The organism is Psychrobacter sp. 1176_08 (assembly GCF_052850615.1).
On the sequence record NZ_VXCU01000002.1, the window covers coordinates 1 to 115,343 of the forward strand.

At 43.5% G+C, this 115,343-nt stretch carries 87 protein-coding genes and 1 tRNA gene (1 of these 88 running past the window's edge); 54 read left to right on the forward strand and 34 right to left on the reverse strand.

Annotation, left to right across the window (positions count from 1 at the left end):
* Positions 1 to 373 precede the first annotated feature (373 nt).
* The 10 genes from FW759_RS02630 (at position 374) to FW759_RS02675 (ending at position 14,239) form a co-directional block, all read left to right on the forward strand.
* A tRNA-Trp gene (locus tag FW759_RS02630) sits at positions 374 to 449 on the forward strand.
* Between the two features lie 51 nt (positions 450 to 500).
* Positions 501 to 986: a preprotein translocase subunit SecE gene (gene secE, locus FW759_RS02635; RefSeq protein WP_062845508.1), complete on the forward strand. Its 486-nt coding sequence runs from the start codon at positions 501 to 503 to the stop codon at positions 984 to 986.
* 71 nt (positions 987 to 1,057) lie between these two features.
* Positions 1,058 to 1,588, forward strand: coding sequence for a transcription termination/antitermination protein NusG (gene nusG / locus FW759_RS02640; protein WP_010201718.1), 531 nt, complete (start codon positions 1,058 to 1,060; stop codon positions 1,586 to 1,588).
* Positions 1,589 to 1,678: 90 nt separating this feature from the next.
* Entirely contained in the window at positions 1,679 to 2,110 is a 432-nt protein-coding gene (gene rplK, locus FW759_RS02645) for a 50S ribosomal protein L11 (protein ID WP_058025423.1), read from the forward strand.
* A complete protein-coding gene (gene rplA, locus FW759_RS02650; protein WP_062845507.1) occupies positions 2,110 to 2,811 on the forward strand; it encodes a 50S ribosomal protein L1 in 702 nt (233 codons plus the stop codon). The genes rplK and rplA overlap by 1 nt, the downstream gene beginning before the upstream one ends.
* A 474-nt stretch (positions 2,812 to 3,285) precedes the next feature.
* A complete protein-coding gene (gene rplJ, locus FW759_RS02655) occupies positions 3,286 to 3,813 on the forward strand; it encodes a 50S ribosomal protein L10 (RefSeq protein ID WP_025652244.1) in 528 nt (175 codons plus the stop codon).
* Positions 3,814 to 3,945: 132 nt separating this feature from the next.
* Complete coding sequence (gene rplL / locus FW759_RS02660) at positions 3,946 to 4,317, forward strand: 50S ribosomal protein L7/L12 (RefSeq protein WP_062845506.1); 372 nt, start codon at positions 3,946 to 3,948, stop codon at positions 4,315 to 4,317.
* Between the two features lie 737 nt (positions 4,318 to 5,054).
* Positions 5,055 to 9,173 (forward strand): DNA-directed RNA polymerase subunit beta, encoded by a 4,119-nt coding sequence (gene rpoB / locus FW759_RS02665; protein ID WP_443509480.1) that lies wholly within the window; start codon positions 5,055 to 5,057, stop codon positions 9,171 to 9,173.
* A gap of 152 nt (positions 9,174 to 9,325) precedes the next feature.
* Positions 9,326 to 13,543 carry a DNA-directed RNA polymerase subunit beta' gene (rpoC, locus tag FW759_RS02670; RefSeq protein ID WP_062845504.1) on the forward strand — a complete coding sequence of 1,406 codons (4,218 nt, stop codon included), beginning with the start codon at positions 9,326 to 9,328 and terminating at the stop codon, positions 13,541 to 13,543.
* A 168-nt stretch (positions 13,544 to 13,711) separates the two neighbouring features.
* Positions 13,712 to 14,239 carry a DUF6586 family protein gene (locus FW759_RS02675; RefSeq protein WP_353670478.1) on the forward strand — a complete coding sequence of 176 codons (528 nt, stop codon included), beginning with the start codon at positions 13,712 to 13,714 and terminating at the stop codon, positions 14,237 to 14,239.
* Between the two features lie 87 nt (positions 14,240 to 14,326).
* On the opposite strand, the gene FW759_RS02680 is transcribed toward FW759_RS02675, so the two are convergent.
* Positions 14,327 to 16,963 carry a penicillin-binding protein 1A gene (locus tag FW759_RS02680; RefSeq protein ID WP_446442129.1) on the reverse strand — a complete coding sequence of 879 codons (2,637 nt, stop codon included), beginning with the start codon at positions 16,961 to 16,963 and terminating at the stop codon, positions 14,327 to 14,329.
* A 193-nt stretch (positions 16,964 to 17,156) separates the two neighbouring features.
* Here FW759_RS02680 and pilM point away from each other — a divergent pair, with 193 nt between their 5' ends.
* The 11 genes from pilM (at position 17,157) to FW759_RS02735 (ending at position 33,983) form a co-directional block, all read left to right on the forward strand.
* Positions 17,157 to 18,212, forward strand: coding sequence for a type IV pilus assembly protein PilM (gene pilM / locus FW759_RS02685; protein ID WP_062845501.1), 1,056 nt, complete (start codon positions 17,157 to 17,159; stop codon positions 18,210 to 18,212).
* A complete protein-coding gene (locus FW759_RS02690; RefSeq protein WP_062845500.1) occupies positions 18,212 to 18,883 on the forward strand; it encodes a PilN domain-containing protein in 672 nt (223 codons plus the stop codon). The genes pilM and FW759_RS02690 overlap by 1 nt, the downstream gene beginning before the upstream one ends.
* A complete protein-coding gene (locus tag FW759_RS02695; RefSeq protein ID WP_443529955.1) occupies positions 18,880 to 19,617 on the forward strand; it encodes a type 4a pilus biogenesis protein PilO in 738 nt (245 codons plus the stop codon). The genes FW759_RS02690 and FW759_RS02695 overlap by 4 nt, the downstream gene beginning before the upstream one ends.
* On the forward strand, positions 19,617 to 20,150 hold the full coding sequence (locus tag FW759_RS02700; RefSeq protein ID WP_446442130.1) for a pilus assembly protein PilP: 534 nt from the start codon (positions 19,617 to 19,619) through the stop codon (positions 20,148 to 20,150). Before FW759_RS02695 ends, FW759_RS02700 begins: the two co-directional genes overlap by 1 nt.
* A 27-nt stretch (positions 20,151 to 20,177) precedes the next feature.
* A complete protein-coding gene (gene pilQ / locus FW759_RS02705; RefSeq protein ID WP_353670475.1) occupies positions 20,178 to 22,535 on the forward strand; it encodes a type IV pilus secretin PilQ in 2,358 nt (785 codons plus the stop codon).
* Positions 22,536 to 22,689: 154 nt separating this feature from the next.
* Positions 22,690 to 23,250 carry a shikimate kinase AroK gene (gene aroK / locus FW759_RS02710; RefSeq protein ID WP_353670474.1) on the forward strand — a complete coding sequence of 187 codons (561 nt, stop codon included), beginning with the start codon at positions 22,690 to 22,692 and terminating at the stop codon, positions 23,248 to 23,250.
* 76 nt (positions 23,251 to 23,326) lie between these two features.
* Entirely contained in the window at positions 23,327 to 24,430 is a 1,104-nt protein-coding gene (gene aroB, locus FW759_RS02715; RefSeq protein ID WP_353670473.1) for a 3-dehydroquinate synthase, read from the forward strand.
* Positions 24,431 to 24,560: 130 nt separating this feature from the next.
* On the forward strand, positions 24,561 to 25,652 hold the full coding sequence (locus FW759_RS02720) for a hypothetical protein (protein WP_353670472.1): 1,092 nt from the start codon (positions 24,561 to 24,563) through the stop codon (positions 25,650 to 25,652).
* An 885-nt stretch (positions 25,653 to 26,537) separates the two neighbouring features.
* Positions 26,538 to 31,001, forward strand: coding sequence for a glutamate synthase large subunit (gene gltB, locus FW759_RS02725; RefSeq protein WP_446442131.1), 4,464 nt, complete (start codon positions 26,538 to 26,540; stop codon positions 30,999 to 31,001).
* 164 nt (positions 31,002 to 31,165) lie between these two features.
* Entirely contained in the window at positions 31,166 to 32,587 is a 1,422-nt protein-coding gene (locus FW759_RS02730) for an FAD-dependent oxidoreductase (protein WP_062845492.1), read from the forward strand.
* Between the two features lie 184 nt (positions 32,588 to 32,771).
* Entirely contained in the window at positions 32,772 to 33,983 is a 1,212-nt protein-coding gene (locus FW759_RS02735) for an FUSC family protein (RefSeq protein WP_446442132.1), read from the forward strand.
* 69 nt (positions 33,984 to 34,052) lie between these two features.
* On the opposite strand, the gene FW759_RS02740 is transcribed toward FW759_RS02735, so the two are convergent.
* Complete coding sequence (locus tag FW759_RS02740) at positions 34,053 to 35,189, reverse strand: ABC transporter substrate-binding protein (protein WP_353670470.1); 1,137 nt, start codon at positions 35,187 to 35,189, stop codon at positions 34,053 to 34,055.
* A 576-nt stretch (positions 35,190 to 35,765) separates the two neighbouring features.
* Between FW759_RS02740 and FW759_RS02745 the strand changes: the two genes are divergently transcribed.
* Positions 35,766 to 36,029, forward strand: coding sequence for a hypothetical protein (locus FW759_RS02745; protein WP_353670468.1), 264 nt, complete (start codon positions 35,766 to 35,768; stop codon positions 36,027 to 36,029).
* A 23-nt stretch (positions 36,030 to 36,052) separates the two neighbouring features.
* Here FW759_RS02745 and FW759_RS02750 read toward each other — a convergent pair whose 3' ends face one another.
* Positions 36,053 to 36,877 (reverse strand): Cof-type HAD-IIB family hydrolase, encoded by an 825-nt coding sequence (locus FW759_RS02750; RefSeq protein WP_228139867.1) that lies wholly within the window; start codon positions 36,875 to 36,877, stop codon positions 36,053 to 36,055.
* Positions 36,878 to 37,250: 373 nt separating this feature from the next.
* Between FW759_RS02750 and FW759_RS02755 the strand changes: the two genes are divergently transcribed.
* The 3 genes from FW759_RS02755 (at position 37,251) to FW759_RS02765 (ending at position 39,326) form a co-directional block, all read left to right on the forward strand.
* Entirely contained in the window at positions 37,251 to 37,823 is a 573-nt protein-coding gene (locus FW759_RS02755) for a hemerythrin domain-containing protein (RefSeq protein ID WP_353670467.1), read from the forward strand.
* Positions 37,824 to 38,019: 196 nt separating this feature from the next.
* Positions 38,020 to 38,493, forward strand: coding sequence for a BLUF domain-containing protein (locus tag FW759_RS02760; protein ID WP_062845487.1), 474 nt, complete (start codon positions 38,020 to 38,022; stop codon positions 38,491 to 38,493).
* A 353-nt stretch (positions 38,494 to 38,846) separates the two neighbouring features.
* Positions 38,847 to 39,326 (forward strand): BLUF domain-containing protein, encoded by a 480-nt coding sequence (locus FW759_RS02765; protein WP_353670466.1) that lies wholly within the window; start codon positions 38,847 to 38,849, stop codon positions 39,324 to 39,326.
* 141 nt (positions 39,327 to 39,467) lie between these two features.
* On the opposite strand, the gene parC is transcribed toward FW759_RS02765, so the two are convergent.
* A complete protein-coding gene (gene parC / locus FW759_RS02770) occupies positions 39,468 to 41,786 on the reverse strand; it encodes a DNA topoisomerase IV subunit A (protein WP_446442133.1) in 2,319 nt (772 codons plus the stop codon).
* 341 nt (positions 41,787 to 42,127) lie between these two features.
* Here parC and FW759_RS02775 point away from each other — a divergent pair, with 341 nt between their 5' ends.
* The 6 genes from FW759_RS02775 (at position 42,128) to FW759_RS02800 (ending at position 51,027) form a co-directional block, all read left to right on the forward strand.
* Positions 42,128 to 43,954 (forward strand): vWA domain-containing protein, encoded by a 1,827-nt coding sequence (locus tag FW759_RS02775; RefSeq protein ID WP_353670465.1) that lies wholly within the window; start codon positions 42,128 to 42,130, stop codon positions 43,952 to 43,954.
* A gap of 361 nt (positions 43,955 to 44,315) precedes the next feature.
* Positions 44,316 to 46,049 carry an AMP-binding protein gene (locus FW759_RS02780; RefSeq protein ID WP_446442134.1) on the forward strand — a complete coding sequence of 578 codons (1,734 nt, stop codon included), beginning with the start codon at positions 44,316 to 44,318 and terminating at the stop codon, positions 46,047 to 46,049.
* Positions 46,050 to 46,654: 605 nt separating this feature from the next.
* The gene (locus tag FW759_RS02785; protein ID WP_434969842.1) at positions 46,655 to 48,352 is read left to right on the forward strand and encodes an AMP-binding protein; all 1,698 of its coding nucleotides are present in this window, start codon (positions 46,655 to 46,657) and stop codon (positions 48,350 to 48,352) included.
* A 305-nt stretch (positions 48,353 to 48,657) separates the two neighbouring features.
* A complete protein-coding gene (rph, locus tag FW759_RS02790; protein ID WP_446442135.1) occupies positions 48,658 to 49,374 on the forward strand; it encodes a ribonuclease PH in 717 nt (238 codons plus the stop codon).
* 106 nt (positions 49,375 to 49,480) lie between these two features.
* Positions 49,481 to 49,987, forward strand: coding sequence for a hypothetical protein (locus FW759_RS02795; protein ID WP_353670463.1), 507 nt, complete (start codon positions 49,481 to 49,483; stop codon positions 49,985 to 49,987).
* 233 nt (positions 49,988 to 50,220) lie between these two features.
* Positions 50,221 to 51,027 (forward strand): hypothetical protein, encoded by an 807-nt coding sequence (locus FW759_RS02800; protein ID WP_062845479.1) that lies wholly within the window; start codon positions 50,221 to 50,223, stop codon positions 51,025 to 51,027.
* A gap of 187 nt (positions 51,028 to 51,214) precedes the next feature.
* Here FW759_RS02800 and hemJ read toward each other — a convergent pair whose 3' ends face one another.
* The 6 genes from hemJ to serB all read right to left on the reverse strand — a co-directional run bounded on the left by hemJ (position 51,215) and on the right by serB (position 56,995).
* Positions 51,215 to 51,649, reverse strand: a complete 435-nt coding sequence (hemJ, locus tag FW759_RS02805) for a protoporphyrinogen oxidase HemJ (protein ID WP_062845478.1) — start codon at positions 51,647 to 51,649, stop codon at positions 51,215 to 51,217.
* Between the two features lie 95 nt (positions 51,650 to 51,744).
* Positions 51,745 to 52,905: a biotin synthase BioB gene (gene bioB / locus FW759_RS02810; RefSeq protein ID WP_353670462.1), complete on the reverse strand. Its 1,161-nt coding sequence runs from the start codon at positions 52,903 to 52,905 to the stop codon at positions 51,745 to 51,747.
* 352 nt (positions 52,906 to 53,257) lie between these two features.
* Positions 53,258 to 53,764: an SCP2 sterol-binding domain-containing protein gene (locus tag FW759_RS02815; protein WP_353670461.1), complete on the reverse strand. Its 507-nt coding sequence runs from the start codon at positions 53,762 to 53,764 to the stop codon at positions 53,258 to 53,260.
* Between the two features lie 170 nt (positions 53,765 to 53,934).
* On the reverse strand, positions 53,935 to 54,336 hold the full coding sequence (gene aciT, locus FW759_RS02820; RefSeq protein ID WP_353670460.1) for an AciT family ciprofloxacin tolerance protein: 402 nt from the start codon (positions 54,334 to 54,336) through the stop codon (positions 53,935 to 53,937).
* Positions 54,337 to 54,605: 269 nt separating this feature from the next.
* Positions 54,606 to 55,598, reverse strand: coding sequence for a DUF368 domain-containing protein (locus FW759_RS02825; protein WP_446442136.1), 993 nt, complete (start codon positions 55,596 to 55,598; stop codon positions 54,606 to 54,608).
* A gap of 206 nt (positions 55,599 to 55,804) precedes the next feature.
* Positions 55,805 to 56,995 carry a phosphoserine phosphatase SerB gene (gene serB, locus FW759_RS02830; protein WP_446442137.1) on the reverse strand — a complete coding sequence of 397 codons (1,191 nt, stop codon included), beginning with the start codon at positions 56,993 to 56,995 and terminating at the stop codon, positions 55,805 to 55,807.
* Between the two features lie 452 nt (positions 56,996 to 57,447).
* Between serB and FW759_RS02835 the strand changes: the two genes are divergently transcribed.
* From FW759_RS02835 to FW759_RS02860, 6 genes are all read left to right on the forward strand, one after another.
* The gene (locus FW759_RS02835; RefSeq protein WP_446442138.1) at positions 57,448 to 58,908 is read left to right on the forward strand and encodes a hypothetical protein; all 1,461 of its coding nucleotides are present in this window, start codon (positions 57,448 to 57,450) and stop codon (positions 58,906 to 58,908) included.
* A gap of 167 nt (positions 58,909 to 59,075) precedes the next feature.
* Complete coding sequence (locus FW759_RS02840; RefSeq protein WP_062845472.1) at positions 59,076 to 59,309, forward strand: PA3496 family putative envelope integrity protein; 234 nt, start codon at positions 59,076 to 59,078, stop codon at positions 59,307 to 59,309.
* A 280-nt stretch (positions 59,310 to 59,589) separates the two neighbouring features.
* Positions 59,590 to 60,147: a YecA/YgfB family protein gene (locus FW759_RS02845; RefSeq protein ID WP_087039653.1), complete on the forward strand. Its 558-nt coding sequence runs from the start codon at positions 59,590 to 59,592 to the stop codon at positions 60,145 to 60,147.
* Between the two features lie 107 nt (positions 60,148 to 60,254).
* Positions 60,255 to 60,689 carry a YbjQ family protein gene (locus FW759_RS02850; RefSeq protein ID WP_443528833.1) on the forward strand — a complete coding sequence of 145 codons (435 nt, stop codon included), beginning with the start codon at positions 60,255 to 60,257 and terminating at the stop codon, positions 60,687 to 60,689.
* Between the two features lie 61 nt (positions 60,690 to 60,750).
* Positions 60,751 to 61,248, forward strand: a complete 498-nt coding sequence (locus FW759_RS02855) for a YbjQ family protein (protein ID WP_446442139.1) — start codon at positions 60,751 to 60,753, stop codon at positions 61,246 to 61,248.
* Positions 61,249 to 61,731: 483 nt separating this feature from the next.
* Positions 61,732 to 62,655 (forward strand): bile acid:sodium symporter family protein, encoded by a 924-nt coding sequence (locus FW759_RS02860; RefSeq protein WP_443567025.1) that lies wholly within the window; start codon positions 61,732 to 61,734, stop codon positions 62,653 to 62,655.
* Positions 62,656 to 62,809: 154 nt separating this feature from the next.
* Here the strand turns inward: FW759_RS02860 and FW759_RS02865 are convergent, their stop codons facing one another.
* Positions 62,810 to 63,895, reverse strand: a complete 1,086-nt coding sequence (locus tag FW759_RS02865; RefSeq protein ID WP_062845467.1) for a formate/nitrite transporter family protein — start codon at positions 63,893 to 63,895, stop codon at positions 62,810 to 62,812.
* A gap of 292 nt (positions 63,896 to 64,187) precedes the next feature.
* Between FW759_RS02865 and FW759_RS02870 the strand changes: the two genes are divergently transcribed.
* From FW759_RS02870 to FW759_RS02885, 4 genes are all read left to right on the forward strand, one after another.
* On the forward strand, positions 64,188 to 67,157 hold the full coding sequence (locus tag FW759_RS02870; protein ID WP_446442140.1) for a valine--tRNA ligase: 2,970 nt from the start codon (positions 64,188 to 64,190) through the stop codon (positions 67,155 to 67,157).
* Between the two features lie 158 nt (positions 67,158 to 67,315).
* Complete coding sequence (locus FW759_RS02875; RefSeq protein WP_446442141.1) at positions 67,316 to 68,779, forward strand: Na+/H+ antiporter NhaC family protein; 1,464 nt, start codon at positions 67,316 to 67,318, stop codon at positions 68,777 to 68,779.
* Positions 68,780 to 69,078: 299 nt separating this feature from the next.
* On the forward strand, positions 69,079 to 71,034 hold the full coding sequence (locus FW759_RS02880) for an AAA family ATPase (RefSeq protein ID WP_062845465.1): 1,956 nt from the start codon (positions 69,079 to 69,081) through the stop codon (positions 71,032 to 71,034).
* Positions 71,035 to 71,162: 128 nt separating this feature from the next.
* Positions 71,163 to 72,470, forward strand: coding sequence for a VWA domain-containing protein (locus FW759_RS02885; protein WP_446442142.1), 1,308 nt, complete (start codon positions 71,163 to 71,165; stop codon positions 72,468 to 72,470).
* A gap of 81 nt (positions 72,471 to 72,551) precedes the next feature.
* Here FW759_RS02885 and FW759_RS02890 read toward each other — a convergent pair whose 3' ends face one another.
* The 3 genes from FW759_RS02890 to FW759_RS02900 all read right to left on the reverse strand — a co-directional run bounded on the left by FW759_RS02890 (position 72,552) and on the right by FW759_RS02900 (position 77,174).
* Positions 72,552 to 73,448 (reverse strand): ABC transporter substrate-binding protein, encoded by an 897-nt coding sequence (locus tag FW759_RS02890; protein WP_446442143.1) that lies wholly within the window; start codon positions 73,446 to 73,448, stop codon positions 72,552 to 72,554.
* 498 nt (positions 73,449 to 73,946) lie between these two features.
* Entirely contained in the window at positions 73,947 to 76,151 is a 2,205-nt protein-coding gene (locus FW759_RS02895; protein WP_446442144.1) for a carboxypeptidase-like regulatory domain-containing protein, read from the reverse strand.
* A gap of 189 nt (positions 76,152 to 76,340) precedes the next feature.
* Positions 76,341 to 77,174, reverse strand: a complete 834-nt coding sequence (locus tag FW759_RS02900) for a hypothetical protein (RefSeq protein WP_446442145.1) — start codon at positions 77,172 to 77,174, stop codon at positions 76,341 to 76,343.
* Positions 77,175 to 77,580: 406 nt separating this feature from the next.
* Here FW759_RS02900 and FW759_RS02905 point away from each other — a divergent pair, with 406 nt between their 5' ends.
* On the forward strand, positions 77,581 to 78,003 hold the full coding sequence (locus FW759_RS02905; RefSeq protein WP_446442146.1) for a YbaN family protein: 423 nt from the start codon (positions 77,581 to 77,583) through the stop codon (positions 78,001 to 78,003).
* Positions 78,004 to 78,247: 244 nt separating this feature from the next.
* Complete coding sequence (locus FW759_RS02910; RefSeq protein ID WP_010201661.1) at positions 78,248 to 78,457, forward strand: cold-shock protein; 210 nt, start codon at positions 78,248 to 78,250, stop codon at positions 78,455 to 78,457.
* A gap of 300 nt (positions 78,458 to 78,757) precedes the next feature.
* Here FW759_RS02910 and FW759_RS02915 read toward each other — a convergent pair whose 3' ends face one another.
* Positions 78,758 to 79,861 (reverse strand): YeiH family protein, encoded by a 1,104-nt coding sequence (locus FW759_RS02915; RefSeq protein WP_095569788.1) that lies wholly within the window; start codon positions 79,859 to 79,861, stop codon positions 78,758 to 78,760.
* A gap of 256 nt (positions 79,862 to 80,117) precedes the next feature.
* Between FW759_RS02915 and FW759_RS02920 the strand changes: the two genes are divergently transcribed.
* Positions 80,118 to 81,074, forward strand: coding sequence for a LysR substrate-binding domain-containing protein (locus tag FW759_RS02920; protein ID WP_446442147.1), 957 nt, complete (start codon positions 80,118 to 80,120; stop codon positions 81,072 to 81,074).
* 61 nt (positions 81,075 to 81,135) lie between these two features.
* Here FW759_RS02920 and FW759_RS02925 read toward each other — a convergent pair whose 3' ends face one another.
* Entirely contained in the window at positions 81,136 to 81,597 is a 462-nt protein-coding gene (locus FW759_RS02925) for a universal stress protein (RefSeq protein ID WP_062845458.1), read from the reverse strand.
* Between the two features lie 137 nt (positions 81,598 to 81,734).
* Entirely contained in the window at positions 81,735 to 82,196 is a 462-nt protein-coding gene (locus FW759_RS02930) for a universal stress protein (RefSeq protein WP_443528857.1), read from the reverse strand.
* A 441-nt stretch (positions 82,197 to 82,637) separates the two neighbouring features.
* Here FW759_RS02930 and FW759_RS02935 point away from each other — a divergent pair, with 441 nt between their 5' ends.
* Entirely contained in the window at positions 82,638 to 85,679 is a 3,042-nt protein-coding gene (locus FW759_RS02935) for an insulinase family protein (RefSeq protein WP_446442148.1), read from the forward strand.
* A gap of 117 nt (positions 85,680 to 85,796) precedes the next feature.
* Here FW759_RS02935 and FW759_RS02940 read toward each other — a convergent pair whose 3' ends face one another.
* The 3 genes from FW759_RS02940 to FW759_RS02950 form a co-directional block, all read right to left on the reverse strand.
* Positions 85,797 to 87,137: a serine hydrolase domain-containing protein gene (locus FW759_RS02940; protein WP_446442149.1), complete on the reverse strand. Its 1,341-nt coding sequence runs from the start codon at positions 87,135 to 87,137 to the stop codon at positions 85,797 to 85,799.
* A gap of 144 nt (positions 87,138 to 87,281) precedes the next feature.
* Complete coding sequence (locus FW759_RS02945; protein ID WP_062845454.1) at positions 87,282 to 87,845, reverse strand: NUDIX hydrolase; 564 nt, start codon at positions 87,843 to 87,845, stop codon at positions 87,282 to 87,284.
* A gap of 421 nt (positions 87,846 to 88,266) precedes the next feature.
* The gene (locus tag FW759_RS02950) at positions 88,267 to 89,082 is read right to left on the reverse strand and encodes an SDR family oxidoreductase (protein WP_446442150.1); all 816 of its coding nucleotides are present in this window, start codon (positions 89,080 to 89,082) and stop codon (positions 88,267 to 88,269) included.
* A gap of 636 nt (positions 89,083 to 89,718) precedes the next feature.
* Here FW759_RS02950 and FW759_RS02955 point away from each other — a divergent pair.
* On the forward strand, positions 89,719 to 90,456 hold the full coding sequence (locus tag FW759_RS02955; protein WP_095569794.1) for an NUDIX hydrolase: 738 nt from the start codon (positions 89,719 to 89,721) through the stop codon (positions 90,454 to 90,456).
* Between the two features lie 96 nt (positions 90,457 to 90,552).
* On the opposite strand, the gene FW759_RS02960 is transcribed toward FW759_RS02955, so the two are convergent.
* Both FW759_RS02960 and nhaA read right to left on the reverse strand, forming a co-directional pair.
* Complete coding sequence (locus FW759_RS02960) at positions 90,553 to 91,905, reverse strand: oxygenase MpaB family protein (RefSeq protein ID WP_446442151.1); 1,353 nt, start codon at positions 91,903 to 91,905, stop codon at positions 90,553 to 90,555.
* Between the two features lie 155 nt (positions 91,906 to 92,060).
* On the reverse strand, positions 92,061 to 93,263 hold the full coding sequence (gene nhaA / locus FW759_RS02965) for a Na+/H+ antiporter NhaA (RefSeq protein WP_062845450.1): 1,203 nt from the start codon (positions 93,261 to 93,263) through the stop codon (positions 92,061 to 92,063).
* Between the two features lie 458 nt (positions 93,264 to 93,721).
* Between nhaA and FW759_RS02970 the strand changes: the two genes are divergently transcribed.
* Positions 93,722 to 94,477, forward strand: a complete 756-nt coding sequence (locus FW759_RS02970; RefSeq protein WP_062845449.1) for a TSUP family transporter — start codon at positions 93,722 to 93,724, stop codon at positions 94,475 to 94,477.
* A gap of 133 nt (positions 94,478 to 94,610) precedes the next feature.
* Here the strand turns inward: FW759_RS02970 and FW759_RS02975 are convergent, their stop codons facing one another.
* The 3 genes from FW759_RS02975 to radC all read right to left on the reverse strand — a co-directional run bounded on the left by FW759_RS02975 (position 94,611) and on the right by radC (position 100,292).
* Positions 94,611 to 95,987, reverse strand: a complete 1,377-nt coding sequence (locus tag FW759_RS02975; RefSeq protein ID WP_062845448.1) for a dicarboxylate/amino acid:cation symporter — start codon at positions 95,985 to 95,987, stop codon at positions 94,611 to 94,613.
* Positions 95,988 to 96,376: 389 nt separating this feature from the next.
* Positions 96,377 to 99,361: an acyl-CoA dehydrogenase gene (locus FW759_RS02980; protein WP_446442152.1), complete on the reverse strand. Its 2,985-nt coding sequence runs from the start codon at positions 99,359 to 99,361 to the stop codon at positions 96,377 to 96,379.
* Positions 99,362 to 99,608: 247 nt separating this feature from the next.
* Positions 99,609 to 100,292 carry a RadC family protein gene (radC, locus tag FW759_RS02985; protein WP_446442153.1) on the reverse strand — a complete coding sequence of 228 codons (684 nt, stop codon included), beginning with the start codon at positions 100,290 to 100,292 and terminating at the stop codon, positions 99,609 to 99,611.
* 139 nt (positions 100,293 to 100,431) lie between these two features.
* Here radC and coaBC point away from each other — a divergent pair, with 139 nt between their 5' ends.
* Positions 100,432 to 101,820 carry a bifunctional phosphopantothenoylcysteine decarboxylase/phosphopantothenate--cysteine ligase CoaBC gene (gene coaBC, locus FW759_RS02990; RefSeq protein WP_446442154.1) on the forward strand — a complete coding sequence of 463 codons (1,389 nt, stop codon included), beginning with the start codon at positions 100,432 to 100,434 and terminating at the stop codon, positions 101,818 to 101,820.
* A gap of 48 nt (positions 101,821 to 101,868) precedes the next feature.
* The gene (locus FW759_RS02995) at positions 101,869 to 102,651 is read left to right on the forward strand and encodes a sulfite exporter TauE/SafE family protein (protein ID WP_446442155.1); all 783 of its coding nucleotides are present in this window, start codon (positions 101,869 to 101,871) and stop codon (positions 102,649 to 102,651) included.
* 79 nt (positions 102,652 to 102,730) lie between these two features.
* On the opposite strand, the gene FW759_RS03000 is transcribed toward FW759_RS02995, so the two are convergent.
* The 4 genes from FW759_RS03000 to FW759_RS03015 all read right to left on the reverse strand — a co-directional run bounded on the left by FW759_RS03000 (position 102,731) and on the right by FW759_RS03015 (position 106,011).
* A complete protein-coding gene (locus FW759_RS03000; RefSeq protein ID WP_446442156.1) occupies positions 102,731 to 102,937 on the reverse strand; it encodes a DUF2905 domain-containing protein in 207 nt (68 codons plus the stop codon).
* A 54-nt stretch (positions 102,938 to 102,991) separates the two neighbouring features.
* Positions 102,992 to 103,909 carry a histone deacetylase family protein gene (locus tag FW759_RS03005; protein WP_446442157.1) on the reverse strand — a complete coding sequence of 306 codons (918 nt, stop codon included), beginning with the start codon at positions 103,907 to 103,909 and terminating at the stop codon, positions 102,992 to 102,994.
* A gap of 112 nt (positions 103,910 to 104,021) precedes the next feature.
* Positions 104,022 to 104,834 (reverse strand): YbjN domain-containing protein, encoded by an 813-nt coding sequence (locus tag FW759_RS03010; protein WP_446442158.1) that lies wholly within the window; start codon positions 104,832 to 104,834, stop codon positions 104,022 to 104,024.
* 58 nt (positions 104,835 to 104,892) lie between these two features.
* Positions 104,893 to 106,011, reverse strand: coding sequence for a hypothetical protein (locus FW759_RS03015; protein WP_446442159.1), 1,119 nt, complete (start codon positions 106,009 to 106,011; stop codon positions 104,893 to 104,895).
* 133 nt (positions 106,012 to 106,144) lie between these two features.
* Between FW759_RS03015 and ccmA the strand changes: the two genes are divergently transcribed.
* From ccmA to ccmE, 5 genes are all read left to right on the forward strand, one after another.
* The gene (gene ccmA / locus FW759_RS03020; protein ID WP_446442160.1) at positions 106,145 to 106,774 is read left to right on the forward strand and encodes a heme ABC exporter ATP-binding protein CcmA; all 630 of its coding nucleotides are present in this window, start codon (positions 106,145 to 106,147) and stop codon (positions 106,772 to 106,774) included.
* Positions 106,775 to 106,969: 195 nt separating this feature from the next.
* On the forward strand, positions 106,970 to 107,626 hold the full coding sequence (locus tag FW759_RS03025) for a heme exporter protein CcmB (RefSeq protein WP_179288391.1): 657 nt from the start codon (positions 106,970 to 106,972) through the stop codon (positions 107,624 to 107,626).
* 225 nt (positions 107,627 to 107,851) lie between these two features.
* Positions 107,852 to 108,640, forward strand: a complete 789-nt coding sequence (gene ccmC / locus FW759_RS03030) for a heme ABC transporter permease CcmC (RefSeq protein ID WP_062845440.1) — start codon at positions 107,852 to 107,854, stop codon at positions 108,638 to 108,640.
* A gap of 16 nt (positions 108,641 to 108,656) precedes the next feature.
* Positions 108,657 to 108,890, forward strand: coding sequence for a heme exporter protein CcmD (gene ccmD, locus FW759_RS03035; RefSeq protein WP_062845439.1), 234 nt, complete (start codon positions 108,657 to 108,659; stop codon positions 108,888 to 108,890).
* Between the two features lie 207 nt (positions 108,891 to 109,097).
* Positions 109,098 to 109,598: a cytochrome c maturation protein CcmE gene (ccmE, locus tag FW759_RS03040; protein ID WP_446442161.1), complete on the forward strand. Its 501-nt coding sequence runs from the start codon at positions 109,098 to 109,100 to the stop codon at positions 109,596 to 109,598.
* 88 nt (positions 109,599 to 109,686) lie between these two features.
* Here ccmE and FW759_RS03045 read toward each other — a convergent pair whose 3' ends face one another.
* The 5 genes from FW759_RS03045 to FW759_RS03065 form a co-directional block, all read right to left on the reverse strand.
* Positions 109,687 to 110,535, reverse strand: a complete 849-nt coding sequence (locus FW759_RS03045; protein WP_446442162.1) for an aldo/keto reductase — start codon at positions 110,533 to 110,535, stop codon at positions 109,687 to 109,689.
* 386 nt (positions 110,536 to 110,921) lie between these two features.
* Positions 110,922 to 111,881 (reverse strand): MetQ/NlpA family ABC transporter substrate-binding protein, encoded by a 960-nt coding sequence (locus tag FW759_RS03050; protein WP_062845436.1) that lies wholly within the window; start codon positions 111,879 to 111,881, stop codon positions 110,922 to 110,924.
* Positions 111,882 to 112,101: 220 nt separating this feature from the next.
* Positions 112,102 to 112,788: a methionine ABC transporter permease gene (locus FW759_RS03055; RefSeq protein ID WP_062845435.1), complete on the reverse strand. Its 687-nt coding sequence runs from the start codon at positions 112,786 to 112,788 to the stop codon at positions 112,102 to 112,104.
* A gap of 19 nt (positions 112,789 to 112,807) precedes the next feature.
* On the reverse strand, positions 112,808 to 113,578 hold the full coding sequence (locus FW759_RS03060; protein ID WP_443571441.1) for a methionine ABC transporter ATP-binding protein: 771 nt from the start codon (positions 113,576 to 113,578) through the stop codon (positions 112,808 to 112,810).
* 257 nt (positions 113,579 to 113,835) lie between these two features.
* Positions 113,836 to 115,343 carry the 3' portion of an ATP-binding protein gene (locus tag FW759_RS03065; protein WP_443529876.1) on the reverse strand. 622 nt of this gene lie beyond the right edge of the window, so the window shows 1,508 of its 2,130 coding nt (coding positions 623–2,130); its start codon lies beyond the right edge, outside the window — the gene reads right to left on this strand; its stop codon occupies positions 113,836 to 113,838.

A 115,343-nucleotide genomic window follows, 5' to 3' on the forward strand; every position in this document is an offset into this window, starting at 1 on the left:
TCCATCAGTCTCAGCAATGAGCTTATGAGTTAGTTATAAAAAAGCCACCCTCAAAAAGAGGGTGGCTTTTTCTTTGAGAGTGGTAAGCTGGTTTGAGGGTATAAGTCTGAATTAAACCATGCTGATTTTAATATTATTTTGTATAAAGGTTTTACAAGTAATAATAGTGAATTTATCTCTTCTTCTATTGTAATCTACGAAATACCTTGTTATATTAGCGCTCCCTCTTATCGTATATTCATATTATTAATCTTTTATAAGGCTAATTAATAAATATAACGACTCTTAATTCAGAGGAAAGCGAGATAAAAAATTATCTCTGAAGGCTTGCATTTTACGATAAATATTGTATAATGCTGTCCTTTACACCCATAGGCGATTGGCTCAATTGGTAGAGCATCGGTCTCCAAAACCGAGGGTTGTAGGTTCGAGTCCTACATCGCCTGCCATCTTCTTATCATATCTTTGTTGTACCCCACCATCTCCGAAGTGAGTTCTTTATGAGCAATAATCAAGATAACCTCGAGACTAAGTTATCTGATGCCAAGGCGGTTACTGGTGGAATGCTGTCTAAAGATAAGCATGTATCAGCGGTCAATACTTCTGCCGTTGAAGTCGCTAAGACTGGCTCAATAAAAGATGTGATTTTGTGGCTACTTGCCGCAGCAGTTTTGATAGGGGCGACTTTAGTCAACCAATATCTACCCGGTTATTGGCAACCAGCCAATGATGTCTGGATTCGTATTGGGATTATCGTTGCCCTTGTTGTATTTGCATTAGTCTGTTTGGCGCTGACGCATCAAGGTCGTGCTTTTAAAATTTTATTAAAAGATGCAGCTGTTGAACTTCGCCGAGTGACATGGCCAAGTAAAGATGAAACCTTTCAATATACATGGCAAGTTATTGTCATGATTGCCATTGTTGGATTCTTTGTTTGGTTGTTGGATAACTTTTTTAACTGGTTCGTTGGTATTTTTATCGGTTAGTAGCACGTATTAGTGACTAGTAACGAGAGATTTACCTATAACGACTTATTTATAATGATCAGGAGCGTGATATGCGTTGGTATATTGTTCAAGCGTTTTCAGGATATGAAAAGCAAGTACAACGTTCATTAACTGATCGTATTAACCGTAGTGACTTTGCTGAGTCATTCGGTGATGTATTGGTTCCTACTGAAGAAGTCGTCGAAATGAAAGACGGCAAGAAGCGTAAGAGTGAGCGTAAGTTTTTTCCAGGTTATGTATTGATCCAAATGGAAATGAACGACAACACTTGGCATATTGTCAAAGACTGTCCCCGTATCATGGGTTTTATTGGCGGTACGCCTGAAACACCTGCACCTATCACGCAAGTAGAAGCTGATCGTATTTTAAATCGTCTCAATCAAACTGAAACTGACCCACGTCCTAAAACGCTATTTGAGCCGGGCGAAGAGCTGTTGGTTATTGATGGTCCATTTACTGACTTCAAAGGGTTGGTTGAAAAGGTGGATTATGAGAAATCTAAATTACATTTGACCGTAAACGTATTTAATCGACCGACTCAGGTCGAGCTTGAGTTTAGCAAAGTTGAAAAGCTAGACTAAACCAGCAAAAAGTTCATCAACCGGGGAGCTGTTAGTCAATTAGGTATATACCACGTTGATTTGGCGCTATTACCCATTTAGGAGAGTATCATGGCTAAGAAGATTGATGGTTACATCAAACTACAAGTGCCTGCAGGCAAAGCAAATCCTTCACCACCAATTGGTCCAGCATTGGGTCAAAAAGGCGTGAACATCATGGCGTTCTGTAAAGAATTTAACGCTGCGACCTCAGGCCAAGAGCCAGGTCTACCGATCCCAACTGAGATCACTGTATACAGCGATAAGTCTTTTACCTTCATCATGAAGTCACCACCAGCTGCGTATTTACTACGTAAAGCTGCTGGTATTGCTAAAGGTTCAGGTACACCGAATACAGCTAAAGTCGGTAAAGTTGACCGTGCACAACTAGAAGAAATTGTTAAGACCAAAAATGCAGACTTAACTGCTGCTGATCTTGATGCTGCTGTCCGTACCATCGCTGGTACTGCACGTTCAATGGGTATTACCGTGGAGGGTGTATAATGTCTAAGCTAACCAAACGTCAAAAAGAAATTCAAAGCCGTATTGATAACGAAAAGCAATACACTCTTGAAGAAGCAGTTCAAATCCTAAACGATTTGCCAGCACTAAAATTCAAAGAGTCTATTGATATCGCAGTAAACTTGGGCGTTGACCCACGTAAATCTGATCAAGTGGTTCGTGGTGCAACTAACTTACCTGCTGGTACTGGTAAAACCAAACGCGTTGCTGTATTTGCTCAAGGCGCTGCTGCTGAAGCCGCTAAAGAAGCTGGTGCAGACATCGTTGGTTTTGAAGACCTAGCAGAAGAAATCAAAGCCGGTAACATGGACTTTGATGTTGTTATCGCAGCTCCAGATGCTATGCGTGTTGTTGGTCAATTGGGTACGATTCTAGGTCCACGTGGCCTAATGCCTAACCCAAAAGTTGGTACAGTAACACCAAACGTTGCTGAAGCTGTGACTAACGCGAAAGCGGGTCAAGCACAGTACCGTGTTGATAAAGCTGGTATCATCCATGCAACTATCGGCCAGATCGGTTTCACTGCTGAGCAAATCGAGCAAAACGCGCAAGCGATTATTTCTGATCTAAAGCGTGCTAAGCCTGCTACTTCTAAAGGTACTTTCATTAAGAAAATTACCTTGTCTAGCACGATGGGCCCTGGTCTAACGATCGATGCTGTTCCTTATCGTACTGCAAAATAATTAAAGTTTCTATTTTTAAGTATTTGAACTTCAAATATTTTGAATGATGAGCAAAAACCATATTTAAAAAATTAGGTCAGCGTAGTGTTTACTACGCTGTCTAAGACCGTAGGTAGAAGGTGGTTTAGCGTCATAAATAACAATTTTCGAATGGTTAAATATGATATTGAGTCACTTTTGTTAATCGACGACAGATGAAAATCTTAGTTGTCCTACGCAGACGGTGGCCCACACAGTTTAAGACACGAGCGAATAGGGCGGTATGATTGTTTATACAGTCTTCAAACTATTACTCAACGTCATTCTGATAACGGTGCCGTAATCAGTCGTTACCAGTAGATGCTTTTTTATTAATTGAATTCGCTGGTAATGTGTCGTATCAAGTCAGTCCTAGCTTATAATTTGAGCGCATAAAAACTTCGGTTTTGAGCACTCTTATGATAAGCCGATTGATAAGATTAAAGGAGTCAACTTATGGCATTAACGCTAGAGCAAAAACAACAAGTTGTGGCTGAAGTGTCTGAAGTTGCTGCTAATGCTTACTCAGCAGTAGCTGCCGAGTATCACGGAATTGGTGTTGCTAAGCTTACTCAGCTTCGCGAACAAGCTCGTGATAAAGGTGTTGTTTTAAAAGTGGTGAAAAATACACTAGCAAAACGCGCTTTTGAAGGCACTAAGTTTGAGAGCATGTCAGACCGTATGACTGGTCCACTACTTTTGGCTTTCTCTATGGAAGATTTGGGATCTGCAGCAAGAGTCGTTTTCGACTTTAGCAAAGATAACAAAGCTTTAGAGACCAAATTAGTATCAGTCGGTGGTGAAGTTTATGGTCCAGAAGAGCTAGAGCGCGTATCGAAGCTACCAACTCGCGACGAAGCAATCTCTATCTTGATGGCTACTATGAATGCACCAGTGACCAAGCTTGTCCAGACTATGAACGCTGTTCCTGGCAAGTTCGTTCGCACTGTAGCGGCAATCAAAGACGCAAAAGAAGCTGCTTAATTGCTTGTTTTAACGTAACTTTAACATCGCTAATTTTGGTTGAATTTTATTGCCATACCTATTTGAAATTGTGGCAATCAATCAAAGCGATATTAGAATCAATTAATTTTTATCAGATAACGGAGAGTTCTCATGGCACTATCTAAAGATGATGTGTTAAACGCAATCGCTGAAATGTCAGTAATGGATATCGTTGAGTTAATCAGCGACATGGAAGAAAAATTCGGCGTAACAGCTGCTGTTGCTGCTGCTGCACCTGCTGCTGCTGGTCCTGCTGCTGCTGTTGAAGAAAAAGACGAGTTTGACGTTGTTCTTGCTAGCTTTGGTGAGAAGAAAGTTGGCGTAATTAAAGCTGTACGTGAAGCTACTGGTCTTGGCCTAAAAGAAGCGAAAGATTTGGTTGAAAGCGCTCCAGCTCCAATCAAAGAAGGCGCATCTAAAGCTGAAGCTGAAGAGTTGAAAAAGAAACTTGAAGAAGCTGGTGCAACTGTTGAACTAAAATAAGTTTAACACTGTACAAAAAAAGCTGGTAATGCCTTGCATTGCCAGCTTTTTTTTACTATAATTTGTAGCTTGACCTTTTGTGTCTGCCAACATACGTATGCAACAACACGGTGGATACCCATCAAAAGGACAGACGATATACATGCAAGCACACATGCCAGTTTTTGAAATCAGTTAAATAAGCTAAACGTCCGTAGATGTTTGGCATTTTTTTGTGTCTGCATTCTTTCCCATTAACACTATAGTTTATACTGATTCTAAAAGTTATAGTTATCCCAATTATTATTAATTCCGAAAACTGTTGATATTAGATTATCTATTTAGCATGGTTTGCTGTCATTGCATAGGCTTAAAGACGGTTTATACCAGCGACGATATCAGTTTTGGTGATGAACTGGCTAATACGATCATGTCAGTTTTGATGACAAATTGTTCAAAATTTTAGTAAAAATTATTTTTTCATAAATATACTAGAAAGTTAAGCCCTCAAGGCAATAGTTTGTACTAGGTTGAATTCTTCGGTATGCGCATCTATATAGATGGGTTCAGATACCGATTATAAAATTGAATAAGGTGTGCTAAATACACACTGGTTAGTGAAGTGATAAGTGACAAAAAATATGAGTTGAACACGAACACCTGTTTTGTATTATCGTTTACGTCGCTCAGTTTGCATCGTATTTATGCATGCTGGCCACGCTTTTAATTTGTTTCCACGTTTACTGTAAGGACTCTCGATGGCATATTCTTATACTGAAAAAAAGCGTATTCGCAAAAGTTTTGCTGAATTGCCCACTGTGATGGACATTCCCTATTTGCTGTCTATTCAAGTAGATTCTTACGAGCAATTTTTGCAAGAGCATAAAAAGCCAAAAGCTCGTGAGAATACTGGTTTGCAAGCTGCGTATTCCTCTATTTTCCCAATTGAGAGTCACTCTGGTAATGCTGAGTTACAATTTGTTGAGTACTATTTAGGCACGCCTGAATTTGATGAGCGTGAGTGTATCTTACGTGGTTCAACGTTTGCTGCGCCGATGCGTGTCAAAATTCGTTTGATCATCAAAGACAAAGATAGCAAAGACAAAGATAGCAAAGCCGCTATCAAAGATATCCGTGAGCAAAGCGTTTACATGGGCGAAATGCCTTTAATGACGGCTAACGGTACTTTCATCATCAATGGTACTGAGCGTGTCATCGTATCACAGCTACATCGTTCGCCAGGTGTCTTCTTTGACCATGATAAAGGCAAGTCACACTCAAGTGGTAAAGTGCTTTATAACGCACGTATTATCCCTTACCGTGGTTCTTGGTTAGATTTTGAATTCGATGCCAAAGACTTAGTATTTGCTCGTATTGACCGTCGCCGTAAGCTATTGGCTTCAATCATTCTACGTGCATTAGGTTTGACGACTTCTGAAATCTTAGATTTGTTCTTTGATAAAGTTGCTGTTTATAAAGGCGAAGAGCAGTTTGAAATTGATTTAGTCGCTGACCGCTTACGTGGTGAGATGGCTCAGTTTGATATCGTGTCACCTGAAGGTGATGTATTGGTAGAGCAAGGTAAGCGTATCAACGCACGCCGTATTCGTCAGCTTGAAGAAGCAGGGATGACGAAGATTGCTGTGCCTGATGAGTATCTGTATGAGCGCATTTTGGCAGAAGATATCGTTGTTAATGACGAAGTGATTGCAAAAGCAAACACATTAATTGATCACGAACTATTGGTCAAATTGAACTCGTTTGAAGCGAGTGGTGCTATTAAAGAATTTAGCATCCTATTCACCAATGATATCGATCAAGGTAGTTATATTGCTGATACGATTCGCGCTGATAGCACGTCAACTCGCGAAGAAGCATTGATTGAAATCTATAAAGTAATGCGTCCAGGTGAGCCACCAACGGTTGAGACTGCTGAAAAATTATTTGAAAGCATGTTCTTCAACGCAGACCGTTATGACTTGTCGAATGTCGGTCGTATGAAATTTAACCGTCGTCTTGGTTTAGAATTCGATAACACGGATGATCCTGATATTCAGCGCGAACGCAGCGTATTGACCAATGACGATATCGTCAATGTGTTAAAAGAGCTGATTGAGATTCGTAATGGTCGCGGTGATGTTGATGATATTGACCATCTAGGTAACCGCCGTATTCGTTCAGTTGGCGAGATGGCAGAAAACCAATTCCGTGTGGGTTTAGTACGTGTTGAGCGTGCAGTAAAAGAGCGTTTAAGCTCAGCGGAATCAGACAACTTGTCGCCACAAGATTTGATTAACTCTAAGCCAGTAGCGGCTGCGGTGAAAGAATTCTTTGGTTCAAGCCAGTTGTCACAGTTTATGGATCAGAACAACCCGTTGTCTGAAGTTACCCATAAACGCCGTGTATCAGCATTAGGACCAGGTGGTTTGACTCGTGAACGCGCAGGCTTTGAAGTACGTGACGTACATGATACGCATTATGGCCGTGTGTGCCCGATTGAGACTCCTGAAGGTCCAAACATTGGTCTGATCAACTCGCTAGCGACGTTTGCTAAAACCAACAGCTTTGGTTTCCTAGAAACCCCTTATCGCCGTGTGGTTGATGGTAAAGTTACTGACGTTATTGAGTATTTATCAGCGATTGAAGAAGTCGGTACGGTCATTGCACAGGCTGATTCACCAGTAACCGCAGAAGGCGCGTTGTCTGATGAGATGGTCAGTGTGCGTAGCTATGGTGAATTCGTCCGTATGCCACCAGAAAAAGTGACGCATATGGATGTGTCACCAAGTCAGGTAGTATCGGTTGCAGCAGGTCTGATTCCGTTCCTAGAGCATGATGATGCTAACCGTGCTTTGATGGGTTCGAACATGCAACGTCAGGCCGTTCCTACGCTACGTGCTGATAAGCCATTAGTAGGTACTGGTATGGAGCGTCACGTTGCTCGTGACTCTGGTGTTTGTGTGATCGCTAAGCGTGGCGGTGTGATCGAAGATGTTGATGCCTCACGTATCGTGGTTCGTGTAAACGAAGACGAGATGACTGCTGGTGAAGCGGGTATCGATATCTATAACTTGATCAAATACACGCGCTCTAACCAGAACACTTGTATCAACCAACGTATCATCGTTAACCAAGGTGATGAAATCGCTTTGGGTGATATCTTGGCTGATGGTCCATCAACGGATCTTGGCGAGCTAGCTCTGGGTCAGAACATCCGCATCGCATTTATGCCGTGGAATGGTTACAACTTCGAAGATTCAATCTTGCTATCTGAAAAAGTGGTTAAAGAAGATCGTTTCACCACCATTCATATTCAAGAATTGACGTGTGTAGCTCGTGATACCAAGCTAGGTACAGAAGAGATCACTGCTGATATTCCAAACGTTGGTGAAGCGGCATTATCAAGTCTTGATGAAGCAGGTATCGTGTATATCGGTGCTGAAGTTGACGCTGGTGATATCTTAGTTGGTAAAGTGACGCCAAAAGGTGAAACGCAACTGACGCCAGAAGAGAAACTACTACGGGCTATCTTTGGTGAAAAAGCGGCTGATGTGAAAGACACGTCACTACGCGTACCGACTTCAAGTAAAGGTACGGTTATTGATGTACAGGTCTTCACCCGTGATGGCGTCGAAAAAGACGCACGCGCAAGAGCGATTGAAAAATCGCAGCTTGATAGCTATCGCAAAGATTTAAAAGAAGAGCTACGTATCTTTGAAGAAGCAGCACGTGGTCGTATTGGTAATCTATTAGATGGCCAAAAAGTCAGCGGCGGTGCTGGTCTAAAAGCTGGTACAGTAATGGCGTTGGCTGATATGAAAGATATGAGCCTTGAGACATTGCTTGATATCCAGCCAGTAGAAGAAGAAATCTCTGAGCGTCTAACGCAAATCGCTGATTACTTGGTTGATAAGCAAAAAGACATCGATGTGAAGTTTGCTGAGAAAAAACGCAAATTGACCGCTGGTGATGACTTACAACATGGCGTACAAAAAATCGTTAAAGTATATCTAGCGGTTAAGCGTCGTATTCAGCCTGGTGATAAGATGGCTGGTCGTCATGGTAACAAAGGTGTTGTGTCACGCATCATGCCAGTTGAAGACATGCCTTATGATGAAAATGGTAATACTGTTGACATCGTATTGAACCCACTTGGTGTACCTTCTCGTATGAACATTGGTCAGGTTCTAGAGACGCATTTAGGTATGGCAGCAAAAGGCTTGGGCGAGAAGATTGATGGTATGCTTAAATCTCAAGCAGCGATCAAAGAGCTACGTGAGTTCTTAGACAAAATCTATAACCAAGTCGGCGGTGAGCAAGTTGATCTGGATAGCTTGAGTGATGATGACATCATGGCGCTAGCAGACAACTTACGTGGCGGTGTCCCGATGGGCACAGCAGTATTTGATGGCGCAAGAGAAAGCCAAGTCAAAGACCTGTTAGAGCTTGCTGGTATGGATCGCGATGGTCAGCAGACATTGTATGATGGTCGTACTGGTCAGAAATTTGACCGCAAAGTGACCGTTGGCTACATGTATATGCTCAAGTTGAACCATTTGGTTGATGACAAAATGCATGCGCGTTCAACAGGTTCTTACTCACTAGTAACGCAGCAGCCACTCGGCGGTAAAGCACAGTTCGGTGGTCAGCGTTTCGGTGAGATGGAAGTCTGGGCACTAGAAGCTTATGGCGCGACTTATACGTTGCAAGAGATGCTGACTGTGAAGTCGGATGACGTTGAAGGCCGTACACGTATGTACAAAAACATCGTTGATGGTGAGCAGTACATGGATCCAGGTATGCCTGAGTCGTTTAACGTACTGACCAAAGAAATCAAATCATTGGGTATTAATATTGAGTTAAAACAAAGCAACTAAACCCATTGTCTAACTTAGTTGTCCACTAAAGGCAGTACGCGTCATTGCTGCTGCTTTTAGTAATTTGTCTCAACCCTATTCATTGCCTTCATTCATCTTATCTGCGTCAACAGATTGCAGTCAGATGATTATAAAGATAACGGAGAAGCAACTTGAAAGATTTACTCGATATCATGCAGAGCCCTGCCGGCAACGGTAACCTAGAGTTTGATAGCATCCAAATTACTTTAGCCTCACCTGACGTGATTAAATCATGGTCACATGGCGAAGTAAAAAAGCCTGAAACCATTAATTATCGTACGTTTAAGCCTGAGCGTGATGGCTTGTTTTGTGCCAAAATCTTTGGCCCAGTAAAAGACTTTGAGTGCTTATGTGGTAAATATAAGCGTCGTAAGTTCCAAGGCGTTATCTGTGAAAAATGTGGCGTTGAAGTCACTACCGCTAAAGTACGTCGTGATCGCATGGGTCATATTGACCTAGCTAGCCCAGTTGCACACATTTGGTTCTTAAAGTCATTACCAAGCCGCATCGGTCTATTGCTAGACATGACATTGCGTGATATTGAGCGCGTATTGTATTTTGAAAGCTACATTGTCACTGAGCCTGGTTTGACTAGCTTAGAAAAGTACCAATTGCTTGACGATGAAGATTACTACAAAGCGCTTGAAGAATTTGGTGATGAATTCACTGCCAAGATGGGTGCTGAAGCGGTTCAAGACTTATTAAAAGATATCGACATGGATATCGAAATTGATGAGCTGCGTGAAGCGATTCCACAAACAGGTTCTGAGACTAAGCTTAAGAAGATGTCTAAGCGTCTTAAATTGTTAGAAGCATTCCGTGATTCTAATAACAAGCCTGAGTGGATGGTAATGAATATCTTGCCAGTACTACCACCAGATTTGCGTCCACTGGTACCTCTAGAGGGCGGTCGTTTTGCGACGTCTGATCTAAACGATCTTTATCGCCGCGTTATCAACCGTAACAACCGTCTAAAGCGTCTGCTTGAGCTAAGTGCACCTGACATCATCGTACGTAACGAAAAACGTATGTTGCAAGAGTCAGTGGATGCATTGCTTGATAACGGTCGTCGCGGTCGTGCGATTACGGGCAGTAACAAGCGTCCATTGAAATCTTTGGCTGATATGATCAAAGGTAAGCAAGGTCGTTTCCGTCAAAACTTACTTGGTAAGCGTGTTGACTATTCTGGTCGTTCGGTCATCGTTGTAGGTCCAACACTACGTCTACATCAGTGTGGTCTACCTAAGAAAATGGCACTTGAGCTATTCAAGCCATTTACTTATAACAAGCTATTGTCTCATGGGTTAGCGACAACGATCAAAGCTGCCAAAAAGATGGTAGAACGTGAAGAGCCACAAGTATGGGATATGCTGGCCATGGTTATCCGTGAGCATCCAGTACTACTTAACCGTGCGCCAACGCTTCACCGTTTGGGTCTACAGGCATTTGAGCCAGTATTGATCGAAGGTAAAGCAATCCAGTTGCATCCGCTCGTTTGTACCGCGTTCAACGCTGACTTTGATGGTGACCAAATGGCCGTTCACGTGCCATTGACCCTAGAAGCACAGCTTGAATCTCGTGCGCTAATGATGTCGACTAACAATATCTTGTCTCCTGCGAACGGTGATCCAATCATCGTACCATCACAGGATGTGGTATTGGGTTTGTATTACATTAGCCGTTCATCAATCAATGCTAAAGGCGAGGGCATGATTTTTGCCACCGTTAATGAAGCATTGCGTGCGATTGGTTCAAACGATTTGCATGTGAACGCTAAAATCAAAGTGCGTGTTACAGAGACGCATATTGATGAAGACGGTAACCAAACTAAAGAAGTTAGTATGAAAGAAACGGTTGCTGGCCGTTTGTTGATCTGGAACATCATGCCTAAAGGTATGTCGTTTGATGAATGTAACCAAGAGATGACGAAGAAAAATATTTCACGTCTGATTAACTCTTGCTACCGTAAAGTTGGCGTGAAAGAAAGCGTCATGTTTGCTGACCAATTGATGTATCTTGGTTTTGCACAAGCAACGCTATCAGGTGTGTCTATCGGTATCGATGACATGGTCATTCCGCCATTGAAAAAGCAAATCATCGAAGTGGCAGAAGGCGAAGTTCGCGAGATTGAAGATCAATTCGAGCAAGGCTTTGTAACGGCTGGTGAGCGCTATAACAAAGTAGTCGATATCTGGTCACGTACCAATGACAAAGTCGCTAAGGCGATGATGGACAACTTGGCAACAGACAAAGTCATTAACGCACAAGGTGAAGAAGACGAGCAGAAGTCATTCAACTCGATCTTCATCATGTCAGATTCTGGTGCTCGTGGTAGTGCAGCCCAGATTCGTCAGTTGGCAGGTATGCGTGGTTTGATGGCAAAACCTGATGGTTCAATCATCGAGACACCAATTAAAGCCAACTTCCGTGAAGGTTTGACTGTACTACAGTACTTCATCTCAACTCACGGTGCTCGTAAGGGTCTAGCGGATACAGCATTGAAAACCGCTAACTCAGGTTATTTGACGCGTCGTTTGGTTGATGTCGCACAAGATTTGGTTATCACTAGTGATGATTGTGGTACTGAAGAAGGCCTACTCATGAAACCACATATCCAAGGTGGTGAAATCATTGAGAAGCTAGGTGAATTGGTACTAGGTCGTGTCACTGCACGCGATGTGACTTACAATGATGACGAATCAAAAGTCTTGATTCCAGCTGGTACCTTGATTGATGAGCATTGGGTAAACGTGCTTGATAACAATGCAATCGATGATATCTGGGTACGTTCAGTTATTACTTGTGATGTTGAGCATGGCGTTTGTTCACAGTGTTATGGTCGTGACCTTGCTCGTGGTCATAAAGTGAACATCGGTGAGTCTGTCGGTGTTATGGCAGCCCAGTCTATCGGTGAGCCTGGTACTCAGTTAACTATGCGTACGTTCCACGTGGGCGGGGCTGCAAGCTCAGCATCTGTGGACAACAGCATCTCTGTACGTAATGCAGGTCAAGCGCATTTCGAAAACATGAAAACCGTTCAGCATACTGACGGTCATCTAGTTATCGTATCGCGTTCAGCTGAAATTGCTTTGACTGATGAGCTTGGTCGTGAGCGTGAGCGCTATAAAGTACCGTATGGTTCAAGCGTTCTTGTAAAAGACGAAGAGCAAGTTGAAGGCGGCCAAACCATCGCAAAATGGGATCCGCATACGCATCCAATTATCACAGAATTCGCTGGTACAGCACGCTTCAGTGACATCACTGATGGTATGACTGCTACTGTGAAGGTAGATGATGCGACTGGTATGAGTTCGTTTGAGATTCTAGCGACTCGTGACCGTTCAAGCTCAGCTAAAGATTTACGTCCTGCGATTATCTTGAATACGGACGAAGGTAAAGAAGTGGTTTATTTCTTACCAGCTGAAACCATTATTCGCGTCAGCGATGGTGAAAAAGTGGCAGCAGGTTCAATCTTGGGCCGTGTACCACAAGCCTCTTCTGGTACGAAAGATATTACCGGTGGTCTACCACGTGTTGCTGACTTGTTCGAAGCACGTCGTCCAAAAGATCACGCTATTATGGCAGAAATGACTGGTGTGGTGAGCTTTGGTAAAGAGACCAAAGGTAAAAACCGCTTCATTATTACCAATGAAGATGGTGAGGTTCATGAGGAACTGATCCCGAAATGGCGTCAAATCAACGTCTTTGAAAACGAGACAGTAGCACGTGGTGAGATTATTGCTGATGGTCCACAGAATCCGCATGACATCTTACGTTTGAAAGGTCAGACGGCACTTGCTGATTATATCGTTAACGAAGTGCAAGACGTTTATCGCTTGCAGGGCGTAAAAATCAACGACAAGCACATCGAAGTTATTATTCGTCAGATGCTGCGTAAAGTTGAGATTACTGATGGCGGTGATTCAAGTCACTTTAAAGGTGATCAAGTCGAGTATGCTGATATCAAAGCATTGAACGCGAAGCTAGAAGCGGAAGATAAATTCCCAGTACAGTACGAGCGTCAGTTGCTTGGTATTACCAAAGCAAGCTTGGCAACAGAAAGCTTTATCTCAGCGGCTTCGTTCCAGGAAACCACACGTGTACTAACTGCTGCTGCCGTCACTGGTAAAGTAGATGAGCTACGTGGCCTAAAAGAGAACGTGGTTGTTGGACGCTTGATTCCTGCTGGTACAGGTCTTGCTTATCATAAGACACGTAAAGAAAAAGCAGATCAGAAGCTACAAGATAAAGATTTGAATGCCGCTTTCGATATGACTGCAAGCACAGATACTAAAGACTTTGCTAGCTTTGATGAAGCCTTTGCTCAAGAGTTAAATCAAGATAATTAATCGTATTAACTATTTTTGATTCTTTCTTAATTTGACAAAAAAGCCAGCCTAAGATGCTGGCTTTTTTATGGGTGTAAAAAATTAAGAAAGGCATGGTGCTATTATCCAAAAAAATAGTACACTGGAAAACGTGCCTTAATTCACTATTCATAGAAGGATAAGTCGCAAATGGCAGGTAAAACTCGCGTTGCCAAATATCAAGCAGATCGAACCAATCAAAAGCTTTATTTTTGTCGCCTCTCTTGCCAAGCTGCAGGAAACACCAATGATAAGCAGTTATATCAAGCACATTGTGAAACAGCAATTTTTCATTTGTACGGCGCTTTTTTGGCATTCATACAAGAGCTGAGCCATTTTTACAGTTTGAACATGGCAAGGCCAACTTTGGTAGATGTGGAAAAAGCATTGGCAGAACGTACTCAAGTGTCTCCTGAAATTCAGCGCTTGCATCAATTGCGACAGCAAGGTTTTCTTGCAGATGTAGAGCGAGCTTACCAGCGCTGTTTATATGCCGTACCATCAGATACGGTGGTGGAAGACAGTACAAACAATGGAAGGGTACAAGCATCCGATCTGATTGTGAATGTGGTCACGCTATCAAATCAGTGGTTGCCAGATGAAGCCACCATACGTGAATGGCGTCAGCAGCTTTTAGAGCTGATTGAGCAATTACGCGCTGGTATGGTCGAGTTTTAAAGAATATTAATAGATAGAAAAAAGCCTGTTCAGTGATTGCTAAACAGGCTTTTTTTGTGGTGATGCATTAAAGTTTAACAGTATGATTTATTCTGGCATCGGAGGCATCTCATCGACTGGCGTCACCGATAAAGGATTCTGTGGCACGCTATCGCCATCACGGTTAGTAGACCGTGCTGGTGATGAAGTGTTTGTCTCGTCAGCAGAAGTATCAACTGGTACTCTACGCTGCTGAGCTTGGGTTTTGACAGGTTTTTCAACAGCGCTGTCCTCAGAGTCTTCATCCGTAATAATGCCATCGTCTGTCATTTCGATAATTCTTTGCTTTTGTTTTTGAGATTTAGAGCGATTGTTGATAGAGACCCATTGGCGAGGCGTGTCTTTAAGTTGAGCTTTCATAAAGTCCATCCATACGGGCAGGGCTGCCACGCCGCCATATTCTCGGCGACCCATCGTAGAGGGTTGATCAAAACCCATCCACACAACAGTGGCATTGGTAGGATGAAAACCTGCAAACCATGCATCTTTCGCATCATTGGTGGTGCCTGTCTTCCCGCCGATATCATCACGGCCTAGAGCCTTTGCGCGTACCGCTGTACCGCGCTGTACCACATCACGTAAGATGTCTGCCATCTCAAAAGCCACTCTAGGTTTTAGTATGCGCGGCGCTTGTTTTGCTATCGTATACTGTACGGCAGGTGCTTTTAAACGATCCGATTGCGGGCTGGCATCATAAACGCTTGTATTCATGACTTCAGATTTTTGCGACTCGTCATCATTAGACGCTGAATCTTGTTCTTTATCGGTGACTTGATCGCCAGTGGTGCTACTGGCAGTGGCCTGATCATGTTCTTCTACTAATTTTTTATTCAGTGTGTCGAGCTGCTCGTTGAAACACAAAGCGCAGGCGTGACGCGGATTAGCTTGAAATAATAGCTCGTTATTATAGTTATAAATATGCTCAATAAAGTAAGGTTGTATACGATGACCACCGTTGGCAAAGGTAGAATAGGCCGTTGCCATTTGTAATGGCGTCGCTTGCCCTGCACCTAATGCAAGCGATAAGGTGGTCGGTAGCTTTTCTTTATCAAGGCCAAACTCATCTAATAAGTTGCGTACATCAGAAATACCAATAGACTGTAGCAAACGAATAGAGACCAAGTTACGAGATAAGTAGAGACCACGACGTAAGGTAATATCACCTAGGAAACGTGCATCAGAGTTTTTTGGTTTCCAGTCACCTACTTGGATAGGACGATCCGAAACAATACTGTCTGGACGATAACCTTTTTCTAGTGCAGCGGTATATACAAGAGGTTTGATAGTAGAACCTGGTTGACGCCAACCTTGCAAGGCACGGTTAAATTTACTGTGATTAAAGTCAAAGCCACCAACCAATGCATTCACTGCACCCGTTTCTGGGTTTAGCGAAACCAAACTGCCTTGTATTTTAGGAATTTGTCCCAGCTGCCAGTTGCCATTTGCAGTAGGTATCACGCGAACGATGTCATTTTTCTTAACAATTTGGCTGGCATTATCAGGAAGGTAACCAACACGGTCGGCCGAGATATACTTGCGCGCCCAGCTCATACCAGACCAGTTCACAGTCACATTCTCACCAGAAGGCATGGTTGCTTCAAAACTTCGATAGTTGACTTTGGTGACTTTAGCAGGAGACATATTGCTATAGCGACTGAAGTTTTCTAAAGGTTCATAATTCGCTTCTGCACCGCGCCAACCGTGACGATGCTCATAAGCGATTAGACCCGTTAGTATGGCTGCTTCTGCATCGGTCTGTGCTTTGCTATCAACGGTAAGACGGACACGCCAACCACTGTGCATCACTTGCTCACCATAACGCTCAACCAAAGCACCACGTGTCATTTCTGCTAGATAAGGCATATTGACGTCAAGCTTTTCTTGGTACAGATTTATGCCTACTGGTGCATTAATCGCTTCATCACGCTGTGCTTTAGTAATATATCCCAGCTCATGCATACGTCCAATGATCCAGTTGCGGCGAGTCAGGGCTCGAGTAGGATTAGCGACTGGATTGTATTTAGAAGGGGCTTTTGGCAAACCTGCCAACATGGCCATCTCAGCAATAGTCAAGTTGTCTAATGATTTACTATAGTATTTTTTGGCAGCAGCCCTAATGCCATAAGCGCCTTCACCCAAATAAATCTTATTCACATAAAGGGTTAAAATCTCATTCTTACTCAGCTCGTCTTCCATTTTGCGTGCCAAAAAAAGCTCAGTCAGCTTACGATTTAGCGTGCGCTCAGGACTCAAGAAGTAGTTTTTGGCGACCTGCATGGTGATAGTAGAGCCACCTGTCTGCCCTTCGTCATCAGTAACCACTTCAGTAACTGCGCGACCAAGACCTTTAATACTGATACCACTATGTTGAAAAAAGGAGGAATCTTCTGCGGCTAAAAAAGCATGAGTCAAGTCTTCAGGGATTTCTTGAAAAGTGACTGGTAGGGATAGGCGATTGCCATATTGGCCAATGAGCTTGTCATCTCTGCTATAAATCTGCAATGGCATTTCAAGATTTGCCGTTTTTATTTCTTGAGTGCTAGGCAAAGTAGGCGATAGATACATGGCCATACCGTAAAAACCGATGGGCACCGCGAGGGCTAATATAACTGCTAACGCTAAGCAGGCAATAAAAAGTCCCACCAAAAAATGAATGAGACGAGCGGTAGCAGTTTTTTTAATCATAATAAGGCTTATTAAGTAAAATTTGCAACAGGTCAGCTATTATACCTTGAACAAAATACACAGGTCACACTAAATGTGTAAGTTATCCTTCATAGCCAATTTAAACGCTTGAATCTCTCTATTAAGTAAAGTATTGTGTTCAATTATTACAAATAACTATCAAAGTGTACACTTAATATAAGGTATAGAGTTTGTGAGGCTATTTACTTCCAAAAGTCGACATTTGATTGGCGTGGATATTTGTGCCACCTCAGTGAAGTTAGTTGACATACAGCGTCAACAGGGTGCTTTTCACTTAAAGTCTTATGGTATTGAGAGACTGCCGGAAGGTGTGGTCGTTGATAAACTTTTAGTAGATACAGAAGCGGTTGGTCATATTATTGCTACTGTCGCTAGGCGTTGTCAAGTTGGGGGTAGCAATGCTGCAACCGCCGTATCAGGCTCGGCTGTGATTACCAAGATTATTGATATGGATCTCGCGCTAAGCGATGTAGAGCGCGAAGCTCAAATACGTCTGGATGCCGATCAGTATGTTCCTTATCCATTGGAAGACGTCAATTTGGATTTCGAAGTTTTGGGTCCTTCTTTGATAAGCGATGACATGGTGCAAGTATTGCTTGCTGCATCTCGTTCAGAAAACGTCGACCAACGCGTTGATGCCCTAACTTTTGGCGGTATGCAAACCAAGGTGATGGACATCGAGTCTCATGCAATTGAGCGTGCTTTTGGATTAATGGCCGATAGTTTAACAAATTTTCCAGAGTTAGTAGCACTGGTAGATATTGGGCACAATCAAACGACCTTATATATCGCCAAAAATGGTGAGTTTATCTATAGTCGCGAACAGCTATTTGGTGGTGTTCAACTGACAGAAGCTATACAGAATCGTTATGGTCTGTCGGCTGAGGAAGCGGCGTTTAGTAAGCGTGAGCGTACTTTGCCTGATGACTACTATATCGAAGTATTGACACCTTTCATTGAAAATACCATTCAACAAATCACCCGTTCATTACAATTTTATTTCTCTTCAAGTCAATACAGTAGTATCGATCATATAGTGCTTGCTGGCGGCAGTAGCGCTATAGCAGGTCTTGCAGGTATGGCTCAACAGAGACTTGGTGTGCCTGTTAGTGTGGCCAATCCATTTACCAATATGACCATTGCACCACATATTGACAATGAGCAATTGGCCATTGATGCACCAAGTTTAATGGCCGCTTGCGGTCTTGCGTTAAGGAGCTTTGACTGATGGCTCGTATTAACCTTTTACCGTGGCGACAAGAAGAGCGCGAACGTCGCAATAAAGAGTTTATAACTCTGGTGGTTGCCATCACTTTATTGACTCTACTGGCTGCCTTTGCCACGTGGAGTTATTTTAATAATGAACTAGATGAACAGCTGGATGCCAATGCGCTGGTTGAGCAAGAAAACGCTCGCCTGGATGCGGTGTTGACTGAAATCGATGGTCTGGAGCAACGCCGAGAAGATATCATCTCACGTATGCAGGTCATTCAGGATTTACAAGGTCGACGTCCTGTGCCTGTCCGTTTGTGGGATGATCTTGCTAGAGCCGTACCGCCTGCGCTCTATTTGACCAACCTAAAACGTGAAGGCGATGTTCTGACTTTGACTGGTCTTGCTGATAATCCAAATATCGTATCAAGCTTGATTCGCAATCTTGATAATAGTAAATGGATGGGCAATTCAGCAGTCAGCAATATTCAGCAAAATATTAGTGCTTATGAAACACCGCCAGCTCTTAACGCTCCTGTGACCACTGGCGATGGCGAGCAGCCACGCCCTGTTTATCCTGAAGACAGTTATGTTCAGTTTGTGGTAACAACGAAAGTACAGTCAGAGTCGGCGGTGCCAGCTGAGGCTGATGCCAATACTAATGCTGGGCTTGGAGGTGCGTCATGAAGCTTGTCCGCAAAAAAAGCCTAGTCAAAACAAAAAAATCAGATCTGAAACCTAAGAAGCAGTTCGATTTACAAGAGTTCCGTCGAAGTTTTGAGTCGTTAGATTCAGAAAACTATGGTAGCTGGCCAACGCCAGTAAAAGTGACGGTCATCGGACTTATTATCGCTTTTATTGCCGCAATGGCATGGGCGTTACCGATTAGTAGTAAGATCGACGAGATCACGGCGGCTGAAAGTCAACAACAAACCTTGCGTGAAAGCTACCGTGAAAAAGAATCACGCGCGCGTCACCTGAAAGCCTATCAAGCCCAAGTGGTCCAAATGGAAACAGAGTTCAATACCTTACTGGATCAGCTACCCAAGGATACTCGTGTGTCAGAGCTTGTAGAAGGCATAAACATGACGGGCGTAGGTAGTAACATCCGTTTTCAAGATATTTCAGTAGAACCTGAAATTGAAAACGAATTCTTTATTGAGCAACCTATTCGCATTGCCGCTTTGGGTGAGTACCACCAATTTGGTAGCTTTATCAGTGGTCTTGCCGCTTTGCCACGAATCATCACCATGCACGATTTTGAGGTCAGCAATCCTCAACCGTCACTGGATGTGCTACCGGAGCTGACTTTGGTATTACAAACCAAGACGTACCGCTCAAAAGAGGCTGCTCCTGAGGGCGAAGAAACTGCTCCGGCAGGTGACGCTGCTGCCACCCCTGATACTGCTGGAGGCAATTAATGACTATTCAAAAACTGCCTACGCTACTGGCTTTGAGCATTGCTGCTATATCAATCACAGGATGTACAGATCGTATTGGTATGGCAGAACAAGCAATGGCCGATATACGTAATCAACCTGCACAGCCTATTGAGCCACCACCTAAGGCTGAATTGGTAGAAGACTTTGTTTATAGTGCCAGTGCACAGCGTAGCCCATTTCTGCCGCCGAGCTTGGTCAATGTAGACGGTCCTACCACTTCTATCGATGGCGTGCGCCCTGATATTACAAGGGTAAAACAACCTCTTGAACAGTATGAGCTATCACAACTGATCTTTCGCGGTGTGGTGATTTCACCTGAAGGTCAGCAATATGCGTTGATACAACGCCCTGATGGCTCAGTTGCCAGCGTAAAAGTAGGTGATTATCTTGGATTAAATGACGGCCGTATTGTTGAAATCACGCCGACTCAGATTAACTTGATTGAAATTGTGCCAGACAGCCGCGCTGGGTTTGTTGAAAAACCCCAGTCGCTGGTTTCCCCCATAAGCTAAGTCGGCAGATTTTTTGAGGAATACATAATGACAGTACGCAATAACAAGGTAATGATGATGAGCAACCGCGTGTCTTCTGCTTTTGCCATTTCAGCATTGGCAATTAGTATGGTAGCAGTGAGTAACAGTGCCCATGCTGCACAGCGTATTAACAACATCTCTGTGGTACAAACCGCGCCAGCAGTAACACAAATGCGCTTGGGTTTTGCCGGCACACCCGTATTACCTGCTGCTTACCAGCTTGATGATCCGAGTCGTTTGGTACTAGATTTTGAACAAGTACAAAACGGCTTGGTAAGCCGTTTTAATGAATACAATATTGGGATGGTCAATGAGGTCACGACTTTAAGTAGTGATAGCACCACGCGTCTTATCGTCGGTCTTAAACAGTCAGGCAACTATACGACAGAGATTGAAGGTAATGATCTATTACTAACCATCACAGATCCTGCTCGCCCCGCTATGACTAACGACCCAGTTCAAGACGTACTTAACAACAGTAATGGAATGACCACCACTGCAGTTGTTACGCCAATTGTCGAGACTAGCGTTGCCCCTGTTGCTGTGCGTACAACCAGTACGACGGTAGTAAAAAATGAGGTACCAGCGGATACAATGGTAGTACGAGTTAATCCATTGTTAAATCCACAACTTGCTTCTGCACAGGTCAGTAAACAATACAGTTATGATGGTCTGAGCGCAGTCAATTTTTCAGCAGGTAACGATGGCGGCGGTGATGTCAGCATGGTACTTGCTAACGAAGCCATTCCGGTTGATGTGCAACGTCAAGGCAATAAATTGGTCGTACGCTTAACTGGCAGCACTGTACCTAGAAATCTACTACGTCGTTTGAATGTTAATAGCGGTCTTGTGAGTAGCATTGATACCCAAAATCAAGGTCAAAATGGTGTTATCACTATTAACATGGCGGACGATTATGAATATCAAGCTTATCAATCAGGTAATCAGTTAAATATTAGCATCAGTAAGCCTGAATTGCTACGTGAGCCAACGCTTGAAGAAAGAGTGTATAGCGGTGAGCCGCTGTCTATGGAATTCCAAGATGTCGAAATCCGCAGTGTTTTAGATATTTTAGCGCAGTTCACAGAAATGAATATTGTGGCGAATGATTCGGTCGCTGGTAATATTACTTTACGACTGATTAATGTGCCGTGGGATCAGGCGCTTGATATTATCCTAAAAAGTAAAAATCTAGGCAAACGCGAAAATGGCAATGTTATTTTGGTGGCGCCTGCTACTGAACTTGCTGAGCAAGAAGCGCGTGAACTTGAGGCGCAGCAAGCGGTTGAATCTTTTGCCCCACTGCGTACTGAATACATTCGTCTAAGCTATGCCAAAGCACAAGATGTATTGACCCTGATTTCTCAAGGTAGCGGATCGACGGGTGGTGCCAGTAGTAGCGGTATTGCAAACCGTGCCAATGACAACAATACATTGTTGTCCGATCGCGGAACAGTAACAGTTGACGAGCGTACCAATACGTTGATTATTAAAGACGTTGCGAATAGTATTGAGAATATCCGTACATTGATTGGGAAGATTGACATTCCCGTGCGTCAAGTCATGATTGAAGCGAGAATTGTGAGTGCCACTGACAGCTTTAGTAAAGAGATAGGTGTGCGTTGGGGTATTTTATCCAATGGCGCTGCCAATAATCGCAGCTTATTGGTGGGCGGTAGCAACCAAACACTAGCGGATCTTAAAGACTTTGACATTGAAACAACGACAATCAACGGTCAAACGGTTTCTTATCCTTCTTACGATATTACCCGTCCTGATAATCTAAATGTTGATTTAGGAGTGGCTAATCCAGCGGGTAGCATTGCCTTTGGCTTACTTAGCCTGTCTGATGTCATGCTTGATCTTGAATTATCAGCATTGCAAGCGGATAACCGTGGTGAGGTCATTTCTACTCCGAAAGTTTTGACGGCTGACAAGCAAACAGCGAAAGTGTCTTCTGGTACTCAGATTCCTTATCAAGAAGCATCAGCAAGCGGTGCAACCACGACCAGCTTTAGAGAGGCGGCATTAAGTCTAGAGGCCACACCAAATATTACGCCAGATGGTAAGATTGGTTTGCAGTTGCTTATCACTAACGGTACGCCAGTATTTACCAATGGTATTGTTGCTATCAATGAAGACTCTATCTCCACCAATGTTACTGTAGAAGATGGTCAGACGGTCGTATTGGGTGGAATATTTAGAAACCGTACTAACAATGATGTGAGTAAAGTACCTTTCTTAGGAGACTTACCCTATATTGGCCGCGCCTTCCGTAAAGATGTTCGCAATAACAATAAAGAAGAGCTGTTGATATTTATCACACCAAAACTCATCAATGACGGGGTCAGCCGTTTGAATTAAATGGCTACTGATAGATTTTTACTTAAAAGAAGCAAGCACTGATGCTTGCTTTTTTTACGCATGACTTTTGAGCAGTACGCACAATAATCATGGCTGCTTACTAGCCAGAATATCAATGACGTTGTATCATACCTAATTTAGCTGAGTGAGTATTATGGTGGAGGAATTACCGTCGGTGTTTTTAGTAGGACCGATGGGAGCAGGGAAGACCACGATCGGTAAATTGCTTGCCAAGCAATTAGGGCGCTCTTTTGTAGACAGTGATTGGTATATTGAGTCTCAGACAGGGGCTGATATTGCTTGGATCTTTGCTAAAGAAGGCGAAGCAGGATTTCGGGAGCGTGAAACACGAGCCATTGATGAGTTGACTCAAAAAACCCAAATTGTCTTAGCGACTGGCGGCGGCGCAGTCATGTGTGCCGAAAACCGCGAGTTTCTAAGCCAACGCGGTATCGTGGTCTATTTGAATGCACCAGTTGACGTACAAATGGCACGTACTGCCAAAGACAAAACAAGACCATTATTACAGCAGCCCAATCCTAGAAAAATCTTGCAAGAACTGTACAATAAACGCGATCCATTATATCGCCAAGTTGCCCATATCATTATGCCGACCGGTCATACTTATCCACGTCATATGGTGAACCAGCTCTTGCAGCAGCTGGGCGCATTTATTCCTTCTACTTCTAAAGAGCCAGAACCCAAAGAAGAGTAAGCTTGATGGTTGACTGATGGTAGAGCCATCCGAAGTCTTCTGTTTTTACTTTATTAAATACATCAGGGAGTATTCAATGTCATTGTTTCAGGATGGCTTAACTGTTCATACGCAAAGCCATGATTATCCCATTGTCATCACTGAAAAAACAGTGACAGAGAACAACAGTATGGCGAAGCAAGTCGCCCCTTATATTGGTGGCCGCCAAGTACTGATTGTCACAAATGATACGGTAGCGCCTTTATATTTAAAAGCATTAGAGGAAGAGCTGGCAGGACAGTTTACAGTCAAGGTATGCGTGTTGCCAGATGGTGAGCAGTATAAGAATCAGGACAGTATCAACCAAATTTACGATGCACTGATGGCTGAGCATTTTAATCGTGATGTCACACTTATTGCGCTTGGCGGCGGAGTAGTCGGTGATATGACGGGTTTTGCAGCGGCAAGTTTTATGCGCGGTGTGAATTTTATTCAGATTCCAACGACGCTATTGTCACAAGTCGATTCAAGCGTCGGTGGTAAGACAGGTATCAATCATGCCCAAGGCAAAAATATGATTGGTGCCTTTTGGCAGCCGCAGATGGTACTTGCTGACATGAGTACGCTTAAAACGTTGCCTGCGCGTGAGCTGTCTGCAGGACTTGCTGAAGTGATTAAATATGCACTCATTATGGATGAGGGGTTTTTGACATGGCTTGAAGACAACCTACCTGCCATGATGGCACTAGATCTGGCTGTACTTGGTGAGGCAGTAAAACGCTGCTGTCAGTATAAGGCCGATATCGTGGCGCAGGACGAAAGAGAATCAGGCGTACGCGCATTGTTGAACTTTGGACATACCTTTGGACATGTGATTGAAACCCATCAAGGCTACGGCAATTGGCTCCATGGTGAAGCAGTTGCAGCTGGCATGGTACAAGCGGCTGAGCTGTCACAAAAACTTGGCTGGTTAAGTGCGGAAGAGGTTGCCCGTATTAAGCATATTTTGACGCTAGCCAATTTGCCCATCACGCCGCCGTCTATTGATGTCAAAACAGCTTTGGACTTAATGGGTCACGATAAAAAAGTGAAACACGGACAAATCCGCCTTATTTTGTTAAAATCGTTAGGTAAGGCTGTCTTAACCAATGATTTTGATACCAACCTTTTGACTGACGTTTTGTCGCAACATAGCGAATGATCTATTAAGCGATTAACGAGCATGAATGTTTATTGCGCGTCCTCATTCAACATATATTGGTCGGCCATAACATCAGTTGGACACGCATTTACTTCATGCGGTTACCTATATTTTTACCAAGGATACTCTCATGGCTGCTTTCAGATCGACGCCTCGTACCGCTAGCCAATCATATCGTCGTCAAGCCTTGATATGGCTAGTCGTAACCTTACTACTGGGGGTGGTCACAGCATTAATTTGGATGTTGAGTCAGACGCCAGCGATGGGTGCTAAAATCGAAAATGCCCCGATATCAACACCGCAAACCTTAAGTACTGAGCTTAAACAGCCATTGAAGATTGAATCATTGCATGAGCTGGACACAGATGTACAGCCTATCAGTTTTGATACGACGGTTCGGGATTTGCGTAACTATCCTAAAGAGTTTAAAGACAAACGTTATCTGCTGGCAAATAAGGGCAAGTGGACAGTGCAGGTCATGAATGTGGCTGAAAATGACGTGATTGTCAGTTATTTAGAAGGCCGTGACGACCGCGATAAATTTGCTTACTTTCGTTATCTCGATGATGAGAAGCAAGTACGCTATATGCTGACCTATGGCATTATGAGCAGTCCGCAAGAAGCGATTGGTGCAGCAAAACTCATCGACTTTAAACTGCCTAATAATGTGCGTGTATTACCAGAAGAGATCAACCGTTATGTTGGTATCATCGATAACTATGAGCGTCCTGATCCTGTCAAAGACTTAAGCACCAAGCGCACACGTTCTGTGAACCTAAAGCCTACCAAACGCGAAGTACCTGTGCGTCAGCAAACGCAAGAGGCTAGCGATGCGGGTAACGATCAAAATACAGGAAGCAACAACGGTCAGGGCAATCAATCATCAACCAGTTATGGTGACGAAAGCATTCGTCAATCAGCCGATACTTCTGAGACGTTATCCGTTACAGAAGAGCGCATCGTTGGTTTTGAAGATCGCGCCAAATCAGCACCGTCTAAAAGCGAAGAGGGCGCAACCAAGCCTTCGACCCAAGACAATAAAAAGCCGTCAGCATCTGAGACAGATAACGGTGCTGCTAAAAAACCGCCAGTCGTACCAACGCCTAAGCAGCCAACTACCAACGGTAACGCAAATTCAAACAGCACCAGCAGGAACGCCAATGCTGCTCCTAAGACTAACCCTGATAGTATGAAAGCGCTGATTGAAGATAAGAATAATTAGTATGTGATAATTGTTATTTAGTCAGAATGAGAAGTACGAAGAACCCACTAGTAGACATACTGAGTGGGTTTTTTTGTAGGGATTATTATTTAATCATTGCTGAGGTTGTCTTATTAAACCTGCAAATACGTAAGAACTACTCTATTTGAGGCCGAGAAATATTACTTTGATTTAGTGTCAGATTAGTATTTTCTTTTGTCTCATAACCAATAGGAATACGTAGTCTTACAAAATATGGCTAATGAATTGGTAGAAAAGACTAGATTTTTTCCAAATCATTAACTAATATAACTGTGGGCGACGTTCTGTATAGTTATCGTAAAAACTGTATATTTAACAATTATTTAGTAAGCTTTTTGGCATTTATAGAGCATTTTACTAAGACTTGTTGTATCAAGCGTGACTACTTGCTGTTTAAATTAAGACGCTCACAAGTAGTCCAACCTCCCTTATGGTCGCTCTGATTAGAGTGACTAAAGCGCTTGAATACAGAGCGTCAGATATTCAAAACCAATCGAATGCACTGTCATTCAAAGCCTTGCTTATCAGTTCTAAGCGCTAGGCATGATACAGTGACAAGCGTTACTCAAGATGCGATAGTACATCATTGATGAATGAATAACGGATATACAGGGTCGTATTTCCTCCCATTGTAAAGGGTTACTGCTGACTACCTGTTAATATGCCAATTATCTGTCAAAACATCATCTAATGACTGGAAAGGGCAAGTTTTAATTTTCCTCTCCAGATATGATGTGTATGTGCATCACGCCATTTATTAATGTTGATATACGAATATTAATTATCAGCCCGTTCTGCCTACGGGTGTCAGCTTATGTGCCGCATTGGATATATACGCTACCCGTTTACTTAAAAGGACCAGCTATGTCAATGATTTCCTCGCAAACCCACCTGGCCACGCCAGATGACTTTTCTGATAATTGCGGTTTTGGTTTGATTGCTCACATTGAGGGTGAAGCCAGCCATAATTTGGTAAAAACTGCTATTCATAGCTTGAGCTGTATGACCCACCGTGGCGGTGTTGCTGCTGACGGTAGAACGGGCGACGGTTGTGGCCTATTACTGGCGATGCCAACCAAGTTTTTTAAAAATATTGCCGCTGAACAGCAATTGGCCATTACGGATAATTTTGCCGTGGGCATGGTGTTCGTAAATACGGACGAGACAAAAGCCAAGCATAGCCAGCAAGTGCTAAACGATGAGCTTGTGGCACAAGGACTAGACGTTGCTGGTTGGCGTGATGTACCACTTGATTTGAGTATTGTCGGCGAGATTGGTCGTGAGACGCTACCAGATTTTAAGCAAGTATTTGTGAATGCTCCCGATGATTTGGCAGCAGATGATTTCAACCGTAAGCTGTTTGTTGCGCGTAAAAAGGCAGAGCAGCGTCTGACTGATGATGAATTGTTTTATGTTTGCTCATTGAGTTGTCAGACGATTATTTATAAAGGTCTGGTGATGCCATCAGACTTGCCAGCCTTCTTTTTAGATTTACAAGATGAGCGTTTGGCCTCACACATTGTGGTTTTCCATCAGCGTTTTTCAACAAATACACTACCGCGCTGGCCGCTTGCTCAGCCATTCCGCTATCTTGCTCACAATGGCGAGCTAAATACCATTACAGGTAACCGTAATTGGTCTGAGGCGCGCACACCAAAGCTAAAATCTAAAAAATTGCCTGAGTTGAATCAACTGACTCCTCTAGTAAATAGCACAGGTTCAGACTCCTCAAGCTTAGACAATATGCTTGAAGTGCTGATGTCAGGTGGCATGAATCTATTCCACGCGATGTCAATCCTAGTACCACCAGCGTGGCAGAATGTCGATAGCATGGATATGGACTTACGCGCGTTTTATGAGTTTTACTCGCAGCACATGGAAGCATGGGATGGCCCAGCAGGTTTGGTCATTCAAGACGGGCGTTATGCTGTTTGTATGCTAGATCGCAACGGTCTACGTCCATCACGCTGGGTGACGACCAAAAATGGTTATATTACGGTCGCCTCCGAGGTTGGTGTTTGGGATTATTCACCGCAAGATGTATTGGCAAAAGGCCGAGTTGGCCCAGGTCAAATGCTGGTCATTGATACGTTGACAGGGCAAATTTTAGATACCAAAGCCATTGCAACTCTACTTAAAAAGGCACATCCATATCGCAAATGGCTGCGTGAAGAGGCAACACGTATTCGTGATGATGAGCGTTTAGAAGAAACCTTGGCAGCGCAGTCTTGCCGCGGTGATAAGCTAAAAGCCTTACAAAAGATGTATCACATCACCAATGAAGAGCGCACAGAAATCATTCGTCCCAATGCCGAAAATGGTCAAGAGCCAGTGGGTTCGATGGGTGATGATACGCCGATGGCGGTACTGTCGCAGCAAATCCGCCATGTCGGCGACTTTTTCCGTCAGCAGTTTGCCCAGGTAACCAATCCACCGATTGATCCATTACGTGAATCTATCGTAATGTCATTACAAACGTGCCTAGGCGCAGAAACCAATGTGTTTGCGCCCTCAGCAAGAGACGCACATCGTATTATTTTATCGTCGCCAGTATTGTCAGCCAGTAAAATGCAGCAGCTTGAAACGTTGAATGATCCAGCGTTCAAGACAGCTCGCATTGACTTGAACTATGATCGTACCCTGAGCTTGTCTGATGCCATTAAGAGTATCTGTGAGCAGGTAGAGAGTAGCATCCGTGCTGGTAATACGTTGATCGTACTGTCTGATAAAGCCATTGACGCAGATAAAGTGCCTGCCAACGCGATTATGGTGACTGGCGCTGTGCATCACTATCTGATTGCCCGCGGTATTCGTACCGATGCCAACCTGATTGTTGAGACAGGTCTTGCACGTGACTCGCATCAAGTGGCGGTATTGATTGGCTTTGGTGCGACCTGTATCTATCCATACTTGGCCTACGATGTCATTGATGATTTGGTCGCAACGGGTGAGCTGCTCGGTGATCCGATTCAAGCGCGAGTGAATTTCCGTAAAGGCTTAGATAAGGGGTTATTAAAAATCTTATCAAAAATGGGCATCTCTACCATTGTGTCTTATCGCGGTGCGCAGCTGTTTGAAGCGGTTGGACTGTCTGAAGAAGTCGTAAACTTGTGCTTTAAAGGGGTGCAAAGTCGTATCAAAGGCGCAACTTTTGAAGATTTGGCAGCCGATCAAGCGCAATTGGCAGCAAATGCTTTTAAACGTCGTGCGCCACTCGATCAAGGCGGTTTGCTCAAGTTTGTCTTTAACAAAGAGTATCATGCCTTTAATCCAGACGTGATCAACAGCTTACACACGGCTGTACGCACAGGCGATTATGAAAATTATCGTCAGTATGCCAATCTAGTTAATAGCCGCCCAGTCGCGACGTTGCGTGATTTATTGCAGCTAAAGACTGACAACAGTATTGATATTAATGATGTTGAAGACATCTCTGAGATTTTGACGCGCTTTGATTCAGCGGGCATGTCATTGGGCGCATTGTCTCCTGAAGCGCATGAAGCCATTGCTATGGCGATGAACACTATTGGTGGACGCTCAAACTCTGGTGAAGGCGGGGAAGACCCAGCCCGTTATGGTACGTTGCGCAACTCTAAAATCAAGCAAGTTGCTTCGGGTCGTTTTGGGGTTACACCAGCATACCTGCGCTCAGCAGAAGTGATGCAAATCAAAGTGGCGCAAGGCGCAAAACCGGGTGAAGGAGGACAGCTACCTGGTGGTAAGGTCAATGCGTTGATTGCGCGCTTGCGTTACTCTGTACCGGGTGTGACGCTGATCTCTCCACCACCGCACCATGATATTTACTCTATCGAAGATTTGGCACAGCTGATTTTTGATTTAAAACAAGTCAATCCTGATGCTTTGGTATCGGTAAAGCTGGTCTCACGCCCTGGGGTTGGTACCATCGCAACAGGGGTAGCAAAAGCCTACGCGGACTTGATTACCATCTCAGGTTATGATGGCGGTACAGCAGCCTCTCCACTGTCTTCTATTCATCATGCAGGCTCACCGTGGGAGTTAGGCCTTGCTGAGACTCATCAGTCGTTACGCGTTAATGGACTGCGTGATAAAGTCCGTGTACAAACGGATGGTGGCTTAAAAACGGGTCTTGATGTGGTAAAAGCGGCCATTCTTGGGGCGGAAAGTTTCGGTTTCGGTACCACACCGATGATTGCGGTTGGTTGTAAATACCTACGTATCTGTCATCTTAATAACTGTCCGACAGGCGTTGCCACACAAAAAGCCATGTTGCGCGATGATCATTTCATTGGCGAGGCTGAGATGTTAATCAACTTCTTCAAGTTCGTCGCAACTGAGACACGTGAGTGGCTTGCAGCGCTTGGCGTTAGTAGTATGGAAGCGTTGGTTGGACGTACAGATTTGCTTGAAGTATTAGAAGGAAATACTGATAAGCAGCGTCATCTTGACTTAACACCATTGCTGTTTAGTCATCCAGCAGCAGAGGGTAAAGCGCAAACGTGTCAAGTGACGCGAAATGAGCCATTTGATAAAGGTTTACTTGCTGAGCAGATGATTAGTGATATGTTATTAAGTATTCGTCAAGGAACAGGCGGCGAATATAGCTATTATGTTGGTAACTGTGACCGATCTATCGGGGCCCGTATTTCTGGCGAGATTGCCCAACTATGGGGCAACCTTGGTATGAGCGATATGCCAATCAAGTTGCATCTGACAGGCACGGCAGGACAAAGCCTAGGTGTCTGGAACGCAGGCGGTTTAAATATTGAGCTTGAAGGCGATGCCAACGATTATGTCGGTAAGGGCATGGCAGGTGGCGAGATTGTCATTTATCCGCCGAAAGACTCAAGCTTTAATGCACAAGACACAGCAATCATTGGCAATACCTGTTTGTATGGTGCCACTGGTGGTAAATTGTATGCAGCGGGTACAGCAGGTGAGCGTTTTGCGGTTCGTAACTCAGGTACGCATGCGGTTATTGAAGGCACCGGTGATCACTGCTGTGAATATATGACAGGCGGCATCGTTACCATACTGGGGCGCACTGGTCTTAACTTCGGCGCAGGCATGACAGGCGGTTTCGCCTATGTGCTCGACATGGATGGTGACTTCTTTGATCGCTGCAACCATGAGCTGATTGATTTGAACCGTATCTCAAGCGAGCAAACGGAAGAACATCGTATTTATTTGCAACGAGTGATCAGCACGCATGTAGACAAAACTGGCAGTGCATGGGGTCAGACGATACTGGCTGATTTTGAACATTACGTTCGTAAATTTTACTTAGTGAAGCCAAAAGCGGCGAACATTGCGAGCCTTCTTAAAACCACCATGGCTGATCCTCAATAAGGGATCTGTTATGACTTTTATTGGTCATTTGGCAATAGGTTTTAGAAATATTTTAACTCACAGGTTTTAAGCAGGTAAGTGACAGCAGCTGCCCATGGGCCTTAAATGGTCGTTTGACTGAGTATCGCTGGCTGTCACCGCCCACTATAAAAGAGATTTTTACCATGGCAAAACGCTTAGAAAATAGTTTCCAATTTTTAGATGTACCAAGGTTCGATCCGGCGAAAAAAGACATTGCCACGCGCTCAACGGAATTTGTTGAAATTTATAAACCGTTTGAGAGCGAAGCCGTATCACAGCAGTCGCATCGTTGTCTTGAGTGTGGAAACCCTTATTGTGAATGGAAATGTCCTGTACACAATTATATTCCCAACTGGCTTAAGCTTGCGACCGAAGGACAAATCTTTCAAGCAGCAGAGTTGTGTCATCGTACCAATACGCTGCCTGAGGTCTGTGGTCGCGTTTGTCCGCAAGACCGTCTGTGTGAAGGCGCTTGTACGCTCAATGATGGTTTTGGCGCTGTGACGATTGGTAATGTTGAAAAATACATCAATGACACAGCCTTTGCCTTGGGCTGGCGTCCAGATATGTCGGATGTGGTTTGGACGGACAAAAAGGTTGCCATCATTGGTGCAGGACCTGCAGGACTCGGTTGCGCAGACATTTTAGTCAGAAATGGCGTTAAGCCAGTCGTCTTTGATAAGCGTCCAGAGATTGGCGGCTTGCTAACTTTCGGCATTCCAGAGTTTAAAATGGAAAAAGACGTGATGCGCAATCGCCGCGTCATTTTTGAAGGCATGGGTATCGAATTCCGTCTTGAAACAGAAATCGGTACGGATATCAGTATTGATGAGCTGTTGAGCGATTATGATGCGGTCTTTATGGGTATGGGAACCTATACTTATATGCGCGGCGGTTTTGCGGGTGAAGAGCTAGAAGGCGTTTATGATGCGCTAGACTATCTGATTGCCAATGTGAATCGCTGTAACGACTGGGAAAAGAATCCTGAAGAGTATATCGATTTCAAAGGCAAAAAAATTGTAGTGTTGGGCGGTGGCGATACCGCCATGGACTGCAACCGTACTAGTATCCGTCAAGGCGCCGAAAAAGTGGTCTGCGCCTATCGCCGCGATGAAGAAAACATGCCAGGCTCACGCCGTGAAGTAGTCAATGCTCGTGAAGAGGGCGTTGAGTTCTTATTCAACCGTCAGCCAACTGAAATCATTGGCTTGAATGGTAAAGTGAATGGGGTCAAAGTCGTCACAACCCAGCTAGGCGCGCCTGATAACCGTGGTCGCCAACGCCCTGAGCCAATTCCCAACTCAGAAGAAATCATTCCTTGTGATGCGGTGATTATGGCCTTTGGTTTTAGACCGAGTCCCGCTGACTGGTTTGAGTCGCAGCAAGTGTCGATGGACAGTTCTGGTCGGGTTTTGGCTCTTGAGTCACAGACCTTTAAGTTCCAAACCAATAATCCAAAGATATTTGCAGGTGGCGATATGGTACGTGGGTCTGACTTGGTGGTTACAGCGATCTGGGAAGGTCGTGAAGCGGCAGAAGGTATCCTTGATTTCTTAGAAGTATAAGTAAAGGCTTTTCACTTAAAGTAGTTATGAGTTTTGACCTCAAACGTCTTTTGTCTTTTAATAGGCAAAAGACGTTTTTTTTGAGAATGGCTTTGTAAATACAGACGTGGCTGCTAGCATGTTCACTTGTAGCTTGTCATTTATCTTCCTGATTCTAACCATCAACTAACAAGAGTGGTTTTGCGTGAAATTACCTATGTGGCAACGATTTACCGCACCGTTTATTGAGCCTTATGTTCGCTATCAGTATGCGGATGTGTTGCATGCTATACGTTTGGGTGTGGCAATAATACTGGCGTTTTTAGCGAACAAACTTACCAATCTTCCTCATGGGGAATGGACGACTATTACGGTCTTTATCATATTGGGCTTGTTACAGTATCAAGGAGCGATCTATACCAAGGCCAAAGAGCGAGTACTTGGTACATTGTTCGGTATTGTTACCGCACTTGGTGTGCTTTGGTTTACTCACAATGTCGGCGCGTGGTTATGGGTAGATTATGCGCTCATTGGCTTGCTCAGTGGCATCATTGGCTATTTGGCAATCAGGCAACTTGGGTACACAGGGTTACTGACGGGTATCACTATGCTGATGATTGTCTCAGATTTGGGCCATAGCACTATCGCTCAAGATGGGATTTACCGTGTCCTTAATATTTTAATTGGAACTGGTGTTGCGGTAGCAGTGACGTTGATTCTGCCACTGAAGTCCACCTTGATGTGGCGCTTTTTATTGGCCAGTAACCTTGAGGCCTGTGGCAGTCTCTATGCAGGCGTGGGCAATCATATTGATGCTACAGAAGGTACAACTGAGCAGGCTGCCAAGCAACCAGATACCGTCGCTTTTCCCGCTAATGATGTGCCCGTTGATAAAGTGCTGGTCACCTCATTACAGCAGATCAATAAGCGATTGCTGGCGGTACGTCCTCATATCGCAGCGACTGCGAGTGAATCAGGCATCAAGAAAGAGACCTTAGAGACCATTCAGCGTACGCATCGTAATATTATTGGAACCATCGATTTGTTGTTAAGTGCGGCACCGCGCTTGGCAAATATTGAGATCGATGACGAAAACCATACGCTGTTGATTCATTATCAGCATGAGCTAACTCAGGCCATGCAACATATGGCAGCCGTGCTGCGTAGTCCAAGTGATGAGATGTTTCGTCCCATTACGCGCATTACTGTATCAGAATACCCAAGCGTCCATCACTTAGCTTTTGAGTGGCAGGGATACTTTTGGTTAACCAAGACTTTGCAAGCGCAGTTGCAACAGTTGAGTGACTTGTTGCAGACTACCAAGCCGCATTGGTATGCCGCTTCAGGTCTGGGCTATCAGCGTCGTGAGCAGCGAAAAATAAAGCAGCAAGGCGGTGAGACAGATTTACATTTATAAAAAAACGCTGACTTTTTAAGTCAGCGTTTTTATTTTTTGGCGGTACTGTTAAGGGTAAAACAGAAGTTATTAACGCCCCGTTTTTAGCTTGTCCCAATACTGCTGATACACTTGCAAGGCTTCATCACCCACGTCTTCTTGGAATTCAGCTTTGGCCAATATTTCTTTGCTAGGATAAATCGTTGCGTTATTACGCACTTCTTCGTCCATGAGCTCACGTGCAGCGATATTAGGTGAAGCGTAGCCAATCTCTTCACTAACAATCTTGGCGACTTCAGGACGCAATAAATAATCAATAAACTTGTGCGCAGCATCGACTTGTTTGGCATTTTTTGGAATAACGAAATTGTCCATCCACAAGATTGCGCCTTCAGTGGGATATTTATAAACCAAGCTGGTCAAACCTTCATCGTTCGCCATGACCGCTTCGCCGTTCCAGCTCATACCAAGTGCCGTTTCACCTTCAATGTAGGGCATACGCGTTGCATCAGAATTAAAGGTTTTAACATTTGGCATCAAGGTCGTCAGCTTATCATAAGCGGCTTTGATCTCATCAGGGTTGCTGCTATTGCCTGAATAACCCAGCGTCAATAATGTCATACCGAATACTTCGCGTACGTCATTGGTCAACATCACCTGACCTTTATACTCAGGACGCCATAGGTCGTTCCAGCTGTTTACCTTGCTAGCATCAACCGTATCACCATTGATTGCCAAACCGGTACTACCCCACATATAGGGAATCGAATATTTATTCTCAGGATCAACTTTGGTATTGGTAAATGAGGTATCTAGGTTTTTAAAATTGCTGAGTTTGGATTTATCCAGCTCTTGCAAGAGACCTTCTTTGGCCATCTTTTCGACATAATAGGTCGATGGAATAGCAAGGTCATATTGACTGGAATCATCGAGCAACTTGAGCTTGGCGTACATGGCTTCATTTGAGTCAAACGTGGTGTAATTCACGTTGATACCAGTCTCTTCCTCAAAGCCATCCAGAACCTCTTGTGGCATATATTCTGACCAGTTATACAAGTTAAGCGTCACATCGCTCGCGGCAGCACTACCATCAGCCGATGCATTATCAGAGTTGCTACAGCTGGCAAGTGCCAAACCCACTGTCATAGCCAACAAGGCTTTTGGCAACGTGCGACTGAGAGAGGCAGTAGCGCTAAGGGATAGGTGGGACGAGGATAAATGGGTCAAAATTTCTCTCCTAAAGAAGGTAGTACAAATGGATAAAAGCTTATGAACAATAAATCAGTAAATACAAGCAAGTAACCCTACTATTATGGTCATTGTCCTTTGATTTTTAAAGGGGCAAGGTCAATAACGCCAGTATGCAATCGTGCTACCGTGCTACGATAAGTTCAGACTTAGCTTCAGCCAAATGCTTATCGTTGTACTGGATCCTGTCTTTAATTCAATCGATAGTCATATAAATGGACTAAATTCTGCCAATTTAGCACTGCTTATGGCCTTTGATTTGAGTGCAGCTATTACTGGGTATTCTATTGCGGTCGATGGTGGTTCGACGATGCCATAGCATTGATTTTGAACGCTTGATAAACCAATGAATGCTCGATATAGTTAGCTCAAAACAAAAAAGATATATTTGAAACGGTTTTCTATTGGCATGAATGTTTGGTACTTGCTTTATACTTTGTACTATAGGGTCTCATACTATTTATTCCAGCATTGCCGTACTTTTTAAAATGAATCAACGATAAGCCTTACACAACGAAGAAGACAGTTAATTGATTTTGATAAACGAGAGATGAAATGGACAATCGTAGACTTGCTGGCATGGTCACTATTCTTATAGGTCTGTTCGGTATTATCGCCTACCTGAATGCAGGTAATGGAACGCCAGTAGAAAGCTGGCCATTAGAGGCTTATCTTAGTATGGCCGCTAGCATTGAGACACTAACGAGCGTATCGACAACGTTGGTTTATGTTCTCACAGTTGGGCTGTTGTTTTTGATTATTACAAGGCTTTATAAAACTGGTATTTGGGCTTATGATCAGATGGCTCGGCGAGGATGAGTGCTAATGCGCGCCTAAAATTTCTACGCTATACAAAACTGACCTAGCACCGCCTGTATGCCAAACTCTTCAATCGTTCCTGTGACAAAATCTGCTCGCTCGATTAGGGCAGGTTTTGCGTCACCCATTGCTACCGCAAATCCGACCAGATCAAACATCTCAAGATCATTCATGCCATCACCGAATGCCATGCACTCGCGCACATCCACACCATAGTACGCACACATGTCTTTGATACCGCGCGCTTTGGATGCCTCAATTGGCAAAATATCAGCACCAATATGATGCCAATGTACCAACTTCAAGTCATATTTCTCAAAATCGACCTCTTGCATTTTGTCTTCTTGGTCGTTGAAAAATACGGAACACTGATAAACCGTATTTGACTTGTAGTACTCTGGGTCAACGATAGAGTTGGGCGTTCTGGCATTATAGTCACGCAAACGCTCGTTTTCATCTGACCATACAATATGCGTCGCTGAGTCAAACTTGTGAATAAGGTTGCTCTGTTGGCAAAGATAAGAAATCTTATCCGTCTGCTCAGCATTCAATGGATAATGGCTAATCATGCCACTGTGATCAAAGCTGTATTGCCCATTCATACAAATAATCGCATCCAAAATATCGGCATCCAGCAGTGCCAAAATATCATCAGGCAAAATGGCTTTCGAGCGTCCAGTCGAAATCACCAGCTTAATATCCGTCTCTGCCAGCTGCTCAAGGGTCGCTTTATTATGTTCAGCGATAATCCCATTACGACTCAAAGTATCATCGATATCAAAGAATATAATCTTAGGCGTGGTTATCTTATTCATCATCTCTCTTGCAATCTTATCTTTAATAAACATGATTATCCTTCGTGATTTCCACCCAGGTGCGAGGGTGATAAAAATTCAATTAGCCACATTTATGGCGTTTGGTTGCTTATCGGTATGGGTTTTATCGTACCGTTTCATCAATTGTAAGTGAGAAAATTTTTGACTAGATTGTGTAACGCATTAACAGCTGGTTGTATTCAGTCAAACAATCGCACAGGCTATGGTTGATTTTACCGCCGCTGGCTCTATATATATTCTACATATTTGCTTATAGTGTTTTAGTAAATCTAATTAATATTTTCGGATTATCAAACTTTAAGTTGTTTATAAAAGCATTGATGAATTATGTATGAGTGCTGATAAAGAGATCGAATAAGCAAAACCAATTTATAAGGATAATACCATGACGGCCTTTACTCAGAAATTGGATCCTCAAGAAGCCTTATCGCCGCGGCATCCTAACAGTCGCCTTCAAGCAGATTGGCTGTTTTTATATGATAAACTGCCACCGGCTCAATGGTTCAGCGCAGAGTATGTCTATAAAACGTCTGGCTGGTTAAATATTCATGCTGATATACGTAAACGTCAGCATATTTTGACGCAGATTAGTGATGCCTATCATTCTGGTAGTATTGAATGGTCAGAATATCGCGTGCAACTCTTACCACGAATCAATCAGTATATTATGAAATTACATCATCACCATAATATCGAGGACCAAGCGTATTTCCCATCGTTTATTCGTATGTACCCGCAGCTAAAATCAGGTTTTGAGATACTGGATCGAGACCACATACACTTGGATGCAATATTAAATGAGCTGCAAGCATTAAACGAGAAGCTTGCGACCAGTGAAGCCGAAGACAAAGCACTGGGTGAGCAATTGCACAAGACCTTGATTGACGTCAGCAATCTATTGTCTCAGCATCTAACAGATGAAGAGGATTTGGTAATTCCTATTTTGGGGTTGAATTGAATGTATGAGTAATCATAGAATAAACGTTCTAATTATTGATATAATATATTCACATATTTTAAAAATCATTTAGGTGGAATGGTCGAGATGTTATGAAAATACAAAAACATGGCAAAAGACGAAAAAATGTTATTGCGTGTATTTAGTATTAAATAGTATCTTAATCTAAATGAATTTCTTATAAATAGGATTTCTGATGCAGACAGACACTCGCCATACTTCAGAAAAGCATAAGAGAAATGGAGAGCATATTCTCATTAGCCTGACGTATATTGCTAAAAAGACTGACAAAAATTCAGGTGTGGAGTTGGCTCGTGCTCTTGAGCATTGGCGCAGATACTTTGAAAAAAGTAACATAACCTCAGCCTTGGTCGTTAACGATAATTATTTTATTCAAAATATTCAAGGTTCAAGACCTGCCATCAATCATGCCCTAGCAAAAATAATCAGCGAGTATTTAGAAATCTCACCCAATGTGATCGAAGTCGAAGAAATAGAGGTACGCAAGTGGGATAAATTTTTAATTAAGCATCTGACTTCGAGCGTTGAAGATGAAGAGTATGCACTACAACATTTTTCAGCAGGTGCTGACTTTAATCCCTATTTGATGAAAAGTACTCAGATTAGACATTTTCTAAATGCCATTTTTGCAGAGGATAAAATTGTATAGTAGCTTAATTGAAGCTAGAGATCGGTTTTGATTAATTATTTTTAATAAGGAGCATTTGATAATTGCGCTGTACTGTCGCCCAGCATTGTAGGAATACACTACTCATATCTTTTAATAATTAGCATAACGCTGCTGCCTTGACTGAGCCAGCTTTCTATCACCATTGCCCTATAATAAACGTCATCATATTATTTTTTAATATAGCCATGTTTCCTTTATAAAAACGCTAATGGCAGACTATAAGACGGTCATTAGAATACAAAAACATAGTAAAAGACAGACAAACGTTGTGGGCTATATTCCGCTTTAGACGTTATCTTGATTAAATGAATTTTTTATATACTGGACCCCTTATGCAGACAAACACTTGCCATACTTCAGAAAAGCATAAGAGAAATGGAGAGCATATTCTCATCAGCCTGACATATATTGGTAAAAATAGTGAAAAAAATAACGGCGTAGAGCTGACTCGCATACTTGAACAGTGGCGAAGGAACAATGAACAAAGCGATATAACGTCAGCGCTGGTTATCAATGATGATTATTTGCTTCAAAGTATAGAAGGGTCAAGACCTGTTATTAATGAAGTTTTAGCAAAACTGATTAATGAGTATTCGCACCTTTTACCTCATATCGTTGAAGTCAAAGAAATAGAAGCACGCAAGTGGGATGGTTTCTTAATAAAGTATTTAACCTCAAGCGCTGAAGACGAAGAATACGCCCTGAAAAGCTTCTCAGCAGGTGCTGACTTCAACCCTTATCTCATGAAAAGCACACAAATCACCAGTTTTATAGAAGCAATATTTGCAGATACTGAATCTAGTAAATTTTAAATGGGTAGTATTTGCTCACTATTTTGTCAGCTGCTCTAGCTGATGTAAAGAAGCCGCCTATATAGTATTTATAGGCGGCTTTTTGATGGGTCATAGCTGGACTTTTAACTCAGCTTTGCAAAATTTAAGCACTGAAATTCACTATCCAACCTCAACACTCGTTACATTCTGAAAGCCCCTCGGCAACTGACCACCGCGATTACCACGAGTGCCTGTATAGTTGGCCAAGTCATTGGGCTTTAGCGTCACATGACGTTTGCCAGCGGTAATGATTAGGCTGTCTTGCTGACTCAGCGGTGTGATAGCGAGTACTTCTTCGCCTTCTTTTAACTTAATCAATTTGTTGCCTTTACCGCGTGCTTGTTCAGGCAAGTCATCAAGCGCAAATATCAGTAAGTATCCTGCGTTGGTCACGACAGCGAGATGGTCAGGCGACGCGTTTGCACGACTGCTGGTTGCTTCACTATTGTCACTACTACTGTTAACCATATCTGCTGGCACATCGATACGCGCAACTGGTAGCAAGCGACTGTCAGTTGTTAAAGTAATGATATTTTTACCCGCTTTTTGATTGCTGTCCAAATTACCAAGGGTATTGATAAACCCATAACCTGCTGAGCTGGCGAGAATGATACGCTGGTCATTATCACCCGTTAATAATTGCTCAAAACTGGCACCAGCGGGTGGCTTCAACACACTTGTGAGTGGATCACCTTGACCACGCGCAGAAGCAAGGTTGTGTGCATCAATGCTGTAACTGCGTCCGGTGCTATCGAGCACGTAGATTTTTTCGTTGGATTTACCGCGTACATGCGCCTGATAAGCATCGCCTGAGCGATAGCTCATACCAGCCGCATCGACATCATGGCCTTTGGCGGCACGAATCCAACCTGCTTTTGATAGGATGGCGGTCACAGGCTCACTTGGTACCAAGTCAGACTCTTTTAGTGCTTGCGCTTCTTCGCGTTCTGCCAATGGCGATACACGCTCGTTACCATGTTCTTTCATGTCGGCAGTCAGCTCATCAATCATCAGGTTGGTGAGACTGTCTGGATTGTCCAAGTATTCTTGAATGATGGCGCGTTCGGCAGCCAGCTCATCTTGCTCGCGGCGCAACTCAATCTCTTCTAGTCTTGCCAACTGGCGCAGACGAATATCTAAGATGGCATTGGCTTGAATGTCAGTCAGATCATAGTCCTGCATCAACGTTGCTTTTGGATCGTCTTCTTCACGAATGATGCGAATGACTTCATCAATATTAAGATACGCAATTAGCAAACCTGCAAGGATGTGCAAGCGCTTATCGATTTTGTCGAGGCGAAATTGCAAACGGCGCGTGACGACAGAACGGCGGCAAATAAGCCATTCTTCTAAGATTTCTTTCAAATTTTTGACTTGCGGTTTCCCGTTTAGCCCAATCATATTCATGTTGACGCGGTAATTGCTTTCTAGATCTGTGCTGGCAAACAGATGACTCATGACGCGCTCGACATCGACGCGTGCCGATCGCAACTCAAGTACGATACGGCAAGCGTTTTCGTGATCTGATTCATCGTGAATGTCAGTAATCCAGGGCAGTTTTTTGTCGGTCATGAGCTTGGCGATTTGCTCTTGAATCTTGTTGCCTGAGACTTGATAAGGAAGTGCATCAATGATGACAAGGTTTTTTTCTTTGCTATCGATATGGAATGTGGCCCGCATTTTGTAGCTGCCACGGCCACTCTCATACATGGCTTGCAAGTCTTTTTTACTGGTAATGATTTCGGCTGGTGTTGGCAAGTCAGGTGCTGGTATTGACTGAGTTAACTGCTTGACGGACAGCTCAGGGTTTTTGAGCAAACGAATGGCTGCGCGTACCACTTCGTTTAGGTTATGTGGCGGTATATCGGTCGCCATACCAACGGCGATACCTGTGGTACCGTTTAATAAAATATTGGGCAAGCGGGCGGGTAGAGTGGTTGGCTCTTGCATCGTACCGTCAAAATTATCTTGCCAGTTGACTGTTCCTTGTCCAAGCTCTGCGAGCAAGGTATTAGCATAGGCAGACATTTTGGCTTCGGTATAACGCATCGCCGCAAAGGATTTTGGATCATCAGGACTGCCCCAGTTGCCTTGACCAGTAATCAGCGGATAGCGGTAGCTAAACGGCTGTGCCATCAGCACCATCGCCTCATAACACGCACTGTCACCATGTGGATGGTATTTGCCTAGTACATCACCAACCGTACGCGCTGATTTTTTTGCTTTGGCAGAAGACTTTAAGCCAAGCTCGCTCATGGCATAGACGATACGGCGCTGTACTGGCTTGAGACCATCAGCAATATTGGGCAACGCCCGATCCATGATGACGTACATGGCATAGTTGAGATAGGCTTGCTCAGTGAATTCCGCCACCGAGCGGGTATCCATCGGTTCACTTGGAATGATTGGGTCAATCGTATGATCAATAACATCGGACATAAAATAGGGTTCACTTTTGAGTTTTAATAGGTATTAATAAATGGGGCAAGTAGACAATAAGGATAGTGCTATCGTAAAGGATATTGCGGCAATTAAAAAGGTGCAAGTCAGAATAGACGACAATGTATGACGTGCTCATATCGTTTTAAACCATACTCTGAACCGCACTTTAATCAATAGCTTTTAGAAAATAACTTGAGTATAGTTAATCTAAATATTTTTTATCATTTTACTTATGAACGTAAAATCTAGCGATGTGATATAGCCATTTTCTCTACATACCTATTATCTATTTTTTAAAAAATACGGTGTGACTGGGTGGCACAAATTATCATAAATAGATGAATACGGACAATTCATCATTGATCTATGTGACTTATGGAGTATTTGCTATGTCGCCTGTCTGTTTATCACAAAAATATCCTCATTACTTAACAAAAGGTGCGTTGTTGGCCACTATGGTTATCGGTGCGGGGCTGAGTGCTTGTAGTTCATCTCAAATGACTCCGCCAGTATCAGAACCGAGTAGTAGCACGATTAATCAAGAGGCAGCTAATCAAAGCGCTGTTGACTCAATGAGCGTTGTGGCATCAGAGCCTGTCATGACTATACAAAATGCCGTAAGCAGTAATATGCTGATACGCGCAGCGCCTCAGATGGGTATCCGTCCAGTACCAAGTATCAGCATACCGCCTCAAGAGCGCGACAATTATCAAAAGAGTGAGGCCAATCCTGTACATCGTACTACAGAAATGGCGGTTTCTACTTTATCTATTGATACTGATACGGGCAGTTATGCCAATGTACGTCGCTATCTGAATGAAGGTCGACTACCGCCTGTCGATGCGGTGCGAGTGGAGGAGTTGATCAACTATTTTCAATATCAGTTTGATGATGGTAAACGCCTTAATAATGCGCCCTTTGTGGTGGCAACTGACGTGGTCGATTCGCCATGGGACAGGGCAGATCAGGATAACAAGATTATCAAAGTTGGTATCAAAGCAGTTGATAGTAATTGGTCTAAAAATAGCAATACGCAGCCGATGCCACCTGCCAACCTCGTATTTTTGGTCGATGTGTCGGGCTCTATGTCCTCTCTCGATAAATTGCCATTGGCGCAATCCTCTCTCAAATTACTGACAGAGCAGATGCGCGCAGAAGACAGCATCAGTATCGTCACTTATTCTGGCAGTACCACGGTGGCATTGCCTGCGACCCGCGGCGACCAAAAAACCAAAATACTGGCCGCAATTGAAAGCTTGAACGCAGAAGGCTCCACCAATGGTGAAGATGCGTTGAAGCTGGCTTACAGACAAGCTGAGCAAGCCATGAAAAAGAATGGTATCAATCGTATTATGATGCTGACTGATGGCGACTTCAATGTCGGAATTAGTGATGTCGACGACATGTTAACGCTGGTCAAAGCCAATCGTGATCGTGGTATATCCTTATCGACAGTCGGCTTTGGACGCGGCAACTTAAACGATTATATGATGGAACAAATGGCGGATAATGGTAACGGTAACTACAGCTATATCGACAGTCTGACCGAAGCCAAAAAAGTCTTTGGTGATGAATTGGCTGCGACTTTTAATACGGTCGCCAAAGACGTCAAAGTCCAAGTTGAGTTCAACCCTGATATGGTCAGCGAGTGGCGCTTAATCGGTTACGAAAATCGGGTGCTGGACGAACAAGACTTTAATAATGATAAGGTGGACGCAGGAGAGCTTGGGGCAGGAAAAGCAGTGATTGCACTATTTGAAGTGACACCTAAAGGTAAAAAAGGTCTGTATAGCGACCGCCGTTATGGCAGTAACACCAGCAAATCTAGCACCCAAAACACACAGAATGTAAATGAATTAGCCTATCTAAAAATTCGCTATAAAGCACCAGCAGGCGGCGGCTCAAAGCTTCTTAGTCAACCGATTGATAAAACCAGTCGTGCGTTAAATAGTGCCAATATCGATACTCAGTTTGCGGTGGCAGTAGCAGGTTTTGGTCAGCGATTAACTCAAAATGAATACATCAATGATTGGCAGTATGTTGATAGTAAGAAACTGGCGAGTAGTGTGCTTACTCGTCAACCAAGCAGTGATAAAGACGGCATACGTCGCAATTTTGTCACCTTGACAGAGCTTGCTATGGTACTTGATAGCAATAAGTCATAAACGGCAATAAATCATCAATAAAGACATTATTGTATGCAAGATATTCATAAACAGATCATTGCCAAAAAGTATGAATATTTTTCTGACTATCAGGAGTGAATAAAGACGCTATACAACAAATTATTTACCGTCAAATCTGTTTGCGAACGCAAGTAACAATCTTTTGTATTGAGTAGTCTGTATAAAGTGTGTATGTTAATTAGAAGAGGGTTTTTGACCATTATGTTGTTTGCTCATGCTCATACGATAACATGGCGACTTTGCTTACCAGCGTAAGCCTAAATGCTAAGTTTTTGTATGTATATCACACTGTGATTGTATGAGTAATCGATCGCGTACTATGACTAGGAGAAAAAAGATTATGGAAAATCAGGGCAACCCCATTCGTCGCAATGATAAAGTATGGCTCAAAACTTACGAAAAACTTGGTATTCAGTATGACATCATGATGCCAGCTGCCAATACCTCTTTAATCGATATACTCGAAAAAAACTTTGTTACCTATGCTGGCAAAACAGCATTTGTGTGTATGGATGTCAAACTGTCCTATGAAGAATTAGATCGCTATAGCAAACAGATGGCAGCTTATCTGCAATCGTTGGGGCTAAAAAAAGGCGATAAAGTGGCGGTGATGATGCCCAATATTTTACAGCTGCCAGTTGCCGTCCTAGGCGTACTTCGCGCGGGCATGACGTTGGTCAATGTTAACCCACTTTATACTACCAAGGAGCTGGCACATCAGTTAGAAGACTCTGATGCCAAAGTGCTTATTTTGCTAGAAAACTTTGCTAAAACCTACCAAGACATTGGTAAAGACTTGGTTGACCATGTTGTGATTACCTCCATGGGCGACCTTATGAGCCCACTAAAAGGCTTTATCGTGACTGCTGTGGTTCGCCATGTCAAAAAAATGGTGCCTGATTATAGTATCAAAGGCAGTGTTAAATTTAAAAAGGCGCTGAATCGTTTTTCTGCTGACCACTACAAGCGTCCTGATAATATCGGCCTTGAAGACGTAGCAGTTCTGCAATATACCGGTGGTACAACGGGTGTTGCCAAAGGCGCGATGCTCACACATGGCAACTTAGTGGCAAACCTTATCCAGTGTGATGTTTACTTGGGCGATGCTTTTGATAAATTTGAAAAGCTAGATGAGCAGCCAGTCATCATGACAGCGCTGCCCTTATATCATATTTTTTCTTTCACCGTTTGTGGCATGTTTGGCTTGTATCGTGGTTGTATCGGTCTACTTGTACCAAATCCACGCGACTTTGATAGCTTGCTTAAAGCCTATAAAGCATATCCGCCGGCATTCTTTCCAGCAGTCAATACGTTATTTAACGCCCTTGCAAATAGTGAAGAGTTCCAAGCCATAGACCATAGCAAGCTTGAGATGTCTATGGGTGGCGGTATGGCAGTATTAAAAGACACAGCGGCTAAATGGCAAAAAATAACGGGCAATATCATTGTTCAAGGCTATGGTCTATCAGAGACCTCTCCAGTTGCTTCAGCCAATCCAGAAGGCACAAACGAGTTCTCAGGTAATATTGGTCTGCCAATGCCTTCAACGGATATGGCCATTTTGGATGAAGAGGGCAACGAAGTCGCCCTTGGTGAGCGCGGTGAGATTTGTGTTCGTGGTCCACAAGTCATGAAGGGTTACTGGAAGCGCGCGGATGCGACGGCAGAAGTTATGACGGATGATGGTTATTTCCGGACTGGTGATATCGGTGTTATGGATGAAGACGGTTACTTTAAAATTGTCGATCGTAAAAAAGACATGATTTTGGTCTCAGGGTTTAATGTTTATCCAAACGAAGTTGAAGATGCTATGTCGGGTCATCCAAAGATTTTGGAGTGCGGCGTCATTGGTATCGAAGACGAAAAAAGTGGTGAAGTACCAAAAATTTATGTCGTACGCAGTGATGATAGCTTGACGGTTGAAGAGGTTCTCGCCTATGGTAAAGAAAATCTGACCGGCTATAAGCGCCCTCGTTATGTTGAATTCATCGATGAGCTACCAAAATCGAATGTGGGTAAAATCTTACGTAAAGACCTACGCGCGCTTGAAGAAAAGAATCACGGCCAATCGTGATTGCTCACACGGTAGAGAGTTATAACGACAGCATATGTAAGAGACTGTAATAGTTATAGGGTCGCGTTAGCTACAAGTGATAAGGTTGCTCATAGGCAGCCTTATCGTTTTTTATTTTGAGCGTTTTGAGCGTTTTAACAGTGCTAGTATAGATAGAGAAACTCTAGCAAAACTGCTATAGTGCTCAGCGACGGATTTTTATAAGTATCTAAAAAACGTCAGTGTTACTGTATAAACCATGATGGCAAAAATGATAGCCAATTTGGTTTTGCTAAATAATTGTGCCACCTATCACGGGCCTGATAAGACGCTTTTATTGACCAGCTTATGAATGATAAACCAATTGGATTATTGCCGTTTGTATTCATAAGGGTTTGCTGTCACTGATCAATCATAAAAAATGGTGTTTTCGTTAAAATATTCTACATTTTTCATAGTAACGTTTAGGGAAAGTTATGACCGATAATATCAATAAAGAGACAGCAAACGATAAAGCTGCAACCAACAATAAAGACAGTGCTTATAAGAGCAGCGCTGATAAAAACCGTATTCATAAAGACACCGTTTATCAAGACAATATTTATCAAGAAAATGCATTCCCTACCATGCCGACCATCCCTAGCGATAGACCTTGGTTAAGTGCTTATGAGCGCTATGGCATTGATGCTACTATCGATATGCCAGACGACAATACCTCTTTGTTGGAAGTGTTTGAGCGTAATTTTAGCCGTTATGGCAAAAAAACTGCTTATATTTGCATGGGCGCTGAAATCAGTTATAAACAATTGGATTTATACAGCCGTCAAATTGCCAGCTATCTACAATCATTAGGATTGGTCAAGGGTGATAAAGTTGGGGTCATGATGCCCAACTTGTTGCAGTATCCAGTGGTTGCTTTGGGTATCATCCGCGCAGGCATGGTATTGGTCAACGTCAATCCTTTGTACACCAGCCGAGAGCTGTCGCATCAATTGCATGACAGCAATGCCAAAGCCTTATTTATTGTAGAAAATTTTGCAAAAACCTATCAAGAAGCAGAAGACAAAGGTCAAGTGGAGCATGTGATTGTCTGCAAAATTGGCGATATGTTAGGCACGGTTAAAGGTGCTGTGGTCAACCTTGTAGCACGTCACATCAAAAAAATGATTCCAGCTTATCATTTACCAAATAGTGTGAGCTTCAAGCATGCCCTAAATGCAGTGTCGGCCAGTCATTATAAGCGTCCTGATTTGAGCTTAAGTGACGTGGCATTATTGCAATATACAGGTGGTACGACGGGGGTGGCCAAAGGTGCAATGTTGTCTCACGGCAATTTAGTCGCCAACATGCTACAAATTAGCGCCCTTATGAACAGTGCGTTTGAAGATGACGTGGAGGCAGGTGATGTTATTTTGACCGCATTGCCACTGTACCATGTGTTCTCATTTATGGTTTGCGGTATGTACGGCATGTATCAGGGTTATGCAGGCTTACTGATCCCAAATCCACGCGATCTTGATGGTTTGATTAAAGAGATGGGCAAATACAAGCCGTCATTTATCCCTGCAGTCAACACCTTGTTTAATGGCTTGGTAAATAAAGACAGTTTTGCAGAGCTAGATTTCTCCAATCTAAAAGCCTCTATCGGTGGCGGTATGTCAGTGTTGCCAAGTGTGGCCAAAAAATGGCACAACGTCACAGGTCTGCCTATTGTAGAAGGGTATGGTCTGTCTGAGACGTCGCCTGTGGTCGCCTTTAATCCAATGACCATCGCTGAATTCACTAACAAAATTGGTATTCCTGCCTCTAGCACGGACGTGATACTGATCGATGACGACGAAAATGAAGTGGTCATGGGCGATCGCGGTGAGATATGTGTTAAAGGGCCACAAGTAATGATTGGCTATCAAAACCGTCCCAAAGAAACCGCCGAAACCTTTACGGCTAATGGTTACCTAAAAACGGGTGATATCGGTATCATGGATGAAAAGGGCTTCATTAAAATTGTCGATCGCAAAAAAGACATGATTTTGGTCTCAGGTTTTAATGTCTATCCAAATGAAATCGAAGAAGCCATGAGTGAGCATCCAGCGGTGGCAGAGTGCGGTGCTATTGGAGTGCCAAATGAGGAGCGCGGTGAAGAACCAAAATTATTTGTGGTCAAAAAGGGCGAAGTCACAGAACAAGAATTGCTAGATTTTGGTAAAAAACAGCTGACTGGCTATAAGCGTCCCCGTCATATCCAGTTTGTGGATGAATTACCAAAGTCAAACGTTGGTAAGATCCTGCGTAAAGAATTGCGTAAGATGGAAGGCCTAGAATAAGGGTATCACAATAAAGATAAGTAAAAGTATGAGCGTAAAGCCGTCAGAGTAATCAGTGCGCCATTTTATGATTGCATCAGCTTTTTAGTAAAACCGCGGCGTTATAGCTTGAGTGAATCTTGCTATTGCGCCGCTGTCACGTTAGGATGGCTGTCTTTTTGAGCCTACCAAAACGTCTGTTTATCATTTACTCAGATATATACTAATAACTGATTACTTATCTATTGAGATATATAAACAGCCAAACGCCACCAAATTTGTTATTTTTATGACACTGCTTTTAAAACATTGTACTAGGAATTTTTATGCGTATTGATAATCGTGAGCTTGACCAACTTCGCTCGATCAGCTTTGAGCGCCATTATACTAAGCATGCCGAAGGATCAGTATTGGTAAGCTTCGGTGATACTAAAGTGCTGTGTACTGCCAGTGTCGAATCAGGTGTACCGCGCTGGCTAAAAGGCAAGGGTAAAGGTTGGATCACTGCCGAATACGGCATGTTGCCACGAGCGACCAACACTCGCAACCAGCGTGAAGCGGCACGTGGTAAGCAATCAGGTCGAACGCAAGAGATTCAGCGTTTGATTGGTCGTAGCTTACGAGCCATGATTGACTTGAGCAAGCTTGGCGAAAATACCATTTATCTTGATTGTGATGTGTTGCAAGCGGACGGTGGTACTCGTACTGCGAGTGTGACGGGTGCTGCGATTGCGCTTGTTGATGCGTTAGAAAGCCTTCAAAGAACCAAAAAACTCAAATCAGATCCATTGATTGGCTTGGTTGCTGCTGTTTCTGTCGGTATGAAAGATGGCGAAGCCTATTTGGATCTAAACTATGAAGAAGACGCCAGTTGTGACACTGATTTGAATGTTGTCATGACACAAAAAGGTGAGTTCATTGAATTACAAGGTACGGCCGAAGAAAAACCATTCACCCGTGCTCAGGCTGATGATATGCTTGCAATGGCAGAAAAAGGCATCGCTGAATTGATCAAATTGCAACAAACAGCTTTAGGTTGGTAGTCCGCTTCTTGTATTGAGCATTTTAACAACCCTTTTAGACCTGCCATAAACTATTTATAGATACTTGGCTTTTTACTCATAAATATCTGACGATAGGTAATAATGCATGCTCAAGCTGACCGACGATGGCGCTAAAATTACGTTGCAGGGTCAGTCGCAAGCGGCTGATAATGGTATGTTTTGGTTCGGGTCAGCGTTGCTGGTAGGCGCAGTAGCGGTGGCTTTGGCCATGAGTTTATTATCAGAGCGCCTCGCTATCGGTGCATTGGCCTTACTTATCGTTGGCAGTTTTATTTTTAATCGACAACGTCAACAACGCAAAAAAGCCATGGCAGGTGTGATTGCAAATGGTGTTTTGTGGGTGCGAGCTGGTGAGCTGGTGCATGACAATCAAGGCAAGCGTGAGCATATCCAGTTGACCGATGGTGATAAAATTATGCTTATTGGTGAGCAACTACAGATTGTCGATGATGAAGATAAGCAAAAGTATCATATTAGTGGTTTTGAAAGTCTTCAAGAGGCAACAGCGACCAAAGCTATCTTGCAAGGTCAAGCGCTGACTAAGCGCCATGTAAATATCAAAATGAATAGCGATTCAGATGATACTGAGTGAATGATCTATATGTAGATATCTGTCTTTATCACTGAGCCAAGACTATTTTATCCTCTCTGTATTCTCATACATATCCTCTTTTTTAAACCATTGGTCTGGGTTTTTATACCTTTTATCTATTCTGAAAGTTGAATAGGACTTGCAGATTCCTATCCAAATAGTTTATAAGTAAGCTTGAAAAGTCTAATCATCATTCATGCTATTACTTATATTTTATTGGCAAGGAGTTAGCCATGTCGCGTTTGCCCATTCCGTTGGTTACAGCGTCGTGCAGTTTGTTGTTATTTGCTTTTGGTTCAATCAGTTCAGCTTATGCAGATAGCATGAGTGCACTCATCGCCCAAAAGTCTGTCCAATCTAATTACTCATCTCCATCATATTCTGCAGTCCCTTCTGCTAAAGTCAGTACTCGCTCTACCATTCAGCGCGCTGGCACCTATCGTAGCAATGCTACCAATACTCAACCCGCTATCAATGCCAATACCAGATATTCAACTGCCAATGTGGTAAACACACCCAGTTACGGCACTCAGCAATCGGCCTATCATTATCCGAACGTAAAAAATCAAGCACCAGTTGTGCTGCCTGCTTTTTTGTCTGGTAATTACGATAATGTTGATAATGAGTATTTACCGTTATTAAGTAGCGCAGAGACGCAAAGCAGTTTGGCAGCGCGTGAAGTGGTCAGTATGGCTCGCAAAATGGCGCTCAATGAGCGTACGATTATTAAAGGCGGCTGCTGGGACTATCTTAATGCGGTGTTTAATCGTGCAGGGGTGAGCCGCGATACCATTCATAAAGGCACCTATAGTCAGGGTCCTTACGCTCGTAGTGATGAGATTGAAGTAGGCGATTGGCTCTATTATATCAACCACGGTTACAACCGTGTCGAGCATAGTGGGTTGTTTGTGGGCTGGGTTGATGAAGCATCCAAACAAGCCTTGATACTTAGCTATGCGGGCGAAAACCGCCGCGAACCTGCACGCTATCGTGTATATGATTTGAGCAACGTCTATCAAATCATGCGTCCTAGCGTGTAGTGCCAAGGCTAAATATTTGAGTGTCTGGCGGTATAATAGTGTTATCAAGCGCACTTAGTTAATGAAAAAATAGCAAATAAAAAAGCGTCCACCACTTCTATGTGCTGGACGCTTTTTTGTCAAATGGTGTGGCTACTTTACTTACTACTTACGTATCAGTTTCTCTTAAGGCTCACTAATATAATGCTCAAAAAGGTTTTACCACCACCAAAATCACAATAATGACTAACGCAAACACAGGCACTTCATTAAACCAGCGCCAAAACTTATGGGTTTTATAATGCGGATTGTCTATCAGTTTTTTGCGGTAAAAACCACATGCGCCATGATAGCCGGACAACAGTATGACTAATAGCAGCTTGACATGTAGCCAGCCTTGGGTTTTGTAAACCTCCCAGCCCATTCCTAACATCCACAGACCAAAGACCCATGTGGCGATCATCGACGGTGTCATGATACCGCGATACAACTTGCGCTCCATAATAACAAAGCGCTCTTGGCTGATGCTGTCATCACTCATCGCATGGTACACAAACAAGCGCGGCAAATAAAATATAGCGGCAAACCAGCAAACCATAGAGATAATGTGCGCGGCTTTGATCCAATTAAAATAATCTGGCATGATGTCTCTCTTATATACACCTAAGCTTAGTTGGGCAGTAAATCATGCGAGCAAGCTTAGCGCAGATTGTCTACTGATGGTAGCGTTAGACACGACTACTCGGCCAATACGACCCTTGATTGATGACCGCTCATGGCGTCCAAAACAGGAACTTGTTTTGGGGCGCGTGGCGCGGCAAACTGTTTGGTCAAACCCAGCTCTCGCATCAATCTATCATCGCCTGACTGACTGGCATTGCCTGTGGTCAGGAGTTTATCACCATAAAAGAACGAATTGGCACCTGCCATAAAGGCTAGGGCTTGCTCAGAATCAGACAAGCTTTCGCGTCCAGCAGACAAACGTACATAGCTGGTTGGACAGCAAATACGAGCCACCGCAATCGTACGTATCCATTCAAGTACAGATAGCTGTCCTTCAGCTAAGACTTTATCACCAATTGGTGTGCCAGCAATCGGCACCAACAAATTGACGGGGATAGATTCGGGTGCTTTAGGCATTTTGAGTAGCTCATGTACCCAATCAATGCGGTCATCACGACTTTCGCCCATGCCCACGATATTACCACTACAAACATTGATTCCTGAATTACGCACATTGGCAAGCGTGTCTAAGCGCTCATCATAACTGCGCGTACTGACCACTTGCTCATAATAACGTCGTGACGTATCGAGATTGTGATTGTAATAATCCAGTCCTGCGTCAGCCAATTGGGTGGCTTGGTCGGTATCTAGCATACCAAGAGTCATACAAGTCTCTAGTCCCAACGCTTTTACTTCTTTCACCAGCTCAACCACGTAAGGCATGTCTTTGGCGCTAGGGTGTTTCCAAGCTGCGCCCATACAAAATCGTGATGAACCAGTGGCTTTGGCACGTTTGGCTGCGGCAATGACTTTATCAATCTCCAAGCGTTTTTCTGCTTGTAATTTGGTCGTATCGCGATGATGACCGGATTGTGAGCAATAGCCGCAATCTTCAGGGCAGTTACCCGTCTTGATAGACAATAAAGTGCTGATCTGTACTTCATTGGGGTTAAAGTTTTCTCGATGAATCGTTTGTGCTCGTAGCAATAAATCCATCAAAGGCAAATCGAATAGTTGCTCAATGTCTTCACGAGTGTATTGTTCAGTGACGTCTTTTGGTGCCTGAGTGGCATCATTCACTAGGCTTGCCAAGAAGTCATTATTGATGTCGTTTTGATTATTCATATCAGTGGGGCTACCGGCATTAGGTTCTGAGATGCTAAGTAATCCTGCCATGGTATAAGTCCTTTTATCATACTATTAAGGTGTATCAGATAATTGCTGATACGCTTATCGTTTTTAAGGTCATAAAAAAGGTTGCGCTATAGTATAACGCAACCTTTTTAGAAAAACAGACCACTACCAAATAAGATTTATAATCGACACAATTATGAACATAAGCAGCAACTATTTATATAGCTGATCCTAAATAAAAAAGGTACAACAATGATAATGGATTGCCAACGATATATTTTCGTAGCCTCTGTCTGCGAAGGCACAGTAAGCAAGAAAATATGACGTTGGCAGGGCCGTATTTCTTTTATACTGGATTGACTATAGTTTGGCTATTTAGTCAATAACTTGCGGGTTATTTGCCCATTTTATGTTTTGCCACGCCGATCCAATGATTGGCAAAACTTTGTGCTTTATAAGCATACGGCTTGGCTTTTTGGAGATATGGTTTATATTCTTCTGGAATGGGTGGCACGATATGTTTGGCCAGCTTGTTAAACCACATCATTAGGCTGTAATCACCCTCAATGCTTAGGTTGCCTTCTTGGACTGCTGTCATAAAGGAAGGAAGATCGCCCTTAGTTAAGAGCTTAACGCCAGTCATAGAGTCTTTAAAATTGATCGTCAAATCTGCTTTTTCGGCATGGCCGCTGTGTTGGCTAAATTGACCATCATCAAATCTAAAATAACGAGCAATATTAGACTCGTCGCTTGCGATTTCGATAGTTACTTTACGGTCAGCAAATAGCGCTTTGATGTCTTCATTGTCACTATCAGCAAGCATTGACAAACGATAACCCACGACCGCTAATAATACATCTAACGGATCAGACTTAATATTTAATACAGGCACAGTAAACATAAATAAACTCCTAAAGAATGAGACGCAAATAGTGCGTACTTTATACCAGTTTTATTGACAAATATATAAATAGATTATAAACGATGGACAGGTGGCAATTCTTTAGGAGTTACGTAGAGAGCGTTAAGTATCTTGTAACATTCAATGATGCCAACATACTGGTGACATCCTTAGTGAAAACGCGGTTGATAGTCGTCATCATAGACAGGCGTATGCTCTTTATAACGGGCTGCTTCCAAAGCACGCTGCTGCTGTACAGTGCGACTCACATCTTCGTAACGTATTGCTCGGTACAATACCCAGCCGACCAAAGGCAGCCAGCTGATACCCATCGCAATTACGTAGCTGTGCCATTCCGACAGCTCCGACAGTATAGGGCGAGAGGCGAGTAAGCTCTGGAGCACTTCCACACTCAACCAATAAGCCATACCACCGAATAGGTACCATAGTAGCCAGCGCTGAGAGGACAAAGCAAGTGCCACGATTAAGCCGATTAGTCCGCCATAACCGAGCAATGCAGTGCCACTCAAAGTAGCGATACCAATAAAAGAAAAGACAGTTAATAACATCATTCATCTCGCTATTCATAAGGTGAATTTCAATGTCATCATTATGAAAGTTTGTTGAACAAAGCTAAAGAGGGGAGAGGCGACTTTGCGACAACCGTTGACGTTTGGTTTTTTGATGAGTTTTGGGTGTTATTTATCACAGATTTGAAACTAAACGCCATAAAGTGCGCGTTTAGTTTTTATGATAAAAAAGTGTTTCAATGGTGTTTGCAGTAGCGATCAAAGAGAGCGATTAAAGGTTAACTTGGCATGAGTTTTGATTCAGTCAGCATTTATACGCGATTGCTACGATGGCCCCACCAAGATAATAGCGATACCAAAACCGCGCCCAATAGCATAAGCCCCAAGGTGGTCAACCACTGTGCACCAGTAGGGTATTGCCACGGCATAACATTGGTGACGGCGGTGCTGTTGAGCGTGCCCAGCGCATCGACTTTCCAAGGCCATACTTTCACTAAAGAGCCTGCGATAAATCCTGTGAGCAACGCTAAGGTCGCCTGATAGTAGCGGGATAACAACCATTTGAGCGCACGAGTAAACAATAAAAGCCCCGTTGCCATACCAGCGATAACCGTAAAAATAATAGTAAAATTCAGGGTGTGTACCGCTTCTAAAGCCGTGTCATAAGCACCAAGCAATAATAGGATAAAAGAGCCTGATATGCCTGGTAGTATCATGGCGCAAATAGCGATTGCCCCTGCAAAAAACAGATAAGGCAAGCTTGGTGTTGCGGTGAGTAAAGGCAAGCTACTGATAATGACTGCGGCGATAAGACCAACAAAAAATAGTACCACTCGCCCTATATTCCAACGTTTTATCTCAGTCAATAAGATAAGAACAGTTGCCACCACCAAACCAAAAAAGAATGACCAAATGAGTAGTGGCTGATAATCCAATAAATATTTGATCATGCCAGCTAACGTAGCAAAGCTTGTGGCAATTCCTAATACTAAGAAAAGCAAAAAGGTAGCGTCCACCGCGCGCCATACAGCAAACAATCCTTTGATACCGCCCTGCTGCCGAAATATCTGCCAAAGATTGGGTCCAATACTACTGAGAGCGTTGATCAATCGCTCATAAATGCCAGCAATCAGGGCAATCGTACCACCAGAGACGCCAGGTACGATATCTGCCGCGCCCATAGCCATACCTCTAATATAGATGCCCAATAATTGCTTTGGGCTGTCAGTAATAAGACGGGTATTTTCATCCGGTAATTGCGGCGTTGACGACTCGTTCGGTCGCGGTGATTGTGGTGCCGTCATGGACAAATCCTTTATTATTTAACGATAAGCGCTGAAAATGAATGCCAACAGTCATGCTAAAACAGCAATGCAGTAGATGGCCGTATTAAATCTGATAAGTGTGTCGTAATGTTGTGTCGCATAAAAGCCAGATCAACGATGCGGCCATTAATCTGACTTACAGGTTCGTTAATCTGGCTCATAGTATAAACTTGAGTATGGAGCGATTACTCAGTAGGAGCAAATGCAGGATACCCGAGAGCATAAAGCGTGCCTTCAAGTCCTGTCGCATTAATAGCGGCGTCCGCGCGCGCTTGAACAATAGGCTTGGCGCGATAAGCCACGCCCAAATCTGCGATAGCCATCATTGGTAAATCATTGGCACCGTCGCCAATGCAGACCACTTGTGACATCTCAATCCCCAATCGCTCAGCCGTATGTTCGACGATAGCGGCTTTTTTGGCACCATTGACGATAGGCAACTGCACATGTCCAGTGACTTCCCCATCTTCGATGTCTAAGCGGTTGGCGTGTACTTCATCAATGCCAAGTTGCTCCGCGATATAACGAGCAAAATACGTAAAGCCACCTGATACCAGCACCGTATGATAGCCCAGTGCTTTTAGTGCGCTGATTGTGGTACGAGCGCCAGTTGATAGCGTCAAGCGCCCACATATCTCATCAAGCACATCTGTTGACAGACCTTTTAACAGTGCCACTCGCTGCGCGAAGGATTCATCAAAGTCGATTTCACCGCGCATTGCCGCCTCAGTAATGGCCTCAACCTTCTCACCTACGCCAGCCGCTTTTGCAAGCTCGACGATGACTTCTTGCTCAATTAAGGTTGAATCCATATCAAAGCAAGCAAGCTTATGGGTGCGTAGCATGTGACCGACAGATAAGATATGGCAATCGACGACGTCTAATGAGTCGGCACTGTTTGTACGATAAGTATTCTTGTACGATTCGGTTAAATCGCGGCGCAAGCGTGTTGTCAGCTGATCGTCAATAATATGAGCGGCGGCGGTTTTTTTGCCAGGATGCATTAGCGTGTCGGTTACTGGTACTAACAGATAGCGAAAAACTTGTGATTGTGTAAAGGGTAGACGCTGAGCGTTTCCTGCCATCGGTTCGGTATCAGACACAGTGATATTGACAAAACTTGCATCTGCATCTTCTGCAACTGTCACCAGATGCCAGTTTGGCTGCTCATCGACCCATGACTGTACATATTGATGAATATCAAGTGTTGATACTCTGGCAGGCAATACGACAATAAGGGCAAACACGGGGAGAGACTGTAGCGCATCAAAATCTTGCAAATTGGTATCGTTCGGTAATAACGACGCAACAGAATCGACGGCTTGTTGCCATGCTTTGCTGTCTTTTGGTAACGAATAAGATGTATTGTTTGGCATGCCTCAATTGTCCCTTGTATGCTCATATAAGATTAGGAATAATACCAGTTTTACTAAGCAGCGCCTATAGAGGGCACGCAAAGTATCATAGTGTCCTAAAAATGACTATTGTCACTCAAAAAGTAGAAGAAGTAACAGGCTCATGTTGTAATAAATTTCTCAAGCCGCTAACGCTATAAGACTTATTATGGTGATATAGTAGCGAATATTCGCTGAGTATGTGACGGCTCTTGTGATCCGTGTGAACGAGCCAAAATGGCATCAGTTTACGCGAAGTATGGATGCCTAAAACAGTGGTTTTCAGTAATGATGTCTTAGCAGGTTTAAAGGGTGTTACTTGATTTCAGTAACGAGTGATAGAGACACACGCAGTACCATTTTTTTAAATTAGCCAAAAAATGAGCGATAGCCTTGTTTTTTAATTTCTTTTATCCAAAAAAGTTTACCATATCATGACGTATTTAGCGCCGCGGCAAGGGTTGTTTGCCATAATTCTTCTGGTTAGTTTTTGTTTGCAGACTCTGTTATTGGTCATTAGTACTGACCAACAGCTGAGCAATAGTCGTGCGTTAAAAGGCGAGCAGATGGTCGCCCAGCTGATTGATGAAGCGAGGTTGTCTTTAGAAAATAAAGACCGTGTCAGCCTCAGCGTTATTGCCAATCGCTATACCAGCGAGCAAGATGTCACACGGATACTGATTAAAGACAATAAAGATGAGATTTTAGTACCCGTGGGCAATGCGCCCATGCAACAAGGCGATACCATTCGTCAAATTGCAACCAAAGGGGAGGCGGTCATTGGCAGCGTTGCCTTGACTTTGAAAGATGTGAGTAAAGGCGAAATTATCGCCATGCAATGGCCGTTTGTCATTGGGACTATGCTGCTGCATTTGTTACTTTGGGTGATTTATGGCTATCTTGCGCGCCCAACCAAAGAACAAATCAATGCCCTTAGCCGCGAAATCCAAAATCTGCATCGTGAGCAATATATGCAAATGGATCCGAGGAACTATGATCGCAATTTTGAACGTCGTTCAGCGGATAGAGAAAACATGGGCACCGAGCGCTCAGATGAAACGGTGACGGATAGCGAGACCAGCACCGTAAAAAAACGTGACATCCATAATGAGGTCAATCAATACTTGAGAAAGCAACAGAGCCAAGGCACTGCAAGCGAAACGGTTGATATGGCCGCAAGTAAAATGGGTGAGACAACGGAAGCGAGTGATGATGCACAGGGCGACACCGGTAGCACCAGTCATACGTCAACCAAATTTGGTGGTGCTTCTAGGCTGTCTGCCACACGAGCGTTCGACAGTGTGCGTGTGCAGCTGGTCTTTCACGATGAGTTCAATATGCTCGAGCGTTTGGCACCGTCTCAACGCTTGCCTTATTTAGCATTGTGTACGCAGCTATTGAACCAAGCGATAACTGAATTGCTCAAACAGCCTTTATTGCTGGGTGTTAGCCTAATAAATGAGCCACGGTTTGAAGACAAAGGCGCTAGTGTGTTGTTAAAGGCAGATAACAGTCATGCAAAAGTAGCACTGGCAGGCGTGATGCTTGGTAAGCTCTACCTAATGCTCAATAAAATCATCCATGATAAGCATATTGAGCTATCACGGTTTGCGTTACCTGCAAAAGCAGGGGTGAGCGACGATGCTCAGTCAGAGGCAATGACACAGTTGTTACACAGCGTTGGTCGCAAAGAGCAAATGTTGATTTTGTTGCCAAACGCTGGTATCAAACAAATCAATCACCATGTTCAAGTGCATAGCATCATGCGCCCGACAACGGTCTATGAGCGCGAGTGTGCGATTTTCGATGGTGGTAATGATGCCATGATACAGCGACTAGCCGATGTTCGTAACGCTGTACTGATGATCGAAAATGACAGCGAATCATCGATATAATTGTCATTATATTTATATACAATTGTTTGTTTTACCGTTATCTTAGTATCGGCTATTAAATCTGTCATCATGATAAAAAGGATTGACAACATTCAATAGAGACTTTATAAGGCATATATATATTGATATGTTTTTAATACCCTTGCTAAAAACGATAGGAGCTTGTCATGAGTGACACAGATATTGACGACGATTTTGATGATGATTTTGTCGACGATGATGATGCAAAGATGGTGGAAGAGGCCGAGACGAGTGTACGTACACGCCTAAGCAGTCTTGAAAAGCGTCGACTAATCGACAATTTGTTAGAAGAGAAGCGTCTGGCCAAAGAACTCAAAGATGATCTAGATGATATCGACAACTTCGACGAAGATGGCGATGACTGGGATGATGATCTTTAGTTTTTAGGCTTAAATGACGACCTGGAGTCAAAAAATAGCGTCATTTAAGCCGACTAAAGCCTTTTAATCGAGATTATGGATTCGGCTGTGTTAAGCTGATGGTATCTTGTTTGTGGTTTTTTTCGGCGCTTAATACCTCGTTTTTATAAAGTTTTTAATTTTATTATGGTTGTTTGGCGACTTATCCAGACAACCTTTGTCTTCAGATTATCCGCTATCCTGCGCTTATTCCATCAGTCATTGCAATTGACGCAACCCCTCTCTTAAGGATCATGACATCATGAGTAACCCACTAAGTTTCGATGAATTACTAGACTATTTGGACAATCAAGAGAGCCAGTTTGTGCTCGATAGCGTTGCTGCGCATGGTTTTTTGACAGCGACGGTGATAGGTCGTCCATTACCAAATTGGATTGATGCGTTGTTTGAAGGCCACACCAGTGAAGTGCCTGAAAACGTCATTGACGGTATCAAGCGCTGGCGCGATGCTATTATGGCTGAGTTAAAAAACGAGACACCCATTGAGTTACCGTTTGGAGAAGACGCTGGTAACGAAGAAGTGGCCGTTGATTTTTCAGATGAGTCGGACATCGTTGCTTGGTCGATTGGCTTTGTAGATGCCATGTATGCTGATGAAGCAAGCGACTGGTTTGAAGATGAAGAGACAGCAGAAGATGTGGCGGTATTGACCTTACCGATGATCGTGTTAAGCGGTATCGATGACGAAGATCCAGAGCTTGCTGAGATGCGCCGCGATGAGGATAAGCTGGTACAAATGGCCAATAGCATTGAAGGCAATTTGACTGAGTTGTTCTTGTTGTTCCATACCAACGATTAAGCGTATTATTAAAAATAGCCATAAGCAGTACGGTTGAATATCACTTACTATCAGTATTGCTTGGCGTTTTTTGATTCATCCTATTAAGTCACCGATAAGGTCGTCCTATGACTGTGCAACTCTCCAATCTTGAGCACTTACCCAATTACCAAATCACCGAGCGCCTAGATGTGGTGTACGGCAGTACGGTACGCTCAAAGCATGTCGGCAAAGACTTGTTTGCTGGGTTAAAAAACATCGTTGGTGGTGAACTAACCGCTTATACCGAGTTGCTAGAAGAGTCGCGTCAAGAGGCGATAGATCGGATGGTGGTCAAAGCCGAAGCCTTGGGTGCTGACGCAGTTGTAGGCTTGCGTTTTTCAACGTCTAGTATTGCACAGGGCGCCTCTGAGCTATTCGTTTATGGCACTGCAGTCAAAGCCATTCCCATGCCGCAACAAGCCACTCAGCCGCCAAATGATGCTTACGGGCAATCTATGCCAGCCCAAAACCCTACACCTGTACCGAAAGATGATTTGCCACGTTTCAATCCTTTTGGTTGATTAGCCAACGCTCAAAGCATTCTGTCGAAGCATTGATGCTTTTTATATTAAGAGACGTGTCATGAATAACTCTCTCACTCAATTTCTCATCAACTACGCGCCGTTTATTTTATTATTCGCGGCTGGGTGGTTTTTTGGGTCGCGTCATGAGCGTCAGCATTTAGCGCAGCTGCGCGTGTCGGAACAAGAGTTGGGTCATATTATTGTCTCAAGCGAGCGCTTTTATTGCCCCAAACTGGCGGCTGGTAGCGAGGGCGAGTTGGTGCTGGGTAGCGTTGTCATTGCTCAAGATTACTTCAAAATGATCATCGCGCGTGTGTTAAGCCTATTTGGCAAAAACTTGACCACTTACGAGACATTATTAGATCGTGCACGCCGTGAAGCCATTGTACGCATGCGTACCGAAGCCAATGCCAAAGGCTATAACCATATCTATGGCTTACGTATGGAAGTGACTAACATCAATCAATTGGGCAGCATGGTAGAGGCTATTGCCTATGGTACAGCGGTCATCAGTATCGACAGTAACAATACAATTGTTGCTAAACCTTCTATATAAACTTGCTATAGCCAGTTCAACATAAAATCGATACAGCAGGTGCTATGTGCGACTGCTATCACTTTTTCTTGCGTGCTGCTAACACAGAGGTAGCAAAAAATCGTCCCACTCACACTATCTGTTTTTTAAAGTAAATCGACCGTATCTGCTACTTTTTACCCGCATGTTTTTATTTCCTCCTAAAACTATCCTTCCCAAAGATACTATTTCTTATTTGACTGATGAGTCGTTAGATAAAGTAAATACAGAGACTTTTAGCACGATATACTGAATTTTCTCGTTCTATCATCATGATAGGGCGTGTTAGTAAGTAGTGTGCAAAATAGTACGGTACAAAAAACATTGTCAGACAAAGAGCATCACAAGAAAACGCTGATGCCGATGGTGGCTTTTACCCAAATAATCAGCAGGATTGGCTGATTGAGCATCACGGCATTGTCATAAACTGACCCAAAGAAGGGTCTTACCTACATGGATGTAGTTATGGAAAGTCTTGAGATAGTCACGTTAGTAAATTCCGTTGTCATTCCTATTTGCTTGTTTTTAATCATGATGGGCATGGGGTTGACCCTCGTCACCAATGATTTTAAACGCGTCTTAAAATACCCAAAAGCCGTCGGTATCGGCTTGACCAATCAGCTGATATTGCTGCCAGTCATTGGTTTTGCCTTGGCAAACATCATGCCACTTGAGCCTGAGTATGCGGTTGGCGTCATGCTACTGGTACTCTGCCCAGGCGGCACAACTTCAAACTTATTTACGTATCTTGCCAAAGGGGATGTGGCGCTATCTGTGACGATGACGGCGATTGCCAGCATCATAACTGTGTTTAGTATTCCTGTCGTTCTAAGCTTTTCATTGATTCACTTTATGGGGGCGGGCAGCGAGTTTCAATTGCCTGTGTTAAAGACAGTATTGACTTTGGTATTGCTGACGATATTACCCATCAGTGTGGGCATGCTGATCAAACGCTTTGCGCCTAAGGTCGCGGATAGCTCACAGCGATATGTGTCTAGATTTGGCGTGACATTTTTGGCGTTTTTGGTGGCGTTTTTGAGCTATGTACAAAGAGACATTATCGTTGAGGCGTTTTTTGCCACGGGGCCAGTGTCTTTATTATTGAACTTGTCTACCATGGCGCTTGGTTATTACACGAGTAAATGGTTTGGACTGAACTTGGCACAAAGAGCGTCAGTGACACTAGAGGTTGGTTTACAAAACAGCACCTTGTCGATATTTATGGCGCTGACACTATTGGCCAATTATAAAATGTCGCTGATGCCTGCCATTTATACCTTGATCATGTTTTTGACCGCTGGGATTTTGGTCAGAATCTTTAGTGCAAAGTATCATAAGCTTAAGAAGTCTGAAGTAAAGAGCGGTATTTTGGCGGCATCTAGAGCTTAGATAGAGGTCATAAAGCAAAGCGCATTACGTTGATGGATGAGGAATCAACTCCCATAAGCAGTTTAAGGTTGTTAAGTTGCTTATGGGCAACCAGTGCATTGACTGCTGTGACTCTCATTATGCGCGTTTATCATTCAATATGATTTGCCAAGTACTAAGGCCGACGGATATTTATATGTCGGCTATCATTGGCTCTGTCATCAGCGGTTTGCTCTTTTACTTTTTCGATATCAAACAAGAACGTACGGTTTTTGAGTACCGCGACAAACACCACGCCACCGACCGTATTGCCTACCAATACCACCGCCAAAAATTCCAAATAGCGCCACAAGCTGACCGTATTGCCATATAGTAAAGCAGAGAATACCTCGATATTACCAACGATACTGTGATGCAAACCCAAAAATCCAATACTGCCTGTGATAATAGTGACTAACACAATCCGGCTAAGGGTATCGCGCGCTGAGGTCACAAGCCACGCTGTGACCCCCATCATCCATCCTGCCAAGATGGCGCTGCCAAATATGACCCACCACCTAAATCCCAAAATATGCTCGGCATAAGTATCGATACTACTTGCGCTAAACAGATGCATATTCAAGCCCAAACCAATCATTAAGGCTGCAAACAAACAGCCACCGACCACGTTGCCTGCGATTACAATGCCCCAAAGGCGCAATAGTTTGCTTACAGGTTCAAAACCATTCAATACAGGCAAGCTCAAAAGCGAGGTTTGTTCGGTAAATAACAATGACTGACCAATGACCACAATGATAAAACCAATGGGATAAAGTAGGGAAGCGAGGACGAGCGCATAATGACTTGGCAGCATTTCATTGAGAAGGGCAAAAGCGGATAAAATCATAAAGAAGCTGATGCCAATCTCAAGCCCAGCGGTAAAAGCACTGGTGAATAATGAGCCAAGCGAACGCTCAAAGGTTTTTCGGGCGTCCATGGACTGCTCAACCAAGATACTGGCATGGCTTTTTGCTTGACTGGCGTTGTCGTCATTGGCGACTTTTTTGATGGTTTCTTTGTCCTCCTTGCTGATGTCTTCAGAAAAATCTTCATCTTCTAACTGCTCAGTCGCTTCAAGCTCATCATCCAAAGCAGTATGGTCGCCCTCATCCTCTGGTTCATCTTTTGCCTCGTACGCAGGATGAGTGGCACCATCAATGATAGGCGCACCGTTGACCTTATTGGCATGAGCGTTATTGTTATACTCGGTATCTTGGGACACGGTTGGCTCGCTGTTATCCAGATTGATGTTAATAAAAAGACATGGCTATATTCTATAGCGTTGCTCTACCTTATAGCAGCGTTATATTTTAACGCATGCAATGATTGATTATGGTGAGCGTTCAGTTGATTAAGGTTGTTAATTGTTGAATGCCGCTGTTAAGCTCCGATAAATTGCCTTAGCATCTAACAAAATCTGCCTATCTGCGTTAAAATCACGGTATTCATTATATTATCTATTTTTTACATCCATTGTCTGACCACATCCATTATCAATAAAAGACCTTTTTACTATGAGCAATCCCGATACCGATACCAGTACTAATAGCAACGCGAAAACCAATCTGACCCAATCTATCCAAGCAGCTCTGAATCAACTAGAAAACGCCTACAATCCCAGTGAGGTGGAAGCAGGCATGTATCAAGGTTGGGAAGAAAGCGGTTATTTTAAACCAAGCTTTGATAAAGACGAGTCGTTTTCTATTGCGCTGCCACCACCGAACGTCACAGGCTCATTGCATATGGGTCATGGCTTTAACAATGCAATCATGGATGCGCTGACCCGTTATCATCGCATGGATGGTGATAATACGTTGTGGCAACCAGGTACGGATCATGCTGGTATCGCGACTCAAATGGTTGTTGAGCGTCGTTTGGAGGCGCAAGGTATCAAACGCCGTGATATGACGCGTGAAGACTTCATCGATAAAGTATGGGAATGGAAAGAAGAGTCGGGCGGTAACATCACCAGCCAAATTCGCCGTTTGGGTAGCTCGGTTGACTGGTCGCGTGAGCGTTTTACCATGGATGATGGTCTGTCCAATGCAGTAAAAGAAGTGTTCGTACGCCTGTTTGACGATGGTCTTATTTATCGCGGTAAGCGCCTAGTGAACTGGGACCCTAAGTTCCAAACGGCACTGTCTGATTTAGAAGTAGAAAACCATGATGAAAAAGGCAGCTTGTGGCATTTCCGCTATCATTTCACTGACAAAGACTTGATGACTCAAGATGGTAAAAACTATCTGGTCGTCGCCACCACACGTCCTGAGACTTTGCTTGGTGATACGGCGGTCGCAGTCAATCCGAGCGATGAGCGTTATGCACATTTGGTCGGCAAAACTATTACCTTGCCAATCACGGGTCGTGTCGTGCCTATCGTCGCTGATGATTACGTCGAAAAAGACTTTGGTACGGGCTGTGTCAAAATCACCCCAGCACATGATTTCAACGATTATGAATTGGGTCGTCGTCATAACTTGCCGCTGATTAACATCCTTGATGAGCGCGCCAATATCTTGCGAGCGATGGAAGTCTATCCTGACTTGCAGACACGTGAGCCAGAGCTAGAGACCACGCCGAGCGAGTACGCAGGACTTGAGCGTTTTGCCGCTCGTAAGTTCCTTGTAGAGCAAGCAGGCGAGCAGGGCTGGCTAGAAGAGGTAAAGGACTATGCGCTAAAAGCCCCACGTGCTGAGCGTGGCGGTACGATCGTTGAGCCGTGGTTGACCGATCAGTGGTACGTCGCGGTCAAAGAGCTTGCTAAGCCTGCGATTGATGCAGTAGAAGACGGCAGCATTGAGTTCGTCCCTGCGCAGTACAAAAACATGTATATGGCGTGGATGACCGATCTACAAGACTGGTGCATCAGCCGTCAGCTGTGGTGGGGTCATCGTATCCCCGCATGGTATGACGATGCGACAGGTGAAATCTATGTCGCCCGTGATGAAGCGGAAGTGCGCACTAAATACAACCTAAGCGACGATGTAAAACTGCGCCAAGATGATGACGTACTTGATACGTGGTTCAGCTCAGGTCTATGGACGTTCAGTACGCTTGACTGGGCAGATGTCAACGCCGATCCACGCGTGATGAAAACCTTTCACCCAACCAGCGTGCTCGTGACAGGTTTTGACATTATCTTCTTTTGGGTTGCGCGCATGATCATGATGACCATGCACTTTGTGAAAAACGAAGATGGCACGCCGCAAGTACCGTTCAAGACTGTCTATGTCCATGGTCTGGTGCGTGATGGTAATGGTCAAAAAATGTCAAAATCAAAAGGTAACGTCTTAGATCCGATTGACTTGATCGACGGTATCGAGCTAGAAGCGCTGGTCGAAAAGCGCACCAGCAACATGATGAATCCAAAAGACGCGGCCAAGATTGAGAAGCAAACGCGTAAAGAGTTCCCAGAAGGCATCCCAGCGTATGGTACCGATGCACTGCGCTTTACCTTTACCTCGCTTGCCAGTACCGGTCGCGATATCAACTTTGATCTCAAACGCGTTGAAGGCTATCGCAACTTCTGTAATAAAATCTGGAACGCCAGCCGTTTTGTCCTCATGAACTGTGTGGATGGTGACAGCAATGCCAAGCCTATCGACCAAGCGGCAAACCCTGACGTATGGGAATTACCAGAGAAGTGGATCATGAGTCGTCTGAACTCTAGCATCAAAGACATTCATCAGCATTTCGCTCAGTATCGTCTCGATATGGTCAGCCAAGATATCTATGAGTTCATCTGGAACGAGTACTGTGATTGGTACGTGGAGCTTGCTAAAGCCAGTCTCAATGATGACTCGGTATCAGACGAGCGCAAAGCGCAAATCCGCTATGTGCTGCTGCATGTGCTAGAGACCGCGCTACGCTTCACGCATCCAATCATGCCGTATCTGACTGAGCAAATCTGGCAAACCATCGCGCCGCTACTCGGTCGTAAAAACACCGACAGCATCGTGATCGCGAGCTATCCACAGACCGATGACAGCCAAATCAGTGAACAAACTGAGGCGGATATGGCGTGGCTACAAGAGCTGATCGCGAGCGTCCGTAATATCCGCGGTGAGATGAAGCTTGGTAATGCCGTACGTCTGCCAGTACTGCTACAAAACGTCTCTAGTGAAGAAGAAGCGCGCCTATCGCGTATCAAAAACCAGTTCAAAGCGCTTGCCAAAGTCGAGAGCCTAGAGATCGTCAAAGAAGGCGATGACGTGCCATTATCGTCATCAAGTATGGTCGGTCAGCTACGTGTGCTCGTGCCGATGAAAGGGCTCATCGATCCAACGGCTGAGCTGGCTCGCTTGGGCAAGTCATATGATAAGTTGAAAGGTCAAGCTGAAGGTATCGCTCGTAAGCTTGGTAATGAAGGCTTTGTGAGTAAAGCGCCAGTCGAAGTCGTCGATGCTGAGAAAGCAAAACTGGCTGAGCTAGAAGGGCAGTTGACTGCAATGACGGCGCAGATGGAGCAGTTGAAAGCGTTGTAAATAAAACGTAAATATCTGTAGTAATAAAAAGCGCTGTCACAATTGTGATGGCGTTTTTTATTGTCTGTATGGCAATATATCTATCGCTCATAACTTCTTAAATTTTTAAGCTCGCTAAATTAAGCCCCTCTATTTGAAATAACATTTTAAGGAATGTCATGTTATCTGCTTATCGTCAGGATACTTTTTTTCTTAACCGCGCATTGCCTGTCCTAATCGGCTTGGCTGCTATCTATGGCGCGTTGTGGCTGTTTGCGATTCCAGTCAATGCTGTGGTGCTGGCTATTACGTTGATGGTGGTGTTTTGTCTGATCAAAATCCCTGTGGCCGTCTCCTTAGTATCGGCGGCTTTGCTTGGCGGTTTGCATGCAAGAATGACAATGCCAGACATCTTACAGGTGTTAAATGATAACTTGCTGAGCGGCGCACAAGTCGGGATGACATACATCATGGTTGGCGCGTTTGCCGTGGCGCTGGCGAGAAGTGGCATCCTGGATTGGGTCGCACAAAAGATGGCGAGTAGTCTTAATCGTGAAGGTGCTCATGTACGACAGCAGGTCAAATGGATGCTGTTTGCCCTATTTATTGTGGCCTCATTGCTCTCACAAAACTTAATACCCGTACACATTGCCTTTATCCCTGTGCTGATACCGCCGCTGCTTGGTCTCATGAACCGCTTACGACTCGATCGCCGTGCCGTTGCTTGTATTCTGGCTTGTGGTATTAGCGCGTCTTATCTGCTGCTGCCGTTTGGGTTTGGCGCAATTTATCTGAATGAAATCTTATTAGAGAATTTTAATAGCGTTGGCGCAGCGTCTGGGTATGCAGCGACTGCCAGCATGGCGCCCAAAGCGATGTTCTTCCCAGTAATGGGGCTACTCGCTGGTATGCTGTTTGCGGTATTCATCACGTATCGTAAACCGCGTGACTATTTGCAAGTGACAAAAATAGAAACAGAAAATACTGATATGATCGCTACTGACGAAAAAATCGAGATTGGTTTACAGCCGCTGCTATTTACAGCGCTGGCAGTGGTCACGGTGTTATTGTTCCAAATTTATTTTGATTCGCTGTTTATTGGCGCGATGATCGGTTTTATGATTCTTGGGTTTTCAGGTATTTATCGCTGGCAAGCGCAAGACGATGTGTTTACGCAAGGCGTGCGCTTAATGGCAGAAATCGCCGTCATCATTACCATTGCATCGAGCTTTGGCGCACTGCTGACCGCCACTGGCGACATCGACCCACTCGTGGCATCAGCGACGCAATTCTTTGGTGACAATAAACTGTTTGGTGCAGCGGTGATGCTGGTCGTTGGCTTGTTTATTACTATTGGGTTTGGCGATTCGTTTGCGTCTGTCCCCATCTTAGCGCCTATTTATATCCCACTTGCGTTTGCGCTTGGGTTCTCTCCACTCGCGGCTCTTGCCATGCTTGGTGCAGCGGCGGCGTTAGGCGATGCGGGTTCGCCAGCGTCTACGATCACGCTTGGCGCTACTGCTGGTCTAAATTCTGATGGACAGCATGACCATATTAAAGACAGTGTGATTCCAACGTTTTTTCACGCCAATATTGGGATGTTGCTGTTTACGTGGGTGGCGGTGGTGTGGTTGTTGGGGTGAGTTTATTAGTTGAGTTAGAAGGGCAGTTGACCGCGATGACGGCGCAGATGGAGCAGTTGAAAGCGTTGTAATTGGCATAGTAATGGTTGTAGTAATAAATAGCGCTGTCACAATTGTGATGGCGTTTTTTATTGTCTACTGGTTAGTTCTCTAGCTAATATTCGGTTTCATCATACAACTGAATATTTGTGTGCTATTATCTAAAAAATTTTGTGATACTATATTTATTTTTGATATCACAGAGGCAAGGTTATTAGAGAGCTGTATTGGTTTTACAAATCTATGTATAAGGACAGTTTATGATTATTGGCATAGTTTTAAGATATTATAAAACTTACCAAGGGAGAAACTATATACCATTAACTGACAGTGATCAGTTCTGCGGTTTGGTAGGTAATAACGGTATTGGTAAAAGCTCTATACTTGAAGCACTCGATGCCTGTTTTAACGATAAGTCCTGGAACTTCAATACAGCAACTAAAAAGAGTGGATTAAACTCGACTAATCCAGAAATCGTACCCATATTCCTTCTAAAGAAAACTGATATACCTGATGAGTATCAGGAAGTAGCTAGGTCGCTTGATAATACTGTCCGTAATATATCAACTGATAATCTAACTTCACAACCTCAAATAGACTTTTATAATCATTTACAATCTATAGTTAAAAATACTAATAATAATTTGAACGACTGTTATTTTCTACCTATCGGACTTGATTACAAAGGTGGCGTAAGTTTAAGTTTCTTCAATAATAGGAAGTTAGTTGAAGATTTCTATAATGAGAAACTTCATAAAGCCGATATTGTGCTTCCTCCTCATATACCATCTAAGAATAAGCTTGATGAAGAGTTAGAAACTTTTATGAAATTATGGAGCTTTATTAAGGATAAGTTTGATTACATTTACATTCCACGTGAAATTGATCCAGAGTCATTTACAAGACTTGAGACGACGGAAGTCCAAGTTTTAATGGGAGAGTCATTAGAAAAGATATTATCTCAAAGAGTTACTAAAAAGCAGATAACAGATATTAATAAAAGCCTAAATGACTTTTTGGATGAGATATCACAAGAGTTAGATGGTTATTCCTATCGAACAATTACTGATAGACAGCAAAACCTAAGAAGATCAGATGTGAATAATTTAATTATTCAAGCATTCTTCAGCATAAGAAAGCTACACAAAGAAAAAGGTGTTAACTGGTTAGATATTAATTCTTTAAGCTCAGGAGAAAAGCAAAAAGCTATAATTAATATAGCCTATAAGCTATTGATAAACCATAGAGCTAGTGGAGATAACTTAATTATAGGTATTGATGAGCCAGAGTCTTCATTACACATATCTGCGTGCTACGATCAGTTTAGTACACTATATGAAATGAGCAGAGAGTGTATGCAGGTGATTTTTTCAACACATTGGTATGGTTTTTTGCCTACAGTCGAAAGTGGTAGTGCAACTTTCATAAATAGAAGTGCGGAGACGCACCAGTTCGATCAAGTTAATTTGGCAAACTATCGAGAACAAGTTAAGCATATTAGCAAAGGTTCTAGAAAAGTTATGCCATTTGATGTAAGACTCAAAAGTTTAAATGACTTTGTGCAGTCAGTAATTTCTAGTACAACATCAGAGGAACCATATAATTGGCTGATATGTGAGGGCAGTTCGGAGAAGATATATTTATCTGAGTATTTTAAAGATTTAGTTGTTAATAATAAGCTACGTATCGTACCAGTGGGTGGTGCAGGTGAGATTAAAAGGCTTTATAAGTATCTATTTGCTTCATATGACGACTTTAAGAGAGAAATGGTAGGAAAAATATATCTATTATCTGATACTGACAGTCAGCTAGTCCAGTACGAAGTTACGAATGAGAGTAATCTCTTATGTAATAGGATAGTTAGCGGGAGTAACTATATCACCGATTTAGTTAATATTAATTCTAGTCATGTTTCGCCATCAACAACTATAGAAGATGTATTAAATGGAAAGGCGTTTGTTGAAACACTAGTAACTTTTAGAGATGATTATCCAGAACATTTAGGATTTTTAGATAGTCATAGTATGGAAGATGTGAAAGAAGTATGTTCACGGTCCGCGTTAGACCTTAAAACTAGCGAGACTGATAAACTACTCAACTTCTTCAAACAAGAAGGAGTGAAGTATGAGTTTTCAAAAAGGTATATAGATATTATAGATGATAGTTATGAAATACCTGATTGGATTACTAAGATCCGTCAGTATTTCGAGTCATGATTGGGATTAATATTTCTAATCATTAATAAAATAAGAAACCACCACTGCAAGTACTATGGCGGTATTTTTATGTCTACAACTACGCTATATTATTATTAAAAGAATAATACTCTAGAGTAAGGAATACTATGAACCATCTCACCGTCGGACAACGCACACCTTTAAACAACCTTGCTATTGACGATACCGCACCCATCACGCTCAAGTTTACGCGCCAAAGTCCGATAGAGATGGACATCAGCTGCTTTGCCTTAGACGCAGCGGGCAAACTGATCAACGATGATTACATGGTGTTTTATAATCAACCAACCTCACCTTGTGGGCAAATCAAGCTCACCCATTACGAGTCGCAGCCAACGGCGAATAAAGGCATTCAAGCCGAGTTTGAAGTTAATTTATCCAAACTGGGTGCGAATATAGACAGCTTGTTTTTTGTATTATCAGCCGATACTCCGCTCAACCAAATTCAATCGCTAGATATTGGTATTTGGCAGCAATCGCAAAAAGCGCAGGCAGAATATCAAGTAGCCGACTTTGCTCAGCAGCAAGCCAGTATGCTGATGCAGATTTATCGTAAGGGCGGTGTTTGGCGCTTAGCGAATGTCGCGCAAGGGTTTAATGGTGGACTTGCTGCAATCGTGCAGCACTTTGGCGGTGATGTAGCGGAAGATCACAGTGATACTGTGCCTGCACAAACCATTGCCCCAGCCAAAATTAATACCTCAAAAGTTCCTTTAGAAAAGGTGATGCTAGAGAAAGCGCCCAAGCTGGTTAACCTTGCCAAAAAAGCCACCATCTCGCTTGAAAAACGCCAGTTGCAGCAATTAACCGCAAAAGTGGCGCTTGTGCTCGATGCCTCAGGTTCAATGAACAGACAATATAAACAAGGTCGTGTACAAGAAGTGGTTAATCGTTTATTGCCATTAGCCGTGAGCTTTGATGATGATCAAGCGCTAGACTGCTGGGCGTTTGCCCGTGACCCGCAATATTTGGGTGAGATTGGGTTGAGCAACTACGAAGGGTTTATTGATAACGCTCATGGTGGCTGGCGCAAATGGGCACTTGGCCCGCGTATCAACAATGAAGCAGAAGTCATGAAAGCCGTGACTGAGTTTTATCAAAAGGATGGTTTAGATGTGCCCGTTTATATTTTGTTTATCAGTGATGGTGGGGTGAGTGACAATCGGGGCATCACCAGAGTCATGACGGAAGCGGCAAAATTACCAATGTTTTGGCAGTTCGTCGGACTGGGTGGTCGCGGTTATGGCATCCTTAAGAAATTAGACGACATGACAGGGCGCGTGATTGATAATTGCGACTTTTTTGAACTTGACGATTTAAATGACATTAGCGAAGAAGCTTTGTACGAGAATATGCTAGAAGAGTTCCCAAGCTGGCTAAAAGAAGCGCGTGAGATTGGCTTGATAAGAAAATAGTATCGAGCAACGATTGTCAAAAATAAAAACCGCTATAGCCAATACTGTAGCGGTTTTTTATCATTTCAAATAGCCTAATTATTACAACGCCCAAAGCGACTGATACTGCTCATAAGTCAACGTCACAATATCGATCTCTGCCAGCATTTCGCGCAGTTCTTGCCATTTACTTGTATCAGGCTTAATAGGCGTGATCAATCTGCCAAGTGTATTATCAATAATAGCATCCATCAAGGCATCGGCTTCGGTTTTACTGTACTCATAATACATGCGGTGAGCGGCGTCTGGATCGTTTTTACACAGCTCAGTCATCTGGTTAGTCACTTGGATAAAGGTATCTATCGCGTCTTTTTTCGCGCTATAAATCTCATCGGTCGTGAGAATTTCTAACGCCGAAAAGTTAGGGTAGGGTGAGAGGTGCTGATCGATAAATTCAAAATCCATACCCTCAGAAGTTGCTTCAACGCCTTCGAAGTTATAAAAACATAACCATGCGCCATCAAGGCTTGGGTCTTGTTGCAGATTTTTTATATGATAAAAGTCTTTTTGCACAAAGGTGACATTGTCGCTATTGATGTTAAAGCCGTTTTTCTTGGCATAGCGGGCTAATATCTCAAAACCAATACGATTGGTTTTTTCCTCAGCAGCAGGGGTACAAATGCGAATCGGCTGATTGTTTTTTAGCTTATCCATGCTGGACTGCTGCATCAATATACCGCCATCAGTCTCAAAGAAGCAGCCCAGCGCACGAAGATTGGGCGCGTAATGTTCAAACAGATGGATAGGCTCATTGACGTGCAAATCGATTGTTTGATTCTGCAATTCAGCAAAGCCATCATAATGGTCATCTGGTTCGATAATGGTTATATCAAGCTCTGCTTGCTCGTACGCGCCCGTGGTCACACCAGCGATAAAGGGCAAGTGATCAGGGTTTAAGAACCATTCGAGGGTCAGGGTAAGGGTGGTGGTTGGCTGCATCGTTGTTTCCTATTTTATGTGGGAAACAATCAGACTGATACTGTTTAGGTAAAACAAGAAAGGCAAAACCTCAAAGTCAGATGCATAATCACATAGCCGCATCATTTGGAGATTTATTAAAACGTGTCACGCTTGTTTCCTACGTCAGTGCTAACTGCTTCAGGTTCACGGGTATGTCTCAGCAATGGTTTTGACGGTCTTAAAAGTCAAAAGCAAAGCACCCCGACAAGTTTGAGTGGTGTTGCATGATCTTTGATTGGTACTGCGTCATCATAAACGACTTATGAGACGTGATGCAAGGTTTTGGAGAGGTTGGTAAATTGATTGTCTTTGCAAGCGAAGTTTAATGTGTCTAAACTAGAATAGTGGATTTTTTGAATAAGTTGTTCAATAAAAAATTGCTTTTTTAAGAAGTTGGAGAAAAGGATCAAATAGTTATAAAAAAGATCCACCCAAAGTCAGGCAGATCTTCAGACGAGGTTAATTCAGATTAAAAGATTACTGGGAAGGTAAAGTGACTTTACTAAGCGCTTCAAGAATTTGATTTTTGGCTGCTTCGTTGTAAATCTCACATCGTTGCTGCTCATTAGGACTGACCGTTAATGTATTTTTCCTGACGTAAATAGCATCTTCATATGTACCATCATCATAATTTATTACTGCTCTAGAGATACCAGCTTCATTTGTTCGCTTTTCTACGCTCCACCGTATAGGATCATTAGGGAACCAAGACCCTTTGATAGGATTGTTCAAAGGCATCTTCATACCAGCATAGCTATTCCGCTGACCCGACAGCATATCTACGTATTCAATGTAATCTACGTTAGTCGTTCGAGCGGTGAGTATCTTACAGCTGGCTGTACTATCAAAAGTACTGATAGAGGCTGGTAACCGATTTATTGTATCGACAATAGCAATATTATTGGGTGTTTTAGGAGCACTATGAAACAGTACTTCTCCTATTTTTTGATTAGCAATAGATTGATCACGATAACTATTAACGACTAACAATTCATCGTTATAGTTTCTTGTTAGCTGATTACTATTAAAAGTAGTATGGTATTGAATAATAGCTGCTATCTCAGACTTATTGTCGCTAGAATTAGAGTCCCCTATGTATGGCCCAGAGTATCGAGCACCTTGCGCGCTAGAAGAAAATGTTTCGTTAGGGGTCATGATTCTTTTTGACCAATAGCGATAATCATCTACGTACTTTCTGTTGTCTGCATAGAGAGATTGGAGTGTATAAATGAGACGGTTATAGTAACTATCTTTAGGATCTACGGAAGTTTGTATATCTTTAAGAATTATATCAGTGACTGCTGAAAGACCTACAAAATCAAATTGATAACCTACTGTGTCTTTGTCTTCCGGCGCTGCCTTTCTTATTAAAGGGGGTTGAAAGGTAGAAGAGGTCACCGTTGGTTTAACAATAGCTGGTAGGGCAGTCAATTGATTAAGAAATATATTTTTTTGGGCACTTAAATCAACGAGTTCTTGAGTAGTGCTTTTTGAGGTAACAATACATTTACCATTATCGATATTATAAACTTCATTACGTGCTAATGCCGGTATTTGTATATCCTTAAAAATAACTTGATGCTGCACTGGCAAAAGTAATAAAGGGGTATTAATAGGAACAGCAATATTAAACCTACCATCCTTGTTTACACGGCTATATGTCTCAAAACCTTTTCCGCCAATGAGTAGGTCAACTTGAGAGTCTGGCTTATTTGACTTGCTATCAAGGGCGCAGCCTTCAATCCATGCTGAATGTTGGTCAAGTGGAATGCTTAATGACCATAATCCAAGACTAGACACGTCTGCCTGATAATAGCTTTCATAGTCGCTAACATCTTGGCGCTCTGCCACACCTTCTTCTATCCAAATTGCCTTTTTTTCGTCGTAGTGCCAGAGGGGAATAGTCTTTAAGTTTTGATCTGTTGATGTTTCAGGAAAGGTAAGAGTAAGGCTATTGTTCTCCGCCAATACCAAATTATTGCCCACCGTATCGGTTAACTTAACTTCAAAAATACCTACATTAGTAAGGTCAGTCGTAGTTTTTCCATTTCGTCTTTGACCAGATAGAGGAGATACAAAAGTATTCGAGCCTACCATTGAATCGGGGCTATAGTAGCTAGTAGCTACATTAGCTGTACCGTTATAGATTTGACCATCGCTGTTTGCAACGCTATTAAAGCTAATGTGGACTCCTGCTTGAGAATCGAACAGGTGGGAGAATCTATAACGGGTTTCAAAAACTTCAGAGATTTGATCTGCTGCTAAGTTTATATTGAGCTTATATGCTTGATCAGGTAAAAAAGGCATTTCCTTAATGGTAGTGAAATAGCCCTGCTTTTTAACCATGATAGTGCTAGGTCTTATATCATTTTTTAGAGCTTTGTTTAAGTCAAACGTATAAGCCCCTGTTTTATTCGTTATAACGGTATTTCGACCAAGCACAACGGTTGCATTTGCAAGCGGTACACTATTATTGTCCGTTATAACACCACTCACCGTATTTTTTTCGATAACGTCAGGTTTAGTGTCTACTGGTGGTTTTGGTGTAGGCAATGTAGGAGGTTCGGTAGGTTGTACTGGCGTATTTGAAGGGGCTGAATTGCCACCACCGCCACCCCCACATGCCGTTAGCGTTAAAGTAGCTGTTAAAATACTTGAGGTTAAGAGAACAAGTCTTTGCATATAATAGCCCTTGGCAGTAGAAATAAACGGTGGAAAAATTTAGAGAGCAAATTTAAGAGAGATAACGAAAAACACGACCCACGTATCAAAAAGTAAGATAGAAATGTTATATAAGATACTAAAACTCCGCCCATAATTTAATTATGGGCGGGTTTTTTAGGTAATTAATATTTGTAGATAAACGAGTACTTATTCAGGGTATAAAGGGTCAAGGATTTTTTTGGTTACGATAGTGCCTGTAACTGGCTTTTTGAATACCTCTGATTCTATCTTGCCAAATTTTGTCCATTCAACTTGACTGGTCGCTAAGTTAACTAAATGAATAGCATAATCTTGACCAGGTGCTCTGTTCATTAGCGCGCCTGCTAGTGGAGAGGTAGAAGCCGCAGCAAGTCTCAAACCAAATGACTGTTTGTTCGCAGCAGCAAAAACAACGAATACTTTATTAGTGCCTTCGGTTTGGCGAATAGTGTTCAAGCTAGCAGCATCTAAATTTAGCGCTGTGTTTGAACCCGTTTTCTGACTATTTGCATATTCTTTTTTAACGTTTACGAGCGCTGTATAAAGGTTTAGATATGCTTGATTGGTCACGCCATCAAAAGTATTGTTAGCGCTCAAGATTGGATAATTCGTATTCAATACATCTTTAGCGCCTTCAGTCATTACTATATCCATCTCACCCAGCTCTTTTTGTGTCATAGCACCACAGATAAATGGTGATGATACATTGCTAACAGTAAGACCCTTTTCGTTAAGCTTATCTTTTAGCGTGTTAGCGATGGCAACGGATACCGCATCAGATTGTTTATACATAATATTGTCGTTACCTATCTCAACCAGCAATACACAACCATCACTGATAATACTAACTGATTGAGATTTTAGGTTTTGCTGCGTCTTATCATAGGCTGAGCGTGCTTCTGGACTTGTAGTCGTCGCACAACCACTAAATATAGTGACAGCGGCGATTGCTAAAGGTAGCGTGAGCATTTTGAGGGATGATAGGTTAAACAATGTGGCCATATATGTCCTTGTAACGATACAAAGTAGAAGAAAACGGAGGATAAATAAACACAGGGAGTAGCAATGGAATGCCAAGATTGACGAATCTAACCTTATACAAAAATAGAAAGTTACCTAATAACACAACCTTTAACATATTAACTATTGACTAGAACAATAGTTCGTTAGAAAGGCGATTATGCACCAGTTTTTATGATTCTTCTACTAAAATTTTACTGAAACTCTCAATATTTTTTGCCAAATAAAAAATATCCGATTGATAAATAACAAACACAAAAAAGCAAAAATAACCTTGTACCATTTTCAGCGATATTGCATGCTGATTGACCTATACAGGTCGCTTCTTTATTAAAAATTTAAAGCCACTTAATTTCTACTATTTATATTGCCAAATGACACCAATCTTATGAGTGCTAACAAAAAAGCTTTTTACTACCGTCCAAAAACCAATCAATCCAAAAGTCCAGCGGTGCGTTGGACATTTGTAATATTGGGCTGGATATTTTTTGTATTGGGGATTGTTGGTGCGCTATTACCTGTGATGCCAACCGCTCCTTTTATATTGCTGGCAGCAGGCTGCTGGGCGCGTAGCTCTAGGCGCTTTCACTTTTGGCTCATCAATCACAAGTATTTTGGTAAGTTTGTCCGTGATTGGGAAAAAAATCACGCCGTACCTTTATATGCCAAATGGCTGGCAACGATCATGATGACCATCTCAACGAGTATGTTGTTTTATCGTTTACCTGCCGATATGCTATGGGTCGCATGGCTGGTAGCCGCCGTTTGTAGTGGAGTAGCAGTCTATTTATTTCGTTTGCCAAACGCTTAAAATCGCTGCAATTAGAGGCAAAAACGGTGATAAATGGATGTCAGTTACACGAAATATGAGATAAGGCTTGCGATGCAAGAATGTTCCCCTTATAATACGTCCAAGCTTAAGAGCAGTTCTGCACCAAATCATTACCTCGTAGTATTAGTTATAATCCTTCGTTTTAATATTTATCGTTCAGTAGCTATTTGCAAGCGTTATCGGTCACTAGACCATTAATAAATTTAAAAGTAGGATTATCAATATGTCAGATACTCAAAAAGGTACAGTTAAGTGGTTCAACGAAGCTAAAGGCTTTGGTTTTATCGCTCCAGAAACTGGCGCAGACGTTTTTGCTCATTACAGCGAAATCACTGGTTCAGGTTTCAAAACTTTGGCTGAAGGCCAAGAAGTTGAGTTCACTGTAACTCAAGGCCAAAAAGGCCCACAAGCACATAACATCGTTGCTATCTAATTTGTCTTTTATAGACAGGTAGATAAATAGATGTTTAAAAAACGAACCTTCGGGTTCGTTTTTTTTCGTCTATACTCTAGCGTTAACAGCACACAGAACCAAAAATGCCTACGACCATCGCTATGGTCGTAGGCATTTTAAATGTTGGATAATGATAAATAGATCAGACGCAGTGATTTAATGTAGTAAGTTCAATATCAAAATGAAACAGCGTGCTGGAATAAATTTTTCGCAGCCTCTGTCTGCGAAGGCACAGTAAGTAAGAAAAATTTATTCCAGTTCAGCGTTAATCTATTTTATTTAGAATCGACTATACATTAAGCTGACCGCAACATTGATCAACCCACCACCAACAATGAGCCAAACAAACATAGTCGCACCCAAAATAAGAGGCTTGATGCCAGCTTGCTTGATAGCGCTTAAGTGGGTGGTTAAACCAAGGGCAAACATCGCCATCGTGAGCAACACATCATCGAGTATGACCATACTACGCTCAAAACCTGCACTCATTGGCACCCACGTATGTAGTAAGACAATAGCGATAAAGATAAACGCGAACCAAGGGACTTGGACTTCTTTTAGGCGTTTTACGATAGAAGGTCGTTCATTACGGTCAGTATCATCGTTCTTACTTTTGGTTAAAGCAAAAGACAAAATAAGCAAAAAAGGCGCTAGCATCATCACCCGTATCATCTTGGTGACGACCGCCGTATCGCCAACCTCAGTACTGATAGCATTACCTGCCACCACCACTTGTGCCACTTCATGAATGGTTGAGCCCGTATAGATCCCGTATTGCTCAGTACTGAGCCAAGGTTGCAGCCAGCCTATGTGATGCAAGAGTGGGTAGAGGAGCATAGCGACCGTACCAAAGACCACGACGGTAGCCACGGCGATAGTGACTTTATGTGCTTCGGCTTTGATTACTGGTTCTGCGGCAATGACTGCTGCTGCGCCGCAAATACTTGCCCCCGAGCCAATCAGTAATGTAGTCTGTCTATCTACCTTTAGCCATCTTGTACCGAGCCAATACGTGAGTAGAAAGGTGGATGTCAATACAAGAGCATCGATCATGATGGCAGGCATACCCACCCCTGATACTTGCGTCAAAGTCAGCTTAAAGCCATAAAGCATAATGGCAAGGCGCAGTATCTGACCTTTGGCGAAGGCCACACCCACACTCAAGCGATCAGACACACTAGGGTAAACGGTATTGCCCAATACCATACCAAGCAAAATTGCCAAGGTTAAAGATGACAGTCCAACCACACGTCCTGCTGTCCAAGTATCGAGACTGGTATTGAGCCATAAACAAAACAAACTGCCGACCAGTACCACTACCAGTCCTGCCAAATGGCGGTTGGTTGGGCAATAATGGTCAACGGTTTGTGCTAAAGCATGCATGAATGACTGTCCTATCATCTATAATCAAAATAAGCATAAGCTTATGATTGGTCAGTATAAAACAGGACAATCTATAATAAAAACAGATTAATGAGATAGAAACTATCGGTTTTTTAGGTTAACGTATACAGCCATGGTGTTAATTTCGCTATAGCTGATTCAGCTCAAAAAATAAAATGACTCCATCTGCTTACACGTCTGAAGAATAAATAATGCACCGCTCCTGAGTATCATCCACTAATATAGTATTGAAATAATGAAAAAGTCGGTTCAGACATTACCAAAAATCACGCTCAAACAGCTGTCTGTCTTTGTCAGTATTTATCAGACGGGCAGTACCAGCCGTGCTAGTGAGGAGTTACACTTATCACAGTCGGCGGTCAGTAGCGCTCTGAGTGAATTGGAGTCGAGGCTACAAATGCCATTGTTTGAGCGTGTTGGTCGCAGGCTCAATCATCATCCCAATGCCCATCCCATTTATGTACAGGCGCAAGCAATCTTAGGTCAAGCATTGACGCTAGAGCATTATCATAAGCACCAAGCAGGGCAGATTCGTATTGGTACAAGTACCACGATTGGGAATTATGTGTTGCCGTCGCTGCTTGCTACGCTCTATGAGACGCTACCAGATGCCAATGTGGACATGTATATTGCCAATACCCAGGAAGTAGTCAGCGAGATTGAACAGTTAAATATTGATATTGCGCTAGTGGAGGGCGTACCGCGTCCGACAGACATGAAAACCATTGAGCAACGTGCTTGGCGCACGGATACCTTAAAGGTTTTTGCCAAGCGAGATAGCCAATGGTTGATAGAGCTAGCGTCATATAATGATGATAATGGGTGTTATGAGCTGAGTCTGGAACAGTTGGCACGGTTACCATTATTGGTACGTGAGGCAGGGTCAGGCACTCGGCAAATTATCGATGAGCAGTTATTGAAGCATTTACCCAATGCTGAGATTGTCATGGCGATTCAACAATCAGAAGCGATCAAGCACATGGTGATGGCAGATATCGGTCTTGGCTGTTTGTCTCAGCATGTGATTGAGACCGAGCTGGCATCAGGAAAGCTGGTACAGGTAAAAGTGGCAGGTATTGATCTGTCGCGGACATGGTGGTTGGTCTGGCACAAAGCCCGCCATCAAAGTCCCATTTGGCAGACCTTCATTGATATTTTGACAGAGGCGTCAATATCAAAGAAACCGCAATAAAAAACGTCCCATAAGCAAATGTGCTATGGGACGTTTTATAAAATAACCTATCTGATTTACGTTATTCGTTGACTGGTTTATCCAGTCTTACGACCAAGCTATCGCAAGGCACGTTTGGCAGGATGTTGTCTGCGGTAGCGCCGCTGAGCCATGCGGCAATGCCATGTCGATTGTGACGACCGATCACCAATAGATCAACTTCATGCTTGTGGCAATAATTGACGATACCTTCACTGTTAGAGATGGCCGTGGTCACTTCAGAATTGACGTCGTGTAGCTCATTGCGATCCAAAAACTGTGCCAGCTTGGCACGCGCTTCTTGGCAACGTTCATCATCAATCTGATCGTATAAGCTTGAGGCTGGCACCAGCTCATAGCCGAAGCCAACCATGGTGTCTTTCACAATATGCAATACCGATAACTTGGCATTAGGACGATTCTCCACGATGCGTTTGGCTTTTTGGGCGACTATATCGGCATCAGAGAGCAAGTCAGTGACCAATAATATATGTTCGTAACTCATGTGCTTCTCCTTGTGACAGATGATTATAACTATAGCACTACGGCAAGGTGCTGTGAAGTAAAGCTTGACTGTCTTTAGTATGTCAAAGCGACAGCATCTATAAATGACAGACTCAATTACATAGTGCGCAGTACCAATTATTTTTCTACAGGCTTATTAAGCTTGACCACTAAGCTATCACAAGGGACATTTGGCAATATACTATCCGCCGTGGCAGTCACTAACCAAGCGGCGATACCATGACGCTCATGACGTCCAATAATAAGTAAATCAACGTTTTTTTTATGACAGTAATTAACAATACCCTTACTGTTAGAGATGGCAGCGGTTACCTCAGAATTAAAGACTTCTAGCTCATTGCGCTCAAGAAAGCGCGCAAGTTTAGCACGTGCTTCTTGCCACTTTTCACCATCGACGTCGCCTGTGAGGCTAGACGAAGGGACAAGCTCATAACCGAAGCGCACCATGTCATCTTCAACGATATGCAGCACAGACAATTTGGCATTGGGAGCGCCAGCGAGGATACGTTTGGCCTTTTGCGCAACCAAATCAGCATCGGACATTAAGTCAGTGACCAATAAAACATGTTGGTAACTCATGAGCAGCTCCTTGTGACAGATAGTTTTCACTATAACACTACTAATGCCCGCTGTTAAGTAACATCATTAAATCAGGAACATTCACTAAACATATTTAGATTTTAAGGTCTAGCTACCTTTCCTATGGCTTTCTGGCCTATCTTTTAGAGCGTACCTTGACTTATTAAATGCTTAGCCCCATCTAATACCGTTAGGCAAATTCCTATTAATGGATGCAACAGTGCCATTACATATACCGCTATGACATACGAATATTACCCAAAATTTTTTGTACTGATTGATATCAATGACAGATAAAACGATTTATCTTGTAGCCATTATCTTGTACTCGTAATTTTTATTCATTATTGGTTTTTACTCAAGTAAAGTAAGAGATGCATAATTTTTACTCGAACCTCACGCTGATACTTACTCAGGTAAAAACACTCTATAAGGAACACTATGACTGACACGCTATTCACTGCTGACCTGACCCTGCATCCAGCGTTTGAGCTGATTGAGCATCGCCATATTGAGGCGCTTTCGATGGATGTGTTGATCAGTCAACATGTCAAAACAGGTGCAATGCATTATCATTTGGCACACCCAAGTGATGAAAACGCTTTTTTGGTGGGCTTTCGTACCCAGCCCATGGACTCAAAAGGTGAGGCGCACATCCTAGAGCATGTCGCCTTATGTGGTTCTGAAAAATTCCCAGTCCGTGATCCGTTCTTTTCGATGATTAAGCGCTCGCTCAATACTTTTATGAATGCGATGACTGCCGCTGATTGGACGGCATATCCGTATGCCACGCAAAACAAAAACGACTATTTTAACTTGCTTGCGGTCTATCTTGACGCGTCATTTTTTCCCAATATTCATCCGCTTGATTTTGCTCAAGAAGGCATTCGTGTTGAGTTGGATAGCGAGGACAAACCGCATTTTAAGGGTATTGTATTTAATGAGATGAAAGGGGCGATGAGTGGTGAGATTGATCAGCTTTATCATGCTGTCGCTCATCACTTATTCCCAACGACGACGTATCATTACAATTCAGGCGGTGATCCTGCTGATATTCCTGATTTGACACATCCTGAGTTGGTGGCGTTTCATCAAAGCCATTATCATCCATCGAACAGCGTGATCATGAGCTTTGGTAATATTCCAGTGGCTGAGACACAGACCAAGATTCATGAAGATGCGTTGATTCAGTTTGAAGCTGGCAAAAAGCACGTCTCACGTCCAGAGCAGCGCTTGTCTGCGCCAATTAGCGCCACCGATACTTATACCGCTGATGAGGCAGGCCCAGACCAAACGCATCATGTCGTTGCTTGGCTGCTACCGTCTATTACCGATCCAAAGCAGCGTCTGGCGCTCCGTTTATTAGAAGGGGTGTTGGTTGAACATTCAGGCTCACCGCTGCGTGCGTATTTGGACAGCCATCCTCTAGGCAAAGCACCTAGTCCATTACTGGGACTCGATGACAGTCATTACGAAATGGTCTTTTATACCGGTCTACGTGGCTCAAACCCTGAGCATGCCGAAGCGGTCGAGCAGGGCATCATAGATTTGCTGACCAAAGTTGCAAGCGAACCAGTCGATGATGAAACCATCGAAACCATTTTGCATCAGATAGAGATTGATCAACGTCATATCGGTGGTGATAGCGTTCCTTATGGTCTAAATCTAATGCTAGAAGGCTTTAGTACCGCTATCCACGATGGCAACCCTATCGATGTTTGGGAAGTGGATGAGCATCTACAATGGTTACGTGAGCAGGTGAAAGATAAAGCGTGGTTGCCCAATTTAATCAAAACCCATTTGCTCGACAACACTCACCGTGTGCGTGTCACCTTGACGCCAGACAGTGAAAAAACGGCTCGTCTGGCTGCTGCAGAGCAGACCCGTTTAGACACTATCGCGATGGATTTGACGGCTGATGATAAAGACATTTTGCATAAGCAAGCGCTCGATTTGGCTGCGCGCCAAGCAGCGCCGGATGATTTGAGCTTATTGCCAAAAGTGGGTCTAGAAGATGTCCCAACGGACATTAGCTTTAAGCAAGGCACGCAAAAAACGGTACGTTTGAGTGGACAAGACAGCACTTTATTTGAATATGAAGCAGGTACCAATGGTATCTACTATTATCAAGTCATTGTGCCATTGACCGATGCCATTGGTGGCGTCAATAGTGACCAGTTGCCAGTAGATGAGGTGATTAATCATCCATTGCTGCCTATTTATCTAAGTTTATTGTCAGAGCTTGGCACCGACTCGATCAGTGCTCATGACATGCAAGCCAAGCAAGCGGCGCATTCTTCTGGAGTGACTGCGCGTATCAGTCAACGTACTGATATTGCCAATAGTCAGTCTATCAGCAGTTATTTTGTGGTCGCGACGCGTGCGCTGAACCGTAAGCCTGAAGCGATTGATCTGCTCAAAGAAGTCATGGAGCATAGTGTCTTTAGTGAGCATGACCGTATCAAAGAGATTTTGCAGCAGCGTCAAGCGAGCTGGCAATCAAACCTTGCAGGTTCTGGACATTCGTATGCCATGCAGATAGCCAGTCGCGGTATGAGTCGTCAAGCGCAGCTAGAGTATGTGCGCAGCGGTCTTCCCGCCTTGAATGCACTGAAAGATTTCTTAACACATGCGAGTACTGACGATGCGCAATGGGATAAGCTTGCGACCAGCTTGATGGACTTGCATCAGCGTTTGATTAGCTTGCCCAAACATGCGGTTATTATCTGTGAAGCCGAGCAAACTGAGCGGTTGAGTAACTTAATTGTCGACAGTTGGAAAGACAGCCAAGCACCAGCGCTTGCAGAAAAATTAACCAACTCTGATCGCGGTATTGATGACAATGTCCCAAGCGAGTTTGCAGACTTACATCTAAATGATGTTGAAGGTGAATCAGTAGCGGTTGAAGATTTGGCATGGTTGGTTCCGACCAACGTTTATCATAATGCCAGCGCTTATACGGTACCTGCAGCCGACCATCCTGATACCGCTGCATTGATGGTATTAGCGCCTTACTTACGAAACGGCTATTTGCACAGTGCCATTCGTGAGCGCGGCGGGGCTTATGGCGGTGGTGCCGGTTATGATGCCAATGCCTGTGCCTTTAAATTCTTCAGTTATCGTGATCCTCAGTGTGCTGAGACCTTTGCCCATTTTGATGCCAGTATCGAATGGCTGTTAAACGAGCCGCAAACCGATGAGCAGTTAGAAGAAGCCATCCTCGGTATTATCTCTGGTATGGATAAACCTGGCTCTCCTGCAGGGGAGGCAATCAAAGCCTGCTTTGCTGACTTGCATCGTCGCGGCGCAGACTGGCAGCGCAAAATGCGTGCGGCCATCTTGTCCGTGACCGTTGCTGATTTGCAGCGTGTTGCCAAACAATACTTGCAAGGGCAAGAGCATGTACGTGCGGTTCTAGCGCCTTATGACAAAGAAAGTCAGGTAAAAGCATTGGGCTTTAATGTGTGTAAAATTAAAAGCTAATAGCACTGTGCTCCTGTAAAGTAAATGAACTATATAAGAAAACCGCCGCTTTCGATGTATGATGAAAGCGGCGGTTGTTTATGGTCTTTACTTTTTATAGCGTTGACTTATAAGCCATTACTTTTTGATCAAGTAATTGGCGACTGCTTTAAAAGCAGGAATGGTAGTCGGGTCATTTTTGCCATTACTGGCATCAGGATGCGAGGCAAAACGGACAATGACCATGTCAGCTACTGGATCAATATAAATCCTTTGCCCATGGACGCCGCGAGCCGAGTAGACGGGTGTGGGGTTGTCGTATGACCACCACATGCTTTTATAGCTGCCATTTTTGAGTTGTTTGTAATTTGCCTTGGCAAAAGCAGCCTTGTTACCGCCAGCCTCGATATGCTCTACTACCGCTGCTGGAAACAGACGCTCACCGTTAATCTCGCCTTTATTCAGCATGAGGCTACCAATGCGTGCCATATCATGCAAGCCTGCACTGATACCACCGCCTGCAAATGGCGTACCTTTGGCATCAACCGTCATATAGGCACTTTGTTCAGCGCCGATTTTTTGCCATATGCGCTCAGAGAGTAGGTTATTGACCGCTTTGCCAGTGGTACGCGCAATGATCCAACCCAGCGTATCGCTGTTAATGGTTTGATAATTAAAGGCATTCCCATGCTCGCCTTTTTTCTTGACCGTTTGAAGGTATTCAAAGTAGCCATTAGACCCGTCATAATCTCTGGGTTTCGGTAGTGGGCTGGCCGCTTCTGAATATTTCCAAATATCCGCATTGGGATCGGCATAGTCTTCGCTATAGTCCAGCGCAGTGGTCATATCCATGACTTGACGTACGGTTGCATCTCCAAAACCGCTATCTGCTAACTCAGGAATGATAGAGGCAACCAATGCACCATCGTCAAGCTTTCCTTCGGTCACGAGAATCTCTGCCAATAGCCCTGTCATCGATTTGGTCATCGACATCGCAGCATGTTGGCCGAGCTCATTGAGACAGCCATTTTGACGCTCATATACCACCTTACCGTGATGCAAGATCATAATGCCGTCCGTATAGTTGGCGTCCAATGATTCTTGCCATGTCATCGAGCGATTACTACCAGTGGGAGTAAAGGTAATGGCATCAATGTTTTTATCCAGCTCATAATTGAGCTCGGAGGGTGCACCGATACCGCGACTGACTTCGGTGGTCGGCATTAGCTCACGAATGTGGCAAACTGTCCAACGTAGCTTTGGAAAACTAAAAAAATCAGAGGACGGCTGCGCTATCAGCTTGTCATTGGGCGGCGGAAAACCTTGCATCCAGCCAAGTGCCTGTGGATCTGATTGTTTGGCAGTAAGTGGTGTGTCATTTGCATGACTGGTTGTACTGAGCAATGTCATGGCGATGGTCAGTGGCAATAAAGGAGTGAATGATAGTAGCGATAAGGAACGTTGCAACAAAGTCAGCATGATATTCTCGCAAGTCAGATGAAGCAGTTAACGTCAGACAATAAAAAACCATCGATAAGGGTCTATACTAATGACTTAGCATAATTCTTATCAATGGTTTTTACCAACAACTTTTGTATGGTCTTTTGTGCTTATCGTACGAGGTTAATAGCGTTTAATACTTTGATCTTTGCCGATATAGTCTTGATGAACCGGAAATTGAGCATATGTATCGAATGTTTTACGGTCTTCAAAGTAGCTGTTTAGCGTGCGACGTACTGCTTCAAAAGCAATCTCATCCCATGGAATGTCTTCTTCTTTAAACAAAGCACAGTCAAGGCTCTCAGAGCCGATACCATACGCGCCGTCTTTTAACTCTGTTAGATAGATACTATAGATTTGACCGATATCAGGAATGTCATACAGACAGTATAAGCGCGGGTTGATAACCACTGCTTCTGCCTCTTCATAGCTCTCACGTGCCGCTCCTTCAGCCATGGTTTCGCCATTTTCCATAAATCCGGCTGGCAAGGTCCAAAGTCCATATTGCGGTTCGATGGCACGGCGACACAGAAGCACTCGGTTTTCATGAATCACAAGTGAGCCACAAATTACTTTTGGATTTTCATAATGAATATAGTGGCAATTGGGACATACCAAACGCGGTACATTATCTGTGGGTGGTATTTTGCGTTCTGCTTTATGACCGCATTGTAGACAATAGCCCATATTACCTGCCTTATTTTTTATAAATATCGTGTATCCACTTATCTTAAAAGGTTTTTGACCATTCTGATGTTTGCTTTTGTATATAAAGTTCTTCGCAATAAACAGTATTTCGTATAGTACCAAGCGTTTTATTCTTACCCATACTAAGCATCGTCAGGATTATATGAGGCTGCTTTATCTAAAAACCCTGATAGCATTTGTCAATTTCTATCAAGGGTTTTTAAAGTGAGGGATAGGAGCTTATCAATGACGATCAGAGCTCAGCATCTGCATGCGTAAACTGCCTGCTACAGAAGCATAAACAGGCAGTATTGGCCGTTTCAGCCCATGGTATAAAACATCAGCGAGCAACCAGTGACGATGTGTAAGGCTGTCCGTTCAATAGGTAGCAATACTCGGAGGATGTAGCACATCATTGATATCAGCCATTGGTAATCATGCCTCCATTGATATGGAGCGTTTGACCCGTCACAAAGCTACTGTCTTGGCAAGCAAGAAATACATAGGCAGGCCCCATCTCACGTGGCTGACCCATACGACCCATTGGTGAGGACATCGACTCTAAAATATCTTTATCAAAGTCTTTAAATACCAGTTGAATCTCACTCACTACAGGGCCTGGTGCCACCTGATTAACGCGAATGCCGCGACTAAGTAGTTGTTGCGATAGCGCGCGGGTATAGCCGACGATAGCGCCTTTGGTCGCGGTATAAGGTACCAAAACATCATTGCCGACATACGCATTAACGGACGTCGTATTAATGATACTGTCGCCTTCTTTCATGTGCTCAAGAGCGGCGCGGGTCGCATAAAACATTCCTGACATATTGACATCAAAGTGCTGCTGCCAATCCTCATCGCTGACTTCCGATAAATCATGATACGGCTTTTGCATACCAGCGTTATTTACTAATACATCAATGCTGCCCCATTGTGCCACGACAGCTTCTACTGCTTCTTTACAACTGTTACTGTCTGCCGTATCACCTTGCAACACTAGAGCGTCTGCGCCTTCCGCTTCGATGCCTTCACGTGTCTCATTTGCGCTTTCTTCGTCAGAATGATAAAGGATGGCGACTTTGGCACCTTCGCGTGCCATATGAAAAGCAACGGCACGTCCGATACCGCTGTCTCCGCCAGTGATCAAAACGCGTTTTTCAGCCAGTTTGCCTGAGCCTTTGTAACTATCATTGATATATTCAGCAGGTGGCATCATGCTGTCGATTTGGTCTGTCATAACTCGTATCCTTTATCTTATTTATAGTTAATTTATAGTTAATTTATAGTTTGTATGTATGACAAGGCTGTGTGAAGTCCTTTTTATATGGATATGTCAAAATTGATATCTCAAAGTAGATATTCTATATTTATCACAGTCTGTCGGAGCTCATCATAATATCCAGACACCTATTTTGGAATATTGCTAAGTTGAGGTTTGGTAATTTAAAAATGTTGTCGTGTTAACCGATAAGTTAAATCAAGACTGAATAAGGTGGTGCAAAAATGGTATAGACATATAAAAATATGTTGATCAAAAACAGATGATATATGGCATAGAGACATGAAAGAGCAGGCATAATGACAAAGAATTAACATTAAATTTTGGACATTACCGAGATATATAGGCAATCGATATAACAAAGGCTGTACACAATGAGAATAAGCATTGGTATTTATACCCACTGTTGCATTTATCAAAAGAGAATATCTTATATAGGCATGGGTAGTATTTTGATAAACATGGCACAATCATTGTCTATAGCGATAAGCTGATGAATAAGAAAAGCTGCCACACCATCGACAGGTTATACTGGCATGCTGAGATAGGCACCATCATAAATAATATGATGATGACCACCCATAGGATTTGATAATGACCATACCCAACAATCTTGATGTCTTTAATAAATTTAGCGTGGCTGTACCAACGTTTATTCGCTATCCCACACTCAGAAAATTGGCTGAACGCGTACAGCAAGAAACCGTCACTGCCATCAATCATCCAATACGCCACAACGATTACAACACTTCTTATAGCGCGCGTGTCTTAGACAGTCTATATCAGACACCAATTGCAGATGCCTCGGTATTGGTGGCGATCACTCATGAGCGTCATCCAAAATTGCTACTCACGCGCCGCGCTGCCCATATGAATAGTCATGCTGGTGAAGTGTCTTGTGTAGGCGGTAAACACGATCAGGGTGATGGCAATAATGTCATCACGGCTTTGCGTGAAGCGTGCGAAGAAACCGCTCTACCACCAAGCAAGGTGCAATTGCTCGGTCAGCTACCTATACAAACCTCCAAAAGCGGTCTGACAGTACGGCCAATTGTGGCATTGATTGCACCCGATTTGGTATTGGTGCCCGAACTTGGGGAAATCTCTCGCATATTTTGGGCAGATTTTGAGTCGTTACTCACTCAGCCGACTGTCGAGTATGCCGTTGAATACACCATGCAAGAGCAGACGTCGACCCTGCTTACGCCAAGTTGGCAAGTGGATGGAGAAACCGTTTGGGGTTTGACTGGGCGTGTCATCGCCAGCCTATTAGAAACTGGCTTTGATCGGCAGCTTGATTGGTATTATCGTGTCCAGAATACACGCTTGTAAACGTATTAATGGATAGTCTGTCATAGTACGAGGCTTGGAAAGACATTGAGTTTAAGTTGAAATAGTGACCTCATGAACGATGTTTTGCGTCAGTACTTATTTATAGTAGTCATCGTTTTTCTTTAGCCACCAATTCATATTGTCTTGACGCTGGGCACGAAAAGCTTCTAATTTTTTATCAATGCTGCGATTGTGCTGGCGGGCGGTATCAAGCGCAAACAAGATAGGCACTGAGGACAGGACACCAAACCGTATTTTTGATTTTGGTAAATCCAGTCCGTCACCAATGTCATCGCCGACTAGAGTACGCGTCACGCTGGCATTGACCATCTCAACGAAGCGGCCTCGGCGGTTGTCTTCACCCATGAGCTGACGTGGTAAGTCGTGCAAGGCTTTTGCCAGTGGCTGTCCCATCTTAAAATCAAGCTGCTGAATCGACAGATACGTATACAACCACTCCCAGCAAACCGCCTCATCTTTCGGTAAGCGCTGTAAATCAACGCCCATCCAATAGCTGGCCAAATTCCACAGATGCAAAATACCTGCCGCTTCCTCTTTACTAATGCGGGCACCAAGCAGCCGTAGTCCGCGCATAATTAACAGCGAAAACTGCAAATGGGTGGCAATCATATCGGTTTGATTAATCGGCACGCCCCAATATGCCGTGTTCCAGCTGCCATCAGGATTATGGTGCTGGTCGGCTTCAGTGATGATACCGTTGGCAGCATTGCCTTTACCTTTGAGTAAGTTTTGACGTACCAAGGTATGAATCTGTCGCACTTGGATAGACTGCCGCCAGCCTTCAGAACCAATAGCCAGTACTTGCTCAATCGGTTGACGATTGAGGTGCGCGCTCATGTTTGATTGAGGATGCTCAGAGACCGCTAAAATATAAGCGTAGGTACGCATTAGCCGCGGTAGCGCATCATGCATCAGTGCACCAGTCTGAATCAGAGGGAGAGAGAGGGCAGGTATACTATAGCCTGCCATCAGGGCAACATTACGCAATAGCCAAATCAACATCAAGGGATAACGTCGGTAAGCAACTGCTCCAATGTGTGCAAGCTTGGGATCGAACCAATCAGGATGGCAGCTAAATTGCTCTGTCAATGCCCGAAAATTGGCATTGTTTTTGAGTACATCGTCGCTGTTGTTACTGATAATGTGCTGTTGTAATGGCTTAGCAAAGCGAATGCCATCAGCGGCTAGTGCATCTGCGAGCGGATCACCAATATCGTAACCAGCTACCATCTCTTCTAATAAATCGTGCGAGATGACAAAGTTTTTCGGCAATAAATAGCGTTTGACGCGTTTTAAGACTTGTAGATCGCTATGGTCGTCAAGAGCCGTTGTACGTCCATGACGCTGATAAGGTTCTGCCGAGCTCTTTTGTTCTGAAGAGATGGCAGATGCACGATTTGCTTCATCACTGAAATCTGTAGAATCCATATTTATCTATTGCCTTTATGATGAAATCTCTCACAATGCCAACGATATCAATATCTATTCCTGTAATGGCACCAATTTGGTATGACATTTTATATGATGATAATAAAAATGAGCCACCCATTTGCCAAACGGCATTTGAGTAGCTCATTCTGTCATCAATGTGGACGGGTTAAATCTACAGACGTTCCACTCACATTCTCTTTTAAGCTAAATTTGAGCATGAGGTAACCTGCGATACCAGAAACGATTGAACCCATGATAATGCCTAGGCGCTCGTCGAACATTGTGGTGTCGCCTGCGAATGCCAGACCACCGATAAACAAACTCATCGTAAAACCAACACCGCACAATAAAGCGGCGCCGTAGATTTGCTTGAAATTCATGCCTCTTGGCATGGTTGAGATACCAAGCTTAAAGATTAACCAGCACATAATCATAACGCCTAACTGTTTTCCGATGAACAGACCAGCGGCAATACCAAGTGGAACAGAATGGAACAATTCCTCAAGACCAGCCCCTTGGAGTGATATACCAGAGTTTGCAAAAGCAAATATTGGCAAAATACCAAAGGCGACTGTGTTGTGTAAGTCGTGTTCTAATTCTTCAAGTGGAGAGTGCTCAGGATCGGTGCGGTCAAACATTGGAATAAAGAGTGCTAAAACCACTCCAGCCAAGGTTGCATGAATGCCAGATTTGAGTACGGCAATCCACATAATCACACCAATAAGCAAATAAGGCGTGATTCTAGTGACGTTACGACGATTCAAAAAGTATAAAGCAGGCAGACATAAACCAGCTACCGCTAACGATTGTAATGACAATTCGCTGGTATAAAATAGCGCGATGATTAAGATGGCACCAATGTCATCAAAGATAGCAATAGACACCAAAAATACTTTTAAAGAGTTGGGTACGCGGCTGCCCAAAAGACTCAAAATACCAAGGGCAAAAGCAATATCAGTCGCCGCTGGAATGGCCCATCCTTTCCAAAACTCAGGCTCATGGTAGTTAAATAGCAAATAAACAATGGCTGGGAAAATCATACCGCCCAAAGCAGCACCAGCTGGCAGTATGATTTGTTTGACGTTAGACAGCTCGCCGATCAAGACTTCACGCTTAAGCTCAAGTCCAACTAAGAAAAAGAAAATCGCCATCAGACCATCGTTGATCCAGTGGTGTGCATCTTTGGCAATACCGAATTCGCCTATCTGGATGGCGACAGGTGCGTGTATAAATCCTTCGTACCAAACACTCAGAGGGGAGTTGGCAATGATCATTGCAGCAATGGCAGCCAATGCCAAAACAATCCCGCCTGCCGCTTCAAACTCAAAAAATGCCTTAATCCTTCGTATTGCCATATCATCCTCATTTACTAAGTACAAATGTATTAAATAACCTCAAATATCTATCCTGTCACGCGGTTCAACGTCACAGATAGAAAAGCGTAGTTTCTCATGCTCTTATTCATATAAACAACAAAATACGCTAACCAAAAGTTATGAGTGCTTCCTGCTATATTCATAATAACGATATTATAAAGGGGATATGACAGACAAAGTAGTTGCAACTCGTTAAATCTTTTTAGGTTAAAGCCGTTTATTTCGAATATTTAATGAGTAATGAGACAAATTTAGCAGACTTTTTTATGTTTTTGGTTTTTTTTATGGTTTTATCCTTATAATGATTGACGTTGTATAAAGCGCAGTGAGCGCTCTAGCACCTATCAGTAATGCCATTGCTTATCTAATAGCAATTTTTTTTAGCCGAATTTTTTGGGCTGTCTCTGTTTTTATTATCTGTTTTGAAGGTCAGTGTCATGGACGTATCCCTCTCTTTAGAGATTATCTTAATGCTTACCGCTGTGGCGGTGCTAGCCGGTTTTATCGATGCGATTGCTGGTGGCGGCGGTCTATTAACCATACCTGCCATGTTACTGGCTAACATTCCGCCCGTCTTGACGCTTGGTACCAATAAGTTACAAGCTGCCTCTGGCGCGCTAGCCGCCTCTATTACAATGATTAGAAAAGGGGTGGTTAAGCCTCAACGTATTAAAGTCGCTATCATTGCCGCTTTTATCGGTTCTGTGATTGGTACTATTGCCGTCCAAATGTCACCACCAGATTTGCTTGAAAAACTGATTCCATTTTTGATTGCTGCTATCGGGATTTATACGTTATTTGCCCCCAAGCTTGGAGAAGTAGAAGCAACCCCGCGCATCTCAGAAGGGATGTGGCAAAAAGTGGCGGCACCTGTGATTGGTTTTTATGATGGTTATATTGGACCTGGGACCGGAATGTTCTTTGCGCTTGGTAATGTAGCATTACGTGGCCGTCAGATTATTGAGGCAACTGGTGCTGCTAAAGTGTTGAACCTATCTACCAATATTGGCTCATTAATATTTTTTATCTTGGGCGGCAACGTTCTGTGGAAGGTAGGATTGGCGATGATGGTTGGACAAGCGGTAGGCGCGTATTTTGGTTCTCATATGGTGGTTAAAGGTGGCAGTAAATTGATTCGACCTTTAATCGTACTCGTGTGCTTGGCGATGATCACCAAATACGTGATGGGATAATGCCGTTAAGGACAAAGTGGCGTTAAGCGATAGCAATGAGTGACGATACGTCTATTCTATCGCCCATAAAAAACCTCAGCCCATGAGATGATGTGCTGAGGTTTTTTTGTGACGACTTATTTAATCTAGATAATTAACGACGACGATCAACATCATCGTACTCACTACCCATTACTCCGTCATGGAAGACTTCAGAGAATTCGCGTTCATTGTTTTCATCAATGTGACCATCGAATACATCTTTGGTGCCAGCATCAGGGTCATTATAAATCGCTAAGTCCATTTTACCTTCTGATTTTGCCACAATAGCAGTTACCGCCGCATCACCGCCGACGTTTACAGCAGTACGTAACATATCAAGGATACGATCCACACCTAGGATTAGGCCGATACCTTCGATAGGTAAGCCCACTTGTGCAAATACCATTGACAACATAATCAGACCAACACCAGGCACACCTGCAGTTCCGATAGAGGCCAGTACCGACATGAGAATCACGACCAGATAATCGGTCACGCCCAAATCAATGCCATAGATATTGGCAATGAAAATGGTTGCCGTCCCTTGCATGATGGCCGTACCATCCATGTTGATGGTCGCACCAAAAGGAACGGTAAAGGAAGCAACTGAGTTATCGACCCCCATTCGTTTGGTGACGGTACGTAAAGTAATAGGGATGGTCGCGTTTGAGCTTGACGTACTGAAGGCAAAAATTTGCACTTCGCGCATTTTTGTCAAAAACGTTTTGACAGACAAGCCTGAAAACAGCTTGAGCACAATCATCATGGTGATAAAGAAGTGGAAAGCCAATGAGCCAACCAGTACGGCAACGTAGCCAAGTAATGACCAAATAAGGTCCAAACCAAGCTCTGACATAGCCTTGGCCAATAAGGCAAAAACACCATATGGGGCAAGGTTCATAATGATGGTCACCATCTTTAAGATGACTTCATTAATCAGCTCTAAGCTTTGTACCAAGCCTTTGGCAGGCTTACCAACCATCAAAATACTAATACCGATTAAAATAGCAAAGAAAATAATCGATAGCATGTCACCATTCGCCATCGCACTGATGGGGTTTGATGGAATGATGTTAGAAAACACATCTAACAGAGGCGGCGCTGACTCAGCTTCAAATGCCGCTTCAGTTGCGATGTCCATGCCTTTACCGATACCAAATACAATACCAAGTCCAATCGCAGTGGCAATGGCTAGTGCCGTTGTCATCATATAGATAAAAAACGTTCTGCTACCGATACGACCAAGCAGTCGGATATCACCAATGCCGCAAACACCGCAAATCAGTGAGATCAATACTAATGGAACGACCAACATTTTTAATGAGTTAACAAACAGCTTGCCAATAATAGCGAAGAACCCATTTGTGATATACGTATGAACAAAACTGCCTTCAGTGTTCAGTCCTGAATAGTTTATAAATAGACCCAGTATAATACCGAGCACCATGGCAACAATGATCTTGCCTGTCAGTCCCATATTTTTCCACATAAACTCTATCCTTTTATACACAGCACCCAGTATCAGGAAGCAAACAATATATTACTGATTTATATGCCTTTACCTGAATTCTCTAAGGTTGTAAATTTCACATCTGTGACTTCATGTCAATTTCCTGCACAATATAAATTAATTGTTAAGGTAACTGCAACTTTTTTTATAAATTAAGACGTACTTATTTTTTTAGCTAATAATTAAGGGGGTTGAGTGATGGGCCAAAGAGAGGGAAGGGTCACCAAGTCTATGGTTATCAAATATGGCGATATGCAGTAAAAAAAAAGACCGTCCAAGCTGAACGGTCTTTTTTTAATTCAAATCATAGTAGGCGGTGGTACATTATATTTGCAGTTGATGCTTATATCTCCAAAAACGTACCATCTTTAAGTCTTGTCATTCTCGTCACGACGTAGACCATCTTGCCACTTGCTATCAATGTCATCGGTGGTGCCGGTAGTATTGGCGGTATCGGTGATAGCCGGCTCTTCTACGCGGTTTTTTACCATATCTGATTTTTCAGGCGTGTCGGTTTGCTCTACAGGTTCGATATCATCGATACTGTGTTTATGCATGCTATGATTATTACTCATGCGCTCATTTAAATGAGAGGCAGCATCACGGTGGCGATGATCCAGTGCTTCTGCATCGGGATTGGTGTCACCAAAGTCAGTTTGAGTGCGCACTTCTTCAACTGTGCTTTGTTCAGAAACCATCTCTACATCGCCATCGCTCTCATAACCATGGTTGGGATTGGCATCACCAGTCTTTTTATCAACACTGTCAGTGTCAGACACTGACAGATTGTCTGAGGCAACCTCGCCGTCAGGGATGATACCATTTCTGGTCTGAGCGTCATTTTTTAATTGGGCATAATCAGTGAGTTGATGTACCGCATTATCAAGACTATGGGGGTTACGACGTACTTGCGCTTTCAATAAATGCTTATCGAATACATCCGTTAACAGCGAGTCAAAGCGCAAGGCATTGTATTGAATAAGCACTTCTGCTTCTTCTTCCGTGATATCTCCTTTTTGGCTGGCATAAACCACATGGTCTTCAAACGTAAGACCTTCAAAACTGTCTTTATGTTCGGCTTTTTTGAATTTCTGCCATAAGGGTTCGATGCCAACAAGAGCTTGATAAGCATTTTCCATACGGCCAGTCACATCATCTGCATCAGTATTGTAGTAGACCATGGTTTTGAGATAGTCACGGAAAGGGTTGGCCTCAAAATCGTCCATGAAAACATCCCCTAACTGGCGTTTGAGCTCATCACTTGGCGGCGTAAAGATACGACCACTTGGAAAGGTCACAAAACTTACCACACTTGCCGCCATACGATTTGGGAAGTTGTCAAAGAGTGATAAGAAAGCTTCTTGAATGGTATATAAGCTGTTTTGTAGCGCCACCTCAGCATGCAAACGTTCAGCTTCTGACTTAGTGCCATGCTGGTAAAACTGCAAGATAGCGGTGCTGATAAATAAGTGCCCATGAATATCAGCCAATCGACCAGACAGCATCTCTTTGCGTTTTAAATCGCCTGCGAGTAAACCCAATGCCATGTCAGCGGTCAAAGCAAATCCTGCACTCAAACGATTGATGTGCTTGTAATAAGGAAGGGTAAAGTTATCAGCGAAACTTGGCGCATGACTACTACCGCCGACATAGCCTGCGACAAAAGCTTTGGCGCCGCGATTGAAGGTATAACCCAAATGCTTAAAGAATAAATTGTCGAATTGCTTAAGTGCGCCTTCTTTATCTTCACTTTGAAGTAATTGCAGCTCATCAAACAGATAAGGGTGGCAGCGCATGGCGCCTTGACCAAAAATCATCAACGAGCGTGTCAAGATATTGGCACCCTCAACCGTGATAGAGACAGGAATTGCTTGATAAGGCGTCGCCAAAAAGTTGCGCGGACCCATTTGTACGGCACGACCACCGACGACATCCATACCATCATTAACCACACCGCGCATGGTTTCAGTGGCATAATATTTTGCCATGGCTGTCATAACAGATGGCGTACCACCTTGGTTGAGACCACACGTGACCAAATGACGGAATGCCTCTAGCATGTAAGTGTTACTGGCCATGCGACTGGTTGCGTCTTGAACACCTTCAAACTTACCAACTGAAATTTTAAACTGTTCACGCACTTTGGCAAACGCACCGACAGACAAATATGTCATTTCACTGGCTGATGTGGATAGGGCAGGCAAGGAGATACCGCGGCCAACGCCCAAGCATTCCATCAACATACGCCAGCCACGACCTGCATTTTCGACGCCGCCAATAATGTAATCCAATGGGATAAAGACATCTTTCCCATCGACCGTACCGTTCATGAAAGGTGAGCCAATGGGGTTATGGCGAGGTCCTATCATGACACCTTTATGCTTGGCTGGCACCAGCGCACAAGTAATACCATAGTCGGTCTTTTTCGGATTACCTAGTAAACCTTCTGGGTCATGCATTTTGAATGCCAAGCCCACAACTGTCGCGATAGGGGCCAAGGTAATCCAGCGTTTTGAGAAATTCATACGCAGACCTAGCACTTGCTCGCCTTCATGAATGCCATAGCAGACTACACCCGTATCAGGAATAGCGCCCGCATCAGAACCTGCCTCAGGGCCCGTCAAGCCAAAGCAAGGTACTTCATCTCCTTTTGCCAAACCTGGCAGCCAGCGTTGTTTTTGTTCGTCCGTACCATAATGCATTAAAAGCTCACCAGGACCGAGTGAGTTTGGCACCATACAAGTCACTGCAGCTGTTGGTGAGCGCGAAGCGATTTTACTCATCACACGGCTTTGGGCATAAGAGCTAAATTCTAGACCACCGAACTCTTTTGGAATAATAAGACCTAAAAAGCCATTGCTCTTAATGAATTGCCAAGCTTCAGGTGACAGCTCTTTATCCTCATGCTGAATTTTCCACTCGTCCAGCATGGCGCAAAGCGTTTCTACTTCATTATCGATAAAGCTTTGCTCTCTTTCTGATAGGGTTGGATACGGATATTGGGCAAATGTATCCCAATTGGGGGCGCCCATGAATAGCTCTTTTTCCCACCAGCTGGTACCTGCATCTAAGGCTTCACGCTCCGTGTCACTCATACTTGGCATGGCACCGCCCAAGGTTTTGTAAACACGTTTGGTGATCAGAGACTGTCGAAGCGGCGTCACAAGAAGAACCAAGCAAAGCAGGGCGATCGGTATACCCAAAAAGAGTGACCAAGGACTGATTATTGCGGTCACAATAACCGTTACGAGCGCAGCAACGCTGCCAGTCACTCGAGATAAAGATAACAAAAAGATGGCCAGAACCATGGCTAATTGAATGATGATTGCCAAAATAAATAAGCCAATGGCCATGACTGTCTCCTTGATGACGCTGAACTAAAAGCGTGAAAAATATATGAATGAGGTTTTTAGATCACGATAGTTATTGTTTTATCTACTGCTTTTCTTCTTTTCAATAAGTAAAAGATACGATTGGTTAACAATATGAAACAGTTACTTATAACTATCAATAGGTGAAATGCTACGCTGTGTCGATAATATGTATCATATTTGGGTTGCTCATAGGATTAATTTATAAGAATAATTCGTTAGGACCTTATTAATTAAATGGTGCTAAGCCGCTTTCCGCATAAGATAAAGTATCGTTTCGTCCAACAATGATGTGATCGACAAGCGCTATATCCAATAAATCGCACGCTTTTTTGAGCTCATAAGTCAATAAGTTATCAGCCGTTGAAGGTTTGGCATCGGTATGTGGATGATTATGAGCGACAATAAGCTGGCTGGTAGCATGGCTCAAAGCATGCCGTAATACATGTTTGATGCAGACAGAACACGATGAAATACCACCTGTAAACAATATTTCAAAATCTAAAAGCTTGAGCCCATTATCCAAACACAGAACGGCAAAGACTTCACGATGCTCACCGCGTAACTGCGTACTAATATAGTCTTTCACCACTTGAGAGCGTCCAAGCGCTTGACCAGTTTTAAGCTTACTGTCTAAGTAGCGTGTACCCATCTCAAGCGAAGCAAGTATCTGCGCATATTTGGCAGGGCCCATACCATGACAACCCAAAACGATGTCTTGAGGCGCTGCTAACAATTCAGCCAAGCTGCCAAACTTTTCGATCAAATGGCGGGCCAGCTCAATGGCGGACTGTGATTGTGTTCCTGTGCGTAAAAATATGGCCAAAATCTCTGCATCGGTAAGGTGTGCTGCCCCAAATTTCAGTAGTTTTTCGCGTGGTCTGTCTTCTTCATGCCAGTCTTTAATTGCCATTATTTCTCCTTAAATAAGTTGGTCACAAATAGCTTGATCAAATACTACCGTTAAATACGCAAAATCTTACCTAACTTATCTCATAATTGTTACTATAAGCGCAATTTTATCTTTCAACTTTTATATTGATGCCACGCTTATGTCCAATATTGTGCTTGCTATCACTGGCGGTATCGCCGCTTACAAATCTGCTATTTTTGCTCGCTTATTAGTTAAGTCGGGCTTTGATGTGCGTGTCATTATGACCACAGGCGCGCAAGCTTTTATCACTCCTTTGACGCTGCAAGCGCTGACGGGCAATGAGGTACATGTCTCATTGCTTGACGAAAAAGCAGAAGCAGGCATGGGACATATTGAATTGGCGAAATGGGCCGACTTAGTCGTTATTGCTCCCGCTTCTGCCAATACGCTTGCTCGACTTTCGATGGGTATGGCCGATGATTTATTGACCACGGTGTGCCTTGCCACGACAGCACCTGTTCTCATTGCACCAGCCATGAACCAGCAGATGTGGGCGCATCCAGCAGTGAATCTGAACGTACAGACATTGCGCGATATGAATTATCAGATCATCCAACCAGCAAGTGGTGAGCAAGCGTGCGGAGATGTGGGTGCAGGGCGTTTGCCTGAGCCTGAACAATTACTGGCTGAAGTTCTTTTATTTACAGCCATGCAGACGACGCCGCAGCTATTGGCTGGCAAAAGAGTTGTGATTACAGCAGGCGCAACGGTAGAAGCCATTGATCCAGTACGTTACTTATCGAATCACTCTACTGGCAAGATGGGTTTTGCACTGGCACGTGCTTGCGTCGCTGCTGGTGCTGAAGTGATTTTAATTGCTGGCGGTAAAGTGGCCCTGCCGACGCCACTGAATGTCAAACGTATCGATGTGTTGTCTGCTAAAGAGATGTTACTTGCTGCACAGCAGTGCGTCGATGGCACCCATCACGAGCTTCAGTTTATGTTTGAAGAGGAACATGACCACGATCACGACCATCATCATGAGCACCACCACGAGCATGATCATCATGACGACTGCGACTGCGATGATGAGCACAGTGAACATAGCGAAGCACATGCAGTTACTAGCAATGAGAGTGTAAGAGCCGCTGATGTTTTCATTGCGACTGCAGCCGTGGCGGATTATCGCACCGAAGAAGCCGCCCCGCAAAAAATCAAAAAGACACAAGAGGCGATGACGCTCAGTTTGGTCAAAAACCCTGATATCTTAGCCACTATCTCGCTTGCTCATCCTGAGCTGTTTGTCGTGGGTTTTGCGGCAGAAACACAAGATGTTGAGCGTTATGCACGTGGTAAGTTGATCTCTAAAGATTTAGATTTGATTGCTTGCAATGATGTGTCACGAGCCGATATTGGCTTTGCCAGTGATGACAACGCCATGCAAGTATTCTTTTCTGAGCATTACAAGCGCGAGCCAGTCACACTAGACAAGGCAAGCAAAGATTACATTGCTGAGCAATTAGTGACTATCATTGGTGAAGCAATCTGGCAACGCCAGGATGATTAATCGTGTCGTTATATATAGAGATAGTAAGCGTTGAGCAGGCTGTCAGAGATGACGGGACTGTTCGCTGACGAGAGCACGCAGACGTTATTGCTGGTTGCTGTTTTTGCGTTGGCGTCCTTGTTACATGGTATCAGCGGGCTAGGTGCGACTTTGGTGACGACCACTGCGCTTGCTAGTATTTATCCGTTGCAACATGCCATTGTCTTGGTTATTTTCCCCTCTTTAGTGGTCAATGTGATGACTTGGCTGGCTGGCGGCGGACGTACGATTTGGCAAAACTTTATTTATTATGGCAGACGTTATTGGTTGCTTGCGTTAACCAGCTTGGTTGGCAGTATTTTGGGCGCAAAGCTGCTATTGTGGATAGACAGTGCTTATATTTTGCTAGCATTAGCCGCTGTTATTGGCTTTTATGTCATCAGTACCTTATTGGGTAAGCAGTTTCGTTTGCCCGATACTAAGCCCGTACTGATCATTGTTGGGTTTAGTGCAGGTGTCATTGGCGGGGCCACCAATGCCATGTCTACTGTGCTGATGATGTACTTGTTGTCTGCCAGCGACGATAAAAACACGATCGCCAAAGTGGGCAATATGTGCTATTTTTTGGGCAAAGTTGCTCAAATTATCGTTCTACGTGAGCCTCTTATGGCACTAAGTAGTGGGGAATGGCAGCTAATTACAGTGCTAAGCATATTGTCTATTGTTGCGCTTTTGGTTGGTATTCGTCTGCGTCGTTATCTGCCGCAAGCTCGCTTTCGTCAGCTTATTTTGTTGATTTTGACAGTACTTGGTATACGCGTAGGCTGGCAAGGAATTGTCGCTTTTTTCTAAGCATATACTGTCTCAACAGATGCATTGTAATGATGCTAAAAAAGTGCGTACAATTAAAAAGTACGTGCAAACGGTTTATTTAGCGGTTAAAAATATTTAATAAGATAGTAGCGACAATACTGATAACGATCATGGTAACCACAGGAAAACACACCCGTGTGTTGCCTGAAGTGTGCTTAATATCGCCTGGCAGATTGCCTATCCACGAAAATGCATTGGGAAACAACAGCCAAATAACGCCGATAATCACCAGCAGTATGCCCAAACCTATCAGTATTTTTGCCATGTCATCTTGCCTTATGCCGTTATCAGTTAAGCACTTATCATTTATTTCCTAGCCCTAATCAGCCGTTTGCCCAAAGTAAATCTGCTGCGCCAAACGAAACGTATTACAGTGCGCTTCCACCACATCTTCGATGTCTTCTGAATAGCCGCCGCCCATCACAATGGCAATAGGAATGTCAGCGAGTTTTGCTTGATGTAGCACATACTCATCACGTGCCTTACATCCCTCTATCGTTAACCCCAGTTTTCCGAGTTTGTCGGTCGCAAGCACATCGACAGCAGATTGATAAAATATCAGGTCTGGCGCAAACTCAGTGATTAAGCCTGGTAGCGTGTCTTTTAAAATACGTAAATACTCTTCATCACCAGTGTCATTGTCCAGTTCAATATCTAAGTCAGATACCTGCTTACGGAACGGATAGTTTTTGGCACCATGCATACTAAAGACAAAAACACGTGATTCGTTTGCCATGATGCTCGCGTTACCATTACCTTGATGGACATCCAAATCCACTACCAAAATCTTTTGTGCCTGTCCGCGATTGAGTAATAAATTGCTGGCAATACAAACGTCGTTGAATACACAAAATCCTTCACCATGATCAGCAAATGCGTGATGCGTGCCGCCTGCCACATTCATCGCTACGCCATACTGTTGTGCATACAAAGCACATTCATAAGTCGCATGGGCGATATAGCGGCCGCGTTCTACCAGCGTTGGTGTCATCTCAAAACCAATGGCTCGAGCCTCTTTTCGTGGCAGTGTTTGGGTTTTGAGCTGCTGCCAGTAGCCTTGCGTGTGAGTGGTCAAAATCTCGTCTTCACTCAGCCGAGCAGGCGCAAAAAAATTATCGGTAGTGATGGTGCCCTCAGCCAACAGACGCTCAGGAATGAGCGTATATTTTTGCATCGGAAAACGGTGTTTGTCCGGAACGGAATAACGAAAAATGTCAGAATAAGCAATTTTTAGCATAATATTAAATAGGTTCTTATGGAATGAAGGTTGAGAATTTTTGAGAGCAAAGTGCTGGTAAGAACACCTTTATACATGAGCCTAAGTACCAATGGCGGACGGTAATAGGGCTTTACTGCACGAACTGCGTGGGCAAAAAAAACGTGCGTGAATCTACGTCTTGGCGTAACGTCATCAGTAAAGTTTGCACGTCTTCTTCTGGATCTTGATTATTGATTAAGTTGTTGAATAACTCGTGAGCGACCGTCGTCATGGCAACCACGCTTTGTAGTAAATGATCGACCACTTTTTCATTAATACCCACTGCTTCAACATCGATGGCGTTTTTGTAACGTATCTCACCATCATTGACATCCATTTCTATATTGCCAATCAGCATGTCGTAATTGAGCTGCGTGATTAATAACATTGCAGCACTCTGATGACTCTCTGGTATCAAAAACGGTAAGACACCATAGACGGCCAGCAGTTTGCTCTCTTCTTGAGCGCGAAACAGGTAGCCACAGTTGAGGTCTTTATGACGCATTCGCAGTGACAAATGATGTGATTGCTGACCATCATTGGTTTTGGGTTGATAGTGCGTATAGTGCCATTGCTTTTCATTAAAATAGGTTTTTAAGAAATCAACAATTGGCGTATGGTGAGGCTTATGTTGGTCAGCGGAGGAGTCAGAAGGCATCGTTTGCGAGTGTTTATGACCAGTGTTCATATCAGAGACAGCGTCAATTTCGCTACGGTCATTTTTGTCTCCGTCATCACTATGCCTAGTACTGCGGAATACCTCATGGCTTCTTGAAGGTGCCACATCCTCTTTAACGGCAGATGTCGTTGGTTCGTTAGCACCATTAATGATAGATTGCGGTGCGGACGTCGTCAAAAATCGTTTGATTTTTTGCCACAAGCTGAGTTTATTACGTTGGCTCATAATAGGGTGATAAACAGTAGATAATGTGAAATATTGAAAAATACTTTCAAACAGCAAGTCAGCCGTTACTCAGTATTAATCCCTCTTTGATTTTTGGTTGATCATAAAACGCTTGTAGCATCTTGCGAGTGAGCGCTGTAAACCATGGGCTTTCTAGGGCATCGTATACCACAGGCAATAACGCTGTACTAAATTCTGTCATGGCTTGCTTATCAATATATAAGCTGGCAGCAACGGTGGCAATACTATCCGTCTGATGATTGGCGTACCATGTATCAATACCCGCTGCTACCAGACTATGCAAATAAGGCGACACACGCAAACGGTTGTAGCTTTGTTGAATACCAGCTTCGATATGATCGATACTACTGTTATTAGGCTCATCACGCAGGTAGGTTTGTAGATGACTGACAGGTTGCTCCTTGATACGCGCCCAACCCGTGATGAGTAAACGCGCCACTTCTTCGTTGGATAAATGCGCTTGCGCGTTGGCTTCTGCTCGGTGCGCCAAATCCTTAATGTTACGATGCAAATATGCCTGCAGTTTTTCATCAAGGTTTCTGTTGGTGGCTTTTTCAAAAGAGCTACGCCCAAGCTTCATCAGTTTACCAACGCCGCCCGCTTTTTCTAGCGTGGTTTCCATAAAGTCATTGATGGCGTGATACAGCGTTTGCGTCAATAAGTCTGTGAAGGTCTCATTACCAACTAACGTATGAATTAAGATATTACGCTGCTGCTCATGACTACCGACATAATTGGCAAGCGTTTCAACTTGCGTATCATCTATCAATTCTGACAAAGGTACATTGTCATTGACGGGATGATAAATAACCGTATGCAAGATGTCGCGAATATCAGTACGCATTGCCTCACTCATTGGCTGATTAAGAAGCCAGTCGTTAATCAAATGCTGCAAATGGTCACGACTAATATATTTGTTTAAGGGCTGCGCACCGAACCATTGCCACGCCTCTATACTCAACGGTTGAGCTTGGTTGCGTAGCCACTGCTGCATAAAATCCACTTGCGCATCAATCAAGCTGTCTATGGTTAAGCTTGTCTCTGATAGGCTTTCTTGAGACTTATCAAGCTTGGTATCTGTCTTATGATCGATATCGGCGTGATGCTCAATGTCTGTTTGAGTCGTTTGGTTTTGGCTATCTTTTGAAGTCTGCATAGGTTTTGAGGTCATAGTAATCGACAATTTGTTATACTGTGTGTTTGTGGTAAGCATAAAGTATTATGCCATGAACATCGTACTTGTTTGTGATGAATATTGACTGCCGCTTGATAAATAACGAGAGGTTTTGATGACGGCTTTGGATACGCCCTTACTTGTGCTTGATCAGCTGACCGTTCAGCGTGGTGAAATCCCGCTATGCGAAGCCGTCACGCTTCAGCTGTCTGCGGGCAGTATTTGTCATCTGATTGGTGCAAATGGGACAGGGAAAACGACGCTACTGATGCAGCTGGCAGGATTATTGCCAGTACTGACAGGCGAGGTGAGTTACCAAGGCGTGGCAAGCTTACCTGTGCAGCCGTTATATGTATCGCATCAATTGGGTATTCATCCCAATCTCACTGTGGCACAAAACCTGACGTTTTTACTGAATTTATATGGTATCACGCCAAGCACTGCAGACATTGATGCTGCCCTTACTTGGGTCGGATTGCAAGGATTTGAAACGATCAGTTCAAGCCATTTATCCGCTGGTCAAACTCGCCGTATCACCCTTGCAAGGCTGTATCTTTTGACGCCTGATGTGACCCAGCTATGGCTGCTTGATGAGCCTTTTACCGCGCTCGATGTCGATATGGTAGCGCGGATGGAAGAGAAATTGTGCGACTTTGCTCATGCAGGCGGCGCGATTTTGATGACCAGCCATCAAACAGTCGGCGTTGCCAATCAAGTACTCGACCTGACAGAGTATATGGTTTAGATACCTTATCAAAGGTCTGTCATGTTAAAAGCCTGTCATGCGATAGCATTCTCAGACTGACCTATCAATACGGTTTTATCCCCCTATAATATAAGCGCGATTAGCAAAAGAGCCAATAATGCTACAGACAGGACGATACATGCGATGAAGAAAAGCGCCAATACTATCGAGAACACGTCGCGTGGTATCAGTTTTATGCAGCTATGGGCACGCGAGTGGCAAGTAAAGCAGCAAGGGGCAGTGCAGTGGTTGTATCCTTTGGTACTGTTTTTGGTGATTATTACTTTGTTTCCGCTGGCGGTCGGTAGCGAGCCTGCGCTATTACAGCGACTTGGCGTGTCCGCTGTATGGATTGCGGCTTTACTATCGCTGGTAATGGGTGTGGATGGTTTGTTTAAGCCGGCCCTTGATAATGGCACCTTGGCACAATTGGTTGTTGCCAAAGCGTCACTGCCATTATGGGTACTGATTCGCTTAGCGATTCACTGGGTATTTAGTAGTGGCATTGTGGCCATACTCAGTTTATTAGCGGTGCCTTTGTTTCAGCTGAGCTGGTTTGAGACCATGATATTAATGGCTTCTATCGTCGCTGGTAGCCCAATGCTGCTAATGCTGTCTGCAATCGCCAGTAGCTTGACGCTATCATTGAAGAATGGTGCAGTGCTAGTGCCATTGATTGCTTTACCTATGCAATTGCCTGTTCTGATTTTTGCAACAGGCGCTGTTGATCTATATGCCACAGGTCTCAATGGTCTACCCATATTGGCCTTGTTATTAGCAGGCAGCATCGTTTCAATCTTAGTCATGCCATGGGTCATTGCAATGACTTTAAAAATGGCGTGGCTGAACTAAACATGAAACTGTACCGTCAATATATTGCCAAAACTTCTCGTATTGTCGCTTCATGTATTAACATCGTGGTGAAAACTGGCAATTTTGTTATAATAGTCAATTAAGTACGTAAGCCGTTCTTTGTAGATTCTATCCAGTGTTTAACGCCAGCAGGTTGGCAGATGATAGCGCTCATAATGTGCTATATCGGTCGTCACCAGTAAGCTGTGTAATAGGTTTATTCCCATGCCCAACCTGAATAATGTCTCATCTCCCAGCCTGTGGCAACGCATTTGGCAGGGCTTCTTAACCACTGTGGGTACCAAACAGTTTTTTCGTATTTTTGCGCCTTGGGTTAAGTGGCTTGCGATATTGGCTAGCATCTGCTTGCTAATCGGTAGCATATGGGGACTTGCTTTTGCGCCCCCTGATTACCTGCAAGGCAATAGCTATCGTATTATCTTTATACATGTACCCGCAGCCAGTCTTGCTATTTCTATCTATTTTACCCTTGCGGTATTGGGTGTGATTTATCTGGTCTGGAAAATCAAGACGGCCAGTTTGGTCGCTCAAGCACTTGCTCCAATGGGGTTCTTATTATGTGTGATTAGCTTATTGACGGGTTCTATTTGGGCAAAGCCCACGTGGGGCACCTACTGGGTTTGGGATGCGCGTTTGACCTCTATGCTGATTTTGGCATTTTTATATGCAGGTGTCATGGCCCTATTTGCCGCTTTTGAACACACAGCCAATCGAGGCAAAGCTGCCGCCATTTTATCCATTGTTGGTGCGGTCAATTTGCCCATTATCAAGTACTCAGTTGAGTGGTGGAATACCTTGCATCAAGGCGCTACCTTTACATTAACGGCTGCCCCAAAAATGTCGGCAGACATGTGGATGCCATTGCTACTGATGATTATTGGTAGTTATTTGCTGGTCGCAACATTGACGATTTATCGTACCAACACCTTAATCTTGTATCGCGATCAAGGTAAAGCGTGGGTGAAAGAATACATCCGTGGTCAACACAAATAACGGCTAGGAAACTATTATGCAGCCCTATTTTTATAGCGTGTCTGAATTTATTGCCATGGGTAAGCATGGGGTCTTTGTGTGGTCTTGTTGGGCAATCACTATTGGCGTAATACTGGTATTTATTATCTACAGCCGTCGCCAAAGACAAGCACTGATTAAGCAGTTGACCATTCAGCAAGCGCGTCAAGCACAGCGTACCGCCAAAGTACCAACAACTGTGACAAAGGCTTCACTCGAGTCTAACAAATAAGAAAATCTTCCTAATATCATAAAGATATGCCTTTTTAAGTCCTCATAAGGCTTATGGATTTGTGCGAAAAATGCTACCATATAGCCACCAGAAGAGTACGATTAGAAAGACATTTTTGGCACGTTTTTCTAATGGTAGTTTCTTCAATATTTTTTGTTTTATAGATTGGTAGTTTGTAAAACAATGAGTCATCAATGAGGTAGTGGTATGAACGCAGTTCGTCGCAAAAAACTGATGTGGGTTATGTTTACACTTGCAGGGGCGGCGATAGCCGTGGTGCTAGTGCTTTACGCCATTGGTCAGCAAACCGATTACTACTTTGACGCGACAGCCATTGCGAAAGGCGAAGCACCGCAAGGCAAACGTATTCGCGCAGGGGGTATGGTGGTGGCAGGTAGCGTTCAGCGTGCGCCAAATGATCCACTGAGTATTGAGTTTGCGATTACAGATTTTAAATCGACTGTACCTGTGACTTATCAAGGTATCTTGCCTGATTTATTTGCTGAAAACTCAGGAGTTGTTGCCACTGGCAAAATGCAGGGCGATACGTTTGTTGCTGGAGAAGTATTGGCCAAGCATGATGAAAACTATATGCCACCTGAGGTTGCCAAATCAATGAAAGAAAACAACCGTAGTGGCGCTATTCCTTCTTCTGAACAATATAATCCTGCTGAAAAAGTGCATGAGACTCAAACGCTCCAGCAATAAAGACAGAAAAATTGTCTCAATATAAAAAAGCCACCGATAATATCGGTGGCTTTTTTAGGAATTATCATTTAATAGTAGCAATGCGCTATTAGTCATCCCAAACAGGGCTATAGTCAGGATGTTCAATTTTGCGGCCATCAGAACGCGCTAAGCTACCAAGCTTGTCTAGTTCGTCAGCACTCAGCTCTACCTTGATAGCGTCTAAGTTTCCTTGCAAGTGATCAGGGTTAGACGTTTTTGGAATAGCAACGCGATGCTTGTCAGACAAGATCCAAGCGAGTGATATCTGTGCAGGTGTTACGTTATGCTTATCGGCAATCTCTTTAATAATGTCATTATCAAAAACGTCGCCACGGGCTAATGGAGAATAAGCTTCCAACAAAATATGATGATTATTCAGAAAAGTTTGCAAAGTATTTTGTTTGATAAATGGGTGGAACTCAACTTGGTTTACGACAATAGGGACGTCGGCATATTTTTCTGCTTCAATGATATCGGCAATATTAAAGTTAGAAACACCAATGTGTCGAGTCAGGCCTTGTTTTTGTAGCTCACATAAGGCAGGAATCGTTTCAGACAATGGAACACGATCATCAGGCCAATGCAGTAGTAATAAGTCTACATAATCTGTATCTAGGTTTTCTAAAGAGCGCTTCGCCGCTTCTACCAATTTTTCTGGTTGAAACTTCATATCATCAGGAAAAATCTTAGTGGTCAAAAAGAATTTATCGCGAGCAACACCTGACTGTTTAATGCCTTGTCCGACTTCTTTTTCATTGTCATACGCTTGAGCGGTATCAATGTGCTCATAGCCCATCTCTAACGCTTTTTTTACAACGGCCAGACAGTCTTGGCCTGTTGATTGCCAAGTACCTAAGCCAAGTACAGGGATGTTTGCTTTTCCAGCGGTACGCATATTATAAGTTTTAGTACTCATATTATTATCCTTATTTATTGTGGTTTTCTCATGTCTTGTCTGCCTTAAAAAATTAACGGATCAAGTCTTTCAGCAATGGTTTAATATCATTAAGTCTTAATCTGACCAACGGTCAATATAGCTAAACTTAAGCACGATTAGATCGCTGTAAGCTTCATCCGTATATTCAGCTTGTCCACTATAAGAAAAACTCAGCCAAAGTGAAAGAGTAGGTGACGCTTTCCTACAAAGGACAAACAGGTTGTAACGTCATTTTTAGTATCGGGTTAGCTCTTTTATAAACACAATGTCAAAATCCGCGCTATAAAAAACGCCCATCGCGTTGAGCAATGGGCGTTCAAAATCTAAAATATATGCTAGCTTCTAGCAGGTTCTAACATAAAAACTTACTGTGCAGGGGCTTCTGCAGGCGCTGTACTTGCAGCAGTATCTGTATGGGCGCTATGATCCGTTCCCCACATTTTTGGATACTTATAACCTGGGAAAGTTTCGTGAGCATACTTTTTAAATGCTTCTGAGTTATAAGCGTTGGTCACGTCCTCAACCCACTTTTTGCCCACGTCAGCAGACTTGATGGCTGACCAGTTAACATAAGCAAAACTTGGCTCTTGGAATAGAGCGCTTGATAACTCGATACCAGAATCGGTTGCATAGTTACCATTGATAACAGCGAAGTCAACTTCATCACGAGCGCGCGGTAACTGAGCTGCTTCTAGCTCAACGATGTTGATCTCGTATTTACTGTTGTCAGCGATATCCGTTTTCGATGCCGTCAATGGATCAATATTGTCTTTTAGTTTGATCCAGCCAAGATCGTTCATCATGACAAGGGCACGAGCAAAGTTACTTGGATCATTTGGTGCAGAAACACTCATGCCTTTATAGGCTTCATCAAGACTGGTTTTTTTACCAGAGTAGATACCAAGTGGCGCGGTTGGTACTTGGAATGCTTCGACCAGATCAAGATTGTTTTCTTTTTTGAAGTTATCAAGGTACGGTTTGTGCTGGAAAATGTTGATGTCCAAGTCACCCTCTGCCAAGGCAAGGTTCGGGCGCACATAATCAGTAAAAGCGACTAACTCAACTTCATAACCTTGTGCTTCAAGTGAGCTCTTAACTTGGTTACGTACCATATCAGCAAAGTCGCCTTCGGTCGTACCGATAACGATTTTTGTATGCTCAGGATCGATATCGCTCGCAGCAGTTTCGGCGGTAGCGCCTTCTGTCACTGGCTCTTTGGTGGCTTCTGGTGCTGATGAGTTGCTGCAACCAACCAATACTAGGCCTGATACGCCAACGGCAGCAAAAGCAGTCGCCAACTGACGGCTGATATCTGTTAATTTCATGAAACTTCCTTAATAAGAGAGAGTAGAAAACAAAATCTGCCCATTAAAAAAGCAACATTATCATAATGCTGCTAAGTTAACGGATGTTAAATTAGTGACAAAATTAAAGGGTCTCAGTAACAAAGTCAAGCATTTTGCTTAGGACAAATGCGCATTAAACCCTCGTATTTATTCATAATAAGAGTATGTTATACCTTCTTATTATTTTTTATAAAGGAGGTTATCGTTTGTCCATGCGGTTAGCCAACCAGTTGCCAGAGGCTTGAATCGAGATGACCATGATAGATAGCACCAGAACGATAAAAACCATTACTTCCGTTTGATAACGATAATAGCCATAACGAATTGCCAAGTCACCTAGACCGCCACCACCAATCATACCTGCCGCTGCCGAATAAGATAGCAAGCTGATACAAAGAATCGTTACTGACAATATAAGACCAGAGCGCGCTTCATTCAATAAAACCTTGATGATAGTCAAAGGACGTGCGCCCATCGATTCGGTCGCCTCAATAATCCCGCGCGGTACTTCACGTAAGTTTTGTTCGACCAGACGGGCAAAATAAAACGAACCGGCGATGGCCAAGACTAAGGAGGCAGCGATTGGTCCGATACCAGTACCTACGATGGCCTTGGTAAAAGGACTCATGGCAATCATCAAGATGACAAAGGGGAAGGCACGCATAAAGTTGGTGATACCACCAAGTACACCGTATAAGGTTTTGTTTTGTAAAAACTGACGATCGCTTGATAAAAACAGGAACACGCCAAACAAACCACCAATGACGATAGCGACTGTCGTTGAAATGCCGAGCATAATGAACGTATCAATAAAAGCATCCACAATCTCTTTGCGCAGCGCAAACAACTTGTCTATAGAGGCGGATAATTCAGTACCAGTTAACATATTTATTTCTCCTGCCTCATTAGTCCTCAACGACTAAGCCTTTGCCAATCTGGGTATTTGCCTGTATCAAACCATCTCTTACTTCTGCCACTTCTAGCAATTTGCCTTGATGCAATAATGCAGCACGATCACACAACCTACGAATAACACTCATCTCGTGGGTCACAATCACAATGGTCACGCCAAGTTGTTCATTGATGTCGCGTAGACAGGTCAATAGACTGCGGGTCGTCGATGGATCAAGTGCGCTAGTTGGCTCGTCAGCCAATAAGACTTTTGGGCTTGGTGCAATGGCTCGAGCAATACCAACGCGCTGCTTTTGTCCACCCGATAGCTGTGCAGGATAATGACCAGCCCGATCTATCAAATCGACAATTTCAAGACATTCCATGACGCGTTTATGAATATCACGACTGGGATAACCTGACACTGTTAAATTAAAAGCCACGTTATCAAAAACGGTGCGATTAGACATGAGGTTAAACTGCTGAAAAATCATACCAATATTGTGCCGAGCAATGCGTAAGTCTTTGGCAGACAACGTCGTCAAGTCAGTTCCATCAATGATAACTTGACCTGAATCTGGACGCTCAAGCATATTAATCAAGCGCAATAGGGTCGATTTACCTGCGCCCGAATAGCCCATTAGACCAAAGATTTCCCCTTGTTTTACAGCGAGAGACGTCGGCTCAACAGCAGTAAACCAATGCGGTTTGCCGTCTTCGTTTTTGATTGATCGGTCGCTTAAAAAACTTTTGGTCACATCGTTTAAGACAATCATGTCATTCATGGAGGGCTCAAAATTCAATAATTTTTTTAATAGTCAAGAACGTATTGTCATGCCTCCTTAACAACGTAAAGAAGCCAATTCAATAACAATCGTCAATAACCCTATAATAAGGGGCGTTAATATAGCATATTATTCGGTGTTTTGGATATGCACATCCGTGACTGGCTTATGACTAATCGCTATTAGTGAGAAGTGTTTTGGAGAAGGTAAGGGGCGATGATGGCGTTAAAAAATTATAGATTCGATAACGCCATCCATTAGTTGTGCTGATGATAATGAGGATCGTGTTTGACAGGTATGATAACCAAAAATCTAGTATGACCATTAACCGTATCGGTAAGAATGCGACCTTGATGGGCGGTCACGATTTGTGAAACCAATGATAAACCTAAGCCTGAGCCTTTGTTTTTTTGCTGCAACCGTACAAACGGACTGAACACTTCTTCGCGTTTGTCCTCAGGAATGCCTGTGCCTTCATCAATAACAGCCAGCACGGCATACTTAGGTAACGGACGTTCTGGTTCAGCTTTGGATTTTTTCAAATGTTTAGAAAATAAGCCTTCTTTACGCGGTGCGCTAGACGCTTCTTCGCCATTCTTAGTCTCATTTTTAGTCACTGCTGAATCAGCGACTGGTTTGTTCGATTTGGGCGTAGTATCAATGTTTTGCGTTTTATCATTACTTCTGACAGCACCATCTTTAGATGTAGTAATCATTTCACTATTTGTGGTAGTTGACATATGGTTGTTTTGAGAAGATATTTTGTCCTCAGGAACAGCTCTCCACATGACCTTCTTAATTTTACCCGTCAAATCGTTGGTGAAGCTATGATAGTCGGCAATCAGTGACGACGTACTATTGGATTTGAGTGAATTTTTCACTAAAGTTTTAGATAACTCTACATTAGATGCAGTGCCTTTAGTAGTAACATCCGCTGAAACGGTACTGGCGTCAAGATTGTCAGCGCTGTTGTCTACATTCACATCAGTATTGCCATCCTCTTCTAACACAAGACTTTCACCATTTCTATAGAGAAGTGGCGCCGGTAACATCGCCATCGCCTCTGCTGTTTCAGCCTTCATTTTCTCAGACGTGCTAGACGCGTCATTTTGTGCTGCAGACTCATCGATATGATTGGGTTGCTCATAAGTATCAAAATCAGAACTGTTGTAATCCACAAAGCTGCTGCAAAGCACGGTTTGTAATAGATAGTCAGGAATAACATCCGCTTGATCGACGCTCTGAACGCCATACAGCAATACCGTGACTGGTGGTTTGCCATGAAGCATGGCATTGGTCAATAAGTTACGAATTAAATGAGTCAGCATCGATGGTTGACCATCGATCATAATGTGCTCACCAATCAAAGTGGCTTCAGGATAATGTTGACGTTCTTGGTTCATAAGGTCATACAAATCCAAGCGCTCCACTTGTTGCAAAGCATGACCAGCATCCAAGCGGCTAACCAGCAAAATGCTTTCTACCAAATCATTAAGCCCTGATAAATCTCGATTAATTGCTTGAGCGCGTTTATCAAACTTTGCTTTGATATCGACGGGTAAGGGATCCGTCAGCATATCCATCATCTCTATCTGCAAGCGGATACGAGTGATGGGCGTACGCAATTCATGCGAAGCGTGCGCTAACAGTAAATTATTGGCATCGATAAGGTGTTCGATCTTTTGAGCGGCTTGGTTGAAACCACGTGCTAGCGAAGCAATCTCATCATTACCTTGCGCGTTTACCCGCACTGTAAAATCACCAT

Bases quoted from the DNA above. Each gene is read 5' to 3' on its own strand.
- secE (WP_062845508.1), top strand. From the start codon at position 501: ATGAGCAATAATCAAGATAACCTCGAGACTAAGTTATCTGATGCCAAG.
- nusG (WP_010201718.1), top strand. From the start codon at position 1,058: ATGCGTTGGTATATTGTTCAAGCGTTTTCAGGATATGAAAAGCAAGTA.
- rplK (WP_058025423.1), top strand. From the start codon at position 1,679: ATGGCTAAGAAGATTGATGGTTACATCAAACTACAAGTGCCTGCAGGC.
- rplA (WP_062845507.1), top strand. From the start codon at position 2,110: ATGTCTAAGCTAACCAAACGTCAAAAAGAAATTCAAAGCCGTATTGAT.
- rplJ (WP_025652244.1), top strand. From the start codon at position 3,286: ATGGCATTAACGCTAGAGCAAAAACAACAAGTTGTGGCTGAAGTGTCT.
- rplL (WP_062845506.1), top strand. From the start codon at position 3,946: ATGGCACTATCTAAAGATGATGTGTTAAACGCAATCGCTGAAATGTCA.
- rpoB (WP_443509480.1), top strand. From the start codon at position 5,055: ATGGCATATTCTTATACTGAAAAAAAGCGTATTCGCAAAAGTTTTGCT.
- FW759_RS02675 (WP_353670478.1), top strand. From the start codon at position 13,712: ATGGCAGGTAAAACTCGCGTTGCCAAATATCAAGCAGATCGAACCAAT.
- FW759_RS02680 (WP_446442129.1), bottom strand. From the start codon at position 16,963: ATGATTAAAAAAACTGCTACCGCTCGTCTCATTCATTTTTTGGTGGGA.
- FW759_RS02690 (WP_062845500.1), top strand. From the start codon at position 18,212: ATGGCTCGTATTAACCTTTTACCGTGGCGACAAGAAGAGCGCGAACGT.
- FW759_RS02695 (WP_443529955.1), top strand. From the start codon at position 18,880: ATGAAGCTTGTCCGCAAAAAAAGCCTAGTCAAAACAAAAAAATCAGAT.
- FW759_RS02700 (WP_446442130.1), top strand. From the start codon at position 19,617: ATGACTATTCAAAAACTGCCTACGCTACTGGCTTTGAGCATTGCTGCT.
- pilQ (WP_353670475.1), top strand. From the start codon at position 20,178: ATGACAGTACGCAATAACAAGGTAATGATGATGAGCAACCGCGTGTCT.
- aroK (WP_353670474.1), top strand. From the start codon at position 22,690: ATGGTGGAGGAATTACCGTCGGTGTTTTTAGTAGGACCGATGGGAGCA.
- aroB (WP_353670473.1), top strand. From the start codon at position 23,327: ATGTCATTGTTTCAGGATGGCTTAACTGTTCATACGCAAAGCCATGAT.
- FW759_RS02720 (WP_353670472.1), top strand. From the start codon at position 24,561: ATGGCTGCTTTCAGATCGACGCCTCGTACCGCTAGCCAATCATATCGT.
- gltB (WP_446442131.1), top strand. From the start codon at position 26,538: ATGTCAATGATTTCCTCGCAAACCCACCTGGCCACGCCAGATGACTTT.
- FW759_RS02730 (WP_062845492.1), top strand. From the start codon at position 31,166: ATGGCAAAACGCTTAGAAAATAGTTTCCAATTTTTAGATGTACCAAGG.
- FW759_RS02745 (WP_353670468.1), top strand. From the start codon at position 35,766: ATGGACAATCGTAGACTTGCTGGCATGGTCACTATTCTTATAGGTCTG.
- FW759_RS02750 (WP_228139867.1), bottom strand. From the start codon at position 36,877: ATGTTTATTAAAGATAAGATTGCAAGAGAGATGATGAATAAGATAACC.
- FW759_RS02755 (WP_353670467.1), top strand. From the start codon at position 37,251: ATGACGGCCTTTACTCAGAAATTGGATCCTCAAGAAGCCTTATCGCCG.
- FW759_RS02760 (WP_062845487.1), top strand. From the start codon at position 38,020: ATGCAGACAGACACTCGCCATACTTCAGAAAAGCATAAGAGAAATGGA.
- FW759_RS02765 (WP_353670466.1), top strand. From the start codon at position 38,847: ATGCAGACAAACACTTGCCATACTTCAGAAAAGCATAAGAGAAATGGA.
- parC (WP_446442133.1), bottom strand. From the start codon at position 41,786: ATGTCCGATGTTATTGATCATACGATTGACCCAATCATTCCAAGTGAA.
- FW759_RS02775 (WP_353670465.1), top strand. From the start codon at position 42,128: ATGAATACGGACAATTCATCATTGATCTATGTGACTTATGGAGTATTT.
- FW759_RS02780 (WP_446442134.1), top strand. From the start codon at position 44,316: ATGGAAAATCAGGGCAACCCCATTCGTCGCAATGATAAAGTATGGCTC.
- FW759_RS02785 (WP_434969842.1), top strand. From the start codon at position 46,655: ATGCCGACCATCCCTAGCGATAGACCTTGGTTAAGTGCTTATGAGCGC.
- rph (WP_446442135.1), top strand. From the start codon at position 48,658: ATGCGTATTGATAATCGTGAGCTTGACCAACTTCGCTCGATCAGCTTT.
- FW759_RS02795 (WP_353670463.1), top strand. From the start codon at position 49,481: ATGCTCAAGCTGACCGACGATGGCGCTAAAATTACGTTGCAGGGTCAG.
- FW759_RS02800 (WP_062845479.1), top strand. From the start codon at position 50,221: ATGTCGCGTTTGCCCATTCCGTTGGTTACAGCGTCGTGCAGTTTGTTG.
- hemJ (WP_062845478.1), bottom strand. From the start codon at position 51,649: ATGCCAGATTATTTTAATTGGATCAAAGCCGCGCACATTATCTCTATG.
- bioB (WP_353670462.1), bottom strand. From the start codon at position 52,905: ATGGCAGGATTACTTAGCATCTCAGAACCTAATGCCGGTAGCCCCACT.
- FW759_RS02815 (WP_353670461.1), bottom strand. From the start codon at position 53,764: ATGTTTACTGTGCCTGTATTAAATATTAAGTCTGATCCGTTAGATGTA.
- aciT (WP_353670460.1), bottom strand. From the start codon at position 54,336: ATGATGTTATTAACTGTCTTTTCTTTTATTGGTATCGCTACTTTGAGT.
- FW759_RS02825 (WP_446442136.1), bottom strand. From the start codon at position 55,598: ATGACGGCACCACAATCACCGCGACCGAACGAGTCGTCAACGCCGCAA.
- serB (WP_446442137.1), bottom strand. From the start codon at position 56,995: ATGCCAAACAATACATCTTATTCGTTACCAAAAGACAGCAAAGCATGG.
- FW759_RS02835 (WP_446442138.1), top strand. From the start codon at position 57,448: ATGACGTATTTAGCGCCGCGGCAAGGGTTGTTTGCCATAATTCTTCTG.
- FW759_RS02840 (WP_062845472.1), top strand. From the start codon at position 59,076: ATGAGTGACACAGATATTGACGACGATTTTGATGATGATTTTGTCGAC.
- FW759_RS02845 (WP_087039653.1), top strand. From the start codon at position 59,590: ATGAGTAACCCACTAAGTTTCGATGAATTACTAGACTATTTGGACAAT.
- FW759_RS02850 (WP_443528833.1), top strand. From the start codon at position 60,255: ATGACTGTGCAACTCTCCAATCTTGAGCACTTACCCAATTACCAAATC.
- FW759_RS02855 (WP_446442139.1), top strand. From the start codon at position 60,751: ATGAATAACTCTCTCACTCAATTTCTCATCAACTACGCGCCGTTTATT.
- FW759_RS02860 (WP_443567025.1), top strand. From the start codon at position 61,732: ATGGAAAGTCTTGAGATAGTCACGTTAGTAAATTCCGTTGTCATTCCT.
- FW759_RS02870 (WP_446442140.1), top strand. From the start codon at position 64,188: ATGAGCAATCCCGATACCGATACCAGTACTAATAGCAACGCGAAAACC.
- FW759_RS02875 (WP_446442141.1), top strand. From the start codon at position 67,316: ATGTTATCTGCTTATCGTCAGGATACTTTTTTTCTTAACCGCGCATTG.
- FW759_RS02880 (WP_062845465.1), top strand. From the start codon at position 69,079: ATGATTATTGGCATAGTTTTAAGATATTATAAAACTTACCAAGGGAGA.
- FW759_RS02885 (WP_446442142.1), top strand. From the start codon at position 71,163: ATGAACCATCTCACCGTCGGACAACGCACACCTTTAAACAACCTTGCT.
- FW759_RS02890 (WP_446442143.1), bottom strand. From the start codon at position 73,448: ATGCAGCCAACCACCACCCTTACCCTGACCCTCGAATGGTTCTTAAAC.
- FW759_RS02895 (WP_446442144.1), bottom strand. From the start codon at position 76,151: ATGCAAAGACTTGTTCTCTTAACCTCAAGTATTTTAACAGCTACTTTA.
- FW759_RS02900 (WP_446442145.1), bottom strand. From the start codon at position 77,174: ATGGCCACATTGTTTAACCTATCATCCCTCAAAATGCTCACGCTACCT.
- FW759_RS02905 (WP_446442146.1), top strand. From the start codon at position 77,581: ATGAGTGCTAACAAAAAAGCTTTTTACTACCGTCCAAAAACCAATCAA.
- FW759_RS02910 (WP_010201661.1), top strand. From the start codon at position 78,248: ATGTCAGATACTCAAAAAGGTACAGTTAAGTGGTTCAACGAAGCTAAA.
- FW759_RS02915 (WP_095569788.1), bottom strand. From the start codon at position 79,861: ATGCATGCTTTAGCACAAACCGTTGACCATTATTGCCCAACCAACCGC.
- FW759_RS02920 (WP_446442147.1), top strand. From the start codon at position 80,118: ATGAAAAAGTCGGTTCAGACATTACCAAAAATCACGCTCAAACAGCTG.
- FW759_RS02925 (WP_062845458.1), bottom strand. From the start codon at position 81,597: ATGAGTTACGAACATATATTATTGGTCACTGACTTGCTCTCTGATGCC.
- FW759_RS02930 (WP_443528857.1), bottom strand. From the start codon at position 82,196: ATGAGTTACCAACATGTTTTATTGGTCACTGACTTAATGTCCGATGCT.
- FW759_RS02935 (WP_446442148.1), top strand. From the start codon at position 82,638: ATGACTGACACGCTATTCACTGCTGACCTGACCCTGCATCCAGCGTTT.
- FW759_RS02940 (WP_446442149.1), bottom strand. From the start codon at position 87,137: ATGCTGACTTTGTTGCAACGTTCCTTATCGCTACTATCATTCACTCCT.
- FW759_RS02945 (WP_062845454.1), bottom strand. From the start codon at position 87,845: ATGGGCTATTGTCTACAATGCGGTCATAAAGCAGAACGCAAAATACCA.
- FW759_RS02950 (WP_446442150.1), bottom strand. From the start codon at position 89,082: ATGACAGACCAAATCGACAGCATGATGCCACCTGCTGAATATATCAAT.
- FW759_RS02955 (WP_095569794.1), top strand. From the start codon at position 89,719: ATGACCATACCCAACAATCTTGATGTCTTTAATAAATTTAGCGTGGCT.
- FW759_RS02960 (WP_446442151.1), bottom strand. From the start codon at position 91,905: ATGGATTCTACAGATTTCAGTGATGAAGCAAATCGTGCATCTGCCATC.
- nhaA (WP_062845450.1), bottom strand. From the start codon at position 93,263: ATGGCAATACGAAGGATTAAGGCATTTTTTGAGTTTGAAGCGGCAGGC.
- FW759_RS02970 (WP_062845449.1), top strand. From the start codon at position 93,722: ATGGACGTATCCCTCTCTTTAGAGATTATCTTAATGCTTACCGCTGTG.
- FW759_RS02975 (WP_062845448.1), bottom strand. From the start codon at position 95,987: ATGTGGAAAAATATGGGACTGACAGGCAAGATCATTGTTGCCATGGTG.
- FW759_RS02980 (WP_446442152.1), bottom strand. From the start codon at position 99,361: ATGGCCATTGGCTTATTTATTTTGGCAATCATCATTCAATTAGCCATG.
- radC (WP_446442153.1), bottom strand. From the start codon at position 100,292: ATGGCAATTAAAGACTGGCATGAAGAAGACAGACCACGCGAAAAACTA.
- coaBC (WP_446442154.1), top strand. From the start codon at position 100,432: ATGTCCAATATTGTGCTTGCTATCACTGGCGGTATCGCCGCTTACAAA.
- FW759_RS02995 (WP_446442155.1), top strand. From the start codon at position 101,869: ATGACGGGACTGTTCGCTGACGAGAGCACGCAGACGTTATTGCTGGTT.
- FW759_RS03000 (WP_446442156.1), bottom strand. From the start codon at position 102,937: ATGGCAAAAATACTGATAGGTTTGGGCATACTGCTGGTGATTATCGGC.
- FW759_RS03005 (WP_446442157.1), bottom strand. From the start codon at position 103,909: ATGCTAAAAATTGCTTATTCTGACATTTTTCGTTATTCCGTTCCGGAC.
- FW759_RS03010 (WP_446442158.1), bottom strand. From the start codon at position 104,834: ATGAGCCAACGTAATAAACTCAGCTTGTGGCAAAAAATCAAACGATTT.
- FW759_RS03015 (WP_446442159.1), bottom strand. From the start codon at position 106,011: ATGCAGACTTCAAAAGATAGCCAAAACCAAACGACTCAAACAGACATT.
- ccmA (WP_446442160.1), top strand. From the start codon at position 106,145: ATGACGGCTTTGGATACGCCCTTACTTGTGCTTGATCAGCTGACCGTT.
- FW759_RS03025 (WP_179288391.1), top strand. From the start codon at position 106,970: ATGCAGCTATGGGCACGCGAGTGGCAAGTAAAGCAGCAAGGGGCAGTG.
- ccmC (WP_062845440.1), top strand. From the start codon at position 107,852: ATGCCCAACCTGAATAATGTCTCATCTCCCAGCCTGTGGCAACGCATT.
- ccmD (WP_062845439.1), top strand. From the start codon at position 108,657: ATGCAGCCCTATTTTTATAGCGTGTCTGAATTTATTGCCATGGGTAAG.
- ccmE (WP_446442161.1), top strand. From the start codon at position 109,098: ATGAACGCAGTTCGTCGCAAAAAACTGATGTGGGTTATGTTTACACTT.
- FW759_RS03045 (WP_446442162.1), bottom strand. From the start codon at position 110,535: ATGAGTACTAAAACTTATAATATGCGTACCGCTGGAAAAGCAAACATC.
- FW759_RS03050 (WP_062845436.1), bottom strand. From the start codon at position 111,881: ATGAAATTAACAGATATCAGCCGTCAGTTGGCGACTGCTTTTGCTGCC.
- FW759_RS03055 (WP_062845435.1), bottom strand. From the start codon at position 112,788: ATGTTAACTGGTACTGAATTATCCGCCTCTATAGACAAGTTGTTTGCG.
- FW759_RS03060 (WP_443571441.1), bottom strand. From the start codon at position 113,578: ATGAATGACATGATTGTCTTAAACGATGTGACCAAAAGTTTTTTAAGC.